This window comes from Xanthomonas hyacinthi (assembly GCF_009769165.1).
Lineage (GTDB): Bacteria > Pseudomonadota > Gammaproteobacteria > Xanthomonadales > Xanthomonadaceae > Xanthomonas_A > Xanthomonas_A hyacinthi.
Genome location: NZ_CP043476.1, coordinates 2431422 through 2544654, shown reverse-complemented (window position 1 = coordinate 2544654; position 113233 = coordinate 2431422). Strand labels below are relative to the sequence as shown.

99 protein-coding genes, 1 tRNA gene and 5 pseudogenes (2 of these 105 only partly in view) are annotated in these 113233 nt (G+C 68.9%); 52 read left to right on the top strand and 53 right to left on the bottom strand.

Annotated features, from left to right (window positions below):
- Nucleotides 1–92: the 3' end of a dihydrolipoamide acetyltransferase family protein gene (locus tag FZ025_RS11310; protein WP_104558490.1), read on the top strand. 1354 nt of this gene lie to the left of the window's left edge; 92 of the gene's 1446 nt are visible here — the last part of the coding sequence; its start codon lies beyond the left edge, outside the window; the stop codon is at nucleotides 90–92.
- A 46-nt stretch (nucleotides 93–138) separates the two neighbouring features.
- On the opposite strand, the gene FZ025_RS11305 is transcribed toward FZ025_RS11310, so the two are convergent.
- The gene (locus FZ025_RS11305; RefSeq protein WP_053057335.1) at nucleotides 139–828 is read right to left on the bottom strand and encodes a hypothetical protein; all 690 of its coding nucleotides are present in this window, start codon (nucleotides 826–828) and stop codon (nucleotides 139–141) included.
- Between the two features lie 696 nt (nucleotides 829–1524).
- Here FZ025_RS11305 and FZ025_RS11300 point away from each other — a divergent pair.
- Entirely contained in the window at nucleotides 1525–2796 is a 1272-nt protein-coding gene (locus tag FZ025_RS11300) for a DEAD/DEAH box helicase (protein WP_046980706.1), read from the top strand.
- A gap of 163 nt (nucleotides 2797–2959) precedes the next feature.
- On the opposite strand, the gene FZ025_RS11295 is transcribed toward FZ025_RS11300, so the two are convergent.
- A protein-coding gene (locus FZ025_RS11295; RefSeq protein ID WP_386269821.1) for an IS5 family transposase occupies nucleotides 2960–3663 on the bottom strand; the annotation gives its coding sequence in 2 pieces (ribosomal slippage) (nucleotides 2960–3387 and nucleotides 3387–3663; 705 coding nt in all).
- 36 nt (nucleotides 3664–3699) lie between these two features.
- On the opposite strand from FZ025_RS11295, the gene FZ025_RS11290 reads away from it, so the two are divergent.
- Nucleotides 3700–4847, top strand: a protein-coding gene (locus tag FZ025_RS11290; RefSeq protein WP_208803614.1) for an IS3 family transposase whose coding sequence is annotated in 2 segments (ribosomal slippage) — nucleotides 3700–3976 and nucleotides 3976–4847 — 1149 coding nt in all. Because the reading frame shifts where the segments join, the coding sequence is not laid out codon by codon here.
- Nucleotides 4848–4886: 39 nt separating this feature from the next.
- Here the strand turns inward: FZ025_RS11290 and FZ025_RS11285 are convergent.
- The 3 genes and pseudogenes from FZ025_RS11285 to FZ025_RS11275 form a co-directional block, all read right to left on the bottom strand.
- Nucleotides 4887–4973: pseudogene (locus FZ025_RS11285) on the bottom strand (IS5/IS1182 family transposase); the annotation flags it as partial.
- Nucleotides 4974–5038: 65 nt separating this feature from the next.
- On the bottom strand, nucleotides 5039–6019 hold the full coding sequence (locus FZ025_RS11280) for a hypothetical protein (protein ID WP_244292356.1): 981 nt from the start codon (nucleotides 6017–6019) through the stop codon (nucleotides 5039–5041).
- Nucleotides 6020–6609: 590 nt separating this feature from the next.
- Nucleotides 6610–7509, bottom strand: coding sequence for an AraC family transcriptional regulator (locus tag FZ025_RS11275; protein WP_046978790.1), 900 nt, complete (start codon nucleotides 7507–7509; stop codon nucleotides 6610–6612).
- A 301-nt stretch (nucleotides 7510–7810) separates the two neighbouring features.
- On the opposite strand from FZ025_RS11275, the gene FZ025_RS22390 reads away from it, so the two are divergent.
- Nucleotides 7811–8170, top strand: a complete 360-nt coding sequence (locus tag FZ025_RS22390; protein WP_046978791.1) for a hypothetical protein — start codon at nucleotides 7811–7813, stop codon at nucleotides 8168–8170.
- Nucleotides 8171–8201: 31 nt separating this feature from the next.
- Here the strand turns inward: FZ025_RS22390 and FZ025_RS11265 are convergent.
- The 3 genes and pseudogenes from FZ025_RS11265 to FZ025_RS11255 form a co-directional block, all read right to left on the bottom strand.
- Nucleotides 8202–8714 (bottom strand): annotated as a pseudogene (locus FZ025_RS11265) (CorA family divalent cation transporter); the annotation flags it as partial.
- A 199-nt stretch (nucleotides 8715–8913) separates the two neighbouring features.
- Entirely contained in the window at nucleotides 8914–10293 is a 1380-nt protein-coding gene (gene cycA / locus FZ025_RS11260; RefSeq protein ID WP_104558442.1) for a D-serine/D-alanine/glycine transporter, read from the bottom strand.
- A gap of 136 nt (nucleotides 10294–10429) precedes the next feature.
- Nucleotides 10430–11305, bottom strand: coding sequence for a DMT family transporter (locus FZ025_RS11255; RefSeq protein WP_104558443.1), 876 nt, complete (start codon nucleotides 11303–11305; stop codon nucleotides 10430–10432).
- Nucleotides 11306–11617: 312 nt separating this feature from the next.
- Here FZ025_RS11255 and FZ025_RS11250 point away from each other — a divergent pair, with 312 nt between their 5' ends.
- The 4 genes from FZ025_RS11250 to FZ025_RS11230 all read left to right on the top strand — a co-directional run bounded on the left by FZ025_RS11250 (nucleotide 11618) and on the right by FZ025_RS11230 (nucleotide 14625).
- On the top strand, nucleotides 11618–12313 hold the full coding sequence (locus FZ025_RS11250; RefSeq protein WP_244292355.1) for a PDZ domain-containing protein: 696 nt from the start codon (nucleotides 11618–11620) through the stop codon (nucleotides 12311–12313).
- 21 nt (nucleotides 12314–12334) lie between these two features.
- Nucleotides 12335–12574 (top strand): hypothetical protein, encoded by a 240-nt coding sequence (locus FZ025_RS11245; RefSeq protein WP_046977579.1) that lies wholly within the window; start codon nucleotides 12335–12337, stop codon nucleotides 12572–12574.
- Complete coding sequence (locus FZ025_RS11235; RefSeq protein ID WP_282957066.1) at nucleotides 12525–13520, top strand: peptidoglycan-binding protein; 996 nt, start codon at nucleotides 12525–12527, stop codon at nucleotides 13518–13520. Before FZ025_RS11245 ends, FZ025_RS11235 begins: the two co-directional genes overlap by 50 nt.
- 268 nt (nucleotides 13521–13788) lie before the next feature.
- Nucleotides 13789–14625 (top strand): class I SAM-dependent methyltransferase, encoded by an 837-nt coding sequence (locus FZ025_RS11230; RefSeq protein WP_046977580.1) that lies wholly within the window; start codon nucleotides 13789–13791, stop codon nucleotides 14623–14625.
- Nucleotides 14626–14842: 217 nt separating this feature from the next.
- Here FZ025_RS11230 and FZ025_RS11225 read toward each other — a convergent pair whose 3' ends face one another.
- Entirely contained in the window at nucleotides 14843–15736 is an 894-nt protein-coding gene (locus FZ025_RS11225; RefSeq protein WP_046977581.1) for a LysR family transcriptional regulator, read from the bottom strand.
- Nucleotides 15737–15822: 86 nt separating this feature from the next.
- Here FZ025_RS11225 and FZ025_RS11220 point away from each other — a divergent pair, with 86 nt between their 5' ends.
- Nucleotides 15823–16626: an NAD(P)H-dependent oxidoreductase gene (locus FZ025_RS11220; protein WP_046977582.1), complete on the top strand. Its 804-nt coding sequence runs from the start codon at nucleotides 15823–15825 to the stop codon at nucleotides 16624–16626.
- A gap of 69 nt (nucleotides 16627–16695) precedes the next feature.
- Nucleotides 16696–17799: a DUF1615 domain-containing protein gene (locus tag FZ025_RS11215; protein ID WP_046977583.1), complete on the top strand. Its 1104-nt coding sequence runs from the start codon at nucleotides 16696–16698 to the stop codon at nucleotides 17797–17799.
- Nucleotides 17800–17829: 30 nt separating this feature from the next.
- Here FZ025_RS11215 and FZ025_RS22715 read toward each other — a convergent pair whose 3' ends face one another.
- Nucleotides 17830–17961 carry a hypothetical protein gene (locus FZ025_RS22715; RefSeq protein WP_280117169.1) on the bottom strand — a complete coding sequence of 44 codons (132 nt, stop codon included), beginning with the start codon at nucleotides 17959–17961 and terminating at the stop codon, nucleotides 17830–17832.
- Nucleotides 17962–18207: 246 nt separating this feature from the next.
- On the opposite strand from FZ025_RS22715, the gene FZ025_RS11210 reads away from it, so the two are divergent.
- Complete coding sequence (locus FZ025_RS11210; RefSeq protein WP_046977584.1) at nucleotides 18208–18741, top strand: hypothetical protein; 534 nt, start codon at nucleotides 18208–18210, stop codon at nucleotides 18739–18741.
- 190 nt (nucleotides 18742–18931) lie between these two features.
- Here FZ025_RS11210 and FZ025_RS11205 read toward each other — a convergent pair whose 3' ends face one another.
- From FZ025_RS11205 to FZ025_RS11165, 9 genes and pseudogenes are all read right to left on the bottom strand, one after another.
- Nucleotides 18932–21019, bottom strand: coding sequence for a beta-galactosidase (locus FZ025_RS11205; protein ID WP_046977585.1), 2088 nt, complete (start codon nucleotides 21017–21019; stop codon nucleotides 18932–18934).
- A 286-nt stretch (nucleotides 21020–21305) separates the two neighbouring features.
- Nucleotides 21306–21821: pseudogene (locus FZ025_RS22905) on the bottom strand (HipA domain-containing protein); the annotation flags it as partial.
- Nucleotides 21822–22391: 570 nt separating this feature from the next.
- Nucleotides 22392–23009: a DUF2076 family protein gene (locus FZ025_RS11195; RefSeq protein WP_046977587.1), complete on the bottom strand. Its 618-nt coding sequence runs from the start codon at nucleotides 23007–23009 to the stop codon at nucleotides 22392–22394.
- Nucleotides 23010–23423: 414 nt separating this feature from the next.
- Complete coding sequence (locus FZ025_RS11190; RefSeq protein WP_046977588.1) at nucleotides 23424–23624, bottom strand: hypothetical protein; 201 nt, start codon at nucleotides 23622–23624, stop codon at nucleotides 23424–23426.
- 107 nt (nucleotides 23625–23731) lie between these two features.
- Nucleotides 23732–24712 (bottom strand): polysaccharide deacetylase family protein, encoded by a 981-nt coding sequence (locus FZ025_RS11185; protein ID WP_046977589.1) that lies wholly within the window; start codon nucleotides 24710–24712, stop codon nucleotides 23732–23734.
- Between the two features lie 120 nt (nucleotides 24713–24832).
- Nucleotides 24833–26458, bottom strand: a complete 1626-nt coding sequence (locus FZ025_RS11180) for an alpha/beta hydrolase fold domain-containing protein (RefSeq protein WP_053057120.1) — start codon at nucleotides 26456–26458, stop codon at nucleotides 24833–24835.
- 29 nt (nucleotides 26459–26487) lie between these two features.
- The gene (locus FZ025_RS11175) at nucleotides 26488–27936 is read right to left on the bottom strand and encodes an amidase family protein (RefSeq protein WP_046977590.1); all 1449 of its coding nucleotides are present in this window, start codon (nucleotides 27934–27936) and stop codon (nucleotides 26488–26490) included.
- Between the two features lie 45 nt (nucleotides 27937–27981).
- Nucleotides 27982–29454: an APC family permease gene (locus FZ025_RS11170; RefSeq protein WP_053057121.1), complete on the bottom strand. Its 1473-nt coding sequence runs from the start codon at nucleotides 29452–29454 to the stop codon at nucleotides 27982–27984.
- A 215-nt stretch (nucleotides 29455–29669) separates the two neighbouring features.
- A complete protein-coding gene (locus FZ025_RS11165) occupies nucleotides 29670–30617 on the bottom strand; it encodes an alpha/beta hydrolase (protein WP_146093536.1) in 948 nt (315 codons plus the stop codon).
- A 402-nt stretch (nucleotides 30618–31019) separates the two neighbouring features.
- Between FZ025_RS11165 and argE the strand changes: the two genes are divergently transcribed.
- From argE to FZ025_RS11150, 3 genes are all read left to right on the top strand, one after another.
- Nucleotides 31020–32192 (top strand): acetylornithine deacetylase, encoded by a 1173-nt coding sequence (gene argE, locus FZ025_RS11160; protein WP_046977624.1) that lies wholly within the window; start codon nucleotides 31020–31022, stop codon nucleotides 32190–32192.
- Nucleotides 32189–33508 (top strand): spinster family MFS transporter, encoded by a 1320-nt coding sequence (locus FZ025_RS11155; RefSeq protein ID WP_053057123.1) that lies wholly within the window; start codon nucleotides 32189–32191, stop codon nucleotides 33506–33508. Before argE ends, FZ025_RS11155 begins: the two co-directional genes overlap by 4 nt.
- Nucleotides 33509–33761: 253 nt before the next feature.
- Nucleotides 33762–35906, top strand: coding sequence for a TonB-dependent siderophore receptor (locus tag FZ025_RS11150; RefSeq protein ID WP_046977593.1), 2145 nt, complete (start codon nucleotides 33762–33764; stop codon nucleotides 35904–35906).
- A gap of 224 nt (nucleotides 35907–36130) precedes the next feature.
- Here the strand turns inward: FZ025_RS11150 and FZ025_RS22710 are convergent, their stop codons facing one another.
- The 3 genes from FZ025_RS22710 to FZ025_RS11140 form a co-directional block, all read right to left on the bottom strand.
- Entirely contained in the window at nucleotides 36131–36262 is a 132-nt protein-coding gene (locus FZ025_RS22710; RefSeq protein ID WP_280117168.1) for a hypothetical protein, read from the bottom strand.
- A 95-nt stretch (nucleotides 36263–36357) separates the two neighbouring features.
- On the bottom strand, nucleotides 36358–37677 hold the full coding sequence (locus tag FZ025_RS11145) for an alpha/beta hydrolase (RefSeq protein WP_046977594.1): 1320 nt from the start codon (nucleotides 37675–37677) through the stop codon (nucleotides 36358–36360).
- A gap of 96 nt (nucleotides 37678–37773) precedes the next feature.
- Nucleotides 37774–38871, bottom strand: coding sequence for a helix-turn-helix transcriptional regulator (locus tag FZ025_RS11140; protein WP_046977595.1), 1098 nt, complete (start codon nucleotides 38869–38871; stop codon nucleotides 37774–37776).
- A 541-nt stretch (nucleotides 38872–39412) separates the two neighbouring features.
- On the opposite strand from FZ025_RS11140, the gene FZ025_RS11135 reads away from it, so the two are divergent.
- Complete coding sequence (locus FZ025_RS11135; protein ID WP_046977596.1) at nucleotides 39413–39904, top strand: Lrp/AsnC family transcriptional regulator; 492 nt, start codon at nucleotides 39413–39415, stop codon at nucleotides 39902–39904.
- Between the two features lie 503 nt (nucleotides 39905–40407).
- On the opposite strand, the gene FZ025_RS11130 is transcribed toward FZ025_RS11135, so the two are convergent.
- Nucleotides 40408–40484: transfer RNA gene (locus tag FZ025_RS11130), tRNA-Arg, on the bottom strand.
- Between the two features lie 156 nt (nucleotides 40485–40640).
- On the opposite strand from FZ025_RS11130, the gene ubiA reads away from it, so the two are divergent.
- Entirely contained in the window at nucleotides 40641–41543 is a 903-nt protein-coding gene (ubiA, locus tag FZ025_RS11125; protein ID WP_046977598.1) for a 4-hydroxybenzoate octaprenyltransferase, read from the top strand.
- A gap of 100 nt (nucleotides 41544–41643) precedes the next feature.
- Here the strand turns inward: ubiA and FZ025_RS11120 are convergent, their stop codons facing one another.
- Nucleotides 41644–42369: a ComF family protein gene (locus tag FZ025_RS11120; protein ID WP_046977599.1), complete on the bottom strand. Its 726-nt coding sequence runs from the start codon at nucleotides 42367–42369 to the stop codon at nucleotides 41644–41646.
- A gap of 49 nt (nucleotides 42370–42418) precedes the next feature.
- Here FZ025_RS11120 and bioB point away from each other — a divergent pair, with 49 nt between their 5' ends.
- The 6 genes from bioB (at nucleotide 42419) to bioC (ending at nucleotide 48155) form a co-directional block, all read left to right on the top strand.
- A complete protein-coding gene (gene bioB / locus FZ025_RS11115; RefSeq protein ID WP_046977600.1) occupies nucleotides 42419–43474 on the top strand; it encodes a biotin synthase BioB in 1056 nt (351 codons plus the stop codon).
- A gap of 120 nt (nucleotides 43475–43594) precedes the next feature.
- On the top strand, nucleotides 43595–44800 hold the full coding sequence (bioF, locus tag FZ025_RS11110; RefSeq protein WP_046977601.1) for an 8-amino-7-oxononanoate synthase: 1206 nt from the start codon (nucleotides 43595–43597) through the stop codon (nucleotides 44798–44800).
- Between the two features lie 10 nt (nucleotides 44801–44810).
- A complete protein-coding gene (locus FZ025_RS11105; RefSeq protein ID WP_053057124.1) occupies nucleotides 44811–45194 on the top strand; it encodes a DUF7079 family protein in 384 nt (127 codons plus the stop codon).
- A complete protein-coding gene (gene bioH, locus FZ025_RS11100; RefSeq protein ID WP_046977602.1) occupies nucleotides 45152–45913 on the top strand; it encodes a pimeloyl-ACP methyl ester esterase BioH in 762 nt (253 codons plus the stop codon). The genes FZ025_RS11105 and bioH overlap by 43 nt, the downstream gene beginning before the upstream one ends.
- Nucleotides 45914–46100: 187 nt before the next feature.
- Nucleotides 46101–46877 (top strand): SDR family oxidoreductase, encoded by a 777-nt coding sequence (locus FZ025_RS11095; protein ID WP_046977603.1) that lies wholly within the window; start codon nucleotides 46101–46103, stop codon nucleotides 46875–46877.
- A gap of 387 nt (nucleotides 46878–47264) precedes the next feature.
- Nucleotides 47265–48155, top strand: a complete 891-nt coding sequence (gene bioC / locus FZ025_RS11090) for a malonyl-ACP O-methyltransferase BioC (RefSeq protein WP_046977604.1) — start codon at nucleotides 47265–47267, stop codon at nucleotides 48153–48155.
- Between the two features lie 279 nt (nucleotides 48156–48434).
- On the opposite strand, the gene FZ025_RS11085 is transcribed toward bioC, so the two are convergent.
- The 3 genes from FZ025_RS11085 to FZ025_RS11075 are packed head-to-tail and all read right to left on the bottom strand — an operon-like array spanning nucleotide 48435 to nucleotide 50479.
- Nucleotides 48435–48863, bottom strand: a complete 429-nt coding sequence (locus FZ025_RS11085) for a ketosteroid isomerase-related protein (RefSeq protein ID WP_046977605.1) — start codon at nucleotides 48861–48863, stop codon at nucleotides 48435–48437.
- Between the two features lie 51 nt (nucleotides 48864–48914).
- Nucleotides 48915–49520 (bottom strand): YdcF family protein, encoded by a 606-nt coding sequence (locus tag FZ025_RS11080; RefSeq protein ID WP_104558447.1) that lies wholly within the window; start codon nucleotides 49518–49520, stop codon nucleotides 48915–48917.
- A complete protein-coding gene (locus FZ025_RS11075; protein WP_046977607.1) occupies nucleotides 49520–50479 on the bottom strand; it encodes a pyridoxal-phosphate dependent enzyme in 960 nt (319 codons plus the stop codon). The genes FZ025_RS11080 and FZ025_RS11075 overlap by 1 nt, the downstream gene beginning before the upstream one ends.
- Before the next feature lie 164 nt (nucleotides 50480–50643).
- Here FZ025_RS11075 and FZ025_RS11070 point away from each other — a divergent pair, with 164 nt between their 5' ends.
- Together FZ025_RS11070 and mnmG are read left to right on the top strand one after the other, a co-directional pair.
- Nucleotides 50644–51162: a hypothetical protein gene (locus FZ025_RS11070; protein ID WP_046977608.1), complete on the top strand. Its 519-nt coding sequence runs from the start codon at nucleotides 50644–50646 to the stop codon at nucleotides 51160–51162.
- Nucleotides 51163–51673: 511 nt separating this feature from the next.
- A complete protein-coding gene (gene mnmG, locus FZ025_RS11065) occupies nucleotides 51674–53563 on the top strand; it encodes a tRNA uridine-5-carboxymethylaminomethyl(34) synthesis enzyme MnmG (protein WP_046977609.1) in 1890 nt (629 codons plus the stop codon).
- Between the two features lie 178 nt (nucleotides 53564–53741).
- Here mnmG and FZ025_RS11060 read toward each other — a convergent pair whose 3' ends face one another.
- The 4 genes from FZ025_RS11060 to FZ025_RS11045 all read right to left on the bottom strand — a co-directional run bounded on the left by FZ025_RS11060 (nucleotide 53742) and on the right by FZ025_RS11045 (nucleotide 60790).
- Nucleotides 53742–55187, bottom strand: a complete 1446-nt coding sequence (locus tag FZ025_RS11060; RefSeq protein ID WP_046977610.1) for an efflux transporter outer membrane subunit — start codon at nucleotides 55185–55187, stop codon at nucleotides 53742–53744.
- The gene (locus tag FZ025_RS11055; RefSeq protein ID WP_046977611.1) at nucleotides 55184–58312 is read right to left on the bottom strand and encodes an efflux RND transporter permease subunit; all 3129 of its coding nucleotides are present in this window, start codon (nucleotides 58310–58312) and stop codon (nucleotides 55184–55186) included. Before FZ025_RS11055 ends, FZ025_RS11060 begins: the two co-directional genes overlap by 4 nt.
- Nucleotides 58313–58321: 9 nt before the next feature.
- On the bottom strand, nucleotides 58322–59506 hold the full coding sequence (locus FZ025_RS11050) for an efflux RND transporter periplasmic adaptor subunit (protein WP_484606967.1): 1185 nt from the start codon (nucleotides 59504–59506) through the stop codon (nucleotides 58322–58324).
- Nucleotides 59507–59932: 426 nt separating this feature from the next.
- The gene (locus FZ025_RS11045; RefSeq protein ID WP_046977613.1) at nucleotides 59933–60790 is read right to left on the bottom strand and encodes a PA4780 family RIO1-like protein kinase; all 858 of its coding nucleotides are present in this window, start codon (nucleotides 60788–60790) and stop codon (nucleotides 59933–59935) included.
- A gap of 75 nt (nucleotides 60791–60865) precedes the next feature.
- Here FZ025_RS11045 and FZ025_RS21850 point away from each other — a divergent pair, with 75 nt between their 5' ends.
- Both FZ025_RS21850 and FZ025_RS11035 read left to right on the top strand, forming a co-directional pair.
- Nucleotides 60866–61057 (top strand): hypothetical protein, encoded by a 192-nt coding sequence (locus tag FZ025_RS21850; RefSeq protein WP_386269819.1) that lies wholly within the window; start codon nucleotides 60866–60868, stop codon nucleotides 61055–61057.
- Between the two features lie 120 nt (nucleotides 61058–61177).
- The gene (locus tag FZ025_RS11035; protein ID WP_046977615.1) at nucleotides 61178–61729 is read left to right on the top strand and encodes a gamma carbonic anhydrase family protein; all 552 of its coding nucleotides are present in this window, start codon (nucleotides 61178–61180) and stop codon (nucleotides 61727–61729) included.
- A gap of 12 nt (nucleotides 61730–61741) precedes the next feature.
- On the opposite strand, the gene FZ025_RS11030 is transcribed toward FZ025_RS11035, so the two are convergent.
- Nucleotides 61742–62215 carry an Lrp/AsnC family transcriptional regulator gene (locus FZ025_RS11030; protein WP_046977626.1) on the bottom strand — a complete coding sequence of 158 codons (474 nt, stop codon included), beginning with the start codon at nucleotides 62213–62215 and terminating at the stop codon, nucleotides 61742–61744.
- Between the two features lie 125 nt (nucleotides 62216–62340).
- On the opposite strand from FZ025_RS11030, the gene FZ025_RS11025 reads away from it, so the two are divergent.
- The 8 genes from FZ025_RS11025 (at nucleotide 62341) to FZ025_RS10990 (ending at nucleotide 70417) form a co-directional block, all read left to right on the top strand.
- Nucleotides 62341–62901, top strand: a complete 561-nt coding sequence (locus FZ025_RS11025) for an RBBP9/YdeN family alpha/beta hydrolase (protein WP_046977616.1) — start codon at nucleotides 62341–62343, stop codon at nucleotides 62899–62901.
- 138 nt (nucleotides 62902–63039) lie between these two features.
- On the top strand, nucleotides 63040–63216 hold the full coding sequence (locus tag FZ025_RS11020; protein ID WP_244292354.1) for a DUF2167 domain-containing protein: 177 nt from the start codon (nucleotides 63040–63042) through the stop codon (nucleotides 63214–63216).
- Between the two features lie 317 nt (nucleotides 63217–63533).
- Nucleotides 63534–64220 carry an RDD family protein gene (locus tag FZ025_RS11015; protein WP_046977618.1) on the top strand — a complete coding sequence of 229 codons (687 nt, stop codon included), beginning with the start codon at nucleotides 63534–63536 and terminating at the stop codon, nucleotides 64218–64220.
- Nucleotides 64217–65230: a stage II sporulation protein M gene (locus tag FZ025_RS11010; RefSeq protein ID WP_046977619.1), complete on the top strand. Its 1014-nt coding sequence runs from the start codon at nucleotides 64217–64219 to the stop codon at nucleotides 65228–65230. The genes FZ025_RS11015 and FZ025_RS11010 overlap by 4 nt, the downstream gene beginning before the upstream one ends.
- Nucleotides 65220–66797, top strand: coding sequence for a hypothetical protein (locus FZ025_RS11005; RefSeq protein ID WP_046977620.1), 1578 nt, complete (start codon nucleotides 65220–65222; stop codon nucleotides 66795–66797). Before FZ025_RS11010 ends, FZ025_RS11005 begins: the two co-directional genes overlap by 11 nt.
- Nucleotides 66794–67975 (top strand): DUF4350 domain-containing protein, encoded by a 1182-nt coding sequence (locus FZ025_RS11000; protein WP_104558484.1) that lies wholly within the window; start codon nucleotides 66794–66796, stop codon nucleotides 67973–67975. The genes FZ025_RS11005 and FZ025_RS11000 overlap by 4 nt, the downstream gene beginning before the upstream one ends.
- Complete coding sequence (locus FZ025_RS10995; protein ID WP_104558449.1) at nucleotides 67972–68964, top strand: AAA family ATPase; 993 nt, start codon at nucleotides 67972–67974, stop codon at nucleotides 68962–68964. Before FZ025_RS11000 ends, FZ025_RS10995 begins: the two co-directional genes overlap by 4 nt.
- 154 nt (nucleotides 68965–69118) lie before the next feature.
- Nucleotides 69119–70417 carry a DUF58 domain-containing protein gene (locus tag FZ025_RS10990; protein WP_046979939.1) on the top strand — a complete coding sequence of 433 codons (1299 nt, stop codon included), beginning with the start codon at nucleotides 69119–69121 and terminating at the stop codon, nucleotides 70415–70417.
- 59 nt (nucleotides 70418–70476) lie between these two features.
- Here the strand turns inward: FZ025_RS10990 and FZ025_RS10985 are convergent, their stop codons facing one another.
- Nucleotides 70477–70674, bottom strand: a complete 198-nt coding sequence (locus FZ025_RS10985; protein WP_046979938.1) for a hypothetical protein — start codon at nucleotides 70672–70674, stop codon at nucleotides 70477–70479.
- Nucleotides 70675–70897: 223 nt separating this feature from the next.
- On the opposite strand from FZ025_RS10985, the gene ilvD reads away from it, so the two are divergent.
- On the top strand, nucleotides 70898–72736 hold the full coding sequence (gene ilvD, locus FZ025_RS10980; protein ID WP_046979937.1) for a dihydroxy-acid dehydratase: 1839 nt from the start codon (nucleotides 70898–70900) through the stop codon (nucleotides 72734–72736).
- A gap of 354 nt (nucleotides 72737–73090) precedes the next feature.
- On the opposite strand, the pseudogene FZ025_RS22900 reads toward ilvD, so the two are convergent.
- A pseudogene (locus FZ025_RS22900) lies at nucleotides 73091–73258 on the bottom strand (IS5/IS1182 family transposase); the annotation flags it as partial.
- Between the two features lie 474 nt (nucleotides 73259–73732).
- On the opposite strand from FZ025_RS22900, the gene FZ025_RS10970 reads away from it, so the two are divergent.
- From FZ025_RS10970 to FZ025_RS21845, 6 genes are read left to right on the top strand one after another with little or no spacing between them, the layout of a single operon-like run.
- Nucleotides 73733–74587: a TauD/TfdA family dioxygenase gene (locus tag FZ025_RS10970; protein WP_046979935.1), complete on the top strand. Its 855-nt coding sequence runs from the start codon at nucleotides 73733–73735 to the stop codon at nucleotides 74585–74587.
- Nucleotides 74588–74604: 17 nt separating this feature from the next.
- Entirely contained in the window at nucleotides 74605–75648 is a 1044-nt protein-coding gene (locus FZ025_RS10965; protein WP_046979934.1) for a Stf0 family sulfotransferase, read from the top strand.
- A gap of 31 nt (nucleotides 75649–75679) precedes the next feature.
- Nucleotides 75680–76888: an aminotransferase family protein gene (locus FZ025_RS10960; protein ID WP_104558450.1), complete on the top strand. Its 1209-nt coding sequence runs from the start codon at nucleotides 75680–75682 to the stop codon at nucleotides 76886–76888.
- Between the two features lie 26 nt (nucleotides 76889–76914).
- The gene (locus FZ025_RS10955; RefSeq protein ID WP_104558451.1) at nucleotides 76915–77574 is read left to right on the top strand and encodes a 2OG-Fe(II) oxygenase; all 660 of its coding nucleotides are present in this window, start codon (nucleotides 76915–76917) and stop codon (nucleotides 77572–77574) included.
- A gap of 7 nt (nucleotides 77575–77581) precedes the next feature.
- Entirely contained in the window at nucleotides 77582–78151 is a 570-nt protein-coding gene (locus FZ025_RS10950) for an RNase adapter RapZ (RefSeq protein WP_046979932.1), read from the top strand.
- Between the two features lie 51 nt (nucleotides 78152–78202).
- Nucleotides 78203–78343, top strand: coding sequence for a hypothetical protein (locus FZ025_RS21845; RefSeq protein ID WP_167523856.1), 141 nt, complete (start codon nucleotides 78203–78205; stop codon nucleotides 78341–78343).
- A gap of 279 nt (nucleotides 78344–78622) precedes the next feature.
- On the opposite strand, the pseudogene FZ025_RS10945 reads toward FZ025_RS21845, so the two are convergent.
- Nucleotides 78623–79084, bottom strand: a pseudogene (locus FZ025_RS10945) (tyrosine-type recombinase/integrase); the annotation flags it as partial.
- Nucleotides 79085–79103: 19 nt separating this feature from the next.
- The gene (locus FZ025_RS10940; RefSeq protein ID WP_244292353.1) at nucleotides 79104–80057 is read right to left on the bottom strand and encodes a DUF2884 family protein; all 954 of its coding nucleotides are present in this window, start codon (nucleotides 80055–80057) and stop codon (nucleotides 79104–79106) included.
- A 194-nt stretch (nucleotides 80058–80251) separates the two neighbouring features.
- Here FZ025_RS10940 and FZ025_RS10935 point away from each other — a divergent pair, with 194 nt between their 5' ends.
- Together FZ025_RS10935 and FZ025_RS10930 are read left to right on the top strand one after the other, a co-directional pair.
- Nucleotides 80252–81238, top strand: a complete 987-nt coding sequence (locus FZ025_RS10935; RefSeq protein WP_046979943.1) for an AI-2E family transporter — start codon at nucleotides 80252–80254, stop codon at nucleotides 81236–81238.
- 393 nt (nucleotides 81239–81631) lie between these two features.
- On the top strand, nucleotides 81632–82099 hold the full coding sequence (locus FZ025_RS10930; protein ID WP_046979942.1) for a metallophosphoesterase family protein: 468 nt from the start codon (nucleotides 81632–81634) through the stop codon (nucleotides 82097–82099).
- Between the two features lie 35 nt (nucleotides 82100–82134).
- Here the strand turns inward: FZ025_RS10930 and FZ025_RS10925 are convergent, their stop codons facing one another.
- Nucleotides 82135–82488 carry a TfoX/Sxy family protein gene (locus tag FZ025_RS10925; protein ID WP_046979941.1) on the bottom strand — a complete coding sequence of 118 codons (354 nt, stop codon included), beginning with the start codon at nucleotides 82486–82488 and terminating at the stop codon, nucleotides 82135–82137.
- Nucleotides 82489–82779: 291 nt separating this feature from the next.
- On the opposite strand from FZ025_RS10925, the gene FZ025_RS10920 reads away from it, so the two are divergent.
- Nucleotides 82780–84876, top strand: coding sequence for a S9 family peptidase (locus tag FZ025_RS10920; protein ID WP_046979931.1), 2097 nt, complete (start codon nucleotides 82780–82782; stop codon nucleotides 84874–84876).
- A gap of 130 nt (nucleotides 84877–85006) precedes the next feature.
- Here the strand turns inward: FZ025_RS10920 and FZ025_RS10915 are convergent, their stop codons facing one another.
- From FZ025_RS10915 to katB, 3 genes are all read right to left on the bottom strand, one after another.
- Nucleotides 85007–86584 carry an SDR family NAD(P)-dependent oxidoreductase gene (locus tag FZ025_RS10915; RefSeq protein WP_046979930.1) on the bottom strand — a complete coding sequence of 526 codons (1578 nt, stop codon included), beginning with the start codon at nucleotides 86582–86584 and terminating at the stop codon, nucleotides 85007–85009.
- Nucleotides 86585–87228: 644 nt separating this feature from the next.
- Complete coding sequence (locus FZ025_RS10910) at nucleotides 87229–87783, bottom strand: ankyrin repeat domain-containing protein (RefSeq protein ID WP_046978148.1); 555 nt, start codon at nucleotides 87781–87783, stop codon at nucleotides 87229–87231.
- A 67-nt stretch (nucleotides 87784–87850) separates the two neighbouring features.
- Nucleotides 87851–89374, bottom strand: coding sequence for a catalase KatB (gene katB / locus FZ025_RS10905; RefSeq protein WP_046978149.1), 1524 nt, complete (start codon nucleotides 89372–89374; stop codon nucleotides 87851–87853).
- A gap of 30 nt (nucleotides 89375–89404) precedes the next feature.
- On the opposite strand from katB, the gene FZ025_RS10900 reads away from it, so the two are divergent.
- Both FZ025_RS10900 and FZ025_RS10895 read left to right on the top strand, forming a co-directional pair.
- Entirely contained in the window at nucleotides 89405–89665 is a 261-nt protein-coding gene (locus FZ025_RS10900) for a hypothetical protein (protein ID WP_146093538.1), read from the top strand.
- Nucleotides 89666–89785: 120 nt separating this feature from the next.
- Nucleotides 89786–90901 carry a hypothetical protein gene (locus FZ025_RS10895; RefSeq protein WP_208803766.1) on the top strand — a complete coding sequence of 372 codons (1116 nt, stop codon included), beginning with the start codon at nucleotides 89786–89788 and terminating at the stop codon, nucleotides 90899–90901.
- Between the two features lie 21 nt (nucleotides 90902–90922).
- Here FZ025_RS10895 and dinG read toward each other — a convergent pair whose 3' ends face one another.
- From dinG to aroE, 3 genes are all read right to left on the bottom strand, one after another.
- The gene (gene dinG / locus FZ025_RS10890) at nucleotides 90923–93022 is read right to left on the bottom strand and encodes an ATP-dependent DNA helicase DinG (protein WP_046978151.1); all 2100 of its coding nucleotides are present in this window, start codon (nucleotides 93020–93022) and stop codon (nucleotides 90923–90925) included.
- Nucleotides 93023–93128: 106 nt separating this feature from the next.
- Nucleotides 93129–93455 carry a hypothetical protein gene (locus FZ025_RS10885; protein WP_046978152.1) on the bottom strand — a complete coding sequence of 109 codons (327 nt, stop codon included), beginning with the start codon at nucleotides 93453–93455 and terminating at the stop codon, nucleotides 93129–93131.
- Nucleotides 93456–93500: 45 nt separating this feature from the next.
- Nucleotides 93501–94349: a shikimate dehydrogenase gene (gene aroE, locus FZ025_RS10880; protein WP_046978153.1), complete on the bottom strand. Its 849-nt coding sequence runs from the start codon at nucleotides 94347–94349 to the stop codon at nucleotides 93501–93503.
- 52 nt (nucleotides 94350–94401) lie between these two features.
- Between aroE and FZ025_RS10875 the strand changes: the two genes are divergently transcribed.
- Entirely contained in the window at nucleotides 94402–95301 is a 900-nt protein-coding gene (locus tag FZ025_RS10875; protein ID WP_046978154.1) for a TolB family protein, read from the top strand.
- Between the two features lie 390 nt (nucleotides 95302–95691).
- On the opposite strand, the gene FZ025_RS10870 is transcribed toward FZ025_RS10875, so the two are convergent.
- Nucleotides 95692–98202, bottom strand: coding sequence for a PepSY domain-containing protein (locus FZ025_RS10870; protein ID WP_167523877.1), 2511 nt, complete (start codon nucleotides 98200–98202; stop codon nucleotides 95692–95694).
- Between the two features lie 196 nt (nucleotides 98203–98398).
- Here FZ025_RS10870 and FZ025_RS10865 point away from each other — a divergent pair, with 196 nt between their 5' ends.
- Nucleotides 98399–99151, top strand: a complete 753-nt coding sequence (locus FZ025_RS10865; protein ID WP_046978155.1) for a DNA/RNA non-specific endonuclease — start codon at nucleotides 98399–98401, stop codon at nucleotides 99149–99151.
- A gap of 187 nt (nucleotides 99152–99338) precedes the next feature.
- Here FZ025_RS10865 and hemB read toward each other — a convergent pair whose 3' ends face one another.
- Together hemB and FZ025_RS10855 are read right to left on the bottom strand one after the other, a co-directional pair.
- Complete coding sequence (hemB, locus tag FZ025_RS10860) at nucleotides 99339–100331, bottom strand: porphobilinogen synthase (protein WP_046978156.1); 993 nt, start codon at nucleotides 100329–100331, stop codon at nucleotides 99339–99341.
- 203 nt (nucleotides 100332–100534) lie between these two features.
- Entirely contained in the window at nucleotides 100535–100783 is a 249-nt protein-coding gene (locus FZ025_RS10855) for a hypothetical protein (protein ID WP_046978158.1), read from the bottom strand.
- Between the two features lie 178 nt (nucleotides 100784–100961).
- Between FZ025_RS10855 and FZ025_RS10850 the strand changes: the two genes are divergently transcribed.
- Complete coding sequence (locus FZ025_RS10850) at nucleotides 100962–101441, top strand: hypothetical protein (protein WP_104558455.1); 480 nt, start codon at nucleotides 100962–100964, stop codon at nucleotides 101439–101441.
- Nucleotides 101442–101672: 231 nt separating this feature from the next.
- Here the strand turns inward: FZ025_RS10850 and FZ025_RS10845 are convergent, their stop codons facing one another.
- From FZ025_RS10845 to FZ025_RS10835, 3 genes are all read right to left on the bottom strand, one after another.
- Entirely contained in the window at nucleotides 101673–103475 is a 1803-nt protein-coding gene (locus FZ025_RS10845; protein WP_104558456.1) for a DUF885 domain-containing protein, read from the bottom strand.
- A 168-nt stretch (nucleotides 103476–103643) separates the two neighbouring features.
- On the bottom strand, nucleotides 103644–105875 hold the full coding sequence (locus FZ025_RS10840; RefSeq protein ID WP_104558457.1) for a S9 family peptidase: 2232 nt from the start codon (nucleotides 105873–105875) through the stop codon (nucleotides 103644–103646).
- Between the two features lie 76 nt (nucleotides 105876–105951).
- Complete coding sequence (locus FZ025_RS10835; RefSeq protein ID WP_104558458.1) at nucleotides 105952–106641, bottom strand: glutathione binding-like protein; 690 nt, start codon at nucleotides 106639–106641, stop codon at nucleotides 105952–105954.
- A 113-nt stretch (nucleotides 106642–106754) separates the two neighbouring features.
- Between FZ025_RS10835 and FZ025_RS10830 the strand changes: the two genes are divergently transcribed.
- Together FZ025_RS10830 and FZ025_RS10825 are read left to right on the top strand one after the other, a co-directional pair.
- Entirely contained in the window at nucleotides 106755–107369 is a 615-nt protein-coding gene (locus FZ025_RS10830) for a TIGR00645 family protein (RefSeq protein WP_104558459.1), read from the top strand.
- 178 nt (nucleotides 107370–107547) lie between these two features.
- The gene (locus tag FZ025_RS10825; RefSeq protein WP_104558460.1) at nucleotides 107548–108582 is read left to right on the top strand and encodes an energy transducer TonB; all 1035 of its coding nucleotides are present in this window, start codon (nucleotides 107548–107550) and stop codon (nucleotides 108580–108582) included.
- Nucleotides 108583–108717: 135 nt separating this feature from the next.
- Here FZ025_RS10825 and FZ025_RS10820 read toward each other — a convergent pair whose 3' ends face one another.
- The 4 genes from FZ025_RS10820 to FZ025_RS10805 form a co-directional block, all read right to left on the bottom strand.
- Nucleotides 108718–109899 carry an ABC transporter permease gene (locus FZ025_RS10820; protein WP_046979647.1) on the bottom strand — a complete coding sequence of 394 codons (1182 nt, stop codon included), beginning with the start codon at nucleotides 109897–109899 and terminating at the stop codon, nucleotides 108718–108720.
- Nucleotides 109896–110642, bottom strand: coding sequence for an ABC transporter ATP-binding protein (locus FZ025_RS10815; RefSeq protein ID WP_046979648.1), 747 nt, complete (start codon nucleotides 110640–110642; stop codon nucleotides 109896–109898). The genes FZ025_RS10820 and FZ025_RS10815 overlap by 4 nt, the downstream gene beginning before the upstream one ends.
- 31 nt (nucleotides 110643–110673) lie before the next feature.
- Entirely contained in the window at nucleotides 110674–112191 is a 1518-nt protein-coding gene (locus FZ025_RS10810) for an alpha/beta hydrolase (RefSeq protein ID WP_046979649.1), read from the bottom strand.
- Nucleotides 112192–112290: 99 nt separating this feature from the next.
- Complete coding sequence (locus FZ025_RS10805; RefSeq protein ID WP_386269817.1) at nucleotides 112291–113091, bottom strand: FAD-binding oxidoreductase; 801 nt, start codon at nucleotides 113089–113091, stop codon at nucleotides 112291–112293.
- Between the two features lie 48 nt (nucleotides 113092–113139).
- Between FZ025_RS10805 and FZ025_RS10800 the strand changes: the two genes are divergently transcribed.
- On the top strand, nucleotides 113140–113233 hold the beginning of the coding sequence (locus tag FZ025_RS10800) for an ABC transporter ATP-binding protein (RefSeq protein ID WP_249027493.1). 938 nt of this gene lie beyond the right edge of the window; the window shows 94 of its 1032 coding nt (coding positions 1–94); its start codon is at nucleotides 113140–113142; the stop codon falls past the right edge of the window.

Sequence of the window (113233 nt, the reverse complement as noted above, 5' to 3'; positions counted from 1 at the left end):
TGTCGCTGAGCTTCGACCACCGCGCCTGTACCGGCGGCGAGGCGGCGCGCTTCCTGCGCGCGATGATCGACGACCTGGCGCTGGCCGGCTGAACTGCGGGCCGCCGCCGCGCCTGCAGGCGGCGGCCGTTGCGCCGGATCAGTTGCGCTCGTCGAAGGCCTGGATGACTTGCAGCGCCACCTCGGTCACGCCGCTGGCGTTCTGCAGCTGCAGCAGCGCCGCGTGCGCGGCCTCGACCGAGGCGTAGCGGATCACCGCGCTGCCGTCGATCGCCGAGGCGTAGACCAGGGTGCCGCCGGTCCTGCGCGCCAGCGCTTCGACCACCCCCGGCGTGGTGCCGAACAGCTTGAGCTTGGGCGCGACCAGCACTGTCTGCTCGGTCAGCTCGTTGATCGCCGCGGCCAGGCGTTCGTCCGGCCTGGAAGGATCGGGTGGCGCCTGCGCCGCGTTGCGTGCGTCGCTCCCCAGCAGGATCGCGTACGGGCCGATCGACGCCACCACGCCGGCGCCCGCATGCGCCATGTGCCGGTCGCGCGGACGCGCCTCGACGCGCAGCCGCACCACCGCACCGGGGATCAGGCGATAGGTCGAATGGCCCAACGTGAAGCGCGCGCCGGTCGCCGCTTGCCGCAGCGCCTGGATATCCGGCGCCTGCGCCGAAAGCGGCGAGGCCAGCACGACCGCGCCCAACGCCATGCCGAGTACGCCGCGCGCGGCGCAGCCGAGCACGCGATGGCGCGCGGCCAAGACCAGCGAACGCCGCTGCCGGCACGTGCGCGTCGCCGCGGCAAGCGCAGCCGACATCGGCCGCAGGAGCGAACCGCTCATACCGTTGCGATCCCGAGGTGGAGGAAGGACACTCGTCGGCAGCCAATGCCACACTGACGAAATGCGGCCGATATATAGCAACCCGCCAGCGGCGGCGGCAATCTCCAATCTCCCCAACAGTGACTTGCCCCGCATTTTGGATCGCGCGCGCCTACCGATTAACTCCCTGCATGCTGCGGGGACGCCGCCGCGGCTTTTCCAAAATCCGGAAAAGTGTCGCAATCGAAATGGCGAATTGTGCAAAATTCAGCAGAAAACAGGTGATTTTTCGCAATTTCGCCGATATCACGCCACCTCCTCCCGCGACGCCGCGGCAGCCCACGCGTGGCCTTGCGATAAACAGCGCATACCCAACGAAATGCAACCCGCTGACCGTGCACGGCGCCCGTTTGCGCGGAGCGCCAGGTTCGTCTGCCGCAGGCGCGGCTTGATCGGGCGCTCGGGCGCCGGCCTGGCCGGCGAACTGCCGGCCGCTGCGACTGCTGCGACTGCTGCCGCTGCACTGCAGCGGCGCGCCCGCTGCCGGCGTGCGGCAGCGGCACCTGCCGACCCCCGCACGTGCTCGCGACGCACGCTCGGGCGCACGCCCGCCTCGCGCGCAGCGCCGGCTGCGGTTAGGCTGCGCGCCTGCATCCATCGCGATGCGGCGCGCCCTCCGCCGGATTAGCCGACCGTCCCTTCCCTGGATTCCGTTGCATGCCATTCGCCACGCTGGGCCTCGCGCCCGAGCTGCTGCCCGCGTTTTCCCGCGCGCTCGACGCCGCCGGCTATACCGCGCCCACCGCCATCCAGGCGCAGGCGGTCGCGCCGATCCTGCGCGGCGACGACCTGCTGGCCTGCGCGGCGACCGGCTCCGGCAAGACCGCCGCGTTCGCGCTGCCGCTGCTGCAGCACGCGGCGCTGGCGCCGCCCAGCCGCCGCGTACGCGGCCTGGTACTGGTGCCGACCCGCGAGCTGGCCGCGCAGGTCGGCGATACCTTGCAGGCGCTGGGCCGCTACCTGCCGCGGCGCGTCAAGGTGGCCACCGTCGCCGGCGGCGCCTCGATCAATCCGCAGATGCTGAAGCTGCGCGGCGGCGCCGACATCGTCGTGGCCACCCCGGGCCGGCTGCTCGACCTGGTCGCGCACAACGCGCTGGACCTTGGCGCGGTGCGCACGCTGGTGCTGGACGAGGCCGACCGCCTGCTGGCGCTGGGCTTCGAGGAGGAACTGGGCCGGATCCTGGCGCTGCTGCCGCCGCGCCGACAGACCCTGCTGTTCTCGGCCACCTTCCCGGCCGAGGTGGAGGTGCTGGCGCGGCGCCTGCTGCGCGGACCGCGGCGCCTCGGCGAGGGCGCTGCCGCCGCGGCCCCGGCGACGCTCCGCCAACGTGCGATCGAGGTCGACAGCGCGCAGCGCACCGCGCTGCTGCGGCACCTGCTGCACAGCGAAGCCTGGCCGCAGGCGCTGGTGTTCGTGGCCAGCCAGCGCGGCGCCGACACGCTGGCCGAGAAGCTGGGCAAGGCTGGCGTGCCGGCGCAGCCGTTCCATGGCGAGCTCAGCCAGGGCCGCCGCAACCAGGCCCTGGCCGGGTTCAGGAGCGGCCAGCTGCAGGTCCTGGTCGCCACCGACGTGGCCGCGCGCGGGCTGGACATCGCGCAGCTGCCGGTGGTGGTCAACTACGACCTGCCGCGCGCCACCGCCGACTACACCCACCGCATCGGCCGCACCGGGCGCGCCGGCGCCGACGGCCTAGCGGTGAGCTTCGTCGACGCGGCCAGCGCGGCGCATCTGCGCCTGATCGAAAAGCGCCAGCAGCTGCGCGTGCCGCGCGAGCGCATCGCCGGTTTCGAACCGGCGCAGGCAACCCTGCCCGCCACCGAGGCCGCACCTGGCAACGGCGGCATCAAGGGCAAGCGCCCGAGCAAGAAGGACAAGCTGCGCGCGGCGCATGCGCAGGGCGGTGGCGAGTCGCCGGCGAAGGAATGATCGGGGTTCCTGCGCATCCTGCAGCGGACCAGTCGGGGCGCTGCAGGAAGCGGCTTCAGCTCCGACAGCGGCCGCAGCCGGCACGGTTCGAGACCTCGTTCGTCGCGGCTGACGCCGCCGCTACAAAGGCAATCGGCCGAGCGACAGACCCTAGGGCGTGTCATCAATTAAGCAGGATGACAGAGGCGATCCAGTAAATCGCGCCGAGGAAGTTGCCGGCGGTCTTGTCGTATCGGGTGGCAATGGCCCGGTACTGCTTGAGTTTGGCAAAGAAGTTCTCGATCAGGTGTCGATCCTTGTACAGCACCCGGTCGTAGTCGCGCTGCACTTTGCGCGTTGGATGGGAGGGGATGACAATCTGCGTCCCCTGCCGCTGCATCGGCTCGATGACACGTGCCCTGGCATCGTAGGCGCGGTCAGCGAGCAGGGCGCCGACCGACAGTTGCGGCAGCAACGCATCTGCACCTTCCAGATCCGACGCCTGGCCTGCGGTCAGATGAAACGCCACCGGATTGCCCAGTGCATCGACCACGGCGTGGATCTTGCTGCTTAGCCCGCCTCGGCTGCGTCCGATGGCCTGCGGCGCCCCCCTTTTGCCCCGGCGCTGTGCTGATGCGCCCGGACGATGGTGCTGTCGATCATCGCGTACTCATTGTCCGCCTCCTCTGACAGGGCGTGGAACACGCGTTGCCAGACGCCGGACCGGCTCCAGCGGCTATGCCGCAGGTGGATCACGCGGAAGTCGCCGAAGCGCTCAGGCAGATCCCGCCAGGGGATGCCGGCTCGGTAGCGGTAGAGCACGGCTTCGACAAACAGCCGGTTGTCCTTGGCGGTCTGTCCTGGTCTAATTCTCGTGGACACCTCGATAGGGGATGATCATCTCCAACGAGGACTTTGAACGACATGACGCCCCGTAGCCGTAGCCGTAGAACTTTCGACACCGCCTTCAAGCTACAGGTGGTGCAGATGATCCAAGACCAAGGCCTGAGTGTGGGCCAGGTGTGCCGCGACCTGGACCTGGTAGACAGCGCGGTGCGCCGGTGGCTGGCCCAGTCCGAGGCCGAGCAGGCTGGCCAGCCGGGACAAGGCAGGCCGCTGACCCCCGAGCAGCAACGCATCCGCCAACTGGAGCGTGAGAACCAGCGGCTAGGCGAGGATGTGTCGATCCTAAAAAAAGCATCGGCCTTCTTCGCCCGGGAACTGAAGTGATCCAGCAGATGATCCATCAGTGGCAGGAGAAGGCCGACACCACCCGGTTGTGCCGGCTTGTGGGCGTGAGCCGTTCTGGGGTGTATGCCGCTCGGCGGCGGTCAGCGCCGAGGGCCTGCGCCCTCACGGCGCCCTTGCAATCGGCCTTCCAGGCTAGCGGCGGCAACTACGGCAGCCGCCGGCTGTGCGCCGCCCTGAAGGCCCAGGGCCTGCCCGCCGGTCGCTATCGGGTCCGCGGCCTGATGAAGCAGCAGGGGCTGAAGGCGCGCTGGAAGCGCAAGTTCGTCCATACCACCGACAGCCGGCACGAGATGCCGGTAGCCGACAACCTTCTGGATCGGCGCTTCAACCCGGAAGCCCCCGACCAGGCCTGGGTGGCCGACATCACCTACATCCGCACCGAGCGCGGCTGGCTGTACCTGGCCGCGGTGCTGGACCTGTACTCACGCAAGGTGGTCGGCTGGGCGATGGCCCCGAACATGCCTGCCGAGCTGGTCTGCACCGCCTTGCAGATGGCCATCGCCCTGCGCCAGCCCAAGCCGGGGCTGATCGTGCATAGCGACCGCGGCAGCCAATACGCCAGCCAGGCCCACCGCGACCTACTGGCACGCCACGGTCTGCTCGCCAGCATGAGCCGCCGGGGCAACTGCTGGGACAACGCGGTGATGGAGCGGTTCTTCCTGAACCTGAAAATGGAGCGGGTCTGGCAGCGCCGCTACGCCAACCCCGCCGAGGCCGTTGCTGACATCACCCATTACATCGTCGCCTTCTACAACACCCACCGGCTGCACTCCACCCTCGGCTATCGATCGCCTGCCGACTACGAGAAAGCCACCACCTGAAATCCCCTATCTCCGTGTCCACCAAAACTTGACCACGACAGTCACACCCACATGGCCGGCTCGGCCGGGGAGCAGGTCACGGATGCGATCCCACTGATCGTCTCGCAGGGCGTAGCGGCGTGCCATTGCAGGGGTGTGCAGGAAAGAAAGGGGCAACAAGCATCGCCTATCCGAACAATTGATGACAATCCCTAGGGCGCGCAGGCCGCCAGTTTCTGGTCGGCGTACCACAGCGCGCGCCGCGCCAGGTCGTAGGCGCTGTCGGCGGCGCGCGGCAGCGTCTGCTGCGCCAGGATCGGGTCGGCACCGCGGGCCATGGCTTTTTCCACCCGCTGCAGTTCGTCCAGGTTGTCCAGCACCGGCTGCAGCAGGCGGCTGCGCTGCGCCGCCGGGCAGGCCGCACGGCGCTGCTCCAGTTCGCCGATCGCCTTGCGGATGCGGCGGCTGGCCTCGCCGTCCAGGCCCGGCGCCTTCGCCGACGCGATCGGTGCGGCCTTGTAGGCATCGCCGGTGGCCTCGCTGCCGAGGTCGCCCGGGCGCTCGTGCAGCGCCGGATTGAAACGCACGTCCGGCGGCGGCCGCGCCACCGCCGGCTGGTGGGTGCTCTTGGGCAGCATCTTCTTCATCGCATCGCCGATGCCCTGCATCGCCACGTCGCCCAGAGTACCGCTGGTGGCCCAGTCCTTCTCGAAGCGGGTGGAGCGGTAGTCGATCGGGTTCGGGCGCTCGAACAGGCGCTTGGCCTTGGCCAGGTCGCGCGGATTGGTGGTGCCCGGCGGGGTGCCCGGCGCCTCGGCGAACGGATCCACCGCCACGCCGTCCGGCAACCGCGCGCTGCCGTCGCGGGTGTACAGCGTGGCGCTCATCGACGCCGCCGGCGTGGCCACGGCGGCGGCGGTGCGGGTCGGGGGCGGCGCTTGCGCCGCGCGCGCGGCGGCCGGCGCGCGCCGTGCCGCGGCATGCGCCGCGGACTGAGCGACGTGCGGTTGCGGCGGCGGTGCGGCGACCGGGACCGAGCGCGGCACGAACACCAGCCGCATCGCGTCGTGGGCACGCGCCGGCGCCGCCGCTGGCGCGATCAACAGCAGGCGGCCCAGCAGCAGCAGGATCAGCACGGTGGTGGTGGCCGCACCCAGGCGCAGCAGCCGGTCTTCCGCAGGCGCAGACGTCACGACGATCGAGATTCCATAGCGCGGTAGGCGTCCACCGGGGGATTGTCCCCGGACCGCGCTATGGTGCCGTGAGTTTCTGTGCCGCAACGTGTCAACCGACGTCCAACGCCGCCACCGCACGGCATGCGCCGCCGGACGGCGGATGCAACCGCCCGCCACGCTTGACGCTGCGCCATGCCGCGAGGAAACCGGCCAAGGTGGCCCGCGCCGTCCCGGCGACAGCCGGCGTACAGCCAGCGCGCGCCGGCACCACCGATGACACCCTTGTTATGGAGACGCACCCGCTGTGGAAACGCACCTGCCGTGGAGCATGCAATGATCCGCTGCTTGCGCCCCTGCCTGCTCAGCGCCGCCGCAGCCCTGCCGGCCAGCGCCGCGCCCTCGCACCTGGACGCCATCGCGCAGCGCGGCAGCCTGCCACCGCGCCGCGCACCACCGCCTGAGCGCCGGACACGGCAACGTGGCCTAGCCCGATCGCGTTCACGGGCCCTAGACAACGCGATCGGCGCAGGAAAGCGGCGGCGAGCTGCATCGCAGCGGCTTCGGCGTACGCAGCCGAAAGCGACGGCGTCAGCCCGGATCGGGTGCGATCAGCCACCCAGGCCGAGCTGTTCGGCCAGGTCGGTGCGCGGCGAACGGCCGTACAGGCGGCTGTATTCGCGACTGAACTGCGACGGGCTCTGATAGCCGACGCGATAGCCGGCCGAGCCCACGTCCATCCGCTCCACCACCATCAAGCGCCGCGCCTCGCGCAGGCGCAGCTGCTTTTGGTATTGCAGCGGGCTCATCGAGGTCACCGCGTTGAAATGGTGGTGCAGCGAGGAGGCGCTCATGTTCACCTGCCGTGCCAGGTCCTCGATCCGCAGCGGCTGGGCGTAGTGCTGGCGCAGCCACGCGATCGCCTTGGCGATGCGGTTGCTGGGGCTGTCCTCCTGCGCGATGCGCAGCAGGTTCGGTCCGCACGGACCGGTCAGCAGGCGATACAGGATCTCCTGCTCGATCAGCGGCGCCATCGCCGCGATGTCCTCGGGCCGTTCGAGCAGCCTGAGCATGCGCAGCGTCGCATCCAGCAGCGCCGGGCAGGCGGTGTTGACCGACACGCTGCGCACACAGTCGGCGCTGGCCTGCGCCGGCAGCGGGATGCGCTCGAGCAGCTCGCGCAGCCGGTCCGGCCGGATCGCCATGCCCACGCTCAGCAGCGGCTGCTCCGGGCTGGCCTGGGTGATCCGCGACACCACCGGCAGGTCCAGCGCCACCAGCAGGTAGGTGCCGACGCCGTAGCGGTATTCCTCCGTGCCCAGGCTCAGGCACTTCTCGCCCTGCACCACCAGGGCGAAGCACGGCCATTGCGCGGTGTGCGTCTTCGGCGACGGCGCGGTGCGGTGCGAGCAGAACAAGCCGTCGATGGCGGTGTCGCCATCGCCGTCGGGGGCGGCCAATCGGGCAACCAGTGTGGCCATTTCTCGATAGCGGTCGGCAAGCGCGGTCATCGGCGTCGGGCGTAGTGGCGGGCAATCGAGGAACGTACAGCTTGCCTGATGCTGCGACGGCGCGGTCGCCGCCGCGGCACGCTTTGCAGGATCGGACAAGAATTCCGCGGGATCGCGATAACCCGCCGCGGCGCCGCGCTCGCATTCTGTGCAGGCCGGATCCCCCGCCGCGTCTACCGGAGTGCTCCCATGCCCGCCCTGCTTTCCTGCTGCCCCCGCCATACGCCGATCGCCGCCGCCGCGCCGTGCCGCACCCATTCCCCGCACTGCGCCGCGCCGCGCAAAGCGCAGGGCTGAGCCGATGCAAGCGCATCGCGAAGCCCTGGAAATCACCACCTTCCGCCTGCAGGACTGCACCTGGCGCACCTTCCTGCGCGCCAACGCCGAGGTCGATGCCTGGCTACAGCGCCAGCCCGGCTTCCGCTCGCGGCGCATCGCGCGGCGCCGCGACGGCACCGTGGTCGACATGCTGCTGTGGGACAGCGTGGCGCACGGCACCGCCTCGGCCCGGCGGCTGATGCGCGAACTGCGCGGCGCCGCGATCCACGCGCTGATCGATCCGGACACGGTGTCCTGGGACATCGCGCCGGTGCAGCACGCCAGCGGCGAGGAGCGCGGCGACCGCGAGGACGCAGCCGAAGCCGACAGCCTCGCGGCCTAGGAAGCGCGAGCGCTCGCAGCCGCCGCCGCGCTCACACCCAGCCGCGGCGGCGGAACCACGCCAGCGGCAGCACCACGCTCAGCGCGATCACGGCCAGCGCCCAGGAATAGGCGTCGTGCCACTTGAGCTCGGGCAGGTGCGCGAAGTTCATGCCCCAGATGCCGACCAGCACCGTCGGCGGAATGCCCACCACCGACGCCACCGCCATCACCTTCATCACGTTGTTCTGGTCCATGTTGATCATGCCCAGCACGCTGTCGAGCAGGAACTCGACGCGGTCGTCCAGGTGCTGCTCGAACTCGCTCAGGGTGACCAGGTCCTTGTGCAGCAGGCCGACGCGCTTGCCCGCATCGGCGCCGAACCAGTCCGGCGCGGCGCCGTCGAGGTAGGTGGCCAGGCGCAACAGGCCCTGCCCGGCGTTGTGCATGCCGCCCAGCCGCCGGCCCATGCCGCCGACCGCGTGCAGCATCCGCTCCAGGTCGCGCGAGGTGTGCGGTTCGTCGAAGGCCACGCGGGTGGTCTCGGTGATCTCCGCTGGGCTGGCACAGGTCCACCCGGCAGAACGGCTGCGCGGACGTTCCGGCGATGCGCTGGATCGTGATCATCGGGATCGGCGTGATGGCGGGAGGGCGCGAGCATCCGCCGCCGCGGCTGAAAACGGCGCAGACACGCGCCGCGGCCGGCAATGCCCCGCCAGCGCGCGGCGGCGCGATGTCCGCCCTCGCGGCACGCCATCGCGCGGCTCAGGCGCGCGCACCGCCGCGGCGCTTGAGCGCATAGCCCAGGCCCAGGAGCAGGAACCAGGCCGGGCTGGCCAGCAACGCCTGCCGGGTATCGGCCTGCAAGGTCAGCAACGCCAGCACGAAGGCGAAGAACGCCAGGCACACGTAGCACATGAGCACGCCGCCGGGCATCTTGAACGCCGAGGCCGCATGCAGCTGCGGGCGCTTGCGCCGGTAGGCGATGTACGCGCACAGGATCAGCGACCAGACGAACATGAACAACACCGCGGCCAGCGTGGTGACCAGGGTGAAGGCGGTGACCAGGTTCGGGATCAGGTACACCAGCAGCGTGCCGCCGAGCAGGCACGCGCAGGAGAACAGCAGGCCGCGCGCCGGCACCGCCGCGCGCGACAGCCGGGCGAAACCACGCGGCGCGTGCCGCTCCTCGGCCAGGCCGTAGAGCATGCGGCTGGTGGAGAAGATGCCGCTGTTGGCCGACGAGGTGGCCGAGGTCAGCACCACGAAATTGATCAGGCTGGCCGCGGCCGGCACCCCGGCCAGCACGAACAGCTCCACGAACGGGCTCTTGCCCGGCACCACCTCGCGCCACGGCGTCACCGCCATGATCGCCACCAGCGCCAGCACGTAGAACACCAGGATCCGCACCGGGATCGAATTGATCGCCCTGGGCAGGTTGCGCTGCGGGTCGGCGGTCTCGGCGGCGGTGGTGCCGACCAGTTCGATGCCGACGAAGGCGAACACCGCGATCTGGAAGCCGGCGAAGAAACCGCCGATGCCCATCGGGAACATGCCGCCGTCGTTCCATAGATTGGCCAGCGAGGCCACATGCCCGGACGGCGACTGGAAGCCCCAGGCCACCAGCCCGGCGCCGGTGAGGATCAATGCGCAGATGGCCACGATCTTGATCAGCGCGAACCAGAATTCCATTTCGCCGAACAGCTTCACCGTCACCAGGTTCAGGCTCAGCAGCAACAGCACGCACAGCATCGCCGGAATCCACGGCGCCAGGCCGGGGAACCAGAACTGCGCATAGGCGGCGATCGCGATCACGTCGGCGATGGCGGTGATGATCCAGCAGAACCAGTAGGTCCAGCCGCAGAAGAAGCCGGCCCAGGGGCCGAGCAGATCGGTGGAGAAGTCGATGAACGACTTGTACTCCAGGTTCGACAACAGCAGCTCGCCCATCGCGCGCATCACGAAGAACAGCATCGCGCCGATGATCAGGTACACGAACAGGATCGACGGCCCGGCCAGGCTGATGGTCTTGCCCGAGCCCATGAACAGGCCGGTGCCGATGGCGCCGCCGATCGCGATCAGTTGCAGGTGGCGGTTGCACAGGCTGCGCTTGAGATGGTCGGGCTGGGCGGACGGTTCGGACATGGGCGCGGCCATCGGCAGGGGTATAGCCGGACAACATAGAAGATGCGGCGCGCAGGCGCCAGAGCGCTGTGCCCGCTTTATGCGCGGAAACCGGCACAAACCGCGCCGCCGCCAGCGCCGGCACGCCGCAGGCGGCTCACACGATCTTGGTGCGCCGCCACCACTGCGTGACTTTTTCCTCGCGCACCAGCGTGAACAGGCCGGCACCCAGGATCAACGCGATGCCGACCAGCATCGGCCAGTCCAGGCGATCGTGGAACAGCCAGTAGCCGAAGCCGATCGCCCACAGCATCTGGCTGTACTGGGTCGGCGCCACCGCACTGACCGGCGCCAACCGCGACGCATACATCAGGAAGATCGCCGCCATCCCGGCGAGCAGGCCATAGCCGGCGAGCAGCACCCATTGCGGCCAGGTCGGCCATACGAAGGTCGGCAGCATCAGCAGCGCACCCATCAGCAACGGGCCGAGCACGCCGGCGCCGTACAGGGTCAGGCGCTTCTCGCCCGGCCCGGCCATGCGCAGGCTGATCACCGACACCGCCCCGACCAGGCCGCAGACGATGGCCGCGACATGGCCCTCGCTCAGGTGGCGGAAGCCGGGCCGCAACACGATCAGCACGCCGACGAAGCCGACGATCACCGCCAGCCAGCGCCGCCAGCGCACTTCCTCCTTGAGCAGCAGCACCGACAGCACGGTGACGAAGATCGGCATCAGGAAGATCAGCGCGAACGCCTCGGCCATCGGCAACAGGGTGAAGGCGGTAACCGCCGACAGATTGCCGACCGCCCCGGTGAACGCGCGCAGCAGCCAGATGCTGGGACGCTGCGCCACCACCACCTCGCGCCAGCGGTCGCCGCGCTTCTTCAGGAACGGCAGCGCGGCGAGCATCAGCAACGCGCCGAAGAACACCACCTCGTCGGCCGGCAGCGTGCCCTCCAGGCCTTTCACGAACGCATCGCTGATCGAATAGGCGGCATAGCAGGCGAAACCGAGCAGCACACCTTTGAGCATCGCGGGCCTCTAGCGATCGAATGGCGCCCTAACGCGGAACGCGCAGGGGGAATGAGTGCATTATGCGGGCGAAACGGCTACGTGCTTCCTGCCCGATCCCGCCTCTGGGTTCACAACAAATTCTTAAGCACTGGATTGCTATAAGCCCACACATTACCGAGGGTTACGCTCACGGTCGCGTCCAGGGAGCGGGATACTGCGTAACGTCAGGAAGACGTGCCTGCCCTCTGCCTCGTCGGCCTCCCCTCTGTAACTGCTTAAGCCCATTAGCTATGCGCGTCACGCGCATGCAGACTGAGAGACCCGTTCGAGATGACCTCACTGCCACGTTGCCTGCCCCTCCTCCTAGCTGTAAGCCTGGCCGGCTGCCAACCGTCCGCCAACGGGACCGGGCAAACCACGCCGACACCGACCAAAACCGCCGCCGCCGAAGGCGTGACGAGTCAGGCAGCGTCCGCCAATGCGACGACGACTCTCGCCGGAGAGGCCTCGCTGCAGCCCTTGCTCAAGCCGGACGACCATATCCTTGCCTTCAAGCAGCATGACCTGACCGGCGACGGCCAGGACGATGCGGTGGCCATCGTCCGCCATGCCACCGCTGACGCCTCGGGTAATACCTGCGAACTGCTGATCCTGCAACAAGCAAACAAGGCATGGAGCGTGTCCGATCGCAGTCCCCAAGCAGTCGACTGCCTTTACAACGACATGGCACGCAACTCAAAGCGCCTGGACGACAACCTGACGCTGAAATCCCAGGAAATCGTCTACATCAATCAACAGGCGCGCAGCAATGTCGCGTACACGCTGAAGTACGACATGGCCAAGAAGGCCTGGTACCTCGCCGAGGCGAGCAGCACCGCGCCAGCCGAGAATCCAAAGAGCGGCAAGATGGATGTGTCTCGTGGAATTGCGCGCTATCTGGCGGACATTGCCTGGACGCCCATCGCGCAGATCGATCCAGAACAACTGCAGAAGGCAATGGACAAGCACCGGGCGGTCATTCAATAACCCGATTCTATGGAGTAGAAAATGCCCCGTTTCAACGAGAGCTCAGCGCTGCTGCTGAAGACCGCGGTCGATTCCGGCATCACCTCGCCTACGGAACTGGCCAATCTGATGGGAACCGCCGCCGTCGAGACCGGCCACTTCCGCCGCATGCGCGAAAACATGGGCTACACCTCGACGGACAGCCTGATCGGCGCCGTCTCCTCGGCCGACGATCGTCTCACCCGCCAGCAACCGACGATCGTTTCACCCGCCAGCAAGTAGAGGAGGCGGTCGCCAGCCGCGACCCACAGCGCATCGCCACCGTGATGTACGAAACGCCGATCTCGGCAACACCGAACCTGGCGACGGTTGGCGCTTCCACGGCCGTGGCTATCTGCAGTACACAGGGCGCGACAACTACGAGCGCTACGGCGAACGTTTCAATGTCGACCTTGCCAACAACCCAGACCTTGCTGCCGAACCGCAGACCGCGGCCAATCTTGCAGTAGCCTACTGGCAGGACCGCGTGCCGCAGAACCTACGTGGCGACGCGCGTGCGGCTGGACGCATCATCAATGGCGGCGACAATGGCGCCGACGAGCGCGTGCAGGCAGCGGGCCAATGGGGGCAAACCATCACCCCCGAACTGGTCGCCGACATCCAGAACGGCAAGGTCTCCCTGCAACAGCTGGCTAGCATGGGCGGAGACGAGCGCAGCCAACAGACCCGAGCGCTGCAGGAACAGCTGGCCAAACTTGGTTACCGCGGCGCAGACGGCAAGCCGCTGAACCCGGATGGCGATTTCGGACGCAACACCCGCCATGCGCTGCAGGGCTTCCAGCGCGCGCACGGGCTAGACGACGACGCGGTGATCGGCCGCAAGACGCGAGAGGCGCTGGCCGAGGCCAAGCAGGCGCCGCTGGTCTCGGAAGCCACGCATGCCGACAATGCGTTCTTCACGGATCTGCGCGGACGCATGCCCGGCGCCACCGACGCCCAGGTCGCGCATACCCTGCAAGCGGCGAAGGCCGAAGGCATCAATGGCCCGCAGCAGATCCAGGCAATCACGGTGCAGGATGGCGTCGCCTTCGTCGCTGGCACCACGCCCGGCTTTCGTGCGCGAGTCGACCTGGAGCAGGCACCGACGTTGCAGGAGAGCACGCGCCAGGTCGATCAGCACAATCTGCAGCAGGATCCAGCACAGGGACGCGGCGGAATGGCGCCCTGACGACCCAGTGCCGCGGCTTTCACGGCCCCGCTTCGGCGGGGCCTTTAACGTTCATGCCGACATTCGCAAGAGAATAACCACCCTCCAGACATCACAGCTTCGGCTGCGCGCCACGGCCCGATCCAGGCACCGACCGGCATACGCCTTCTGGATACGTATTGCCTCACCAACAGCGATACCCGCTCCTGGCCGCGTCGGTTACGATGCGCCACACCCTCACCTTTTCGTCCAAACCGCTGGATCTGGCGGCCAGCGACGTACTGATCACGTGAACTCCTATTCCAATCCCCTGCTGACCCGCGCGCTCGCCGAGGCGCTGCTTGCCGCACGCGACGGCGGCGCCGCCGCCTGGTGTGGATCGCTGGACCTGCAGCGCAGCGAGGGCCAGGCGCTGCTCGCCGCGGACCGCTGGCAATGGCGCGGGCAGACGTATCCGTATCCACCCAAGCTCAAGGACCGCACGATCTACTGGTGGGACGGCGAGGAGTTCGCGCCGGTGGCGCGTTTCGGCGGCGCGCTGATCAAGCTGGTGCCGACCGAATGGGGCGCGCCGACCTTCGAGATCGACGGCATCAAGATGCTGCCCAGCGCGCAGCTGTCGCCGTTCGAGGACGCGCGGCGCAAGGTCGCGCTGATCGAACCGCGCGGCAAGCAGGTGCTCGACACCTGCGGCGGGCTGGGCTATTTCGCCGCCTGCGCGCTGGAGGCCGGCGTGGCGCAGCTGCACTCGTTCGAGAAGAACGCCGACGTGCTGTGGCTGCGCACGCTCAATCCGTGGTCGCCGGATCCGGCCGCCAGCGACGGCCGCCTGCAGCTGGCGCACGCCGACGTCGCCCAGGCCATCGTCGCCATCGCCAGCGATGCGGTGGATGCGCTGCTGCACGACCCGCCGCGCTTCGGCATCGCCGGCGAGCTGTATTCGCAGGTGTTCTACGACCAGCTGGCGCGGGTGCTGCGCCGCGGCGGGCGGCTGTTCCACTACACCGGCCGCCCGAACAAGCTGACCAGCGGCCGCGACGTGCCGCGCGAGGTGGCCAAGCGCCTGGAGAAGGCCGGTTTCCGCGCAGAACGGGCGCTGGACGGGGTACTGGCGACGCGCCGCTAGCCTGGCTGCTGGCGCTGCCGGGCCATTGGCCGCGACATGGCAACGATGGACCTGACAGCGTCGGGGCTGAAGCCCCTCCCACAGCGCATGCAACCGGCTCGCCACGTTGCCTTTGTAGGAGCAACTTCAGCCGCGACAGGCAGCCAGTCGCGACCGACGATCCTGAGGCGCTCCCACAGCATGCAAAACGCTGAAAGAAAGGCCCAACGGTCAATTCTCACACCGAGGCGACGATATGCTCGCGCAGCCAGCGATGCGCCGGATCGCGGTGCACGCGCTCGTGCCAGAGCATGGCCATCTCGTAGCCCGCCACCGCCACCGGCGGCGCGCAGACCCGCAAGCCCGGATGATGGCGCACCAGCCGTTCCGGCAGCATCGCCACCAGATCGGTGCGCAGCAGCGCGTCGATGACGAACAGGAAATGCGGGACAGACAGCACCACCCTGCGCTGCAGTCCGCGCTCGCGCAGGGCCTGATCGGTGACGCCGCTGAAACCGCCGCCGTCCGGCGACACGATCACGTGCTCGAGCTTGCAGAACTGCGCCAGCGTCGGCCGCCGCTGCAAGCGCGGATGCCCGGCGCGGCCGGCCAGCACGTAGCGTTCGGCGAACAGGGTGCGTTGGCGCAGGTTCGGCGGCGCACCGTCGCGGGTGTGCAGGGCCAGGTCGATCTCGCCCTGCTCGGCCTGGCGCGCGATCTGCGGCGGCGCCATTTCCAGCACCGCCAGCCGCGTGCCCGGCGCCGCGCTGCGCAGCGCCGCCAGCGCCGGCAGCAGGATGGTCGATTCGCCGTAGTCGCTCGCGGCCACGCGCCAGCGGTTGCCGGCCTGCGCGGGATCGAACGGCGCATCCGCCGCCACCGCGCGCTGCAGCGCCTCCAGCGCCTGCCGCAGCGGCGCGCGCAAGGCCTCGGCACGCGCGGTCGGGCGCATGCCGCGCGGCCCGGGCAGCAGCAGCGGATCGTCCAGCGCTTCGCGCAGCTTGGCCAGGTGCACGCTGACCGAGGGTTGCGACAGATGCAGGCGCTCGGCGGCGCGGGTCACGTTGTGCTCGGCGAGCAGCGCGTCCAGGGTCAGCAGCAGGTTCAGGTCCAGGCGTCCGAAATTAAGCATGGCAATAGCTGGAATTACCGTAATTCATTTCAACTATAGCGAGCCACGGCCTACCTTGCCCGTCTGCCCATCGCCGAGCTCGCCCCATGAACGTCCTGCTGGTCCATGCCCATCCCGAACCGACGTCGCTCAACGGCGCACTCAAGGACTTCGCCGTGCAGCGCCTGCAGGGCGCCGGGCACCACGTGCAGGTGTCGGACCTGTACGCGATGCAGTGGAAGCCGGCGCTCGATGCGCAGGACAGCCTGGACGGCACCGCCGGCGATCGTTTCGATCCCTCTGCGGACTCCAAACGCGCCTTCGCCAACGGCCGCCAGAGCGCGGACATCGCCGCCGAGCAGGACAAACTGCGCTGGGCCGACGCGGTGCTGCTGCAGTTCCCGCTGTGGTGGTTCTCGCTGCCGGCGATCCTGAAAGGCTGGGTGGACCGCGTCTATGCCTACGGCTTCGCCTATGGCGTCGGCGAACATTCCGATGCGCGCTGGGGCGACCGCTACGGCGAGGGCAGCATGGCCGGCAAGCGCGCGATGCTGATCGTCAGCACCGGCGGCTGGGAGTCGCACTACGCGCCGCGCGGCATCAACGGCCCGATCGACGACGTGCTGTTCCCGATCCAGCACGGCATCCTGCACTACCCCGGCTTCGACGTGCTGCCGCCGTTCGTGGTCTATCGCAGCGACCGCATGGATGCGGAGCGATTCGCGCAGACCCGCGCGGCGCTCGGCCAGCGCCTGGACACTTTGTGGAGCGCCACGCCGATCGCGTTCCGCAAGCAGAACGGCGGCGACTACGCGATCCCGGCGTTGACCCTGCAAGCGGACATCGCACCGGGCCGGAGCGGGTTCGCTGCGCATGTGCACGCACCCGGCGAGGACGCGATGCCGCGCTAGCCGCACCCCATCCCGAAGCGCCTGTAGGATCGCGCTTGCGACGCAGATGTCGCGCTTGCCATCGGATCCATGCAGCACGCGACCCGCTCAACCCACGTCCGCCGCCTCGCGCTGTGCGCCACCGTGCTGCTGGGCGCCTGTGCCACGCAGGCGCCGCGCGCGCCGGAACGCACGCCGACCGAGATCAAGGCCGACATCGCGCGGCGCATCCCGGCGGCCATCCCCGACCGCAGCGGCTGGGCCAACGACGTCTATGGCGCCCTGTCCTCGCAGGACATGGCCACCAGCGCCGACAATATCTGCGCGGTGCTGGCGGTGATCGAGCAGGAGTCCACCTACCAGGCCAACCCGCCGGTGCCCGGCCTGGGCAAGATGTCGCGCGCCGAACTCGGCCGCCGCGCAGCGGCGCTGCATGTGCCCGCGTTCATGCTCGACGCGGCGCTGGCATTGAATTCGCCGAATGGCCGCAGCTATGGCGAGCGCATCGCCAGCGCGCGCACCGAGCAGGAACTGAGCGGCATCTTCGAGGACTTCGCCGGCAGCGTGCCGCTGGGCCAGCGCCTGTTCGGCGACCTCAACCCGGTGCACACCGGCGGGCCGATGCAGGTGAGCATCGCCTTCGCCGAAGCGCACACCGATGGTTATCCGTATCCGCTGCAGGACACGGTGCGCCACGAGGTGTTCGGCCGCCGCGGCGGCGTGTGGTTCGGCACCCGGCACCTGCTCGGCTACCCGAGCGACTACGACGCGCTGCTGTACCGCTTCGCCGACTTCAACGCCGGTTGGTACGCCAGCCGCAACGCGGCGTTCCAGGCCGCACTGGCGCAGGCCAGCGGCACCGCCCTGGCATTGGACGGCGATCTGCTGATCCCCGGCAGCGACATCGACCAACCCGGCGCCAGCGAGCGCGCCGCGCGCAGCCTGGGTACGCGCCTGGCGCTGGACGACCAGGAGATCCGCCGCGCCCTGCAACGCGGCGACGCGCCGGACTTCGGCGACACCGCGCTGTACCGCCAGGTCTTCGCGCTGGCCGAGCGCAGCGCCGGCAAGCCGCTGCCGCGCGCGATCCTGCCCGGCATCACCCTGCAAAGCCCGAAGATCACCCGCAGCCTCACCACCGCCTGGTTCGCGCAACGCGTCGCCGAGCGCTGGCGCCGCTGCATGGGCAAGTGACGGCAGCAGACAGGTCCAACGGGCGGCGCGCTACTTCGGCTTGTCCAGCACCAAGCACACCCACGCGATGGCCACCGCCAGCAGCAGCAACAGAACGCTGAAGAAGCCGTCCGATGCCATCCAGAACCAGTAGCGTCTGGGATCGGCATCCAGCAGGTACACCTGTGCATTCCAGAGCCGCAACGGGCGATCACGCGCACAGCTGCAGCTGTGCCGGCGCTGCGTTGCCGCCATACTTGCCGCGCATCGCTTGTGCAGAACGCGCTGCCGGCCCGGACTGCCGCCATTGCACCCATCAAGGATGATCGCGCCGGCTCGCCCCGGCCTGCCGCATGCGTCGATTTCCTTGTCCTGTCGCTCCCGTGCCGGTCGCCCGGCCGGCACCTCGTTGGCACCAAGGAAATCCTCTTGAAGAATCTCGTCACCCTCATCCTGCTCGCACTGTGCGCGACCGTGCTGTCCGCCTGCGATCCCACCACCGGCAACAAGACCATGTCGCCGGACGATTACCTGACCCACAACGTCTCGATCTGGAACGGCATCGCCTCGGTGACCGAGCCGTGGGTCGGCGGCGCGCGCGGCGAACAGCTGCTGACCGATGCGGCCGAACTGAAGTCGATGCGGCCCCACCGCAACGCGCTGAACAATCCGCGCACGCAGATCGCCAGCGACGGCAAGGGCTACGAAGGCTTCGGCATTCCCGACGATGCGCAGGACATGGACGCCAAGCTGAAGGCCTACCAGAAGAGCACCGACACGGTGCTGGCGACGCTGCAGGACATCACCGCGCTGGCCGACGGCTACACCGAGGCGCAGGTGCAGCCGCTGCTGGAGCGGCTGAACACCGAATCGGAGACCCTCGACAACGCCGCTGCGGCGCTGGACGCCGCGCAGAATGCCTACGCCAAGCAGCACCGCATCAAGCTGGTGACCCGCGGCTGAGCGGCGGCGGCAATGAGCAAGACAAAGCGGCCTGCGGGCCGCTTTTTTGTTGTGCGCCGTGGCAGCAGCACCCGGCTGCAGCTAGGGCCAAGCGGTGGCGCCGCCCCGCCTATCGCCGCACGCGCTGCCGCGCCGAGCAGGCCGATGCGGCGGAACCGCGTGCAGTGCGCTTGCTCGATCGCAACCGCGCTCAGCGGTGATCGTCCAGCACCGCCACCTCCTCGGGCGCGAGCTGGACCACGTCGCTGGCCGCGCCAGTGCCCAGCAGCGGGCGCATCGGCGCAGGCAGGCGCACTTGCTGCGGGCCGGCGCCGTGGTTGATCAGCACCAGCACGCGGCGGCGGCCGTCGCTGCGCACGCCGACCTCCACGTCCTCCGGCACGTCCGCCAGCGGCGCGCGCACCTGCGCATCGCGCAGCCAGGCGCCGGTGAGGCGATCGAGCGTGGCATCGTCGAGCCAGGCGCCGACATAGCTGATGCGGCCCTTGCCGACCCGCCGGGTCAGCAGCGCCGGCTCGCCGTCCAGCCAGCCGTTGGCCTGGCCGTAGCGCAGCGGCACCTCGGTCTGCGCCGCGCGCGCCTGCAGCTGCTCGGCCCAAATCTTCGCGGTGCCCTCGCCGGCCCCACCGGCGACCGGGATCGGCTTGTCCAGCGCATAGAACTGCTGCACGCGGCCGCCCAGCAGCTCGCCCAGCGGGCCGGGCTGACGCTGCGGCTGCAGGCCGTTGTCGGCGTTCTTCATCGCGCTGCGCGGGCCCAGCACCAGATGCCCGCCGCCCTCGACATAGGCCTGCAGCCGCTGCGCCTGCGCAGCGCTGAGCACATTGAGCGACGGCGCCACCACCAGCTTGTAGCCGTCCAGCGGTGCCAGCGCCGAGACCACATCGACCACCTGCGCCTGCTGCCGCAGCGGGCGGTAGAACGACGTCATCTGCGCGACCGGATCGAACTCGGCCGCGTGCTTCTGGAAACCGAGCGCCCAGCGGCTGTCGAAGTCGTTGATCAGCGCCACCTCGGCGTGCGGCGTGGTCCCCGCCAGCGCCGCACCGGCCTTGGCGAACTCCGCACCGACCTGCTGAATCTCAGCATACACCGGCACCGGCTCGCCATCGGCGCCGAGCAGGGTGCCGTGGTACTCCTCCTGCCCGTTCGGCGCCGCGCGCCACTGCCAGTACACGACCGCATCGGCGCCATGCGCCACCGCCTGCCAGGCCATCGCCCGCACCTGGCCCTTGCGCAGCGCCAGGTTGGTCGCGCGCCAGTTGACGAAGCCCGGCTGGGTCTCCATCACCCAGTAGTTGCGCTGCTTGTAGCCGCGGGTGAGATCGTGGCGCGCCGCATTGTCCACCCAGTCGTAGCGCTCGCCGGCGACGTAGTCGTCCCAGGCGGCGATGTCGAGCACGTCGTGCACCTTGTAGGCGTCGAAGCCGGCGAACCAGCCCATGGTGTTGGTGGTGATGAACTGGCGCGGATCGGCGTGCGGGCGGATCGCGGCGATCTGGTTGCGCGAGTAATCCGTCCAGGTGTCGCTGACGAAGCGCTTCCACTCCAGCAGCAGGGCCGGGTTCTCCTCGTCCTCGCGCACCGGGATCTGCGCGAAATCGTTGTAGGTCTGGCTCCAGTACGCGCTCGCCCAGCGCTGGTTCAGCGCCTCGATGTTGCCGTACTTGCGCTGCAGCCAGGCATGGAACTGCGCCTTGGCTTGCGGATCGAACGATGCCTGCGCGTATTCGTTGTCCAGCTGCCAGCCGACCACGTGCGGATTGCGCCCATAGCGCTGCGCCATCTGTTCGGCGATGGCATGGGCGAAACGGCGGTAACGCGCGCTGGCGAAGGAGAACTGCTGGCGGTTGCCGTGCTCGTCGCGCACCCCGTCCTGGCTGATGCGCAGCGTGTCCGGATAGGCCTGGGTCAACCATGCCGGCGGTGCGGCGGTCGGCGTGCCGAGCACCACCGCGATGCGGTGGCGCGCCGCCGCGGCGATGGCGCGGTCCATCCAGGCGAAGTCGTACTGGCCCTCGCGCGGCTCCATGCGGCTCCATGCGAACTCGCCGATCCGCACCACGCGCACGTGCGCCGCCTCCATCAGCGCCAGGTCGTGCTCCCATTGCGGCTCCGGCCACTGTTCCGGATACCAGGCCACGCCCAGCAGCAACGGCGCGGCATCGGCATAGCGCGTGGCCTGCGCACGCGCAGCGGGCACGGTCGCCGCCAGAGCGCACAATGTGCCGAACAACAATGCAGCCGCGCGCTGCGGGAACCAGGAAGGCGATGGCATAGGCGGACTCGTCGATAGCGGGAACAGCGGCGGACAAACGCAAACCGTCGCCAGCGGTCATTGTGCGCGCTGGCAAGGCGCGCGCACTTGCGCAACTTGCCGAGATTGGATGCGCAACTGCGCACAAACCGGGCAACCGCACCGGTGCCCGGCGCGGGCTGCTCGATGCAGCGCCGCCGCCTGTGCCAGGCTGGCGCTGAGCGCATCGCGCGCTGCGTGCCATGCATGGCGCCAGTGGCCGCGTGTCGGCGAGCAGCGCGCCCGCATTGCCCAGATGCATGTCGTTGTTGCCGATCAGCGCACCGAACCAGCCATACACGCCGAGCCGCCGCGCATCGTCGTGGTCGAGCCAGCCATCGCGCTGCAATTGCCTGGAGAACCGCCACCAGTCGATGCGTCCATGCCCGTAGGAGGCCGCATCCAATGCGGCCAGCGAGACGAAGCCGCGCCGTCCCAGATCCGGCGTGCGATCGAAGCGGGTGGATAGCAGGAACACGCGGCCACCGGCTTCGACGATTTCGCTGTCGGCGGCGGCCAGGCCGTGCGCGCGCAGCACCTGCCCGGCGAGTTGTTCGCAGCGCAGCAGATCCGCCCAGCGTTGTGCGGCAGGCGTGCCGGCGCGCTCGCTGAACTTGACGATGACGGAGCGGAAGCGGCCATCCTGTTGCAGCGTCGCGGCGAACGTGGGCTGCTCCCCGCCCGCAGAGGAACCGACGTCTTCGCCGCGCAGGGCGGCTTCGGCAAGGTGCGGATACGCCTGCAGGCGCTGCACCTGCGCGATCGTGCCGGCGGGCTGCAGCATCCCCTGCAGCGCGCGTTCGCCCAGGACCAGGTCGCCGGGCTGGTCGTCTCCGTGCCGCAACAATCCCAGCACGATGTCGTCGGACTGCCAGCGCAGCAGGTCGGGCGCTGCGCCGATGTCCTCGGCCGCGCGGCGCGCGAAGGCGCGCCCGAGGAAACCTTGCGGCCGCTGGTCGTCGAGGAACCAGGGCAGGCCCGGGAACACACCGCTGGCGCATTCGCCATGCAGCAAGGCAGGACATGCGACCCGAGGCGCGAACAGGTAGCCGTCGCCGCGCAAAGCATGCAACTCGCCGAGCGACTCGGCCTGGCCCTGCACGCTGATGCGGAACAGCGGCCAGCGATTTCCGGCACGCCCGACCTGGCGGCTGAGCGCGTAGCGCGTGGCGCGGGCCTTGCCGATCCGCACCACGCTGTCGCCCGCGGACAGCAACAGGCGCGACGCCGTCGGCTGGCCGCCTCGTGGGAGATGAGGGCGCGCCAACGGGCGGAAATCGCGGGCGCAATGGCCCTATAACGCCCGCTCGGCGGCCCACCCATGGGGGCCGGCCGAGCGGGGACGCCCAGATCCCTAAGTCCAGTTGTCGCCATCCAGACTGCTGTCGTCCGAAAAATCCTGGTCGGCGTCCTGCGGCGGTGCGTCGTTGTAATAGTTGTTGGTGACGTTCTCCACCACCGCGCCCTGCTGCGACCCGCCGCCCAGGAATCCGCCGTGGTGGCCGCCGAGCAGGCTCTCCACGCCCTCGAACAGGAACATGCCGCCGGCCACGCCCGCGGCCGTGGTCGCCGCGGTACCGAGAAAACCCGGACCGCGCGCGGCCGGTGCCGCGACCGGCGCCTGCTCCGGCAGGCTGGCGCCGCCGCCGAACAGGCGCTCGCGCCAACCCGGCGCGGGCTGCGGCGCGGGCGCCGGCGGCAACGGCGGCGGTCCCGCATTGAAGCCCTGGCCCAGGAAACTGGCGGCCGGCGGCGGCGGCGCGGCCTGCTGCAATTGCGCGATCTGCGCCTGGGCGCTCTCCAGCGCATGTTCGAGCAGCAATGCCCGCTGCACCAGCAGATAGGCCGCATCGGGCTGACCGGCCAGGCGCTCGCGGATCAGCGCATCCGCCTGCGGATCTTTCGCCACGCCGCCGACACTGCGCAGGCGGGCCAGGAAATCTTCGAGTAGCTGTTGTTCTTGCGGGGTCATACCAGTACCTGGAGGAGGTGACCGGCCCAATGCCGGCAGGCACAGCATGGGCGCGGACCGGCCGCCGCCAAAGGACACCCGCGCGGCCTGGTGCGGCGACATTCATCAAAACAACTGGATCGGCCCCTGCAGCGGGCGCCATCGCTGGCGGCATCCCTCTCCATCGCCGCATGCCGACGCTGGATTCCGGTGGCGTGGATGCGGGCGGCGCGACCCGCGCGGTGTTCGGCAATCCGCAGGCCGGGCCGTTCTTCAATGGTGTGCGACTCCGGGTGGCCTCGGGCCATCGGTCGCGACCGGCGTCGCCGGCAGGGGCCTGTCGCGACCGATGGCCCAAGATCGAACGGCGCCGCTGCTGCAGGTCGCACGCCGGGACTCAGTCCATGGCCTGCAACCGCATGCATACGCCGACGCCTATTCCTGCCCCGCTTCGTCCGCCGCGCCATCACCGCGCGGCTGCCGCACCGCCCACATATTGTCGATCAGGTTCGGATACGGACGCCCATTCTCTTCCGCACGCTGCTGTGCCGCGGCCTTTTGCGCAGGCGACAACGGCTGCGCGCGCTGGCCGCGCGGCGTGGGTTTCTTCCAGGGTGGAGTCTTGGAGGCGCGCATGGCATGGCCGCAGGCAACAGAGGTGTGCATCGTGCCGCAATGCGCTGCGCCGGAAAGTGAAAGACGCGCGCGGTCGATGCGCCCAGGTCTTTCCCGATTGCCGGACCCTATTCCGACTCGATTCCCGCCAATGCGAACACCCAGCCCGGCACCGCCGGCTCGCCGGCATGGACGTCCTTGGGCTTGTGCTCGGCCATGGCCCAGCGGTGCAGCCAGCTGATGCCGCCGCGGCCGGTATAGCCCTCGGCGTGCCGGTAGGCCGGATCGCGCAGCGCCTCGTCCAGGGTGACGAACGCATAGCCGCGGCGGCGCGTGGCGGCGATCAGCTCCGGGAACGCGACGGCATTCAACTCGTTGGCATGCATCAACCACACCTGCGCGATGCGGCGGCCGAACAGCCGCTGCGACTGCGCCTCGAAGTAGTCCAGCTTGTTGAGCATGTACGGCACATAGCCCTTGCGCAGCCGCAGCAGCGTGGCCTCGCGCGCCGCGCCTGCCGGCTCGGTCTCCAGCACCCGCGCATAGGCGAAGGCCCACACCCACTCGCCGTTGTCCACGGTGACCGGCGCGATACGGTAGCCGCGCGCGGCGACGAAGGCGAGCACCGCCTCGCGCTCGACATCGCTGCGCCCGGTAGCCAGGTAAGGATGGCGGAACCAGCGCAATGGCTGCCCGTACTCGGCCAGCAGCGGCCGCACGCTGCGCTCGCCGCGCACGATGGCGTCTTCGTAGGCCGGCAATCCCACCTCGTGCAGGTTCACATGGCCGTAGGTGTGGTTGCCCAGTTCGTAGCCCGCGTCCAGCCAGTCGCGCAGCATCGCCACGCGTTGCGGCTGCAGCTGGCCGTCCTGTTCGAGCTTGTCCTCGTTGACGAAGCCGACGATGGGCACGTTCGCCTGCCGCAACGCCGCCATCAGCTGTGCATGGAACGCCGGCAACTGCGCGGCCGGGGTCTTGCCCATGCGTTGCCATGGCAGATCGTCGATGGTCACGGCGATGCGGCGATCGGCCTGCTGCGCCTGCGCGGCAGCGAAGACGGCCAGCAGGGCCAGCAGGGCCAGCAACACGAAGCGGCGATAGCGGTTCATCGGCCTTGCCAGGTCATGGAGCGGGCAAGTCTAGCGGGTGCGACCGCTTGCATGCCCGCACCGCGATGCACAGCAACGCCGATTCGCTGGCGCAGCCCAACCGATGGGATGACGACACGCTCATTCGCGTACCGCAGAGAGGGCGCGGCCGATCTTGAAGGTCCGACGCAGAAAGGCGGCTCCGTCATCCAGCGCCTGTCTAGCGATTGAAGATACGGATACCGCCTCGATAAAGCTGTGCGGTGCCCCCGGATAAAGTTTTACCTCAACGCCAACGCCAGACGCGAGCAGCTTTCCGGCCATTGCCAGATTCTGCTCGGCGAGGACGTCACATTCGCCGACGCCGATGAAAAAGGGCGGCAGCCCCCCCACGTCAGCCAGCAGGCCATGCGCGTAGGGATCGTTGCGGTCGGCTGATCGAGAGATGTACTGATTCCAGAACGTGTCGATCTCGGCGGCGCTCAGCATGTCCGTGTCGGTGCCGTAGCGGCGGCGCGAGTGCGGCGAGCAATCCGGCGAATAGCCCGCGTAGTAGTTCAGGGCCGCGGCGATGCGGCCTCCCTCGCCATCATCACGCAACTTGAGGAGCGCGCCGGTGGTTAGATTGCCGCCAGCGGAATCTCCCCCAAGCGCCAGCCGGCTTGCGTCAAGTCCATGCTTTGCAGCGTTTGCCTGCAGCCAGCGAACAACATCAACCACCTGTTCCAGCGCGACCGGATAGCGCGCCTCTGGCGACAACGCATAGTCGATACCGACCACGGCCACACCGGCGCGTGCAGCCAGTTCTCGCATCACGCGGTCATGCGTGTCCAGGCTGAACATGGCCCAGCCGCCACCATGCAGGAAACCGAGCGTCGGCTTCGAGGCACCCGGCGCAGGATCATGGATTCGCAGGCGGACCGGTCCGTGGCGGGTATCGGCAAAGATCTCCTCGGTGCGCGCGATTATGGGACCGCCTTCGCACCACGGCCGGCGCACCTGCTCCACGATCTCGCGCCGGGCTGGCCAGTCCAGCGTCCGGCCGGCGGTGATGCGTCGGCCCTCGGCGATCACGCTGTCGATGAAGTGGGCGATCTCCGGGTCGAGGGGCTTAGCACGGGGCTCGATGGCGACGGTGGCATCGGCGCCACGGCCGCCATCGAAGCGGCGCATCCAGGCAGCCAGATCGTGCTGCCGCGTGTTCCAGAGTCCGCGCAAGATGTCGTCGAACACGTCGTCGCGCTCGTCCTGGCCCATCTTGAACGTAGTGCGGACGCTACGGATCTTCGCGTGGAAACCGACGACCCCCTGGCTTAGCTGGCGATACCGTTCCCCGAGCTCCTCGATTCGCCATGCACCAGGACGCTCGCGCTCCACGTCTTCGACCAGGCTATGCAGCAATCTGCTGGCGTCTTCGGAGGTGTCGCGCAGTTCGACGTCCACTTCGAACACGGCGGTGGCGTAGTTCCAGGTCGGCGCGCGGGTGCGGTCTCTGAACCAGGACGGCGAGACATATCCGTGGGGACCGACCAGGAGCACGGTGGCGCGCGGCTCTTCGGCGAAGGCGCGCCATTGCGGATTGCTGCGGGCGAAGTGCCCCAGCAGGCGAAGGGGATGGCCGTCGGCGTCGCATTCCAGCTGCACGGGCAACGGGGTGGCCGAGAGCACGCCGGCTGCACCGGAAACGATCCACGCGAGCTGTTGCGCGGCGACGAGGTCGGCGATGTCATGCGGGGAGAGCGGCTGGAACAAGGCAGGATTGGACATGGTCTTAGCGTGCGGGGAAGGGGCGGGGTTCAGGGGATGGCCGAGGCCACGGAATGGGATGGCCAGTGCGCGGCCCAAGGCACCGCCGCCTCCAATTCGTAGGCCAGTGCAAGAAGGGTATCTTCCTGTCCGCGATCGGCCGCGAACATGCTGCCGATGGGCAGGCCGGCAGAATCGAAGGACAACGGCAGCGAGATCGCCGGCGTGCCTGCCATGTTGTGCAACGGGGTGTAATCGATCCACGCGAACATCGCGTCCATCAGCGTTTCCATCGCGACATCGGGCGCGAAAGTTCCCAGTGGCGGTGGCGGCGCGCTCACCACCGGCGTCAAGACCACGTCGTAGCTGTCGAAGAACCTGGCCAGCTGGCGCGGCAATCGCGCAATCTGCTGGTACGCCGACTCCAACATCTGCGGCGGCAGGCGCCTGGCGCGATCGGACAGGCTCAGCGTCCACGGCTCCACCGCATCTTCAAGGCGACGCCCGCCGATCATTGCGGTCGCTGCATCGACCGCATCGGCAGCGAGGTGCGACCATAGGTCCTCGAATGCAGTCAGCGTCGCATGACCGTCGAGCGGCCAGTCGACGCGTTCTACGCGATGGCCCAGCCGCGTGCACAGGTCGGCGGTGCGCGTGCTGGCATCACGCACGTCGGAGTGTGGCGCCGCGCCACGCAGGCCGTGCTCGATCATCGCGATCCGCAGGCGCCTCGGCGAAGGCCCGTGCACCGTCGCGCGCCCCGGGTGCAGATGGGTCGCGGCGAATGCCCATGCGGTATCGCGAACGCTCCGCGAGTGCAGGCAGTCGGCCACCAGCAGATCCTCGACCAAGTGCCGGCCGCGCACCCTCACCGTGCTGTCGCGGCCGGGCTTCAGGCCCACCACGCCGCAGCACGAGGAGGGCACGCGGATCGAGCCGCCGCCGTCGCTGCCGTGGGCGAACGGGACGAGGCCGGCGGCGACCGCGGCAGCGGCACCGCCGCTGGATCCCCCCGGCGAATGCGCCAACGACCAGGGATTGCGTGTCAACGGACCCTGCAGCGGTTCGGTGGAGGCGAGCAGCCCGAATTCGGGCATCGACGATTTGCCGATCGCCACCAGGCCCTGCGCGACCAGTCGCGCGACGTAGGGATAGGCGCGTTCCACCAGCACGCCGCTGCGGCTGCGCGAGCCCGACCGCGTCGGCATGCCCGGGTAATCCAATGAATCCTTCGGCAGCCAGGGCACGCCCGCCATCGGGCTAGGTGACGCGGCGCCGCCCCTTGCGCCATCCAGCACGGCAGCCTCGCGCCGCGCAAGCGCGAACGCGCGGTGGCTCAACGCCTGCAACTGCGGGTCCAGCACCTCGATGCGTAGGATCGCCGCTTCCGCCAGGCCTGTCGCATCGAGGCTGCCCGAACGTACCAGGGCCGCCTGGTCGTGGGCGTCGAGACGACCGATCGCGAAGGCATCTGCGCGCGTGAGTTTGTTGCGGAACATGCAGTGGGTTCCGTAGGTGGGAGGGCAGCAGCGAGGGAAGATGGGTCAGGCGCTGCGTCGCAATGCGCGGGCGCGGCCATAGAATCGATAGAGCAACGCGCCGATCACGGCATAGAAGCCCAGGATCGCGACCGGGAGCAGTTCGCCTTTACGGGCCTGCTGCGCGATGTCCAGCGCCACCGGAAGCGTCATCGCGAAACTCATCATGATCGCCGCGACCGGGACTACCCCGAACCAGATGCCCCTTATGCGGATACCACCCAGCGGGACCCTGAAACGGCCCAGTCGCTCGGGTTGCGTGCTGCGCATGTGGATCAGGCTGATGGCCATGATCGCAAACATGAAGGCCACGCCGAACGAGATCAGGTCCGCCATCACCGAGATGGGCAACAGCGCTGCGTTGATCGCAGCGAGCGCGGCCAACAGCAGGTTGGCGATCCACGGGCTGTTGCGGGTGGGGTGCAGTCGGCTGAACACGTCGGGCAGCAGGCCGTCGCGGGACATCGCGTAGCAGACACGCGAATGCCCGAAGGCATTGGCCAGCAGCACCGATGCCAGCCCGGCGAGAGCACCGACCTTGATCACCACCGCGAACTGCGGCCAGCCGATGCGGTCGGCGGCCAGCGCGATGGGATCGGGGACATCGAGTTCCCGGAACGGCACAAGCCCTGTCAACACGACTGCCGCCAACACGTACAAGGTGGCGCAGATCGCCAGCGAACCGAGGATCCCGATCGGCACGTCGCGCTGCGGGTTGCGGGCTTCAGCCGCCGCTGTGGAAACGGTCTCGAAGCCGAGGAAGGCGAAGAACAGCAGCGCGGCTGCGCGCGCCACGCCCTCCCACCCGTAGGTGAAGCCGCCCTCGTTGGGTGGCACGAACGGCGACCAGTTGGCGGGATCGACAGCAGTCGCGCCGATGACGATGAAACTGACCAGCACGAGGACTTTCACGAGCACCAGAGCGGTGTTGGCCAGCGAGGAGCGGGAGGTGCCCAGTGCGACGACTGCGCCCGCGGCCAGCACCGCACCCGCAGCGACGAGGTTGGCGTGGCCACTGACGGTCGGCGACTTGCCTTCGCTGCCTGACAGCAGCTGGATCGCAGGCGTCGAGATCGCGTCCGGGAGGAGCAGTCCCAGGTCTGCCAACAGGCTGGCGAGGTAGCCGGAAAAACCGACCGCCAGCAGCGATGCGGCCACGCTGAACTCCAGGAACAGCAACCAACCCAATGCCCAGGCCGGACCGGTGCCCAGCGTGACCTTGCAGTAGCTGTACGCCGAACCCGATTCGGGCACGCTGGAAGCCAATTCGGCATAGCACAGGCCAACCAGCAGACAGGCGACGCCCGCGATCACGAAGGAAAGGGTCACCGCTGGCCCGGCATACAGGGACGCAGCGGTGCCGATCAGTACATAGACCCCGGCGCCCAGAATCTGGGCCACGCCCAAGATCAGCAGCGCACCCCATCCCAGCCGAAGCTGCAGTCCGGAATTCCCGTCTGGTTGCGCAGGCGTCGTCATCTGGAACCTCTCCATGTGGCCCCCCCTTTCGTGGCAACAGTGCCGACGCCAGCAGGCTTTTGCAGGAGCGGAGGGGACGTTGTTGATCGATCATGTCGCTTTCATGCTGTGCGCGACGCAGATTCGATGCTTCGCCATCCCGCCCCCCGACTTTGCCGAACAGGCCCGTCTGCGCCGCCGCGCAGCTCTGGGCGGGGTCTGGGGATCGTCGCGGCTCAGCGGATATCGAACGCGAAGCGCAGCACGTCGGTCACCGACCGCGCGGGCACGCTGACATGTACTTCTTCCGGATAACGGCGCAGGCGAACGCGCAGGCCGTGCCCCGAGAGCAGGTCCAGGCGGTCAACGAGCGCGCGCGCCGGCTCCGGATCGTCATCGGTGTCACGATCGCCGACGACCACCATCAGCCGGCTGGTCTTGCCGATCTTGCCGCTGGCCAAGCGGGCGGTGAACGCGCGCTCGTCCTCGAGCATGCCCTGCTCGTTCCACTCCATGGAGGGGCTGGCAGCCACGATCGAGTGGAAGGCCTCCGGCCGTTCGTAGAGCGCATAGAGCGCAAACAGGCCGCCCAGCGAGTGGCCGAACAGCGAATGGCGGTCGGGATCGGTCCGGTAGCGGCGACTGATCTCGGCGCGCAGTTTGCCGGTCATGAAATCGAGGAACTGCTTGCGTGCGCCGCTCTTGTACTTGGCCAGCTCGCGCCATTGCCGTGGCGGCGGATCCAGCAGCGGCGCGGTGTAGTCGTTCAAGCGGCGCACGTCATAGGCGTCATCGGTGGGATAACCGACCCCGACGATGATCGATTTGCCGATCGGCAGGTATTCCTGGACCCACCGTGCCTGCGCGAACGAGCCAAAGTACGCGTTGCCGTCGAGCACGTACAGCACCGGGTACCCGTCCTCGGGCGCTTCGCCTTCGCTGGGGAGGGACACGAAGATGCGATACACCTCGCCGTTGGCGGCGGCCAGGTCCCAGACCTGCGTCGACGGCAGGGTGTACCCCTGCGTGGTGGCCGACGCCGCGGCGGGTGGTGGCGCCTGAAGGGCCCATGCTCGCGTGGCGGGTATGGAAAAGGCCATCATGGTCGCGGCGATCCAGGCAAGTTTCCTGCACACTTCAGCCATTGCGCGCTCCTTTTCGTCGATCCAAAGAACATCATTCACGCTGGAAGCCTACGCGAAGGCAAGGCGAAACGAGCCTTGGTGTCGTCCTGCCCTGGCCGCACTGCACCTCGTCGCCTCCCGTTGATCGTCGAATCCCTACTGCAATGCAGGAGGCGGGGAGGGCGCTGATTCGGCCTGGGCGATCGCATGTTGTCCGCGGCGAAGGTTTGAAGCTTCGCCATCCCGCGCTCCGACTTGGCCGAACGCGCTGCTCGATAGTGGGGGGGAACTCGCCGGAGGGACGGGATGCGGGCCGGCTCCCGGATGGCATACGAAGCCTGCGCGGAAGCGGCCATTAGTGCGTGCCCAAGACTGTTTCGGCTAAGTCGCCATCCAGATCGGCATGTCCATTGCGTCGCCGCGACGTTAGTCTCGGGAGATTCTCCAGTGACAGGGCAGACCTTGACCACCACCAATTGCGTCGACCCTGCCAGCGCGCGCGAATGGCTCGCACGGCTGGTCGCGTTCGACACGACGTCCCGCAATTCCAATCTTGCTCTGATCGAGGCGGTCGAAACATGGCTGGACAGCCTGGGTGTGCGCTCGATGCGCATCGCCGCTACCGAGGGCGGGAAGGCGAACCTGTTGTTCTCAATCGGTCCGGAGGTCGCGGGTGGAGTTGTGCTGTCCAGCCACACCGACGTCGTACCGATCGATGGGCAGGACTGGAACAGCGATCCCTGGACGCTATCCGAACGCGAGAGACGGCTGTACGGCCGTGGCACGGCAGACATGAAAGGCTTCATCGCCGCCGGCCTGTCGCGGGTGCCGGCGATGCTGGCCGCCGGACTCAAGCGGCCGATCCATTTCGCACTGTCCTACGACGAGGAGGTTGGTCTGCTCGGAGCGCCTTCGTTGATCGAGGCGCTCATGGCCCGCGTGCCCAGGCCAGGCGTGGTGATCGTCGGTGAACCAACCGGGATGCGTCTCGTCGACCGGCACAAGGGCATCATGGGCTTGCGCACCACGGTGCTCGGTCACGAAGCGCATTCCAGCCAGACCCATCTGGGCGTCAGTGCCAACATCGTCGCGACGCGGCTGATGTCGCGGATCGTCGAGATCGCCGACCGCCTGGCGTCGACCCCCGCCACCGGCAACGGTTTCGAACCGCCGCATACCACCGTCACCATCGGCCTGGTCAAGGGCGGTACGGCACCGAATATCCTGGCCAGGGAATGCGCCTTCGTCTGGGATATCCGTTCGGCTTCGCCGAACGAGGCACGGGCGGTCTACGACGAGGTTCGGGCCTATGCACGGGAACTTGAATCAGGCATCCGCGCACGCTTCCCAGATTGTGGCATCACCACCGAGATACTGTCCGACGTGCCGCCGCTGACCGGAGAGGGCAACGCACCCGCCTTGGCGCTGGCGTCGCGACTGGCCGACACTTCCGACAGCGAAGCGGCCTCCTATGTTTCAGAAGCGGGATTGTTCGAGCTCGCCGGCCTTCCCACCGTCATCTGCGGGCCGGGCTGGATCGCCCAGGCGCACCAGCCGGACGAGTACCTCGAGCTAAGCCAGCTCGCTGCGGGCGAATCGTTCATGGACCGCCTGATCGAAGAATCGTGCCAGTGACCGGCCACCACGCCCATCCCAATGCCAGCCCCCGCATCGTCGGCAGTCGCAACTGGATACTCGGCGTACTGACCTCGATCTACCTGGTGAACTTCATCGATCGTCAGGTGCTGGCGATCCTGCTGCCCCAGGTGAAGGCCGAGTTCGGCCTGTCGGACACCTTTCTGGGTTTGCTCGTGGGCCCGACCTTCGCTTTCTTCTACGCCACGATGGGCCTCCCCCTGGCCTTGCTCGCCGACAGGGTCAATCGTCGGCGGCTGATCGCGGTGTCGCTGGCCCTGTTCTCGGCGATGACGATCGCCTGCGGCCTCGTGGTGCAGTTCTGGCAACTGGTCGTGGCCCGCATTCTGACCGGCGTGGGCGAGGCCGGTACCGGTCCCGCCTCGCAGACGATGATCACCGACCTGTATCCGCCGGAAAGGCGCGGGCGGGCGCAAGCCATCTACGCCACCGGCGCAAATCTGGGTGTGCTCGTCGCCTTCGCCGCAGGTGGTCTGATCGCCCAGGCCTGGGGCTGGCGCGTCGCATTCATCGTCGCCGGCCTGCCTGGCTTGGTGCTGGCAGTGTTGCTGTCGGCGACGGTGCGCGACCCGCAGCGTGGCGCGAGCGATTCCGAGGTAGCACAAGAAGAAGCGCCTTCTTTCGACATGGTGATGCGACAGCTTTGGCAGAGCCGCGCGTTCCGGTACACGGCGCTCGGCGCCTGTTCGACCTGTTTCACCGCGTACGCGCTGAGTAGCTTCTTTCCACTCTTTCTTGCGCGCAGCCATGGCATGTCGACCAGCGAAATCGGTATCGCCATGGCGCTGATCATGGGCGTCTGCGGCGGCCTGGCGACCTACGCGGCGGGTCACTTCGCCGACCGCTTCGGACGCAATGACCAGCGCTGGTACTCCTACGTGCCCGCGATCGCGGCACTGGCGCCGCTGCCCTTGACGCCGATCTGCTTCCTTGCGCAGGACACGAGCATCGCACTGGCGGCCGCCATCATCCCGCTGTCGCTGACCGCTGCGTTCATCGGTCCGACGATCACCATCGTCCAGCGGTTGGTGCCGGTGCGCAGCCGCGCGGCCGCAGTCGCGACCCTGATCCTGATCGACAACATCATCGGCCTGGGCCTAGGTCCGCAGTTCGTCGGTATCGCCAGCGATCTATGCAAGCCGATGCTAGGTGAGGATGCCCTGCGCTACGCCATGCTCGCCGCGACGGCCGGATCAGCCGTGTCGGTGTTCGGCTTCGTCATGGCGGCGCGGCATCTTCGCAGCGACCTCGCCGCGCGCGAGGCCGTCGCTGCGGCGCCGGCATCGAATGGATAAGGGCCTGCTCCGATCCGCCAAGCAATCCGGGGCGGGCTGCGTCAGGTTCATCGTAAAGGGGGCAGGCGCAACGGCGCCGCCGAACGGAATCATCGGAGGGGAAAGGCTCGCACGACGCATGCTGCATGCTTGCATGTTACAGCCGCGATCACCTCCGCACGCCCAGTCGCAGCTGCGTTCGCGCTGGCGACCAGCGACGTCTTCCTGCAGTCCAGTTTCGACATTTTTCCCGCATCGTCCGCCAGGAATCCCAATGACCACCTCTTGTCAACGCACTCCAGGTTTCCCCGCTCTCTCCTTGCTGGCGGTGGGCCTGCTCGCTGCCGTGCACGCGCACGCGCAGAGCGCCGACGCGCCGGATTCCCAGGAGGAAGCCAAGGACTTGGACCGGATGCTGGTCATCGGCCAACGCGCCAGCCGCGTGAGCAACGGCGCCACCAACCTGGATCTGGACGTCAAGGAAACCCCGCAGTCGATCAGCGTGGTGACCCAGGAGGAGATGCAGCAGTTCGGCGCCGACAGCCTCGACGACGCGTTGCGCCTGGCCACCGGCATCCAGGTCGAGCAGACTTCGACCAACCAGACCCAGTATCTGTCGCGCGGTTTCGAGATCAAGAACACGCAGATCGACGGCGTCGGCCTGCCGAACGGCTGGGGCGTGGTCACCAATGCGATGGACGCCTTCGGCTTCGAGAAGCTGGAAGTGATCCGCGGCGCGAACGGCCTGCTGACTGGCGTGGGCAATGCGGCCGGCACCATCAACTACGTGCGCAAGCGACCCACCAACCAGGCGCAGGGACAGGTCGGCATCACTTTCGGCTCCGAAAACCGCCGCCGCGTCGAAGCCGACTATTCGACCCCATTCAACGACGACGGCACCTGGGCCGGCCGCGTGGTCATCGCACGCGAGGAGAGCGACTCCTACCTGCGCGACTTCGAGAGCGATCGCACCTACCTCTACGGCGTGATCGACGGCCAGGTCGGAGAGGACGGCACGCTGGCGTTCGGTTATTCCTGGCAGAAGGCCGACACCAGCGGCAACATGTGGGGCGCGCTGAGCTTCATCGACACCGACGGCAACCAGATCGAATGGGACCGCAGCGCCTCGACCACGCAGGACTGGACCTATTGGAACTCGACCACCCAGGCCGGGTTCGTCGAGTACACGCATCGGCTCAGCGACAGCTGGCAGGCGAAGGCGTCGTACAACTATCGCGTCTACGACCACGATTCCAAGTTGTTCATGGGCTACTCGTTCGGGCTGGATCCGGTCACCCACACCGGCCTGTACGGCTGGGCCTACAAGAGCCCGTACGAGACCAAGGCGCATATCGGCGACATCACCGTCAACGGCCGTTTCGAATTGTTCGGGCACGAGCAGGAAGCAATGCTGGGCGTGAGCACGGCCCGGAGCGAGGGCACCGATTGGTACAACCCCACCGATACCAGCGGCCCGCAGTTCGGAGCGCTTCCCGGTTTCCCCTACGCGGGCGATGCGATCGAGGAACCGGTCTGGGGCGATCGCACCGTCTACACCACCTTGAACCAGCGCCTGACCCGCGTATTCGGTGCGACCCGACTGGCGTTTACCGACCGCTTCAAGACCATCCTCGGCTTCAACTGGGCCGAGTACCAGCGCGACAGCGTCGACAATACCGGTGCGGCCTCCGACAAGACCGACCGCAACCTAGCGCCGTATGCCGGCGTGACCTTCGACTTCACCGATCGCATCACCGGTTATGCCAATTACTCGTACATCTACCAGCCGCAGGACGCGGTCGACTACGACCGCATCTACATCGACCCGAGCAAGGGCACCAACTACGAGATCGGCGTCAAGGCCGAATGGCTGGACCGGCGGCTGCTGACCACGCTGGCCTGGTTCAGCGCCAAGCAGGACGGGCTCGCCACCTATGTCGGAACACGCTTCCTGGACGGCTACGCCTACGGCTACTCCAGGCCCGTCGATATCGACTCCAAGGGCTTCGAGTTCGAGGCGACCGGCAAGCTCGGCGAGCGCACCAACCTGCTGCTGGGCTACACGCACTTGACGATGGACGGCGAAGACGGCAGCGACACCTACCGCTGGGTGCCGCGCAGGACCGCGAACCTGATGCTCAGCACGCGCCTGCCGGGCATTCCTTCGCTGTCGTTCGGTGCCGGTGGTCGCTGGCAAAGCGAAGTCTCCAACTTCGAGAGTTACGTCACCTCGGTGCCGGTGCGGCAGAGCAGCTACACCCTGCTCAACGCCTTCGTGGCCTGGGACATCAGGCCCGATGTCACCCTGCGTGCGAACGTCAGCAACATCACCGACAAGAAGTACATCCAGAGTCTGTATTCGGTCAGCTACTACGGCCCGCCGCGTCAGTACGCCCTCAGCCTGAACTGGCGTTTCTGAGCTGGACCGTGAACTCCGGCCATTGCGCCACCTGATTCGTCCTGACCCTCAGCTACGGAAATTGCGAGCCTCTCGCACAAATGGCCACCATCAAGGCTGGCAGCACGTCCTGGCTGCAGGAGGTCGCGCCAGCACCTCCCGCGGGCAGAGCCTGCGGCTGAAACGATAGCAAGCTTCGGACAAATAGCGCCGTATGCGCCCAATGCCTGAAAACTGGCGGAGGCTCAGGGCCAATCAGGAATCTGCAACGCCGACAGCGCACCGGTTACGTTCGACCCTTTCCCGACACGCTTCGTTCCGCCATCATTGCCGCAGGAAAAGAGCGCGAAGTCGGGTCCGCCAAGGGTTTCGCTCATCGTCGCGGTAATGCTCGTCAAGGCGCACGTGGCGCCGGGCCCGGGGTCTTCTACGGCGGCGCCATGCGCTGCCGCCGCGTTCCGACGAGCCTGCGCTACTGCGCCTGATCCGACTTGCCCATCCATCCCCGCAAGCGCTCCGGCACGTGGCGCCCGAGCGCGGGATGGCGCTCGATCGCGCGGTCGATGCCGGCGGCGTCGCCATCGCGCATATACGTATCCAGGAAGGCGAGGACCACGTCGCCGATCGTCGACAACGCCTCCTCGCCGCCGATCTCGCCTACGCGCTCTTCCCGCTTCGGTCCGTCCAGCAGGGCAGCGAGGTCCGTGAATCCAAAGTGTCGGACGCCCTGCAGACGGACGCGCACCACCATGTCGTCCTCCCCCGCGTCCTTCCATGACTCATAGGCGAGATCGTTCGAACTGAAATCGGCATCACGCGGCTGGCCCGCCAGCAAACCGTAACGCGTCCAGTCGCTCAGCATCAGCAGTAGGGGACGCTCGACAGGCCGGTCGAACAGCGTCGGATCGAAGTTCTGCCCATCCAGGTTGACCGCCGCCCGGCAGGCTTTCAGGAGCCGGCAGCTAGTGGCCGAGGTGGCGCCGCCGAACGACATGCCGGCGAAGGCCAGGCGATCGCGGTCGGCGCTGACCAATACGCTACGCAATGGCTTCGGTTCACTCCGGTCGGTGATCGCCTGGGCAACGAACATCGTGTCGTCGCGCCACTGCGCGAGCGAACGACCCAGGCGAGTGGATCCAAGCGAGTCGGCATATACCTTCAGCGCTTCCCGCCGCACGCCGAGGTTCGCACCGCCCGCCAGGACCTTGAAAGCCTCGGCGAAGCGCGGATCGTCGTCCTTGCTTGCCAACAGCGTCGCGATAACCCGCCGATCCTCCAGGCGTACGTCCGTGGAATCGCCCGGGTGCGCGATCGACACCACGATGTAGCCATGGCTCGCCAACTGCGAGGCGAGCACGCTGTTTTGCTCGGGGTACAGGAACAATCCGTGGCTGTATATCACCACGGGGAATCCATGCCGACGACGCGCCGCCGGCGCTCGCGGACGCACGGACAGGCGTGCGGTCGCAGCCGCTGCCAGGTCCTCGGTGGCATAACCGAAATTACGAGCCAGCGCGGGCAACGTCGTCGCGGCGATGTCCGCCTGCAGATAGGCGGAGCCATCGCCGGCGGCGCTGCCCTTTGCCGGATACCACACCACCGCAGGCAGCCGCCGCGGGCCGCTAGAGCGATCCGCGGCATCGAGTGATCGCGAGGCATCCACGAATTCGGCTCTTGCCACTCCCACGGCATAGCCACCGTCGGGCACAGGCAAGGAAGACGCGGAAGCCGTTGGCGCACCGAGACATGCGGCCAAGGCGACGACGGCGATGATCGATTGCCCGATGGTCATGCAGTTTCCTTGATGGCGGCAGATGGATGGACGCTTGGTCTGCTTGCCGGGATACGCCCGGCGATGAACCTTCGGAAAGCCGACACCCGCAGACGGCTAATTGACGAGCACTGCTTTGGCCGCCGCAGGTGCAACGCCATGCTCGCGCGGCGGTTCCGCGAGCACGCCGCGCATCGCAGTGGTCCGCACCAGCGTTGGGCACGAGCCGAATGCAAGCTTGAAGGCGCGGGTGAAGCTGCCGGGGCATTCGTAGCCGCACTCGATGGCTATGTCGATCATGGACTTGTCGCTGCTGCTCACCAACACCATCGCCTTAGACAGCCTGACCTGCTTGTACACCTGGCCCACACTGCCGCGGTACAGCACCTGGAACCCGTACTGCAGTTTCTTGATGGTCATGCCTACCGCGGCCGCGAGCTCGGACACGCTCAGCGGCTCGTCGAGGTTTTCCTCGATGACCTGCTTCGCAAGTGCGACCTTCTCGACATCGCCTCGTCGCAACACCTGGCTGTCGGCGTCGCGGTCCTCCGCATACGACTGGATCACCGCGCACACGATCTCGATCGCCTTCGCGGTCAGATAAAGCCGCTGCAGCCCGCCTTGGTAGGGGCATTCGAAGGCTTTGGTCGCCGCGATGCTTGAGACGCTGTCCAGCGGCACGTGGCGCAGGCCGATGGGCGTCCGGTGAAGGATGTAATCGCGGAAGATCGTCGGCAATGCCTGGGCGTCCAGGCCAAGGACGTCCTTGATGCGATCGCGTCGCAGGAAGATCGAGACCCAGCGCAGAGGGCGGTTTGGTTCGTACACGGTACGCACGGCATCGCCGCTCGGCAGGCCGTAGAACGTGCAGAACCCATGCGCGAGCTCCTCGTCGGCAAGGCCTCCGCTGGCGGAAATCGTGCTTCGCCCCTCGATCCACGCGCAGAACACCAGATGGTTGTCGTGACGGTGCAATCGCGAGAGATGGTGCGCGGCGCGGAAGTCGACGACCGCCATCGACAAGGCGTCGTTGAGCTGGTGGAACACCCAGCCGCCATCGCCCACCGATTCATCGTAGCGATGCAGGAAACCATGACCGGAAACGAGCGGTTCGCGTCGCCCTTCATGTACCGCCACGCTGCGCCAGCGGGCCACTTCCGCCTGCTGTCCCGCGCAGCCCAGCATTTCTTCGATGGTGCGATCGTCCAGGAGCATTGAAGTTCACCTTAGTTCTTGCCAGGCGCGCGGACTTCCTGTCTGCGCCGGATGGATCGCCTGCGTCCTGCGGCGATGAACGGTCGCGGTCGGTGCCGGTTCGATGGCGGTGGCGGTGGTGGAGAATTCTCGAGTCAACCTTGGCAAGCGCGAGTGCGAGGCTGTTTCGGTTAAGTCCCTGCCTTGTTCGGAAATTCCGTGACCAGGCATGGGCGCTAACCTCAAGAGACTTACCGGAAGTACCTCAGAACTTGGCCCCCCTCTGCTCCGTCACCTGATGAAAAGCCGGTTACCGCTGGTTGTCCAGTGGTGCCCCCGCGCTGTCGGATATTCCTATGTAGTTGTTTTCCAAAGGAAAGCGATGCCGATGACGCAACATCTGAGCGTGTGGATGGGTGTTAACGCTTGCGCAGGACGTTCCGCCGCATGAATACGCTGCGCACCTACCCGGACGCTTCCCCATGCCCAGCGACAGAAAGTTTGTTGTCGCGCATCCATGCAGCGGCGACACTTCGAGGGCCCGCTGCGTTCGGTACCAGAAATGTCACCCAAGGATTCGCTCGACCGGATCGACCTCAAGATCCTCCAGGCCTTGCAGGAGGACGCCCAGGTCAAGAACCGGGTCTTGGCCGACCAGGTGGCATTGTCACCCAGTGCGTGCCTGCGCCGTATCCGCGCCCTGGAAGAGCGAGGCCTGATTACCGGCTATCGTGCCAACGTCACCATCGACCGGATCCGCTCGGTCACCATCGTGATCGCACAGCTGTCCTTCGAACGGCACTCGGTCGGCAGATTCGTGGATTTCGACGCGTGGGCCGAAAAGACGCCGGAGATCGTGGAATCGCTGCGGATCAGCGGAAACTACGACTACATGCTGCGGGTCGTGGTCGGCGACATCCACGACTGGAAACGCATCATGCGGGAGATGACGGACGGCAATTTCGGCGTCGAGAAGATCGTCTCCAATTTCATGATGGAAGACATGAAGTCCTTCAAGGGATATCCGCTGATCCAGGGCGGCGATACGCGCTGAGCCTGGGGCGTGTCATCCATGCCCGAGGTAGGCCTGCTCGGGCATGGATGGACACGCCCCAGGGCCTGTTAACGCTATCGGGATAGGCCCTAAATGCTTTCCGCCAATGCCGATGCCGGCCCGACGTGGCCCAGATGCGTGCCACCGGATGCATTAGAGTGCGGCGCGTGAGGTTATCGAGCGCAATCTGGCGCAATGGCTCAAATGCAGGTGGGTGCCGGCAGCCGGCAGATAGGCGCATGACCGCAAAACGGCCCGGGCGCGGCAATCGATTGAGGAAGACGTGTCGGGAAACGCAAAGACTGGACCGCTAGATCGTCACGGGGCCGTGGCCAAAAGAGCTGCGCCAATTCTCAGCAACCCTCAAACCCGCGGCGGAGGGGCCTGTAACTTGCTGATTCTCTTGAGTGAGCACCGTCGCCGTCACCCAAAACCCGTAGTTCGTGAGAATTTTCTCACTAACTGTTTGTCTGGCCACGGGGCGGTTCACTCGGAACTCGAACTGGTGCGCCCGGAGGGATTCGAACCCCCGACCAATGGCTTCGGAAGCCACTACTCTATCCGGCTGAGCTACGGGCGCAACGGACGCGCATTCTAACGGCAAACCGCACGCCGCGTCTGCCCCAGGCCGCTGGCCCGCGGCCGCGGCCGGTCCGGCCTGCATCGCGCCTGCGTCGCAGCGGCCACGAACCGCGCCGCGCTGCCGCCGGGCAGGCCCGGCTGCTACCCTTGCGCGATGGATTCCCAACGCTACGAAACGCCCGCCGCGCTGCCGCCGCGCGCGCGCCTGGGCCAATACTGGAAGCTGCTGCGCGGCGACCGTCCGATCGGCGCGCTGCTGCTGCTGTGGCCGACCTGGTGGGCGCTGTGGCTGGCCGCCGACGGGGTGCCGCCGCTGTGGACGCTGTTCGTGTTCACCGCCGGGGTGTGGCTGACCCGCTCGGCCGGCTGCGTGATCAACGACTACGCCGACCGCTGGCTGGATCCGCAGGTCGAACGCACCCGCACGCGGCCGCTGGCCACCGGTGCGGTCAGCGGCCGCGAAGCGCTGGCGGTGTTCGCGCTGCTGATGCTCGCCGCCTTCGCGCTGGTGCTGACGATGAACCCGCTGACCATCGGCCTGAGCGTGGTCGGGCTGTTCCTGGCTGCCAGCTATCCCTACCTGAAGCGCTACACCTACCTGCCGCAGGTCTACCTGGGCATGGCCTTCGGCTGGGGCATCCCGATGGCGTTCGCGGCGATCCGCGGCGAGGTGCCGGCGCTGGGCTGGCTGCTGTACGCGGCCAACATCCTGTGGGCCACCGCCTACGACACCTGGTATGCGATGGTCGACCGCGAGGACGACCTGCGCGCCGGCTCCAAGTCCACCGCGATCCTGTTCGGCGACCTGGACCTGGTCGCGCAGGGCACCCTCTACGCGCTGATGTTCGTCGCGCTGGGCTTCGTCGGCACCCGCGGCGCGCTGGGGGTCTGGTATTGGGCGGGGCTGGGCGTGGCCGCGCTGCTGGTCGCCTACGAATTCCGCATCGCGCGAACGCGCGAACGCGCGTCCTGCTTCCGCGCCTTCCTGCACAACAACTGGGTCGGCCTGGCGATCTTCGCCGGCATCGCCGCGGCGCTGGCGCTGCGCACGGCGTAGCGCCGAGGCGAGAAGAAGAGGTCGCCGCCGCGCCCGGCGCCCGTCAGCCGCGGCAGCCATGCAAGACGTCTGCGGCGTGGCAGGGGTACACCGCGCCGCCTCACCGCACCCGCGCCACCACCCACGCATCGACCCGGGCCACGCCGGCCCGGCGCAGCGCCTGTGCCGCGGCATGCAGGGTCGCGCCGGTGGTCATCACGTCGTCGACCAGCGCCACGTGCGCCGGCAACGGCGCCTGCACCGCAAACGCATGGCGCAGATTGCGGCGGCGCGCACGTGCATCCAGTTCGGACTGCGGCGCCGTGGCGCGCACGCGCTGCAGGCCGGCGCACAGCGGCAGGCCCAGCGCGCGGGCCAGCGGCCGCGCCAGTTCCAGCGCCTGGTCGTAGCCGCGCTGGCGCAGCCGCGCGGCATGCAGCGGCACCGGCAGCACGGCCTGCGGGCGCGGCAAGTCGCCGCAGCGTGCCTGCAGCAACGCCGCCAGCAGACGCCCGGCGGCCAGGTCCTGGTGGAACTTGAAGCGGCGCAGCAGGCCGTCGACCGGCGCGGCGTAGACGCAGGCGCTGGCGACCAGGGCCAGCGGCGGCGGCTTGCGCTGGCAGGCGCCGCAGCGCTGGGCGGCGTCCAGCGCCGGCAGCGGCAGCGCGCACGCCTGGCAGGCGCTGGCATTCCAGGGCAGCGCGTCGCGGCAGGCCGGGCACAGGTCCAGGTCGGCGGCGCCAGGTTCGGCGCAGACCAGGCAGCGCTCCGGCAGCACCCAGCGCTGCAGCCGTCGCCAGCAGCCGTCAACCCGATGCCCGCCAATGAAGTTGACAGGGATATCCATGCTCACCAGACTGCCCGCTTTCCCAGCCGCCTACCGTCAGGAAACCCCCATGTCCGCTGTCGTCCGCCACGACTGGCAACGCCAGGAATTGCTCGCCCTGTTCGCTCTGCCGTTCCCGGAGCTGCTGCACCGCGCCGCCGCGGTGCATCGCGAACACTTCGACCCGGCGCAGGTGCAGGTGTCCACGCTGCTGTCGGTGAAGACCGGCGGCTGCCCGGAGGATTGCGCCTACTGCCCGCAGGCGCAGCGCTACGACACCGGCGTGGACGCGCAGAAGCTGATGAGCACCGAGGCGGTGCTGGCCAAGGCGCGCCAGGCCAAGGCCGCCGGCGCCTCGCGGTTCTGCATGGGCGCGGCGTGGCGCTCGCCGAAGGATCGCGACATCCCCAAGGTGGCCGCAATGATCCGCGAAGTGAAGGCGCTGGGCCTGGAGACCTGCGCCACCCTGGGCATGCTCGACGGCCGCCAGGCGCAGGCGCTGAAGTCGGCCGGGCTGGACTACTACAACCACAATCTGGACACCGCGCCGGACTTCTACGACACGATCATCCACACCCGCCAGTACCAGGACCGCCTGGACACCCTCGCCCACGTGCGCGATGCCGGCATGAAGACCTGCTGCGGCGGCATCGTCGGCATGGGCGAATCGCGCGACCAGCGCGCCGGCCTGCTGCAGGCGCTGGCCAACCTGCCGGTGCATCCGGACTCGGTGCCGATCAACCGCCTGGTGCAGGTCGCCGGCACCCCGCTGCACGGCACCGTCGAGCTGGATCCGTTCGAGTTCGTGCGCACCATCGCCGTGGCCCGCATCGCGATGCCGCAGGCGATGGTGCGGCTGTCGGCCGGCCGCGAGAGCATGAGCGACGAACTGCAGGCGCTGTGTTTCTGCGCCGGCGCCAACTCGATCTTCTACGGTGAAAAGCTGCTGACCACCGGCAACCCCGACACCGCGCGCGACCAGGCGCTGTTCGCGCGGCTGGGGCTGACGCCGATGCAGGTGCAGATGGACGCCGACGCGCATGACCATCCCGGCACCGTGCACGCGGACATCACCGCGCCGGCGCCGACAGCGGACAGGCCGGCGATCGCCGCGGCGCTGGTCTGACGCCAGCGCGCCGCGCCGGCGATCGCGCGTCCGTCCGCCGATCCGGCCGTGCATCGCCGGCGGCGCCCGGCCCGGCCGGGGACGCGCTACGCTAGCCAGCCGCCCCATGCCCCACCGCCCATGGCCCGTCCCGATCTGCACGACCGCATCCAGTCCTTGCGCACGCTGCGCGAGGCGCAGGGCCGCATCCGCGTGCGCCGCAGCGTGGGCCGCCGCGACGGCGTGCGCCTGGAGCTGGACGGACGCTGGCTGACCGGCTTCTGCAGCAACGACTACCTGGGCCTGGCGCAGCAGTTCGAAGTGCTCGCCGCGTTGCAGGACGCGGCCGCGCGCGAGGGCGTCGGCGCCACCGCCTCGCACCTGGTCTGCGGCCATCACGCGCTGCACGAGAACCTGGAACGCGAGGTCGCCGACTGGCTCGGCTATCCGCGCGCGCTGCTGTTCGGCAGCGGCTTCCTCGCCAACCTGGCGGTGCAGCAGGCCCTGCTGAGCGAAGAAGAAGACGTGTGCGTGCAGGACCGGCTCAACCACGCCAGCCTGCTCGACGCCACCCGCCTGGCCGGCTGCCGCCTGCGCCGCTATCCGCACCTGGATACCGAGGGCGCGATGCGCCAGCTCAAGCACGCCGCCGACGGCGCGGCGATGCTGGCCACCGATGGCGTGTTCAGCATGGATGGCGACATCGCCCCGCTGCGCTCATTGACCCTGGTCGCGCGCGTGCAGCAGGCGTTGATGTACGTGGACGATGCGCACGGCGTCGGCGTGCTCGGCCCGCATGGCCGCGGCTGCGTGGCCGAGGCCGGGCTGGGCGTGGACGACGTGCCGCTGCAGCTGGTGACCCTGGGCAAGGCGCTGGGCGGCTACGGCGCGCTGGTGGTCGGCGACGAGGCGCTGATCCGGCACCTGGCCGAAACCGCGCGGCCCTATCTGTACACCACCGCGCTGCCGCCGGCGCAGGCCGCCGCCGCGCTGGCCGCGGTCAAGCTGGCGCGGCGCGACCAGTGGCGGCGCGAACGCCTGGCCGAGGCGATCGCTGCGTTCCGCGGCGGCGCGCGCCGCCATGGCCTGCAACTGATGGCCTCGGACACGCCGATCCAGCCGCTGCTGTGCGGCGACGAGGCCAGCGCGCTGGCGCTGTCGGCGGCGCTGGAGCAGGCCGGCTTCCTGGTCTCGGCGATCCGCCCGCCGACCGTGCCGGACGGCAAGTCGCGGCTGCGGGTGACGCTGTCCGCGCTGCACACGCCGGCGCAGGTGCAGGCGCTGCTGGACGCGCTGGCATTGGCGCGCGACCGCCTGGCCGCGCATCCGGTCGGCCTGCCGGCGTGAGCGGCCTGCCGTGAACGACGGCCACCTTGCGCCGTGCCGCGAGGTCTGGGCCGCGCTGTCCGAGCCGTACGCGCCGGATACGACGCTGCAGCGCATGCTGCTGCACGACGTGCATCCGCGCCTGGCGCCGAACCTGCTGAGCGTGGCCGGGATCTGGCAGGGCTTCGACAGCGCCTGGCTGAGCGCGGCGATCCTGCAGCGCGAAAGCGTGCAGCACTGGCCGGCCTGGCGCATGCGCGCCTACCCGCGCCAACAGTGGCGCTTGCTGCCGCCGCAGCTGCTGGCGTTGCGCGCGCAACGCCGAGCGCGGCGCTACCCGGTTCTCTTTTCCCATTCGGCGCACGATCGACGATGCACATCGAAACCCTGGGGCACGGCCCCGATCTGGTCCTGATCCACGGCTGGGCGCTGCATGGCGGCATCTTCGCGCCGCTGGTCGAGCGCCTGTCGGCGCAGTTCCGCATGCACTTGGTGGACCTGCCCGGGCATGGCCACAGCCGTGGCGACGACACCCCGCTGGCGCTGCCGCACGTGGTCAATGCGATCGCCGCGGCGACGCCGCCGGCGGCGTGGCTGGGCTGGTCGCTGGGCGGGCTGTTCGCGCTGCATGCCGCGGCGACCCAGCCGCAGGTGCGCGGCCTGGCGATGCTCGCGGCGACGCCGCGGTTCGTGCGCGGCGGCGACTGGCCGCACGCGGTGGAACCGCAGGTGTTCGCGCAGTTCGGCCGCGACCTGGCCGATGACTACCGCGGCACCCTGGACCGCTTCCTGGCGCTGGACACGCTCGGCTCGGCGCATGCGCGCGCCGAATTGCGCACGCTGCGCGAGACCCTGAGCGCACGCGGCGAACCCGATGCGCAGGCGCTGCAGGACGGGCTGGCGCTGCTCGAGCGCAGCGACCTGCGCCGCGCATTGCCGGGCCTGCGCGTGCCCAGCCTGTGGCTCAGCGGCCAACGCGACCGGCTGGTCTCGGCCGCCGGCATGCACGACGCCGCGGCGCTGGCGCCGCAGGCGCAGACGCTGAGCATCGCCGGCGGCGGCCATGCACCGTTCCTCGGCCATGCCGATGCGGTGGCCGATGCGTTGCGCGGGTTTCTCGCCGGCCTGGAATAGCGCTTCCCTTGTGAGAAGGCTTCCACTGTGAGAAGGCTTCCACCATCGACGCGTGACCGGTAAAGCGTCGGGGCTGAAGCCCCTCCTACACAGGAGCGGGATTCCCGGCCGGAGCGATGCATCGCGCTGGCCGCGGTCGCGCCGATGCCCGATCATCGCGGTTCCTTCCATCGATCGGAACGCAGCCATGGACCTGGGAATCGCCGGCAAATGGGCGCTGGTCTGCGCCGCGAGCAAGGGCCTGGGCTGCGCGCGGGCGCTGGCCGGCGAAGGCGTCAACGTGGTCATCGTGGCACGCGGCCAGCCCGCACTGGAGGCGGCGGCCGCCGGCCTGCGCGCGCTGCCCGGCGCCGGCACGGTGATCGCGGTGGCCGCGGACATCGCCACCGAGGCCGGCCGCGCCGCCGCGCTGGCGGCGTGCCCGCAGGTCGACATCCTGCTCAACAACGCCGGCGGCCCGCCGCCGGGCGATTTCCGCGACTGGGAGCGCGCCGACTGGCTGCGCGCGCTGGACGCCAACATGCTGGCGCCGATCGCGCTGATCCGCGCCACCGTCGATGCGATGCAGGCGCGCGGCTTCGGCCGCATCGTCAACATCACCTCGGCGGCGGTGAAGGCGCCGATCGACAGCCTGGGCCTGTCCAACGGTGCGCGCGCCGGCTTGACCGGCTTCGTCGCCGGGCTGGCGCGGCGCACCGTCGCGCACAACGTCACCATCAACAACCTGCTGCCCGGCCAGTTCGACACCGATCGGCTGCGCGGCAACTTCGCCCATGCCGCGCAGCGCAGCGGCATCGACGTGGACGCCGTGGCGGCGCAGAAACGCGAACAGATCCCGGCGGGGCGCTTCGGCACCGCAGAGGAATTCGGCGCGGCCTGCGCGTTCCTGTGCAGCGCGCAGGCCGGCTATCTCAGCGGGCAGAACCTGCTGCTCGACGGCGGCGCGTATCCGGGGACGTTCTGAAGAGCCGGGATTGGGGATGGGGGGACTGCGCGCGGTTGCTTCCGAGGTTTGACGTTTGTATTGCGGATGAGTTCGGCGCTGCCTGCGCGCCTGCGTGCAATGCACAGGCCACTGCCTCAGCGGGCAGATCCTGTTGCTCGGTGCGCGGCCCATCCTGGAAAGGGACAGGGTTCGAGACCGAGTGAATGGCTGCGCGCGGTCCGCGCCGCGTCCGCTGATGCGCTCGGACTGATGCGCGATGGCGATGGGGATTAGGGAATGGAGAGACGGGAATGGGCAAGTCAGGCGACCGCCTCGCCGCCGCAGCCGTTTCGATTCCCCACTCCCGACTCCCCATTCCCGGCCTTTCGCTGGCCGCCGTGCGCCGCGGCCGGCGATAATGCGCCGATGGATCCTTCCTCGTTCGACACCCACCACATCCGCCGTGCATTCGCGCGCGCCGCGGCCAGCTACGACGCCGCCGCCGCCCTGCAGCACGAGGTCGAGAAGCGCCTGCTGGAATCGCTGGACTATCTCGGCGAGCGCGTGCCGCAGGTGGTGCTGGACGTGGGCAGCGGCCCGGCGCATGCCGCCGCGACGATGAAGAAGCGCTGGCCGCGCGCGCAGGTGATCGCGCTCGACCAGGCGCTGCCGATGCTGCAGCAGGCCAAGCGCCAGGCCGGCTGGTGGAAGCCGTTCGGCCGCGTCTGCGCCGATGCGCGCGCGCTGCCGCTGGCCGAGCACAGCGTCGATGTGATCTTCAGCAACCTATGCCTGCAGTGGGTCGAAGACCTGCCGGCGGTGTTCGCCGGCTTCCGCCGCGTGCTCAAGCCCGGCGGCCTGCTGCTGTGCTCCAGCTTCGGCCCGGATACCTTGATCGAGCTGCGCGAGGCGTTCGCGCACGCCGACCGCCAAGCGCCGCACGTGAGCCGCTTCGCGCCGATCGCGCAGTTCGGCGATGCGCTGATGCTGTCCGGCTTCCGCGACCCGGTGCTGGACCGCGACCTGTTCACCCTCACCTATCCCGACCTGGCCGCGCTGATGCGCGAACTGCGCGCGATCGGCGCGACCAACGCATTGAACGCGCGCCGCCACACGCTGACCGGGCGCGGCCGCTTCGCCGCCGCCAGCGCCGCCTACGAGCCGCTGCGCAGTGCCGACGGCACGCTGCCGAGCAGTTGGGAAGTGATCTATGCGCACGCCTGGGCGCCGCCGCCGGGCGCGCCGATCCGCGAAGGCGGCAGCGAGATCGCCGCGGTGCCGGTGTCGGCGATCCCGATCCGCCGCCGCGGCGATTGAGGCAACGCACTATCGTTGATCCGGCGATGTCACTGTGTGCGACTGCAGTCGCTCCCACAGCACCTCGCCGCCTGTAAACAGTCCTGCGTTGAAGCGCCCCAGCGCACACAGCCTCGGCCGGGCCAGCGCTACGGCGTTTGCTCGGAAACCAGATAGAGGAATCGTGCGGAAAAGTGAGCATCCCGCACCACGACGGCCCTACGGCGCGCGCAACAGCCACACGCCATAGGCCTACGAGCACGCACTCCCTCGCCCGACCATCGCGCCGTGCACTACCGCTCAGGCCGACACCTGGTCGATCCAGTCCTGCAGGTTGTAGTAGTTGCTGACCCGGGCGATCCTGCCGTCGCGGATGTCGAAGAACGCCCCGCCGGGCAGCACGTAGGGTTGCCCGCGCGCCGGCGGCAGGCCTGCGTCGGTGTGGTGGTATTCGCCGTGCACCACGTATTCGGCGGCGGCGCGGCGGCCGTCCTGCCCGCCCAGCACCACGATGTCGCGCAGCTGCTCGCGGTAGCTGGCATTCATCCGCTGCAGGAACGCGGCGAAGCTGTCCTTGCCGGTCTCGCGCGCGCCCTGGTTGAGGTCGTGCGCCACGTCGTCGCTGAGCTTGTCGAGCATCGCCGCCCAGTCGCCGCGGTTGAACGCGTCGTAGTAGGACAGCACCAGCTCGATGGCACGGTCCTGCTCACGGGTCCCGTCGCTCTTCATCGCCACCACCTCATGCCATGCGGACGCCCATGATACGGCGGCCGGGCGGGTTCAGGCGCCGGGCACCAGCAGGTCGCGATGGAAGAAGTAGACCTCCTGCAGCAGGAACCGCCAGCGGGTCTGGAAGCTGCGGAAGCGGGTGCTTGGGGTCGAGGACGCCAGCGCGTCGATCTGCAGCTCGCGGCACAGGCGCAGCGCGCGCGCCATGTGCAGCGGATCGCTGACGATGATCGCCCGGTGCAGGCCATGGCTGCGCATCAGCTGGCGCGCCTGGATCAGGTTCTGGCGGGTGGTGCGCGAGACGGTCTCGATCAGGATCGCATCGGCCGGCACGTCGTGGCGCAGCGCGTAGCGGCGCGCCACCTGCGACTCGGCGAAGCGCGCGCCGTTGCCGCCGAAGCCGCCGGTGAAGATCAGGGTCGGCGCATAACCGCGCTGGTACAGGTCCAGGCCGTGGCGGATGCGCTCCTCGAACACCGGCGAGGGCTTGGCATCGTAGGCGGCGGCACCGAGCACGATGATCGCGTCGGCCGGCGCCGCCTGGTCGCGGTCGCCGACCCAGACGATGTAGATCGCCACGCCCAGCAGCCACAGGCCCAGCACCGCGCCCAGCCGGCCAAGCCAGCCGAGCCAGCCGCGGCGTCGCCGCGCCTTCATCACGCCGTGCCCCACGGCAGGGCATCGAGGTCGACGTTGCCGCCGGACAGGATCAGCCCGACCCGGCGCCCGGCGAAGCGCTCGGGCTGCGCCAGCACCGCTGCCAGCGCGATCGCCGAGGAGGGTTCCACCACCTGCTTGAGCACCTGCCACAGCAGCCGCATCGCCGCCACGGTCGCGTCATCCCCAACCACGATCGCTTCGGCCTGGCCGTGCAGCAGCGCGAAGTTGGGCGCGCCCAGGGTGCCGCGCAGGCCGTCGCAAACGGTGTCGGGGACGAAGTCCACACGCAGCGCGCCGGCCGCCAGCGAACGTGCGGTATCGGCGGCGCCGGCCGGCTCGGCCAGCAGCAGGCGCGCCTGCGGCGCCAGCGCCGACAGCGCCAGGCGGCTGCCGGCGGCCAGGCCGCCGCCGCCGACCGGCACCACCAGCAGGTCGAGCGGGCCGCAGGCGCCGAGCAACTCCAGCGCCGCGGTGCCCTGGCCGGCGATCACCGCCGGATCGGCATACGGATGCACCAGGGTCGCGCCGGTCCGCTGCTGCACCCGCGCGCACATCGCCTCGCGCGCGGCGATGCTGGCGGCGCAGCGCCACAGCGTGGCGCCGTGGCGGGCGATATTGGCCAGCTTGGCCGCCACCGCACCCTCGGGCACCACCACATGGCAGCCGATGCCGCGGGTCTGCGCGGCCTGCGCCAGCGCCGCGCCGTGGTTGCCGGAGGAGTGGGTGACCACGCCGCGCGCGGCCTGCGCCTCGCTCAGCGCCCACACCGCATTGCAGGCGCCGCGGAACTTGAACGCGCCACCGCGCTGCAGGTGCTCGGCCTTGAAGTGCAGGGTCGCGCCGGCCAACGCGTCCAGCGCCTGCGAGCGCAGGACCGGGGTCGCCTGGGCGTGCGGCGCGATCCGCGCGGCCGCGGCCGTCACATCGGCGAAAACGGGCGGTGAAGATGGGAACATGCGTGAAAGGTTAACGTATCGCCCCAGGCTGGCATTGTCGTGGCTACCGGCGCAACGCAACCGTTGTACGCGACTCAAGCGTTCAATCAACGACGAAGCGAGTTAAGGGGGCATTCAATGCAACACGCCGAACCTGTCGGCCAGCCTCAGGGAGAGGATTCGCCATGAACATGCGCCTGATCTGGGCCGCAGGACTGCTGGTCACGCTGAGCGGCTGCGCCACCTACGACTACGCCGACAACGGCGGCGGCTACTACCGCGGCGCCCCATCGGTCGAGTACCGCTATCCGGCCGGCTATTCCGACGGCTACTACGCGCCGTACAGCGCCGCGCCCTACGGCTACGGCGCCGGCGACTACGGCTATGGCTATGGCGACTACGGCTATGGCTATGGCGACTACGGTTACTACGGCTACGGCGGCCCGTACTACTACCGCGATTATTACGGTCCGCCGCGGCATCGCCCGCCGCCGCCGCGGCCCGACGCCAACGGCCGCCCGCCGCCGCCGGCCATCGGCGGTCGCGACCGGGTCAAGTCGCCGTGGCGCGACATGGACCGGCTGCGCCGTCCCGATGCCGCCAACGCCGGTCCGCGGCCGCAGTCGATGCAGTCGCGTCCGGCCGCGCCCCGGCCCGGCAATTTGGGGCGCAGCTATGGGACCAAGCGCACACTAGAGCCCTAAGAAAAAGCTTGATTTCACGCAGGCATAAGACGCACTCTACGCCGTACGGGGTGACCGCCTGCGTCGCTTTATGACCCGAAGGGATCGGCCTACCGTCATCGCCCTACCGTCTATGTCGATGTCCGACAGGGAAATCTGGATCCCCCCTGTTCTGGCCCTGTCGGGCGTCGGCGCCTAAAACGAAAAGCCCCGGCTCGCCGGGGCTTTTCGCGTTCGGGGCCTTGCGCTTGTTGGGGCACGGCCCGGAACGCAGGCAAAAAAAGGCCGGCAGTCCCCCGACTACCGGCCCCAGCTCCCCCAACATGCGCGTGACTGGCCCCTGTTCCAATTCCAGTCGTGCGCCCCTGATGCACTGCCACGTTGGGTGCAATAGGGTTATCAGCAGACTGCATGCCAACTTTAGTGCTGAACCGCAAACATGTGATGCAACCGCTAAAATTTCTGTTTCCCGGCGCGCGCGGCCCCGCGAGCGCCCCATTCCGGTCCCCGCGGCCCGGCTGACGAGTCCCCGATGCGCGATTCCTTCTACCGCTACGACGTCATCGTGATCGGCGGCGGCCACGCCGGCACCGAGGCCGCGCTGGCCTCCGCGCGCGCCGGCGCGCGCACCCTGCTGCTGACCCACAACGTGGAGACGGTGGGTGCGATGAGCTGCAACCCGGCCATCGGCGGCATCGGCAAGGGCCACCTGGTCAAGGAGATCGATGCGCTGGGCGGGGCGATGGCGCATGCCGCCGACCTGGCCGGGATCCAGTGGCGCACGCTCAACGCCTCCAAGGGCCCGGCGGTGCGCGCCACCCGCTGCCAGGCCGACCGCAGCCTGTACCGCAGCGCGATCCGGCGCCTGGTCGAGACGCAGCCGAACCTGACCCTGTTCCAGGCCGCGGTGGATGCGCTGATCGTGGACGGCGAGTGCGTGCGCGGCGCCATCACCCAGACCGGCCTGCGCTTCGAGGCCGCGGCGGTGGTGCTGACCGCCGGCACCTTCCTGGCCGGCAAGATCCACATCGGCCAGACCCAGTACGCCGGCGGCCGCGCCGGCGACCCGCCGGCCACCGCGCTGGCGCAGACGCTGCGCGACGGCCGCTTCGGCGTGGACCGGCTCAAGACCGGCACCCCGCCGCGCATCGACGGGCGCAGCCTGGACTATGCGGCGATGCAGGAGCAGCCCGGCGACGATCCGCTGCCGGTGATGTCGTTCATGGGCGCGATCGCCGAGCATCCGCGCCAGGTGGCGTGCTGGATCACCCATACCACCGAGCGCACCCATGCCATCATCCGCGGCGCGCTGGACCGCTCGCCGCTGTACACCGGCCAGATCGAGGGCATCGGCCCGCGCTACTGCCCCTCGATCGAGGACAAGGTGGTGCGCTTCGCCGAGAAGCCCAGCCACCAGATCTTCGTCGAACCCGAAGGCCTGGACGTGGCCGAGATCTATCCCAACGGCATCTCCACCTCGCTGCCGTTCGACGTGCAGCTGGAGCTGGTGCGGTCGATCCGCGGCTTCGAGCGCGCCCACATCACCCGCCCCGGCTACGCGATCGAATACGACTTCTTCGACCCGCGCGGGCTGAAGGCCTCGCTGGAGACCAAGGCGATGCCCGGGCTGTTCTTCGCCGGCCAGATCAACGGCACCACCGGCTACGAGGAGGCCGCCGCGCAGGGCCTGATCGCCGGGCTCAACGCCGCGCGCCAGGTGCGCGGGCTGGAGCCGTGGTCGCCGCGCCGCGACCAGGCCTACATCGGCGTGCTGATCGACGACCTGATCACCCACGGCACCACCGAGCCGTACCGCATGTTCACCAGCCGCGCCGAATACCGGCTGCAGCTGCGCGAGGACAACGCCGACGCGCGCCTGACCGGCATCGGCCGTGAACTGGGCCTGGTCGGGGAGGCGCGCTGGGCGCGCTTCCAGGCCAAGCAGGAAGCGGTGGCGCGGGAGAACCAGCGGCTGCGCGCGCTGTGGGCCACGCCGGGCAATGCGCTGGGCCGCGAGGTCGCCGCGACGCTGGGCGTGGCGGTCAGCCGCGAGACCACCGTGCTCGACCTGATCAAGCGCCCGGAACTGGACTACGCCGCGCTGATGCGGGTGCCGTCGCTGGGTCCGGGCGTGGACGACACGCAGGTCGCCGAACAGGTCGAGATCGGCATCAAGTACGCCGGCTACCTGGACCGCCAGCGCGAGGAGATCGCGCGCCAGCAGCGCCACGAGGACACGCCGATTGCCGAGGCGTTCGACTACGCGCAGGTGCGCGGGCTGTCGGCCGAAGTGCAGCAGAAGCTGCAGCGCGTGCGCCCGCAGAGCGTGGGCCAGGCGCAGCGCATTCCCGGCATGACCCCGGCGGCGATCTCGCTGCTGCTGGTGCACCTGGAGCGCGCGCGGCGCAGCCGGGTGGCGTGAGCGGCGCCGCGGCGGCACCCTGCCGGGTCGACCGGCATGGACATCCACCCGCTCGCGGCGGACAAGCGCGCCGCCGTGCTGGAGGCGCGGCGCGACATCGGGCGCAGCTTTGTCGGAGCCACTGCAGTCGCTCCCACAGGCGGCGTCGGCTGGATCGAGAATGTGCCGACCGCGGCGCTCATCGGCGCGCCGCGGCAGGACTCGCCGCGCTCGCATCCGCGCCGCCGCCCAGCACGGTGTACAGCGCGACCCGGTTGCTGTCGTCCTGCAGGCGCAAGCCGATCAGGTCCTGCTGCGCGGCGTACAGCGAACGCTGCGCGTCCAGCACCTGCAGATAGTCGTCCACGCCGGCGCGGTAGCGCGCTTCGGCCAGCGCGTGGCTGCGCCGCACCGCGTCCACCAGCGCCCGTTGCGCGCTCAGCTGCGCGTCGAGGTGATCGCGCTGCGCCAGCGCATCGGCGACATCGCTGAAGGCGCTCTGGATGGCCTTCTCGTATTGCGCCACGGCGATGTTCTTGCCGATCCTGGAGACGTCCAGCGAGGCCTTCAGCGCACCGGCGTGGAAGATCGGCGCGGTGAGGTTGGGCACGAACGACCAGGTCCGCGCGCCGGCCGCGAACAGCGTGGACAGCGCATCGCTGCTGCGCCCGGTGGACGCGGTCAGGGTCACGGTCGGGAAGAACGCCGCGCGGGCGGCGCCGATGTCGGCGTTGGCCGCCTTCAGCGCATGTTCGGCGGCGAGCACGTCGGGGCGTTGCAGCAGCACCGCGGCATCCAACCGCGCCGGCACCGGCGCCAGCGCCACGCTGCCGTCGACCGCATCGGCGCCGGCCAGCAGCGCCGCGTCCACCGGCGCGCCGACCACCAGTTGCAGCGCGTCGCGGGCCTGCGCGAGCTGGGTGGCATCGCGCGCCACGTCGACGCGGGCCGCTTCCACACTGCTCTGGATCTGCGCCAGGTCCAGGCCGGAGCCGATGCCGTTGTCGTGCTGGGCACGGCTGCGCCTGAGCGTCTGCTCCTGGCTGTCCAGGGTCTGCTGCGCCAGGGCCAGCAGTTGCTGGTCGGCGCCGACCGCGAGCCAGTCGTCGGCGATCTGGCCGATCAGGCTCAGGCGCACGCTGCGCTGGGTTTCGGCACTGGCCAGCCAGGTTTCCAGCGCCTCGTTCTTCAGGCTGCGTACGCGACCGAACAGGTCCAGCTCCCAGCTGCTGATGCCGACCTGCAGGGTGTCGCTGCTGCCGATCTGCGCCTGCCCGGTGTCGCTGGCGCTGGCGCTGGTCCGCTGGCGGCTGCTGCTGGCATTGGCATCCAGCGTCGGCGCCAGCGCGGCGCGCTGGATCCGGTACTGCGCGCGCGCCTTGTCGATATCGAGCATGGCCACGCGCAGGTCGCGGTTGTTGTCCAGGCCCAGGGCGATGACCTGGCGCAGGCGCGGATCCAGGAATACCGCGCGCCAGTCCGGCAGCGCCGGTGCGGCGCTGTCGGCGCCGGGCGCGGCGGTGCCCGCGTTGCCGAACTGCAGCGGCACCGGCGCCGCCGGGCGCGCGTAGTGCGGGGCCATGCTGCACGCGGCCAGCGCCGCGCAGCAGGCCGCGGCCAGCAGGCGCAGCGAACGCGCACTCATGGCGTGGCCTCCTGCGGCAGACGCGCATGCCCGGGAACCACGCTGCGCACGATGACGTAGAACAAGGGCACGAAGAACAGGCCCAGGGTGATCGAGGCCAGCGTGCCGCCGGTGACGCCGGTGCCCAGCGAGTGGCGCGCGGCCGAGCCGGCACCGTGACTGAACACCAGCGGCAGCACGCCGAGCAGGAATGCCAGCGAGGTCATCAGGATCGGCCGCAGGCGCATCTGCACCGCATGCAGGGTGGCCGCCAGCAGGGGTTCGCCGCGATGTTCCAGCTCGCGCGCGAACTCGACGATCAGGATGCCGTTCTTGGCCGCCAGGCCGACCGTGGTCAGCAGGCCGACCTGGAAATACACGTCGTTCTGCAGGCCGCGCACGGTCATCAGCAGCGCCGCGCCGAACACGCCCACCGGCACCGCCAGCATCACCGCGAACGGGATCGTCCAGCTTTCGTACAGCGCCACCAGGCACAGGAACACGAACAGCAGCGAGATCGCGTACAGCGCCGGCGCCTGGTTGGCCGACAGCTTCTCCTGGTAGGCCATGTCCGACCACGCATAGCCGAAGCCATGCGGCAACTGCTTGCTCAGTTCGGCCATGGCGTCCATCGCCGCGCCGGAGCTGACGCCCGCCACCGCCTGGCCGGTGAGTTCCATCGCCGACACGCCGTTGTAGCGCTCCAGCGCGGCCGGCGCGCTGGTCCAGTGCGAGGTGGTGAAGGCGGACATCGGCACCATGTCGCCGCCGGCGTTGCGCACCGTCCAGCGCTGCAGATCCTGCGGTGCCATGCGCGCCTCGGCGTCACCCTGCACGTACACCTTCTTGATCCGACCCTTGTAGATGAAGTTGTTGACGAAGTCGCCGCCGAGCGCGCTGTTGAGCGTGGCGTTGATGTCGCCCGGGTCCACGCCCTGCGCTTGCGCCTTGTCGTCGTCGATCTTGACCGCATAGACCGGCGCGTCCTCCAGGCTGGCGTAGCGCACGTCGCGCAGCTTGGGATCATGCCCGGCCAGGCGCAGCAGCGTGTCGCGCGCGTTCACCAGGGCGGCGTGGCCGGCGCCTTCGTAGTCCATCAGTTCGAAGGTGAAGCCGGAGGCGTCGCCGAGGCCGCTGATGGCCGGCGGCGAGGTCACGAACAGCTCCGCGTCGGGCACGTCGGCCAAGGCCTTGTTGAGATGCGCGGCGATGGTGTCGGCATCGTCTTCGCGGTCGTCCCAGTCCTTGAGGCGGACGAAGGCCATGCCGACGTTCTGGCCGGCGCCGGTCACGCTGAAGCCGGCCGAGGACAGCACCGAGCGCACGCCCGGCTCGTGCAGCGCGGCCTTGGTCAGGCGGTCGGTCACCGCCATGGTCTGCTCCAGGGTGGAGCCGGCCGGCAGCTTGACCAGCACGTTGAGCATGCCCTCGTCCTCGTCGGGCAGGAACGCGCCGGGCAGGCGCCACAGCAGCACGCCGGTGACGACCAGCAGCAGCGCGTAGGCGAGCAGGCTCAGCGCGCGCCGGCCCAGCACCCGCTCGACCATTGCGCGGTAGCGCTCGGACAGCTGGCGGAAGCGCGTGTTGAACCAGACGAAGAACCAGCCGAGGCGGCCGTGCGAGCCGATCGGCGCCTCGCCCTGGTGCAGCGGCTTGAGGATGGTGACGCACAGCGCCGGGGTCAGGGTCATCGCCACCAGCACCGACAGGATCATCGAGGCGGCGATGGTGATCGAGAACTGCCGGTAGATGACCCCGGTGACGCCGTTGAAGAAGGCCATCGGCACGAACACCGCGGTCAGCACCAGCACGATGCCGACCAGCGCGCCGCCGATCTGCTGCATCGAGCGCAGCGTCGCCTCCTTCGGCGGCAGCCCTTCCTGGCTCATCACCCGCTCCACGTTCTCCACCACCACGATGGCGTCGTCCACCAGCAGGCCGATCGCCAGCACCATCGCGAACATGGTCAGGGTGTTGATCGAGTAGCCGAACGCGGCCAGCACGCCGAAGGTGCCCATCAGCACCACCGGCACGGCGATGGTCGGGACCAGCGTGGCGCGCCAGTTCTGCAGGAACAGGTACATCACCGCCACCACCAGCAGCACCGCTTCGATCAGGGTGATGACCACTTCCTTGATCGAGGTGGTCACGAACGGCGTGGTGCTGAAGGCGATGTGGTAGGTGTAGCCGTGCGGCCAGTACTGCTTGAGCTCCTGCAGGCGCGCGTCGATCGCCCTGGACGTTTCCACCGCGTTGGCGTCGGCGTTCAGCTCGATGCCGAGCGAGGCCGACGGCTTGCCGTTGAAGCGGGTGATGCTGTCGTAGGTTTCCGGGCCCAGGCCGATCCTGGCCACGTCGGACAGGTGCACCGCCGCGCCGCCGGGACCGCTCTTGAGCACGATCGCGCCGAACTGCGCCGGCGTGTGCAGGCGGCTGCGCGTGGTCACGGTCGCATCCAGGCGTTGCCCGCGCGGGGCCGGCTGGCCGCCGATCTCGCCGGCCGATACGTCGGTGTTCTGCGCCTGCAGCGCATTCTCCACGTCCGAGGGCATCAGCGCGTACTTGCGCAGCTTCTCCGGATCCAGCCAGATGCGCATGGCGTATTCCGAGCCCATCGGCTGGATGTTGCCCACGCCGCTGACCCGGCTGATCTGGTCGTCGATGTTCGATTCCATGTAGTTGGCGACATCGAAGTTGTCCATGCTGCCGTCGTCGGAAGTGAACGCCACCACCTCGAACAGCGAGCCGCTGGACTTGGTGATGACCAGGCCGTTCTGCTGCACCGCCTGCGGCAGCACCGACATCACCGACTGCAGCTGGTTCTGCACCTGTACCTGCGCGGTGTCGGCATTGGTGCCGGTCTCGAACACCAGGTTGACCTGCGCGGTCCCGTCCGAGGCGCTGGTCGAGGTCATGTACAGCAGGTGGTCCAGGCTCTGCTGCGACTGCTCGATCAGCTGGGTGACGGTATTCTCCATGGTCTGCGCCGAAGCGCCGGTGTAGGTGGCGCGCACGGTGATGGTCGGCGGCGCCATCTGCGGATAGCGCTCGACCGGCAGCGCATGGATGGCCAGCATGCCGACCAGGACGACGACGATGGCCATGACCCAGGCCACCACCGGATGATTGACGAAGAAACGCGACATGGCAGCTCCTCAGTCGGCCTGGGCGTCGCCCGACACCGCTGGCGCGGCCTCGAGCTGCGCGGCGCTGACCGCGTACGGCGTGACCGGCTTGCCGATCTCGGCGCGGCTGCCGTTGACCACGATCAGCCGTTCGCCCGGCTTGAGTCCGGCCTGCACCACCCAAGCGTGGCCGACCGTGTCGCCGGTGCGGATCCGGCGCTCCACGACCCGGTCGTGCGCGTCGAGCAGCTTCACCAGCGGCTCGCCCTTGGCATCGCGGGTCACCGCCTGCTGCGGCACCAGGATCGCGCCCGGGTCGCTGGCCAACGGCAGCAGCGCGCGCAGGTACATGCCGGGCAGCAGCAGGTGCTGCGGATTGGGCACGACCACGCGCAGGGTGACCCCGCCGGTGCCCGGATCGACCGCGGTGCCAACGAATTCCAGCGTGCCGGGATGCGGATAGAACCTGCCGTCCTCCAGCCGCACCCGCACCGAGACCTTGCCGTCGGTCGCCTTGATCCGGCCGGCATCGAGCTGCTCGCGCAGCGCCAGCAGCTGCGTGCTGGACTGGCTCACGTCCAGGTAGATCGGGTCCAGGCGCTGGATCCTGGTCAGCGCCGCGTCCTGCTGCGCGGTCACCAGCGCGCCGGCGGTATAGGCCGAGGTGCCGATGGTGCCGGAGATCGGCGCCGTCACCCGGGTGTAGTCGAGATTGATCCGCGCCGCCTGCAACGACGCCTGCGCCGCCACCACGTTGGCTTCGGCTTCCTTCAAGGCGGCCAGCGCATCGTCGGCATCCTGTTTGCTGGCCGCATCCAGAGCGACCAGGGTGCGGTAGCGCTCGGCCTTGGGCCGCGCCGCGAGCACCGCGGCCTGGGCCTGGGCGAGTTGCCCGCGGGCGGTGTCGTAGGCGGCCTGGTACGGCGCCGGATCGATCTGGTAGAGCACCTGCCCGGCCGCGACTTCCTGGCCCTCGGTGAACAGCCGCTTGCGCACCAGGCCGTTGACCTGCGGGCGCACGTCGGAGACGGCGTAGGCGACGGTGCGGCCGGGCAGGGTCTGCTCCACCGGCAAGGTCTGCGCGCTCGCCACGATGGTGCCGACCTCGACCGGCGCCGGCGTTTGCGCGGTGGACGAACACCCCGTCGCCATCGCGAGCGCAACAACGGATCCACAGAGAATGAAACAACGAGGCGCGGCGAAGGCGTCGAACATGGGCGTCGAAATCGAGGGGGCGGGAAGATCGAAGCGCGCAACGCTACACGAAATGTATTCCCGCGATATATCCCTGCGAAAACGGCAGTCAGCTGCCACTTCAACTTTCGTGCGCGCGCAGAAAGATTGGCGAAAGATTGGTGTTGCGGCGATACCTTCGTATCGCATCCGCATACGGATATTTCAGCGTGCGATGCGCGATAACGCGCGCCTGCCGATCGCGTGCAGGCACTATGTCATGCAACGGTCATGGCCACGCGTGGCCGCAGCCGTCGGTCGCGACGATGACGAACATCCGCAGGGGCGGCGGTACGGACGCTGCATGGTGCCGCCGATGCAATCGGCGGCGCAGCGTGGCGATCGGTGCGCATCGGAGATGGCACTTTTCCGGCAGCGACGTCGTGCACGACGCGCTGCCGCGTGCGCTCAGTCCTCGTCCGCGGCGGCCTCGCGGCCCTGCTGGCGGATGATCGCTTCCTGCCGCGCATCCTCGATCGAATCGCGTACCGCGCGCACGTCGGCACGATGGGTGTCGAACACGAAGCGGCCGCTGAGCGCGCTGTCCGGGCGTAGTTCGCCCTGCTCGTACAGCGCCCACATTTCCTCGCCGTAGTGGGTGGCGTTGAGCTCGGGCGCGGCGCGGCCCAGACAGTCGCGCAGGTTGTGCACGTCGCGCAGCAGCATGTCGCGCGCGGCGTTGTTGCCGGCGGCGCTGACCACCTGCGGGAAATCGATCACCACCGGGCCGGCGGCGGCGACCAGCACGTTGTATTCGGACAGGTCGCCGTGCACCAGGCCCAGGCACAGCATCTTCACCACGTCGCCGATCAATTGCATGTGGAACGCGCGCGCCTGCTCCGGCTCCAGCTCCACCTCGCCCAGCCGCGGCGCGCTCTGCCCGTCGGCATCGGTGACCAGGTCCATCAGCAGCACGCCGTGGAAGTAGCCGCGCGGCTGCGGCACGTGCACGCCGGCATCCACCAGCTGGTACAGGGTGTTGGCCTCGGTGTCCTTCCACGCGGCCTCCTGCTCGCGGCGGCCGAACTTGGTCGCCTTGCCCATCGCCCGCGCCTGGCGGCTGCCGCGCACCTTGCGGCCTTCCTGGTACTGCACACGCGCCTGGAAGCTGCGCTGCGCCATGTCCTTGTAGACCTTGGCGCACAGCACTTCGGCGCCGGCCTGGACCACGTACACGGCGGCCTCCTTGCCACTCTTGAGCGGGCGCAGCACGCTGTCGATGACGCCGTCCTCGATCAGCGGCTGCAGGCCCTGGGGGGTTTTCATCGGACGCGGGGGACCTTGAAGGGGAAAACCGGATTATGGCCCAACCTTGCGCGCATGCCGGGCGACAACTGCAGCATGGCCGGTCGCGGGCGGAGTAAAGTGGCAGCCGCGATCGCCGCCACGGCGGCCGCAGTCGGCAATCCACAACAGTGCAATCGTCCAGAGGGTGTCATGAGCAAGGGCATGGATCAGAAAAAGAGCGACAAGAAGCAGCCGACCAAGACGCTGAAGGAAAAGCGCGCGGCCAAGAAGGAAAAGAAGAAGTAACCGTCTTCCGGCGAGCGCGCACCGCGGGCTCGCCGGACGCCGGCCACGCGCCCCAGGAACCACCCGGCGCACAGCCGCGCTATCATCTCCGGCCGCAATGCAGTCGCCGCCGGAGACGAGATGAACCCGATCCGCCCGTTCCTGGACAAGACGCCGCAGCTGGGCGCACGCGTCTACGTGGACCCGGCCTGCACCCTCATCGGCGACGTGGTGCTCGACGAGGACGTGTCGGTGTGGCCGGGCACGGTGATCCGCGGCGACGTCAACCACGTGCGCATCGGCGCGCGCAGCAACATCCAGGACGGCAGCATCATCCACGTCAGCCACCACAGCCCGTTCAACACCGCCGGCTACCCGACCCTGATCGGCGCCGACGTGACCGTGGGCCACGGCACCATCATCCACGCCTGCACCATCGAGGACCTGTGCCTGATCGGCATGGGCGCGTGCATCCTCGACGGCGCCACGGTGAAGAAATACGGCTTCGTCGGCGCCGGCGCGGTGGTCGGGCCGGGCAAGACCGTCGGCGAGCGCGAACTGTGGCTGGGCAATCCGGCGCGGCTGGCGCGCACGCTCAGCGACAAGGAGGTCGAAAGCCTGCACTACTCCGCACAGCACTACGTGCGCTTGAAGGACCGCTACCTGGGCGCGGCCGCGCCGCCGCCGCAGTAAGCGGCGACGCGGCTACTGCGCCGCCAGCGCCAGCAGCGCGCGGCCGATCGGGCGCGGCGCCTCGCTGCGCAAGACCACGCTGGTGGTCACCGCGCCGAAGCGCGCCAACGCATCGATGATCGGCTCCAGCTGCGCCGGCGCCGGCACCAGCACCCGCAGCACGAAGCAGTCCTCGCCGGTGACCCGATGCACTTCCAGCACCTGCGGCATCTGCGCGAACTGCTCCAGGCAGGCGCCGATCTGCGCATGCGTGGTGCGCAGGCGGACGATGGCCGCCGTGGCCAGGCCCACCACGCGCGGATCGACCCGGGCCGCGTAACCGGTGATCACGCCCTGTTCCTCGAGCCGGCGCACGCGCTCGGACATCGCCGGCTGCGACAGGCCGATGCGCCGTCCCAGCTCCGCCAGCGCGATGCGGCCATCGCACTGCAGCGCCTCCAGAATCGCGTGATCCAGGGCATCGCCCTGCCAGGTTTTCGCGGCCACGCGGGTCGTCCTCTCGTCATGCGCCTTGGATTCATCGGCAAAAAGCCGCCAGCGGCGATGAATCGCCATGGCATGGCGACGCGCGCATCGCGACACTGGCTGCTCCCACCAACGGAGCGTAGCGCATGCAAGCGATGGTGATCGTGCCGGGCATCGGCAACTCGGGGCCGGGGCACTGGCAAACCCATTGGCAACGGCGCGACGCGCGCATGCGGCGGCTGCAGCCGGACTCCTTCGCGCAGCCGCAGCTGCACGATTGGCTGCGCGCGCTCGACCGCTGCGTGCAGCAATGCGCCACACCGCCGCTGCTGGTCGCGCACAGCCTGGGCTGCCTGCTGGTCGCGCACTGGGCCGCGCGCGCCACGCGGTTGCCGCGCGGCGCGTTCCTGGTCGCGGTTCCCGATCCGGACAGCGCCGCGTTTCCGCAGGCGCAGGCCGCCAGCTTCGTTCCCGTACCGGCGGCGCCGCTGCCGTTTCCCAGCCTGATCGTGGCCAGCAGCGACGATCCGTACGCAGCGCCGTCCTACAGCCGCCGTTGCGCATCCGACTGGGGCAGCGGACTGGTCGAACTCGACCGCCTGGGGCATCTCAATGCGGCCAGCGGCCTGGGCGAATGGCCGGGCGGCACGCAGTTGCTGGCCGCGTTCGACGCCGGCATCGGCCGCGCGCCGGTGCCGCGCGCCTGAGCGCTGCCGGCGCGCCGCGGGCACGCAGCCGGGACTGCGGACCCGCAACAGCCGCGCCGCCGGCGACTGGCGCGGCGTGGCGCTTTGCGCGACGGTGCGCGCCTGCGGCCTGGGAACGCCACTGAACTGCGCGCGGACATGCAGAAGGAAACCCGCGAGGAGAACACGCAGCGCAAGCAAGCCGGCGACGAGAGCGTGGACCTGGTCGGCTGGGCGGTACCGCCGCGCTACGCCGCCGCGACCAAGAAACCGTGCTGGGCGCGCGAACTGGCGTTCTGGCGGCCAGGGCCGGCCTGTTCGCCACGCTCGGCCTGATCCCGGCCCAGGCCTGGAAGCTGCTGGCGCTGGCCGGCGGCATCGGCAAGCGGTTCTCCGGGCGCAGACGCGACGGCGGCACGCGGCGTTGAGTCGGCCGCACGCCGCGCCGGCCACGCCGTGGTCGGCGCCGTAACGACCTTCCGTATCGGCGCGGCAGCGGCGCGCGGCTGGGCAATTGGCGCCGCGCCGGCTAAAGTCGCGGTTCGGAGCAGGACGCAGTCGAGATCACGCATGCCGCCACAGGCAGCCGGCCGGCCGGAAGAACGGCCGCCCCACATCGCAGGCGCGCAGGCGCACCGCGCCGCAACCCGGCGATGAGCGGCATGCTCGACACCTACCGCGAAGTGATCACGCCCGAAGGCGTGCCGCTGCAGTTGCCGGCCGCCGGCGCGGTGCCGCGCGCGCTGGCCTGGCTGATCGACCTGGCGGTGCGCTTCGGCGTGCTGACCGTGATGGGCATGCTGCTCGGCGCGCTCGGCGGCTTCGGCCAGGGCCTGTACCTGGTGGCGATGTTCCTGGTGTTCTGGGCCTACCCGATCGTGCTCGAAGGCGGGTTCGGGCAGACCCTGGGCAAGAAGGCGCTGGGCCTGCGCGTGGTCGCGCGCGATGGCGCGCCGGCCGGGTGGATGGCGGCGATCACCCGCAACCTGCTGCGCAGCGTGGACATGCTGCCGTTCGGCTACGCCATCGGCCTGATCGCCTGCCTGTTCGACGCGCATGCGCGGCGCCTGGGCGACATGGTCGCCGGCACCCTGGTGATCCACCAGGCGCCGCGCCACGCGGCGGCGCTGCCGCCGATCGCCAGCGCCGTGGCGCCGCCGCGCCGCCTGCTGCCGGCCGAGCAGGCGGCGTTAATCGCCTTCGCCGAGCGCGCGCCGCGGCTGGCCCCGGCACGGCAGCTGGAACTGGCCACGCTGGCGCTGCCGTTGACGCAGACGCCCGGCCAGGCCGGCGTGCTGCGGCTGTATGCGATGGCCAACTGGCTGCTGGGGCGGCGATGAGGCAGGAGCAGTTCATCGCCCGCCACCAGCACGAGTGGCAGGCCTTCGAGACCTGGCTGCAGACGCATGGACGCAAGCCCGCCGCGAACGCGCCGGACGCCGCCGCAGACCCTGCACGGCTCGCCGACGAGGACATGCCGGCCCGCTACCGGCGGCTGTGTCAGCAGCTGGCGCTGGCGCGCAAGCGCGGCTACAGCCCGCTGGTCACTGCGCGCCTGCAGCAGCTGATGCAGCAGGGCCACACCGCGCTGTACCGGCCGCCGCGGCCGCGCTGGCGGCGTGCGGCCGCGTTCCTGTTCGCCGATTTCCCGCAGCTGGTGCGCAGCCAGGCCGGCTGCATGGCCGCGGCCACGGCGCTGTTCGTGGTACCGCTGGTCGCCATCTTCGTGCTGCTGCAGTACCGGCCGGAACTGATCCACGGGCTGATGGATCCGCTGCAGGTCGCGCAGATGGAGCGGATGTACGACCCGGCCGCGACCGCACACAAGCTCGGCCGCGACAGCGGCGACGACTGGCAGATGTTCGGCCACTACATCATGCACAACATCAGCATCGGCCTGCGCACCTTCGCCAGCGGCCTGCTGGCCGGGCTCGGCACGGTGTTGGTGCTGCTGTTCAACGGCGTCACCATCGGCGCGGTGGCCGGGCACCTGCACCAGATCGGTTACGGGGTCACGTTCTGGCGCTTCGTCGCCGGGCATGCGCCGTTCGAGCTGACCGCGATCGTGATCGCCGGCGGCGCCGGCCTGCAGCTGGGCCTGAAGCTGCTGGCGCCGGGCCGGCGCCGGCGCATCGATGCCTTGGTCGAAGGCGGCATCATCGGCGCCAGGCTATGCCTGGGCGTGGCGGCGATGCTGCTGGTCGCCGCCTTCATCGAGGCGTTCTGGTCCTCGATCAGCGCGTTGCCGGCGGCGGTGAAGTACGGCGTGTCCGGCCTGCTGTGGACGCTGGTGCTGGTGTGGCTGTGGCGCGGCGGACGCGGCACCGCGGAGGCCGGCGATGCGGATTGAGCGGCTGGACGTGGTGCTGCGCGCGCGCTCGGCCTGGGAGACGATGGAGCTGGGCAGCGCGCTGGTGCGCCGCCATGCCGGCGCGATCTGGAAACCGTGGCTGCTGTTCACCGTGCCGCTGTTCGCGCTGCTCAATCTCGGCGCCTGGGCGATCGACCAACTTTGGCTGGCCAGCCTGGCGCTGTGGTGGCTGAAGCCGGTGCTGGACCGGATCGCGCTGTTCGTGATCGCGCGCGGCGTGTTCGGCGACGTGCCGCGCGTGCGCGACACGCTGCGCGCGCAATGGGGCTGGGGCTGGGGCACGCTGTTCGGCTACCTGACCTGGCGCCGGCTGAGTCCGGCGCGCAGCGTGTTCATGCCGCTGGAACTGCTCGAAGGCGCCAGCGCCGAGCAGCAGCGGCAGCGCCGCCGCAGCCTGGGCGGGGCGGTGTACGGACACGCGCTGCTGCTGGCCAGCGTGTGCTGGCATTTCGAGGCGATGCTGTGCCTGGCCTGCATCGCCGCGATCCTGATGTTCGTGCCGGTGGAGCTGCTGCCGGAAACGCTGCGCGCGGCCTGGGCGCTGATCGGCGAGGAGAACCCGGTGTGGGCCGACATCGGCCTGAACGCCTTCGGCTGGCTGGCGATGACGCTGATCGAACCGTTCTTCGTCGGCGCCGGCTTCGGCCTGTACCTCAACCGCCGCACCGAGCTCGAAGCCTGGGACGTGGAAATGGCGCTGCGCCGGCTGCGCGAGCGGCTGGTCGGCACCGCGCCGCTGCTGCTGGCCGTGCTCCTGCTCGGCGCACCGGGCGCGGCGCTGCGCGCGCAAACCGCGGCGCCGGGCGCCGACGACAACGCCGTCGCGGCCGCGCCGCATGCGCGCCCCGAGCCGGTCGCGCTCGACGATGTCTTCGACACCGTGCCCGCCGCCGACGCGCGCTTCGATCGCGCGGCAGATCGCGCCTACGCCGATCCGTTGCTGTCGGGCAAGCGCAGCATCGGCTACTGGAAGAAGCGCGACCGCAACGACGACGACGAGAAGAAGCCCGATCCCGCCAAGACCGATCTGCGCTTCGGCAAGGGCGTGCTGGCGAGCGTGGCGGCGGTGTTCGCGTTCGTCGGCGAATGGGGCATGTGGCTGCTGGCCGGCATGCTGGTGCTGGTCCTGCTGCTGACCGCCAGGCACTGGCTGCCGTGGATGCGCGGCAGCCTGCGCCAGCGTGCCGCGGTCGAAACGCCGGTGGCGCATGCGCCGGTGCTGAGCGCCGCGCCGCTGCCGGACGACGTCGCCACCATCGCGCGCCGGCTGTGGCGCGAGGGCCGGCAGCGCGGCGCGCTGGCGCTGCTATACCGCGCCAGCGTGGCGACCGTGTGCGAACGCGCCCACCTGGTGCTGCCGCCCGGCGCCACCGAAGCGCAATGCCTGCGTGCCTCCAAACGCCTGCCGGAAGAAGCCGACCGCAGCCTGTTCGCACGCATGGTGCGCACCTGGCAATACGCCGCCTACGCCGGGCGCCTGCCCGACGACGCCGCCTTCGCCGGCCTGCTCGACGAGCTGCAGCAGCAGTACCGGTGGCGCGCATGAACAGCGGCACCCGCAATGCGCTGATCTTCCTGCTCGGGCTGCTGGTGACCAGCGTGCTGGCGGCCTGGTTCCTGGGCCGCTACGAACGCGCCGGGCGCGAGCTGGCACTGCCGCCGCGCGGCGAGGCGGCGTACAACCCGCTGTACGCATTGCGCCAGACCCTGCGCGCCGACGGCGTGCGCGCCGAATCGCGGCAGCGCCTGGACCTGGCGGCGATGCGCCTGCAGCCGCACGACAGCGTGCTGCTGTTCGGCGACCCGCGCGCGCTGGGCAAGCCCGACAGCGATGCGCTGCTGGCCTGGGTCGAGCGCGGCGGCCACCTGATCCTGCGCACGCCGGCTACCGACGACGACAAGGCCAAGCTGCCGATCTTCGATGCGCTCGATGTCGACCTCGAAAAAGGCAAGCCGGACGACTGCCTGAAGCTGGCCATTCCCGGACAGCCCGAGCACAGCGAGTTCTGCAACGGCCGCCGTTTCCAGATCGACGAGGACGCGGCGAGCAATCTGTGGGGCAGCAGCGAGGACTACGCCTACGCGCGCCTGCCGTACGGCGACGGCAACGTGGACCTGCTGGCGGAAATGGATTTCCTCGAGAACGGCAGCAACGGCGGCGACCGCTTGCGCGACGACGCGCTGGACGCGCCGCCCGCCCCGCCGAGCGGCGGCCTGCGCGACGTACCGCATCGCCTGCTGGCGCGGCAGATCCTGGCGCCCAACTACGGCCACGGCACCGTCTACCTGATCTACTCCGCCGAGCTGCCGTCGCTGTGGCGCACGCTGTTCACCCGCGGCTGGCCGGCCTGGCTGCCGGCGCTGCTGATGCTGCTGGCCTGGTTGTGGTCGCGCACGCAGCGCTTCGGCCCGCTGCTGGCCTCGCCGGCCGGCGACCGCCGCTCGCTGCTGGAACACGTGCGCGCCAGCGGCGAACACCTGTTCCGCTACGGCAAGGCCGCGTTGCTGTACACGGCGATGCGCCAGGCGTTCCTGACCCGGCTGCGGCGCCGTGCGCCGCTGGCCGCGGCGCTGCAGGGCGCTGCGCAGGCCGCGGCCATCGCCGAGCGCCTGAACCTGTCGCCGGCCCAGGTCGAACAGACGCTGCAAGCGCCAGCGCCCAAGCAACACGCCGCCTTCCGCGATCGCATTCGCCTCCTCGTCCAGATGAGAAACCAGTTATGACCACCGCCCCCGCCGAATCCGTCGCCCCCCTCACCGGCCCCGCCCTGATCGAACGCGTCGAGGCGATCCGCGACGCCGTCGGCCAGGCCTTCATCGGCCAGCCGGAGGTGCTCGAGCAGATCCTGATCGCGCTGCTGGCCGGCGGCCACGTGCTGATCGAAGGCGTGCCCGGGCTGGGCAAGACCCTGCTGGTGCGCGCGCTGGCGCAGGCGCTGGAACTGAACTACGCGCGCGTGCAGTTCACTCCCGACCTGATGCCCAGCGACGTCAGCGGCCATGCCGTATACGACCCCAAGACCGAGAGCTTCAAGATCCGCCGCGGGCCGGTGTTCACCCACCTGCTGCTCGCCGACGAGATCAACCGCGCCCCGGCCAAGACCCAGTCGGCGCTGCTGGAGGTGATGCAGGAAGGCCAGGTCACCATCGAGGGCAAGGCCTTCCCGCTGGCGCCGCCGTTCCTGGCCCTGGCCACGCAGAATCCGGTCGAGCAGGAAGGCACCTATCCGCTGCCGGAAGCGCAGCTGGACCGCTTCCTGCTGAAGATCCTGATCGACTATCCGCAGCTCGAAGACGAGAAGCGGATGGTGGAAGCGGTCACCACCGGGCGCAGCGCCGGCGACTTCGACCTGTCGCAGGTGCCGCGCGTGCTCAGCGCCGCCGACGTGGTGGCGATGCAGCTGGGCACCGCGGCGATCGCGGTGGACCCGCAGGTGATCGACTACGCGGTGCGCATCGTCGCCGCCACCCGCCGCTGGCCGGGCATCGCGCTCGGCGCCGGCCCGCGCGGCAGCATCGCGCTGATCCGCGCCGCGCGCGCGCAGGCGGTGCTGTCCGGCCGCGACTTCGTCACCCCCGACGACATCCGCGACATCGCCAAGCCGGCGCTGCGCCACCGCATCGCCCTGGCCCCGGAACTGCAGATCGAAGGCCAGCGCGCCGACGACGCGCTGGGCGCGCTGCTGGCGAAGGTGGAGGCGCCGCGGAAATGAGCCGGGAATGGGGAATCGGGAATGGGGAATCGGAAAAGCCCGCAATGCCGGCATTGCCCGATCGCATCCGGACGGCTGCCAGTGCGGCCTTGAGTGCACGCGCCGCGCTGTTGCGATTCCCCATTCCCGATTCCCCATTCCCGGCCACTCACCCATGAGACCCGCCCCGCTCCTGCTCGCCCTGCTCGGCCTGTGGGCGCTGTGCGGCCTGGCCACGGCGCTGGCGTTCCTGCCACTGTGGTCGTGGCAGGCGCTGGGTGCGGCGATCGGCGTGGTCGCCGCGATCGATGCATGGCGGCTGTGGCGCAGCCCCACCCCGCAGCTGCGCCGCGAACTGCCCGAGGCCTTGCCGCTGGGCCTGGAACGCGAGGCTGGGCTGCGCATCGACAGCGCGCAGCGGCAGACGCTGGACGTGTTCGACCTGGTGCCCAGCGGCTGGTGGATGCAGGGCCTGCCGCGGCGCGTCACGCTGCGCGCGGCCAGCGAAACCCACCTCACTTACCGGCTGCGCCCGACCGCGCGCGGCCGCTTCGACTTCCCCGGCACGCACCTGCGCCTGCACTCGGCCTGGCGCCTGTGGCGGCAGCGGCGCGTGGCCGGCGCGGCGCAGACCGTGCGCGTGTATCCGAACTTCGCGCCGCTGACCCGCTTCGCCCTGTTCAGCGCCGAACAGGCCTCGCGGCTGGTCGGCGCGCACCTGAAGCGGCGCCGCGGCGAAGGCACCGACTTCCACCAGATGCGCGAATACCGCGTTGGCGACAGCCTGCGCCAGATCGACTGGAAGGCCACCTCGCGCGCGCGCAAGCTGATCTCGCGCGAATACCAGGACGAGAAGAACCAACAGTTGCTGATGCTGATCGACACCGGGCGGCGGATGCTGGCCAGCGAAAGCGGCCTGTCGCATTTCGACCACGTGCTCAACGCCGCGCTGGTGGTGTCGTACCTGGCGCTGCGCCAGGGCGATGCGGTGGGCCTGATGGCCAGCGGCGGCGATGCGCGCTGGGTCGCGCCGCAGCGCGGCATGGGCACCGTCGATGCGCTGCTGCGCGCCAGCTACGACCTGCAGCCGCAGGCGGTGGCCACCGACTACCTGGCCGCGGCCACCGAACTGTCGCTGCGCCAGCGCCGGCGTTCGCTGGTGATGCTGGTCAGCAACGTGCGCGACGAAGACATCGAGGACCTGCTCGCCGCGGTGCGGCTGCTGCAGCGCCGGCACCTGGTGTGCGTGGCCAGCCTGCGCGAGCGTGCGTTGGACCAGGCGCTGAGCCAGGACGTGCACGACCTGCAGCAAGCCGTGCAGGCCGGCGCGGTGGCGCGGTATCTGCAACAACGCGGCGACGCCCACGACGCGCTGCGCAGCCACGGCGTGATGGTGCTCGACGTCACCGGCGAGGAACTGCCGGGCGCGCTGGTGGAACGCTATCTCGCGGTCAAGCGCGATGGATTGTTGTAGCGTGGCGCCCTGCTTCGATCCGCATCGCCCGCGCTGCGCTCGTCTTTCAATCGCTGCAGTCAGCGCGCAGAGGTGTACCGCCCTTCCTGGGTCTTGACCTCGCGTTCGCAGGCGGTCAACAGCTGCGGCGCGTGCCCATCCGCAGCAGCGCGGCCTTCTTGGATCGCGTCATCGGTTTCCTTCCTCGCGGACCACAGCACGCGACGATGCCTGGTTGCCGCCGCGGGACGGAAATCGCCGGCACCGCGCAGGCCCATTGCTGCGCATCGTCTCTCGCCAGAGCGCGCAGCGCGGCGGCTTCCGCGCGACGCGCGTAAAGCACCGGTTCATCGCCGACAAGCGCAACCGCACAGGCCGCGTGATAACGTGGCCAATGGCCCTGCGTGCGGCGCAAAAGGTTGCGAATGCAACCCTTTGCGACCCACCGAGCCGCCCGCTTCCGCCAGCACTCCGCCCGCCTTCCGACCGCACGACATCCCCATGCCCGACTATCGCTCCAAGACCTCCACCCACGGCCGCAACATGGCCGGCGCACGCGCGCTGTGGCGCGCCACCGGCATGCAGGATGCCGACTTCCACAAGCCGATCATCGCCATCGCCAATTCCTTCACCCAGTTCGTGCCCGGCCACGTGCACCTGAAGGATCTGGGCCAGCTGGTCGCGCGCGAGATCGAGCGCGTCGGCGGCGTGGCCAAGGAATTCGACACCATCGCCGTGGACGACGGCATCGCCATGGGCCACGACGGCATGCTGTATTCGCTGCCCAGCCGCGAGATCATCGCCGACTCGGTGGAGTACATGGTCAACGCGCACTGCGCCGATGCGCTGGTGTGCATCTCCAATTGCGACAAGATCACCCCCGGCATGCTGATGGCCGCGCTGCGCCTCAACATCCCCACCGTGTTCGTGTCCGGCGGGCCGATGGAAGCGGGCAAGACCAAGCTCGCCGACCACAACCTGGACCTGATCGACGCGATGGTGATCGCCGCCGACCCCACCGCCTCCGACGAAAAGGTCGCCGCCTTCGAACGCAGCGCCTGCCCCACCTGCGGCTCGTGCTCGGGCATGTTCACCGCCAATTCGATGAACTGCCTGACCGAAGCGCTGGGCCTGGCCCTGCCCGGCAACGGCACCGTGGTCGCCACCCATGCCGACCGCGAACAGCTGTTCCTGAAGGCCGGGCGCACCGCGGTGGAACTGTGCCACCGCTGGTACGGCGCCGAAGACCCCACCGCGCTGCCGCGCGGCATCGCCACCTTCGCAGCGTTCGAGAACGCGATGACCCTGGACATCGCGATGGGCGGCTCCACCAACACCATCCTGCACCTGCTCGCCGCCGCGCAGGAAGGCGAAGTGCCGTTCACCCTGCGCGACATCGACCGCCTGTCGCGGCACGTGCCGCAGCTGTGCAAGGTCGCGCCGAACATCCAGAAGTACCACATCGAGGACGTGCACCGCGCCGGCGGCATCCTCGCCATCCTCGGCGAACTGGCGCGCGGCGGCCTGCTGCATACCGAGCAGGCCACCGTGCACAGCCGCACCCTCGCCGACGCCATCGCGCAGTGGGACATCACCCAGACCGACGACGACGCCGTGCACACCTTCTACAAGGCCGGCCCGGCCGGCATCCCGACCCAGATCGCCTTCAGCCAGGCCACGCGCTGGCCGACCCTGGACGCCGACCGCCAAGCCGGCTGCATCCGCGACGTCGCCCATGCCTACTCGCAGGAAGGCGGGCTGGCGGTGCTGTACGGCAACATCGCCCTCGACGGCTGCGTGGTCAAGACCGCCGGTGTGGACGAATCGATCCACGTGTTCGAAGGCAACGCCAAGGTGTTCGAGAGCCAGGATTCGGCGGTCAAGGGCATCCTCGCCGACGAAGTGAAGGCCGGCGACGTGGTGGTGATCCGCTACGAAGGCCCCAAGGGCGGCCCCGGCATGCAGGAGATGCTGTACCCCACCTCGTATCTGAAGTCCAAGGGCCTGGGCAAGCAATGCGCCCTGCTCACCGACGGCCGCTTCTCCGGCGGCACCTCCGGCCTGTCGATCGGCCACGCCTCGCCGGAAGCGGCCGCCGGCGGTGCCATCGGCCTGGTCCGCGACGGCGACAGGATCCTGATCGACATCCCCAACCGCCGCATCGACCTGCTGGTCGACGACGCCGAACTGGCCGCGCGCCGCACCGCGCAGGACGCGCAAGGCTGGAAGCCGGTGGAAGTGCGCCCACGCAAGGTCACCACCGCGCTGAAGGCGTATGCGCTACTGGCGACCAGCGCCGACAAGGGTGCGGTGCGCGACAAGGCGATGCTGGACGGCTGAGGCGTTCGACGATGGCCGTGGCCGACGCATCGGTGTCGCCGCCGTCATCGGCGACAACCGCCCCTCGCCGGTCCGGATGCCTTCGCCGCCCATCGAGTGCTCGCACACCTTACCGCTGCCCGCCGCAACATCGTGCGTGCACTCGGCGCGCCCGCTCCAGCTGCGCCAGCAACGCGTCGCGCAGGGGCAGCGGCAGCGTCGTGCGACGATCCCTGCCGCCCCTGCCATCGCACACGGCGATCTCGCCCCTCGCGAAATCACGTCCTCGATCAGCAGGCAGACGCATTCCATCAATCGCATCCCGGTGCCTTGCAGCAACGACGCCATCAGGCCATGGCGTCCATGCAGCTGCACCAGCAACCCCGCCACTTCATCTTTCATCCGAAGGCAATACTGGCTGCCTTTCCTGTCCTGGCGCATCTGCGGGTCGCGCTCGCCATTGAGGTTCTTGGTCGAGCCGGGCGCGGCAATGATCGTGGCATCCACGATCGTGCCGCCGCACAGCTCCGCCCCTTCGATTGATCCGTTGATCAATTGCGGCAGGGCAGGATCCGTTGCTCGCAGCCTGCATGCTCGAGTTTGTAGATGGCGTCATATTGCACTTGAATGGGATGAGTACGACATCACGGTAACCCGGCTTCTGCGCGTACATAATAACCACGCGTTTCTGGCAAGCACCCGCGAAAACGCGCGGGTAAACAAAGTACCCTGTGCCTTATATGCACCGATGAAAATCTGAAAAGTTCGGCCGCGCCCTTCGTACCTGACGCGAGAATACATTGCTTGCAAGATTATCCAGATCAATGGCGCTACGAGCCCGATGTGTAAACAAAGCGCGATGTTCTGTCGTTATAGTGCAAATGCGCTGAAGTGGACGAACGTCAGAATCTCAGTGGCGGGCAATCGCCGTCTGGTCTTCCATGAAAACCTGTCGCATAAGTTGCTTACCCAAGAACGTTTCAGTACCAGAATTTTCCTTTTCATCAGAGGCATTGTATGCAAACCCGTTTCAACGGTTGGCCTGCACAGGTGCTCGATGCGAACGATGTAAAAGCCGTCGTGCGGGATGTCGGCAGGTATGGATTCGCGATCGTCCGCGACCAATGGCGATTCGATGCGCACGACTTCGAGCGGCTGGCAGCGCTCTATCATCTGGGGCCGATGTATCAGTCCGATTTCAACCGTCGAGTGCACATGGAAGGCATGTCGCCGTCGGGCATGAACCAGGTCGGCGGTTTAACGAGTGGCCGACATGATGTATTCAACGGCACGTCGAGCGCGGCGTTGCATACCGACGGTTCCTACCTGCCCATTGGCACGATCAAGACCTCGGTCCTCCTGTGCAAGCAGCATGCGCCCAGCGGCGGCGAATCGATCCTGTTCGACAGCCTGTCGGCATTTCGGGCGCTTGCCCGACATCATCCAGAGCTCGCCCAGTGCCTGCTGGCCCCGAACGCGTTCCGGCGCAGATCGACCGATCCGCGTTTGGACAGACAATATGAGCGCATCGGCCCGGTGTTCCTCGCCGGAGAAGACGGCGCGATCGTTGGTGGCTTCACGCTCGACGTGACCGCGGATTGGGACTATTCGCGCCGCATGGATCCCCGAGTGCTTGAGGCGGTGGCGTACTTGACGCGCCTCGCCGATCCGCAGAGCGGTTACACACTGAGCTTCGCGCTTCAAAAAGGACAGGCATTGATCCTGCGCAATGACCAGCTTTCACACGGACGAAGCGTCTACGTCGACGATCCGGCCAACCCGCGCGTTCTGCTGCGAGGCCTCTTTCTATCCGCTCCGCGCGCGTGCGCCATGCAGCAAGCGCCCGCTCGCGCTTCGGTTGCCCAAGCATGACATCAGACTCCGCACAGATGGCTGAGGCATCGTTGCCGCTGTTGGCATCCCGATGGTCCTTATGGATGTCGCACCCCGCGAGCGGGCTTGCGACGCGCATTCGCAGCGATCTTGCGCCGTACGCCATCGGCGACGACATGGCTTCGTCCATCGTCGAATTCGTACGCGAATATCGGAACGCCGGAAGACGCTGGAGCAGCAGGGGACTGCGAGGCGACGAAGTAATGGCGCCGCTGCTCGGCCTGGCGGATAGCTCGGCAGAGATGTTCGAATTCATCCGCGCGCAGATCGCGCAAGCCGAGCACAACAAATGGGTGGGCGGCAGCCTGCACGATGAGGTCGCCTCGGCACAGATGCAGTACAAAAGATTCGTCATCGTATCGACGCCGCGCTCTGGCACCCACCTGCTGCGTACGCTGCTCGGCTCGCATCCATGCATCGAGATGCACGGCGAAGCATTCAATCGGTTCGGCCAACACCTTCTGCCGTATTCTGTACAGAACAGTACAGCACAGCAGATTCTCGAGCGGCATCTATTTCGACCGTACTTTGAGTATGTAGAAGCGGTCGGCTTTGTGCTCTTTCGCGATCTCGACACCGAGTGGGCAGGCGTCAATGTATGGGAGACGCTGGCCGACCTGGGGGATCTGAAGATCGTCCTGCTGGATCGACGCAACCGCCTGGCGCAGCTAGTGTCGCTCAAAAAAAGTCTTCTCGATCATGTCTGGTACGTCGGCCGTGACGATAAGAGATGGCGGGAACAGATCAGTCTGTCCATTTCGCGCGACGAACTCGTCGACTTCATCGACCGCGATCTTGCCAATCGCGCAGAATTCCTTGAACGCTTCGATCGCCACGAGATCTTCCCGATCGAATACGAGGATCTGCTTACCAAACCAGCATCCGTGCATGCCAAGTTGCTCGCCTTCCTGGGCGTGTCGTCCGCGCGGCTCCAGCCGGGAACAGGAAAAAAAGAGACATCTTCGGTTTCGTCAACGGTCGATAACAACGATCAATTGAGATCTGAACTTAAGGGGACGCGCTATGAATGCTATATCTAGGTCGCGCCGCTATTGGCCGCCGTACACGCCCTTGAACGCCGAGGATTGCAGACCCAGAATCGTTCGGGGCGAAGGCGTTCATCTCTACGACGATACGGGCCGACGTTATCTGGACGGCATATCGGGCAGCTATAACCACTGCCTCGGCCATTCTCACCCGGCGCTGGTCGAGACGGTCAAACGGCAGATGGATACGCTTGTCCACGCCTGCAACATTGGTTTGAGCACGGTGCTGCCGGAGGCGCTTGCAGAACGGCTCGGCGATGAGTTGGCACCAGCCGGACTCGCACATACATTCCTAGTGGGCAGCGGCAGCGAGGGCGTCGAAGCCGCACTGAAGATGGCGTGGCAGTATCAAATCGGTCGCAACCATCCGCAGCGGACGCGGGTGGTGGCCATCGACGGCGCCTACCATGGCTGCACGCTCGGCGCGATGCTCGCCACGCGACGTTCCTTCATCAACGAAGGTGCATTGCCATTTGTCGCCACCTGTTCGATGACGATGCCACCACCGCGGAGCCTCGACGACTTGCGGACATGGGAAGCGCTTCTTGCCGAACATGGATCGACTGTGGCGGCGCTCATCATCGAGCCCGTTATGGCCATGGCGGGGACACGTCAGTTTCCGGACGGATTTTTGCAGGCCCTGTCATCGCTCGCCAGGACATACGACATTCCTTTAATTTGCGATGAAGTCTATTGTGGAATCGGACGCACCGGCACTGTGTGCGAGTCGGTCTCTCAGGGCGCGAATCCAGACATCGTCATTTTCAGTAAAAGCCTCGGCGGCGGCTTCCCGATCACTGCCGTGATGGCCACGGCCAAGATCGCCGACAGCTTCGCCGCACACCCCATCCCGCTTTTCCGGCATGGACATACACAGTCCGGCAACCTGCTGGGTTGCCGCGCCGCATTGTTCGTTCTCGACCACCTGCATGCCCAGCGCTGCTATGAAAGCGTCAGAACGAAGGGCGCGCGTTTGCTGCAGGCAATTCGTGAGAAGTTGCCGGCGATGGGCAATGTCGTGAGTGCGCAAGGAAAAGGGTTGATGCTGTCGATCACGTTCGATTCGTCGGAGGCATGCAGCCGCGTGCAACTCGACGCGCGTCGGCATGGGTTGATCATTGGCGCTGCGGATCGACATCTCAAGCTCGCACCGCCTTTCACGATAGACGACGATGCAATCGACGAGCTGACGCAACGGCTTATCCATGCGATAGGCAGCGCGTCGCACCACTGACTCTTTCTTTTCAGGCGAGGAAAAACATGACCTCTGGATACTTCGCGCTCGAGCAGATTTCGGGAGGAACGCTCCATGATGCGCCGTTCGACTGGGGGGAATTGCAGCAGATATGGCGTAACGATGCGCTGGCGCACAGACTTGCGAGTGAATTTCCGACAGAAGGATTCAACTTTCGGGAACGTAACGGCGGGCATTTTTATCGACGTACCATTGTTCCGCTGGGTTCGCTCGGCGTCGACGAGCCGGCCACGTTATCGGATGCATGGAGGGCGATGTGCGAAGAGCTTGCGTCGGACGCGTTCAGGGCGGCCATGGCTGCTTTCTGCGGAACGGACCTGACAGAATTTCCGATGGAGGCCGTTGCTTTTCGCGGAGGACAAGACGCGTACTACCTGCCACATGTCGATGCATCGTTGCGCCGAGGTTTTCGCCTGATTGTCTATTTCAACGCCCATTGGCAGCGCGACTGGGGTGGATTGCTGCGTATTCTCGATCCTCGGAATCATGGTGAAGTTCACCATGTCGTGGTGCCAACTGTCGGAAACGCTACGGTGATCATTCGCGATGGCTATTACGAAGACACTTGGCATGAAGTGACGCGATTGGCCGCAACAGGGGGCATCACTCGCAACACGCTCAACGTCACCTACTATGAACCAGGGACGACAAGCACAGCTCAGTGAGGCGACGATGAGCCTCTACGGCGGGAGAAAGCTCGTGATGCTTTACGGTCCACCCGCCGTCGGAAAATTGACCGTCGGGAAGGAACTCGCGAAGCAGCTGTCCGCGAGCCTTTTCCATAACCATCTGACTTACGATCTCGCCACCGAGTTACTAGCCGCCGATAGCAGTTTCGAGACTCGCAGGCGCTTTGCATGCCAACTGAGACTCAGTGCGATGGCGTTACTGCTCGAGTCCGACCATCGCGACGTAATTACGACGTTCTGCTATAGCGGTCCCGAGGACGATTGGTATGTCGATGCGCTCCAAGCGCTGTGCGCAGACCACCGGACGACGCCGTGCTTTGTTCGGCTGAAGGCACCTGACGAGCGCCTCATCGACAGAGTGGAAAACGCCGACCGACGCGCATTCGGAAAGGTCAACAGCCGTGCCAATCTTGCTGCAATTCTGCGGGAATTCGCGTATATGGCTCCGCTCAGGTCGGATAACCATATCTGCATCGATACGTCTGAGCTTTTGCCACACGATGCCGCTACTGCGATTGTGGAATGGAGCGGCGGAGCATCCTCAAACTTGTAACGCCAAAGCCTGCCCTGGCGCGCCGCGCACGCATTGTTTTACTGGCCGTCGATGGCGTTACCGACGCACAGATTGTTCGGCAGTGCGATATCAGTCGGCCTGGTCCGCGACGGCGACAAGCACCTGATCGACATCCCCAACCGCAGCATCGATCCGCTGATCGACGTGGAAGTGCGACCGCCACCGCGCTGAAGGCGTACGCGCTGCTGGCGACCAGCGCCGGCAAGGGCGCGGTGCGCGACAAGGCGATGCTGGACGGCTGAGGCGTTGGCGCTGGCCGTGGCCAACGCATCGGCGTCGCCGCCGTCATCGGCGACAACCGCCCCTCGCCGGTCTGGATGCCTTCGCCGCCCATCGAGTGCTCGCACACCAAAGTCTTCATCACGTTCTGGAATTGCACTGTGGGAGGAACTTTAGTCCCGACGCGCGAAAAGGAAGCGCCTGCAGCGGCGTCCTTTCATGGCGATCGCATCAACCACCGTCAACGCCCGCACCAATCCCATCCAGCGGGCTGCGCACCGCCGACGCCCCGCGCCCCGGCGCATGCGTGTAGATCTGCGTGGTGGCCACATCCTTGTGGCCAACAATTCCTGCACGGTGCGGATAGCGTGGCCGGCCTCCAGCAGGTGCGTGGCGCCGGCCCACACCGTCGGCCAGATCCGCCGCGTGCAGCAGTAGCGCCCGGTCGCGTTGCCGCAGCAGCGCCGCGCGCAGACTGGTCTGCAGCGGCACGCGCCGATCCTTGCCGCCCTTGCCGTCGCGCACCACGATCTCCCCGCGCCCCGGATCCACATCCTTGGTTCGCAGTCGCAGGCATTCAAGCAAGCGCATGCCACTGCCGTAGAGCCGTCCGGCCGTCAGCCAGCAAGGCCCCTCCAGGGCGACTAGCAAGCGTGCGACCTCCTCGAGCAAGAGCACCATCGGACAGCGGCGCATCTTCGCCGGACAAGCATCACTTGCGCTGGATCGTCTGCACCTTGTTCGCGTCGTCGCGCGGCTTGTCGCCGTTTTCGGGCTTCGGCCCCGCGTCGTCGTCGGCGCCATCGACGTCGCCGTCGCGCCGACCATTCTGCACCGGCGTGAGCATTTGCAGCGGCTGGCCTTCGTAGCGGAATTGCAGCGCGTCCTGCAATTGCCGCAGTTTCTCCACCTGGGCGCACAGCGCGTCGGCCTTGGCTTCGATCGCTTCTCTTTGCGCCTCGAGCTTGGCGTCCAGTTCATCGCCCATTTTGTCGGCGCGTTCGTCCATTGCATCGGAGCGGCCCGCGACCATCCGCCAAAGAATGTGGCGCGCGATGCTGCCCTTGAATTCTTCGGCTTCATCTTCGACGTACTTCTCGAAGTTGCCATCGAACGCGTCTTGGTCCCAGCGCCCCTTGCCGAGGGTGCCATCGACGTAACCGTTCGCACGCTTGCGCAGCCGCTCGATCTTGCGTGCGTTGAGCCAACTGCCGGTCATCACCTCGACGACACCGCCGAGCGCATCGTAGCTGACGTCGACCACAGCATGCGCAACATCGGCGACCTGCGGCATCAGCACACGGGCTTCCTTCTCCATTTCCCGCAGCCGTTGCGCATCGCCAGCGCCGACTTGCCGCACCTTGTGGTCGACACTCAGTTCGCCGTTGTGGAAGAAGACCTCGCGTGGCGAACCGCTGTCGCGGTACAGCCAGATGCCGCCGCCGTCGGCAAGCACGTTGAACTGCGTGCTCAGGCCGCACTGGTGCGAGGATACCTGCAGGCGATGGTGCTGCTTGCCGCCTTCACCGGCTTGCGCATGTACGCTGCGAGCGGCGAGCAGCAACAGGCTGAGCAGCAAGGACGTGCGCATGGGCGAAGCTGGCGTGGTGAAATTGTCATGCAGTTTCGCCGCAGCCACTGCGTGCGGTCGCGTGTCGAAAGTCACTGCGGAAGGGCGCTCTCAAGAAGCAAGTGCAACACGCGATTCGAATTTGAGGATCCCGCGCTCTTCGCTCGCCTTGCACTCCGATGGCCGTATCCTCCGCACACTGCCGTTTTGCCGGGATGTGCCAGATGCTTTCCTCCGCCCCTAGTTCTGCGTCCCCGCTGCGGCCTTTCGCGGCGCGCGTCCTGGTCGTCATGGTGCTGGGCGGCCTGGCCTTGCTGGCCTGGCAACTCTCCGAATTGCTGCTGATCGTGTTCGGCGCGGTGGTGGTGGGCGTGCTGCTGCACGGGCTGGCGTCGGCGCTGCGCAAGCGGCTGCCGGTCCCGGAATGGGCCGCGCTGGGTCTGGTGATCCTGTTTCTGGTGCTGGCGTTGTCGGCGATCGTATTGCTGTTCGGGACCGAAGTCGCCGCCCAGATCGACGCGTTCCGTACCACCCTGCCGGCGGCGTGGAACAAGTTCCATGCCTGGCTGCAGTCCGGCCCGCTCGGACCGCAGATCAAGAGCATCCCCGACCAGTTGCGCGACGGCGCCTCGACGCTGGCCACACATGCCGGCGCGATCGTGCTGTCGGCCGGCGGCGGGATCACCGATGCGGTGCTGATGCTCGTCGGCGGCGTCTATCTGGCCGCGCAGCCCAAGCTGTATCGGCGCGGGCTGCTGCGGCTGTTGCCGCGGGACCGGCGCGATGTCGCCGACGCGGCATTGACTGCCAGCGGCCAGGTGCTGCGCGCCTGGCTGGGCGGCCAGTTTCTGGCAATGCTGGTGATCGGCAGTCTGACCGGGCTGGGGCTGTGGCTGCTCGGCGTTCCGGTGGCGCTGGGCATCGGCCTGTTGACCGCGCTGCTGGACTTCATCCCGATCGTCGGCCCGATCGTGGCGGCGGTCCCGGCGGTGCTGCTGGGCTTCACCGTCAGTCCGCAGGTGGCGCTGGGCGCGCTACTGGTGTTCGTGGTCCTGCAGCAGATCGAGGGCCACGTGCTGCAACCGCTGATCCAGGCGCGCGCGGTGAACCTGCCGCCGGCCTTGCTGTTGTTCTCGCTGTTCGGCATCGGCCTGCTGTTCGGGCCGATCGGCGTGGTGTTGGCGGCGCCGCTGACCGTGGTGATCTACGTGCTGGTCAAACATTTGTACGTCCACCACGCCCTGGACGACGCCGACGAGGCTGTGCCAGCGGATTGATCCGCCCGATGAGCGCGCCCGCAAAGCAGCCCCGCCCCCTCCCACTTCGTCGGCTCCCGCGCAGGCGGCGTCGATCCACTTGTCCAGGAGCGCCGCAACATGCTCCATCACGTTTCTCCTGGCATCGCAGACATCGAACGTGCCGCGCTTTTCTACGACGGTGGTGCGGGCAACGGCGCCGCCGGCCTGCGTCCGGACTACGCTCCCAATTGCTAGGCGGCGTTGGTGGTGGATGGCGTTGGGGGTGGATCCGGATGGCCACCACATCGAAGCGGTCATCGATCGGACGCCGTGAGCCTCGCGCTGCGGCGCCGCAGCGGCCAAGAACGACGACGGCGACAGGGGACTTGGGGTTAGTCTAGTCCGCTCCGAGCCCCATTCGAATCGATGCCGATGCGTTCCCCCCAGCCACAGAGAATCGGTTTGATTTCCGACACCCACGGCCTGTTGCGGCCGCAGGCGCTGGCGGCGCTGCGCGATTGCGTGGCCATCGTGCATGCCGGCGACATCGGCAAGCCGGAGATCCTCGATGCGCTGCGCGCGCTCGCGCCGCTGCATGCGATCCGCGGCAACATCGATACCGCGCCCTGGGCGCAAGCGTTGCCCGACACCTTGGACGTCGACATCGCGGGCCTCCGCCTGCACGTGCTGCACGATCTGAAGGCGCTGGCGCGCGATGTCGCATCCGTGGACGTGGTGGTCAGCGGGCATTCGCACAAGCCGCTGCTGCAGACCCGCGACGGCGTGCTGTACGTCAATCCCGGCAGCGCCGGACCGCGCCGTTTCAGCCTGCCGATCGGGGTGGGCTATCTGCATCTGCAGGCAGGCGGCATCCGCGGCGAGCTGCACGCGCTGACCTGAAGCGGTGCTGCGGAATCCGGAAAACGACGCGCGAGCTAACGCGGCGCCGGCGGCCGGCTTGCGCGTTTGCCGACCTTGGCTGGTTTGGGGGCGGGCAATGCCTGCGCCGTCGCGCGCAGCAGGCGCTGCAACAGGCTCCGGTCCTCCAGCCCCTCGTCGATCAGGTAGTGCGGCTTGCCGCCCGGATACGGCGCCTGTTCGACCACGTCGTCGAGCAGTGCGCGCCCGGCGGCGGTCGGCTTGACGAAGACCTGGTTATCGCAGACGAACGCCACCACCTTGCCGTCCAGGTACAGCGCGTATTCGCCGAACATCTTCTTGCAGGTCAGCGCGGCGCCGAGCGCCGCCTGTTCCAGGACGTAATCCACGTAGCTGGCATCGGAGGCCATGTCGTCGCTCTGCGCTTGGGTCGATGCCGGATTCTGCATTGCGGCCGGCAAAGCGCAAGCGTCGGCGACGCCGCATATCTGACAGCACCCTTCGCCACGCCGCCGGTACGCCCATGTCCGGGCGTCGAAACCCGTAGCCGCAACGGCCGCCGGCAGGCGACCCTGGAACGCGCCGCCGCTGCATTGCCCCCTGGCCGCACCGACACATGCGCCCCTGCAATCTCCATCTGTTCAATCCAATATGTTATAAAATAACAAAATCCCCCCCCCAACAACGTTCCCGGAGCACTCATGCGGCGTCTCGTCCTGGCTTCCAGTCTCGCCCTCGCGGTCTCCGCCTGCTCGCAGCAGGCCGCCGCTCCCGCCGCCAAGGACGCGCCGTCCGCGCAGACGTCGGCTCCACCGGCCGCGCCGCCGGCGCTGATCCCGCGCGACGTGCTGTTCGGCAACCCGGAGCGCAGCGGCGTACAGCTCAGCCCGGACGGCAAGACCCTGAGCTGGCTGGCGCCGGTGGACGGCGTGCTGAACGTCTGGGTCGCGCCCGCCGATGCGCCCGACAAGGCACGCGCGGTCACCCACGACAGCGGCCGCGGCATCCGCTCCTATTTCTGGTCGTTCCTGCCCAACACCTTGCTGTACATGCGCGACAGCGGCGGCGACGAGGATTTCCACCTGTTCGCGCTCGATCTCGCCGCGGGCGGCAACGGCCGCGACCTCAGCGACTTCCCCAAGACCCGCGCGCGGGTGGTGGCGGCCAGCCGCAAGCATCCGGAATCGATCCTGGTCGGCATGAACGATCGCGATGCGCAGTGGCACGATCTGTACCGGGTCGATCTGGCCGGCGGCAAGCGCACGCTGCTGCGGAAGAACACCCAGCAGATCGGCGACTACCTGGCCGACGACGACTACCAGGTGCGGCTGGCGACGCGCTCGCGCGAGGACGGCGGCGAAGACCTGCTGCAGCCCGACGGCAAGGGCGGCTGGCAGAAGCGCGAAGAGATCCCGTTCGAGGATTCGCTGACCACCGCGCCGTCCGGCTTCACCGCCGACGGCAAGACGCTGTACTTCGTCGATTCGCGCCAGCGCGACACCTCGGCGCTGTACGCGGTGGACGTGGCCAGCGGCACGCGCAAGCTGCTGTTCGAGGATGCGCGCGCGGACGTGGGCGGCACCCTGACCGATCCGCGCAGCGGCGTGGTGCAGGCGGTGGAGTCGAACTACCTGCGCCCGGAATGGAAGGTGCTGGACCCGGGCATCGCCGCGGACATGAAACAGCTGCAGGCGATCGGCCCGGGCGAGATCTCGGTGCCGAGCCGTACCCAGGACGACCGCATCTGGATCGTCGCCTACTCGGCCGCCGATGCGCCGGCGACGTTCTACCGCTACGACCGCGTGCCGTCCGGCGCAGGCAAGCTGACCAAGCTGTTCGCCGCGCGCCCGGCGCTGGAGGGGCAGCCGCTGGTCCCGCAGTGGCCGCAGGAGATCCGCTCGCGCGACGGCCTGACCCTGGTCAGCTACCTCACCCTGCCGCGCGAGGCCGATGCCAACGGCGACGGCAAGGCCGACACGCCGGTGCCGCTGGTGCTGTTCGTGCACGGCGGGCCGTGGGCGCGCGACGACTACGGCTACAGCGGCTACAACCAGTGGCTGGCCAACCGCGGTTACGCAGTGCTGCAGGTCAACTACCGCGGCTCCACCGGCTTCGGCAAGCGCTTCACCAACGCCGGCGATGGCGAGTGGGCAGCCAAGATGCACGACGACCTGCTCGATGCGGTGCAGTGGGCGGTGCAGCAGGGCATCACCACCAAGGACCAGGTCGCGATCATGGGCGGCAGCTACGGCGGCTACGCCACGCTGGTCGGGCTCAGCTTCACCCCGGAGACCTTCAAGTGCGGCGTGGACATCGTCGGCCCGTCCAACTTGAACACCTTGCTCAGCACCATCCCGCCGTACTGGAAATCCGGTTTCGAGCAGATGGCGCGGCGCATCGGCGATCCGCGCACCGAGGCCGGCAAGAAGCTGCTGGACGAACGCTCGCCGCTGAGTCGCGCCGAGCGCATCGCCAGGCCGCTGCTGATCGGCCAGGGCGCCAACGATCCGCGGGTCAAGCAGGCCGAGGCCGACCAGATCGTCAACGCGCTGAAGGCCAAGCAGATCCCGGTCACCTATGTGCTGTTCCCCGACGAGGGCCACGGCTTCGCCCGGCCGGAGAACAGCAAGGCCTTCAACGCGGTCAGCGAAGCGTTCCTGGGCAAATGCCTGGGCGGACGCACGCAGCCGTTCGAGCAGGACCTGGTCGGTTCCAGCCTCAGCGTGCCGGACGGCGCGGCGCAGGTACCGGGCCTGGAGGACGCGCTGAAGTCGCATACGCAGAGCGTGCGCAAGTAGGTCCTCGCCGCCGCCGATGCGTGGCTCCCGGCGTGCACGCATCGGCGGCGGCGCGGTAGCGCCAGGGCGGACCTTGCGCATCGCGCCGCGTCCTGCGATCGCCGCCGCGGTGCGCGATGGCGCTGCGCGCCTACCAGTCCGTCGGCGCGTAGTCCTTCAGGAACTGGCCCCACACGTGCTCACCGGTGTTGCAGCCGTGGATGATCGGGTCGACGATGCGCGCGGCGCCGTCGACGATGTCCAGCGGCGGGTGGAAGCGCTCTTCCTGCACCTTGCGCGCGGCGATCTCGGCCGGATCCTCGTCGGTGACCCAGCCGGTGTCCACGCTGTTCATATGGATGCCGTCGTTCTGGTAATCGGCGGCTGAGGTGCGGGTCATCATGTTCAACGCGGCCTTGGCCATGTTGGTGTGCGGATGCCGGGTGGTCTTGAAGTTGCGGTAGAACTGCCCTTCCATCGCCGACACGTTGACGATGTGCTTGTCGCGCTCGGGCGTGCGCAGCATCAGCGGCTTGAGCCGCGCGTTGATGATGAACGGGGCGATGGCGTTGACCAGCTGCGTCTCCAGCAATTCCACCGACGGCACTTCGGCCATCAGCAGGCGCCACGAGTTGCGTCCGCGCAGATCCACCTGCTGCAGGTCCTGGTCCAGACGCCCTTCGGGAAACAAATGCTGCTGGCCGAGCAGTTCGTCGGCCAGCAACGGCACCTGCGACAGTTCGGCGGCGCGGGTCAGCCCGTCGGCGCCGCTGATGCCGTGGCCCTGGCCCGCCGGCAGCGTGGTCGCCGATGCCGCCGGCAGCAGTTCCGGGCTGCGCAGGCCTTCGTAGTGGCCGACCAGGCGGCGCACGTGCTCGGGCAGTTCGTGCAGCGCGGCGGTTTCGCCGGCCATCATGTGCGCATAGAACTGCGGCGGCCGGCGCACGGTCTGGCAAGCGTTGTTGACGATGAAGTCCAGCCGCGCGCGCGTGGCCAGCAACTGGCTGCAGAACGCTTCGACGCTGGGCGTGTGGCGCAGGTCCAGGCCGAACACCTGCAGGCGCTGGCCCCACTCGGCGAAATCCGGTTCCTGCGCGTAACGCGCGGCCGAATCGCGTGGGAAGCGCGTGGTCACGATCAGCTCGGCGCCGGCGCGCAACAGCTTCAGTCCAGCCTGGTAACCGATCTTGACCCGGCCGCCGGTCAGCAGCGCCACGCGTCCGCGCAGATCGGCGGTTTCGGTACGCTTGAAGTAATTGAGCTCGGCGCAGGCCGGGCACATCTGGTCGTAGAAATGGTGCAGCTGGGTGAACTTCTGCTTGCACACATAGCAGTGGCGCAACTCGGGCGAGTGCGGCACTGCGGGCTCTTCGGCCGCAGCGTTGCTGGCGTCGTGCAGACCGGCGGCATGCGGCGGGAAGTAGTTCGGCGTGCTGAACACCGGCTTGCGCCGCAGCGCGCGGATGCCGGTCTGCTCGAGCAACGCCTCGGCCTTGCGCACCTTCTCCTGGTGGCGTTCGCGCGCCTGCTGCTTGAGCAGCTGCCGGCGCGCCTTGGGCTCGGGGTGGTAGACCTTGGCCACCACCTGGTGCAGGCGCACGCGGTCGGCCTCGGGCAGCGCATCGAGCACGCTGCGGTCGGCGTCGATGGCTTCGAGCAGGTCCAGGGCGACGCGCAGGCGCTCGGTCAGGGGCAGGTCGGCGGCGGGAGAATCGGCGGTGGCGTTCAAGAGTGGATCCGTGATGAGCGGCGGGCGGGCCGTGGCGAACGAGCGGCAGGGCTGCCGTCGGGAACAGCGATCGGGGCGCCGCGCTGCGCCCGCCGCCACTGGCGCGCGGGCTCCGGCAGGCCGGGATGGGCGATGGTACTGGCCGATGACGCCAAGCCGAGCGGCCATTTTCGCCGATCCGGGGCAGCCGGCGCCATGCCGCGGCAGCGCCGCCCCGCAGGACGTGTGCGCCCGATGGCGGGGGCGTTGCGGCAGGGACAGAATCCGCGCGGCATCGCAGGCGGATTCATGCCCCGCCCGCGGCCCCCAAGCCAGCGCCAGATACCACCTGCTGGCGATGGTCAACGCTTGCGGCGCGGACCTGCGCCGGCATACCGTGCCGATACGGCGCCTGTGCCGCTCTCGGTATCCCCGCATCCATGCCACCACGGCCTGCTGGCGACTGCCGCCGGCATCGGAGTGCTGCCGCTGTCAGGTGCGCCGTGGGTGGCGCTGATGTTCTGCGTGGCGCTGGCGTTGGCCTGGTTGCCGGCGATGGCGGCATGCGAGCTTCAACCTGGCGATGACCGTGTACATCTTCGCTGCGCTGTGGCCACCGGGCTGCGCGAGGACGTATCGCAGCGCAATCGGCGCGGCCGCGCAGCTCAGCGCAGCGGCGCCTGCGCGAACTCGCCGCGCTGCAGCTTGGCCACGTCGTTGCCCTGCGCGTCCTTGACCTGCAAATCGGCGCCCTTGGCGGCGAGGTCTTTGAGCACTTCGGTGCGCTGGAACAGCGCCGCATACATCGCCGCGGTCTGTCCGGCGTTGTTGCGCTGGTCGGGCGCGCAATCGGCCTGCATCAGCCGCTTGGCGATCGCCAGTTCGCCCTTGAAGATCGCGCCCATCAGCGCGGTGTTGCCGCGTTTGTCCTGCGCGCACGGATCGGCGCCTGCGCGCAGCAATTGCTCCACCGCCGGCTGCTGGCCGTGGTAGGCGGCCAGGATCAGCGCGGTATAGCCCTTGTCGTCGCGGGTGTCGAGGTCGTAGTGCGCATGGATGAACTCGGCCAGCATGTCCTGGCGGCCTTCGCGCGCGGCATCGAAGAAATAGTCGCGCAGCTGCGCCTGGACCTTGGCCGGATCGGCCGGGACGGCCGCGGGCGCAGCGGCGACGGCCGAGGCGGCGATCAGGCTCAGCGCGAAAAGAAGCAAACGACGCATGTTCGGTCTCCGGAAAGGAATGCGCAGCGCGGCGGAGGCAGACGCCGCCGCGCTGCGCGGTGAACGATCAATCCTGCAACTGCGCGGCCAGCTGCTTGACCCGCGCCAGGTCGCCCTTGGCGACGCGGGCGACGCCGCTGCCGTAGGCCGGATCGGCCTTGTACAGGAACGACAGCATGATGTGCTTGCTGGCGTCGTCGGTGCCGGCCAGCGATTCGCCGAAGCTCTGGATCAGGTCCTGCTGCTCCTTCTTGCTGTAGCTGCGGAACAGCGCGCCGGCCTGCTTGAAGTTCTGTTCGCGGGCGATCTTCGCCTGCTGGGTAGTGCCCGACAGCGGCAGCGGGCTGTAGCGCGCGTTCGGATCCTGCGGACGCGGATTGAGCCGGCTCGGCTCGTAGTTGACGCCGCTGGCGGTGGCGCCGGAGTTCATCGCCCCGTCCTGGTTGCCGTTGTTCACCGCCACCCGCGGCCGGTTCACCGGCAGGCTCAGGCCGTTGGTGCCGACGCGGTACAGCTGGGTATCGGCATAGGAGAAGATGCGCCCCTGCAGCAGGCGGTCTTCCGACGGCTCGATGCCCGGCACCAGGTTGGCCGGCGCCATCGCCACCTGTTCGGTTTCCTGGAAGAAGTTGTCCACGTTCTTGTTCAGCACCAGCTGCCCGATCTTGCGCTCGGGCACGTCCGGCCAGATCTTGGTCGCATCCAGCGGATCGAAGTCGAACGTGGCCAGGTCTTCCGGCTTGAGCACCTGGATGTACAGGTCCCACTTCGGATAGTCGCCCTGCTTGATCGCGCCGACCAGGTCGTTGGTCAGGTGGCTGTAGTCCTTGCCCTGCACCTGCGCCACCTGCGTCGGATCCAGGTTCTTCAGGCCTTGCAGCGACTTCCAATGGAACTTGACGTAGTGCACTTCGCCCTGCGCGTTGACCAGCTTGTAGGCGTGCACGCCGTTGCCGTCCATGAAGCGGTAGCCGGCCGGCGTGCCTTCGTTGGAGTACAGCAAGGTCAGCGTGCGCGTGGCTTCGGGCACGTGCGAGAAGAAGTCGAAGCGGCGCGCATCGTCGTCCAGGTTGGTGCGCGGATCCGGCTTGAACGCATGCACCATGTCCGGGAACTTGATCGCATCGCGGATGAAGAAGGTGGGGAAGTTGTTGCCGACCAGGTCCCAGTTGCCTTCGCTGGTATAGAACTTGGTGGCGAAGCCGTGCGGATCGCGCAGCGTCTCCGGCGAGTGGTTGCCGTGCACCACCGAGGAGAAGCGCACGAACACCGGGGTCTTCGCGCCGACGGTGAACACCTTGGCCTTGGTCAGCTCGGAGATGTCGGCACTGGCGGTGAATTCGCCGTGCACGCCGGTGCCGCGCGCATGCACCACGCGCTCGGGAATGCGCTCGCGGTCGAAGCGCTGCAGCTTCTGGATCAGCTGCACGTCCTGCAGCAGGGTCGGGCCGGTGGCGCCGGCGGTCTGCGAATTCTGGTTGTCGCCGACCGGCGCACCGTTGTCGCGGGTGAGCGTGGACTGCGCGAACCCGGCGGGGACGATCAGGGTCTGCGACAGCAGGGCGAGCACCAACAGTGTTCCAGGGCGCATGGCGTCAGCTCGTGTTGAGGGAGCTGAAGCATGGCGGTGGCGCTGCAGGCTGAGAATTCGTTAGTTGCTATGACTGCGATAGGCAACGCGGATGCGGCGCATGCGGATGCGACGGCGGTCGCCGACGGCCTGCGCGATGCACGGCATTTCCCCGGTATCTGCGCGTGCGCAGATCCGTCGCACCGTTGCAACCGACCTGAAAATGTAGACAGCGCATGCATGCGAAAACACCGTCGCCGCTGCCGGCATCCGTGCCGCGTCGGCACCGCGATCGTGATCGTCTCTGCATAATCTGCCTTGCGCGTCGGCGATCGCGCATCGGTACTGCAAGTTCAGACGCCGGCCATCTGCGATGGTCGAGGATGGCGGCGCTGCAATCGCACGCCCCCATTTCCTCCAGAGATAAATTCCATGCCTGGGTCTTCGTCCACTCGCACCGGTCGCCTCACTCTCGCATCGGCAATGCTGGCCGCCGCCGCAGCGCTGTCCGCCAACGCCATGGCGGCCGCGGCTGCACCCTACGATGCCGGCGTGGCGCTGCCCTCGCTCGATGCCGCCGGTCTTCGCCTGCATGTCTATGCCAATCGCGCCGCGCTGGAGACGGCTGACGCGCATATCAGCAATGCGGTCATCGCCATCGGGCAGCATCCTCAGTCCGCGTTGTATCCGCGCATCGCCGCGGCCGCGGCGGATGCGCAACTGGCCGACGCCACGTTGATCGTTGCCATCGACTACCAGCCGCACGCCGCGGCCGCGCGCCATCTGGCGAACTGGGGCCAGGCCGACTGGGCGGCCGGCGCCGTCTCCACCGATCGCGCGGCGACCAGCGCATTCGCGGTGGTGGACGAACTGCTGGCCGTGGTCGCCGACCCGAAGCGCTATCCGCACCTGCGCCAGATCACCCTCACCGGTTTCGGCCGCGGCGCGGAATTGGTGCTGCGCCACGCCACCGCTTCGGCGGCGCCGGAAGCGCTGGCGCGCCTCAATCCGCCGCTGCAGTTGAATTGGGTGGTCGCCAGCCCCGATCGCTATACCTACCTGGACAGCAGCCGCTGGGATGCGAAACGCCATGCCTTCACCGATCGCAGCGCGGGCATCGCCAATGGCAGCGAGGCCTGCCGCACACTGGACGACTATCCCTACGGCTACCGCGGCGCAGTGCCGGGCTATGTCGCCAGCGGGCTGAACGCGGCCGATCGGCACGACATCGCGGGACGCTTCCTGCAACGCAGCGTGATCTACCTGGTCGGCGCCAACGATTCCAGCGTCGGCGATCGCGGCTGCGAAGCGAGCTTGCAAGGCAGCGACGCGAACGCGCGCTCGCGGATCTTCTTCGACTACAGCCGCGACCTGGCGGTGCGCCACAACGGCGGCAAGGCCCCGGACACGAGCAGTCAGTCTCGTTGCATGGTGCCCGCGGTCGCGCACCAACCCAGTCTGTACGACACGGCTGTGGGCCGCTACGCGCTGTTCTTCCCGCTCGGCAACACCAGCGTCGGGACGGTGCCGGACAGTTGCGACTATTGAGCGCGGCGCGCGTGCCGCGCCCTAGCCGATCACCCGCTTGAACGGCGGCAGCGCATCGATGATGCGTTTGCCGTAGCGCTTGGTCAGCAGGCGCGAGTCGAGGATGATGACCCGACCGTGGTCGCTGGAACTGCGGATCAGGCGCCCGGCGAACTGGGTCAGCATGCGCAGCGCGTGCGGCACCGCAATCAGGTTGAAGGCGTTGAGGCCGCGGCTTTCGAACCACTCGCCAAGCGTTGCGGTCTGCGGATCGGTCGGCACTGCGAACGGCACCTGGGTGATGACCACGGTGGTGCAGGCTTCGCCAGGCAGGTCCAGGCCTTCGCCGAAGGAATTCAGGCCGAACAGCACCGAACCTTCGCCGGCGCCGATGCGGCGCATGTGCTCGCCGATCATCTGCGACTTGGAGCCCTCGCCCTGCACCAGCACGCGGTTGCGCTGCGCGATCGGCAACAGGTCGGCCACCTTGAGCATCTTCCAGCGCGAGGTGAACAGCACGATCGAGCCCTTGCCCCAGTCCAGTTCCTTGACCAGGTAGCGCGCGACCTCGCGCGGATGGCCTTCGCGGTCGTCCGGCGCCACCGGGAATGTCGGCACGATCAGTTCGGCCTGGTTGGGCAGGTCGAACGGCGAGGACAGCGACACCATCTCCGCATGCGCGGGCAGGCCGTTGTCGATCGCCAGCGCCTGGAAATCGCCGCCGCCGGTCAGCGTGGCCGAGGTCAGCACCGCCGAGTCCACTTCGCTCCACAGCAGCGCGCGCAGCACCTGCGCGGCCGACACCGGCGAGCAGTGGCAGATCAGATCGGCATCGCGCGAGGCGGTGATCCAGCGCGCCATCGGCGCCTGCCCGTCCTGGTCCTCGCGGCGCCAGCCCAGCCACAGCGCGTACTGCTGTTCGACCATCTCCAGGGCCATGCCCAGGCTGCGCTGCAGGCGTTCCTTGGCCGCGTCCTCCTGCTTGGACTTTGCAACCAGCTGGTGCGCGGCCTGCACCCAGTTGAGCAGCGCGGCGGTGTCCTGCGCCTGCGCGTCGATGAAGGGTTTCCAATCCTCGGGCAGACGCCCGTTGGGCGCGCGCCACATCGGTTCCTCCTGGCCCGGGTCCGGCACCCAGGCGCGCTCGATCTCGGCGCGGAAGGTTTTCAGTCCCTTGCTGACCTGGGTCGCCAGTTCGATCGCCTCGTTCGGCAACTGGTTGCCGATGGTGTCCTTGTCGGCCAGCCGGTAGGCGGCGCCGACCAGCGCCTGCAGCCGCCCGGTGCGCCGCGCCATGTCGTCCAGCGCCAGGTTGGCGGCGCCCTGGTCGATGGCGACGCCGGCGATGTGGTGGCCCTCGTCGAGCACCAGCAGCATGTCCGCGGGCGCTGCGATCAGCGGCTGGCCGTTGTCGCTGTCGCCCAACGCCAGCGCCGACAGCAGCAGCGCATGGTTGGTGACCACGATCTGCGCATCGCGCACGTCGCTGCGCGCCTTCAGCACCGGGCATTGCACCGCGAACGAGCAGCGGCGCCCGGCGCAGCCGGCGGCGTTGGTGGTGATGCGCGCGCGCAACGACGCCGGGATCGGCTCCGGCGCGGTGTCCAAATCACCGTTCCAGCTCTTGTCGGCGTAGGCCTTGGCCAGCGCGCGCGCCTGCTCGGCCTCGGCCGGGCTCAGCGGGCGGTCGTACAACGGCGCCTCGTCCTCGAACATGCTGTCCTGCGCGGCTTCGCCATGCAGCTCGGCGACGTTGCGCGCGCACAGGTAGCGGGTACGGCCCTTGGCCAGCGCCACCGTCGCCTCGATGCCGGTGGCCTTGAGGAAGGCGGGAATGTCGCGTTCCACCAATTGCGACTGCAGCGCCACGGTGCCGGTGCTGATCACCAGCTTCTTCTTGCTGGCCAGCGCGATCGGCACCCCGGCGGTGAGATAGCCCAGGCTCTTGCCGACCCCGGTCGGCGCCTCGGCCACGCCGACGCCGCCGCTGGTGCCCAGCGCGCGCGAGACCACGCCGATCATCTGGCTCTGCGCGCGGCGCACCATGAAGCCGGGCGTGTTGGCCTGCAGCTTGGTGTAGGCCTCGCGGATGCCGGCCTTCAGCTCGTCGGTCAACTGCCGCGTGGGTGCTGCCTTTTCCATGCCGCCTGTCTGCTCGTGCCGGGTCTCGGCCGGCTATTTTCCCAGGTCTGGCCGCCGCGTGCCGGGAAAGGTGAACGGCCCGGCCGCGGAGGCCGCACACGGCCGCTCAGCGCGGCAAGGCCAGGCGCAGCGCCAGCACCACCAGCAGCATCGCCAGCGCATGCAACAGGGTGAACAGCGCCTGCAGGATGCCGAACCAGACCGCGTAGCTGGAGAAGCTCCCGCCCTGCGCGATGACCCACATCGGCAGCAGCGAGGTCACCGTGCCGCACAGCCCGCCGAGCAGCAGCAGGCTCAATCCCCACAGGCCCAGCGTGCGGGCGCGGCCGGGGCGGCGCGTGGCCAGCAGCACCAGGCCGGTGCCGAGCACGATCAGGATCGGCAACTGGAAGCCCACCGTGGTCAACAGCTGCATCGCGAATCCATCGTCCATGGGAATCTCCGTCGGGCTATCAAAAGAAGCGCCTGGGCACTGAACTCAGTCGGCGCTGACCAGCACCGCGTCGCGCGCGCGCAGCGCGGCGTACACCGGATCGGTGTCCGGGCGCACGCCGTGCCAGCGCTCGAAGCTCTCGGCCGCCTGTTCGACCAGCATGCCCAGGCCATCCACGGTATCGCGGCAGTGCGCCGCACGCGCCCAGGCCAGGAACGGGATCGCGACCTCGCCGTAGTTCAGGTCCACCGCCAGGGTCATGCTGTTGACCAGCGACAGCGGCAGCGCGACGCCCGCGCTGGCGTCGCGGCCGGCGGCGGTGGCGTTGACGATCAGCTCGAAGTCGCCCTGCTCGCGCAGGTCCTCCCAGTAGCGGGAGATGGCGCGCGCCGGATCGCCGAGCGCATCGACCAGCGCATCGGCGCGCTCGGGCGAACGGTTGACGATCAGCAGCTGCTGCACGCCGGCCTCCAGCAGCGCCGGGGCCACCCCGCGCGCGGCGCCGCCGGCACCGAGCAGCAGCGCGCGGCGGCCGCGCAGATCCAGGCCGTTGCGCCCGGTCAGGTCGCGCACCAGGCCGGCGCCGTCGGTGTTGTCGCCGTGCCACTGCCCGTCGCGGAAGCTGAGCGTATTGACCGCCCCGGCGCGCTGCGCGCGCGCGCTGTGGATCGCGCTGAGCGCGTACGCGGCTTCCTTCAACGGCAGGGTCACGTTGGCGCCCACGCCGCCGGCGGCGGCAAAGGCCGCCAGCGCCGCCGCGAAGCCGTCCGGCAAGGCGTCGATCGCGGCGTACTGCAGGGCGATGCCGGTCTGCTTGGCGAAGTCGGCATGGATGCGCGGCGACAGCGAATGGGTGACGGGATGGCCGAACACGGCATAGCGGGATGTGGGCATGGAACGCTCGTTGGTTGTTTTAGACTGGCCGCGACATCCGAAGGAATCCGACATGCGGACCCCCGCCCTGCCGCTCGCGCTGGCGGCGAGTTTACTCTGCGCGCCGTCGGCGTTCGCGCTTTCCGAGTTCGGCATCGAGGGCATGGGCGTGGTCTCGACCAAGGCCGACGAGACCCGCGCCAGCGTTTCCGCGGACGGGCAGCGCATCGTCTGGGCCAGCCCCGACCGCGCCGGCGGGCCAGGCGGCGACGACCTGTGGCAGGCCACCCTGCGCGACGGCCGCTGGGCCGACGCGCAGCCGTTGCCGGCGCCGCTGAACTCGCCAAGCGCCGACACCGATCCGATCTTCAGCGCCGATGGGCACTGGCTGGCCTTCGCCTCCGACCGGCCCGGCGGCCACGGCGGCAGCGACCTGTACCGCGCGCCAGTGCTGGCCGACGGTCGCTACGGCCCGCCGCAGCACCTGGGCGCGGCGGTGAATTCGCGCGGCGACGAGCGTGCGCCGACGCTGTCGCTGGACGGCACCCGGCTGCTGTTCGCCAGCGACGGCCACGGCGGCGCCGGCGGCCTGGACCTGTTCGTGGCACGGCTGCAAGGCCAGGCCTTCGGCCAGCCGCAGGCGCTGGACGGCATCAACAGCGCCGACGACGAAACCGATGCGGCCTGGCTGGGCGATGGCCGCGCGCTGCTGTTCGCGCGGTCGCGCAAGGCGCAAGGCACGCAGCTGTTGCTGGCGCAGTGTGGCGGCGGACGCTACGTACAAGCGCAGCCGCTGGCGCTGTCGTTCAACAGCGCCGATGGCGACACCCGCGGCGCGGTGCTGGACGTGTCCAAGCCGACCGAACTGCTGGTCGTCGGCAGCGCGCGCGCACCGAAGGCCGGCCAGCGCGACGTGTACCGGATGAAGGCGCCGGCGGCCAGCGGCAGCGGCGATTGCGCGGGTGTGCCCTGACGGCAAAGGATTCGCTGCCGAAAAATGCGATTGCCGAGGACCGGTTGCCACATGTCCGTATCCAAGCGCTGTCGGAACAGTCGCTGCAATGACCGCTGATGCCGTTGGTCGCGGCTGAAGCCGCTCCCACAAAGAGCAAAGCGCGCCCGCTGCTTCTGTAGTAGCGGCTTCAGCGCGACAGACGAAGCGGTGGACCACGCAGAGGGCGTCGGGACTGAAGTCCCTCCCACAGTGCACCCAGCCGGCACATCGCCAATCCCCAGCCAATCCCCTGTGGGACTCTGGGTGGCCTCGGGCCATCAGTCGCGACAAGCGCAGCGGTGGAAACAACGCTACCGGATGCGGTCCGGGCAAAGATCTCCACCCGAATCGTTCCAAGCGTGCCAGACCTCAATACACATCGCGCCGATAACGTCCATCCGCACTGAGCGCCTCCAGCGCCTCTTCGCCGAGGATCTCGCGCAAAGCCGCATCCACGCCGCGGGCCATGCTGTCCAGGCTGCCGCAGACGTGCAGCGCGGCGCCACGCGCAAGCCAGCCGCGCAGCTCGTCGCCCGCATCGCGCAGGCGATCCTGCACGTAGACCTTGCCTGGCTGGTCGCGCGAGAACGCCAGGTCCAGGCGCTGCAGGTGGCCGCTGTCCTGCCAGGCGCGCAGCTCCGTACCGAACAGCGCGTCGTGCGCGGCATTGCGTTCGCCGAACAGCAGCCAGTGGCCATGCACGCCGGCCTGCGCGGCTTCGCGCAGCAGGCTGCGCAGGCCGGCGATGCCGGTGCCGTTGCCGATCAGCAGCAAGGGCGCATCGCCATGGCGGCGAAACCCGGGGTTGGCGCGCACCCGCGCCTGCACCGCGGTCTGCGGTGGCGCATGCAGGCACAGCCAGCCCGAGCCCAGGCCGGCACTGCCATCGTCGCGCCGGGTCAGGCGCACCACCAGTTGCAGCAGGCCGTCGGCCGGCACCGAGGCGATCGAATATTCGCGCAGCGGCAGCGGCGGTAGCGCGTCCAGCCAGGCCTGCAACTCCTGCCGGGGCACGGACGGCGGCGACAATGCGCGATCGGCCAGCGCCGCCTGCAGCGGCAGCGCCACCCCGCCCGCGCGCACCGGTGTATCGGCCGCCAGCCCATGTGCGGCGAGCCAGGCAAGCACCGCGTCAGGCGCGTGGCAGGGCTGCACTTCGAGGATGTCGCCCGCCTGCCACTGCGCCTGGGGCGGCGGCGGCAGGTCGATGCGCCATACCGGCGCGCCGGCACTGCCGGGATTGAGCAGCGCGCGGCCGGCCAGGCGCCACTCCAGCGACGGCGGCGCCTGCAGTTCCGGCGCCGCGGCAGTCACCCCGGTGACCGCCGACAACTGCCGCTGCCACTGCGCCAGCGCCTGCGGATCGGCGTTGTCCACTTCCACCGCCGGAAACAACGCCTGCGCGCCCTGCGCGGCCAGCCACTGCTCCAGCCGCCGCGAGAACCCGCAGAAGCGCGCGTACTGGCGATCGCCCAGCGCCAGCAGCGCATAGCCCAGGTCGGGCAGTGCCTGCGCCTGGCGCAGCACCTTCTTCTCGAAGGCGCGCGCCGGGTCGGGCGCCTCGCCGTCGCCGAAGGTGCTGACCACGAACAGCGCACGCCGCGCGCCGCGCAGCTGCGCGGCGTCCAGCTGCGCCAGCGACTGCACCTGCACCGGCATGCCGGCCGCCTGCAGCTGGCCGGCGGCCTGCCAGGCCAGGCGTTCGGCGAAGCCGCTCTGGCTGGCGAAGCTCACCAGCCACGGCTCGGTGGCGGCGGCCGGCGCGGGCGACTCCAGGCCGCGCCGCGCGCCGCGCAGCGCGCGCTTCTTGCGCCGCCGGTCCAGGTACAAGAGCCAGCCGGTGACGAAGAACAGCGACATGCACAGGCTCGCCAGCATCACCACCACGCGCCCGGCCAGGCCGAAGAAGCTGCCGGTGTGCAGGGCGAACACGCTGCTCAGCAGCTGCCGGCCCAGCGGCTGCTGCCGATAGCCCAGGCGGCGCAGGATGCGGCCGCTGCGTGGATCGATCTCCAGGCCGTCGAAGGCGCGGCTGTGTACCCGATCGACTGCCAGATAGCGCGCGGTCAGCGGCTGCCCGGCGCGGCCGGGCAGGCGCAGCTCCAGGTAGGCGCGGCGCACGCCCGGCAGCGCATCGAGCGTGGCCTGCAGGCGCGCGTAGTCCAGCGCCGGCGGCTTGCCGCCGCGGCCGCCGCCCGCGTTGTCCGCGCGCTCGCCGCCGAGCACCGCCACCAGCCCTTGCCGGTACCAGTCGTAGGACCAGTACAGCCCGGTCAACGCGATCGGCAGGTAGATCGCCAGGCACCAGGTGCCGATCACCGAATGCAGGCTCCACAGGAAACTGCGGCCCTGCCGCTTCCATTCCACCACCCACCACGCGCGCCAGCTCCACCACTGCCGCGGCCAGCGCAGGTACAGCCCGGACAGGCAGAAGAAGATCAACGCGATCGCGCAGGCGCCGGTGACCGCCTTGCCGCGTTCGCCAGCGGCCAGGCGCCGATGCAGGTCCTCGACGAAGGCGAAGAAGCCGGTCAGCCGCGGCTCCGGCAGCGTGTGTCCGGTATAGGGATCGAAGTACAGGCGGCCGCCGTCGCGGCCGGCCAGGCGCACGTTGGACGGACGCGTGCCGGTGGGATCGATCAGCAGGCGCGTGGCGCGATGCGTGCCGCCCAGGTCCAGCCGCCGCGCCAGCTCGGCCAGCGGCAGCGGCGACTCGCCGGCCGCATGGCGCACGGCCACCGTGGCCAGCGGCGGGTTGGCCCAGCGCACGATCTCGTCTTCGAACGCCAGCGTGGCCCCGCTCAGGCCCATCACCGCCAGCACCAGCCCGGCGCTGATGCCGAACAGCCAGTGCAGCTGGAACAACAGCTTCTTGGTCACGGCGCAGGACAGGTTCGGGAGGCGGCCGCGCATTGTAAATGAGAACGCTTATCGGATCCGTCTCGGGCCGCCGAAGGTCGTCTACGCATAAGCGCGACCGGCACCACATTTGCCATGCGCACCACATCCAGCCGTCACCACCGCGACATCGCGTCTCGCCAGTTTCTTCACTCCCCTTTGGCTAGCGAGATATGCGATGTCCTTCTCCCTGCGCGGTTGTCTGCTTCTGCTTGGTTTGTTCACGGCCCAAACGGCGATGGCCGCCACCAGTTGCGCCACGCTGTACGCAGGCGGCAAGCCGCCGAGCGTGGATGCCTCGCTGAGCGCGCGCACCACCGAGGTCTGCCACACCGAATACGCGATCCTGGCCTCGGGCGTGAGCAAGGGTCCGCTGTATTCGGCCGAGCACCTGACCGACCAGCAGGTCGCCGGCGCCGAGGCGATCGGCCGGGTCGGCTCGTTCCACGAGGAAACCGCCATTCCCGCCGCCGACCGCTCCAAGAGCTCGGACTACACCAACACCGGGTTCGATCGCGGCCACATGACCCCGGCCGGCGACGCCTCGACCGAAAGCTCGGAGAAGGAGACGTTCTCGATGGCCAACGTGGTCCCGCAGGACCACAAGCTCAACACCGGCGAGTGGGCGCGCATCGAGGAGCAGGTGCGGCAGCTGGCCAAGCAGCGCGGCGAGATCTACGTGGTGACCGGCCCGGCCTTCGACAGCAGCGCGACCACCATCGGCACCGACAAGGTGGAAGTGCCGGAGTACGTGTGGAAGGCGGTGTACGAGCCGGGCGTGGGCGCGGCGGCGTACCTGTGCGTGAACGACGACAGCATCACCTGCGATGTGGTGTCGATCGACGACGTGGTCACCATGGCCAGCGTCGACCCGTTCCCGTCGATCGCCGCGGCGATGAAGTCCACGCCGATCGCGTTGACGTTGCCGTAAAGCCGGGATTCGGGATTCGGGATTCGGGATTCGGCCGCGTCCCCGGCCTGCCGACAGCGAGAGGGACGCAGTATGGCCTCGAGCTGCCAGTCGCGACGCAGGCAGCAGCAGACCCATCGCCAGCGGAAACCGTCGGGCCTGAAGACCCTCCTACAAAAGGCGCCGCGCCGCCGCGCGCATCTGCGGCTCAGCGCGGCTCGCGCAGCCAGCGCGCCACCTGCGGCGCGAAGTAGGTCAGCACGCCATCGGCGCCGGCGCGCTTGAACGCCATCAGTGATTCCAGCACGCACTTGCGCTCGTCCAGCCAGCCGTTGGCGGCGGCGGCCTTGAGCATCGCGTACTCGCCGCTGACCTGGTAGGCGAAGGTCGGCACGCGGAATTCGTCCTTCACCCGCCGCACCACGTCCAGGTACGGCATGCCGGGCTTGACCATCACCATGTCGGCGCCTTCCTCCAGGTCCAGCGCGATCTCGCGCAAGGCCTCGTCGCCGTTGGCCGGGTCCATCTGGTAGGTGCTCTTGTCGGCCTTGCCGAGGTTGCCGGCGCTGCCGACCGCGTCGCGGAACGGGCCGTAGAACGCGGAAGCGTACTTGGCCGAGTAGGCCATGATGCGCACGTGCAGATGCGCGTCGGCATCCAGCGCGCGGCGGATCGCGCCGATGCGCCCGTCCATCATGTCCGAGGGCGAGACGATGTCCACGCCGGCGCGCGCATGCGACAGCGACTGCTTGACCAGCGCCTCGACGGTGATGTCGTTGAGCACGTAGCCGTGCGCGTCGACGATGCCGTCCTGGCCGTGGGTGGTGTATGGGTCCAGCGCCACGTCGGTCATCACCCCCAGCTCGGGGAAACGCGTCTTCAGCGCGCGCACCGCGCGCTGCGCCAGGCCGTCCTCGTTCCAGGCTTCGGCCGCATCCAGGCTCTTGCCGGACGGGTCGATCACCGGGAACAGGTCGATCGCCGGGATGCCCAGTTCCAGCGCGGTCTCGGCCTCCTTCAGCAATTCGTCGATCGACAGCCGCGCCACGCCCGGCATCGAGGCGATCGGCGCGCGGCCGGGCAGCTCGTGCACGAACACCGGCCAGATCAGGTCGTCGGCGGTCAGGGTGTGCTCGCGCATCAGCCGGCGCGAGAAATCGTCGCGGCGCATGCGCCGGGGGCGGTAATGGGGATGGGCCACGTGCAGGCTCCTGACGGAAACGGATCGGGCGCCGCGCAGGCGACCGCGGCGCGCGCCGCAAGGCACCGCAGACCGCGCCGCGCGCGCCGGCGTGAACGGGGACGGCCGCCACGCGGCGACCGTCAGCCGCGAATCTTACGCCTGCAGGCCATGCCTGGGCGCAGCCCGCTGCAACACAGCATGCCGCAGCAGCGCGGCCGCGCTTAGATCACCCCGCCGCCCAGGCTCAGCCGGATCACCCCGACCACGATCGCCAGGCCGTTGAGGATCAGCCCGGTCTTGGCGCGGCCGCGGTTCGGCGCCGCGGTGAACAGCAGGCCGATCGCGGCGATGATCGCGCCGACCGCGGCGAACGGGATCACGAACCAGTTGCCCCAGCCCAGCAGCGGGATGAAGGCCAGGATCATCCACAGCAGCGCCACGATGCCCCACAACAGACTGATCAAGCCCATGCCGCCGCCCTTCGCTGGATGCCAATGCGCACCATAGCGCACGCCTCTGCCGGCGCAAGCCAACTCTTGGCACGGGACTCCCCGCGGGCATGCCACGGTGGTGGGCGATGACGGGTACGTCGCGGTTCACCGATCGCGCCTATCATCGCGTCGTGAACCGCTTCCCGGGGGTGATGCCATGAACGTCCGACCGCTGTTGCCGCTGGCGCTGCTGCTCGCGCTGGCCGGCTGCGCCAGTTCCTCCAGGGTGATGGTCGGCGCGCCGCGTGCGCCGATCGACCCGGCCCTGGTCCAGGTCTACTCGACCGCGCCGCTCGGCGCGGTCGATATCGCGCAACTCGAATCGTCCAGCGCGGCCGGCTTCGGCACCCAGGGCCAGACCGATGCGGCGATGGCGCGGCTCAAGCGCGAGGCGGCCAAGCTCGGCGCCAACGGCGTGGTGCTGATGGGCGTGGCCTCGCAGCGCTCGGGCGGCGGCGTGTCGGTCGGCGCCGGCAGCTACGGCGGCCACGTCGGCGGCGGCCTGGGCATCGGCATCCCGACCACGCAGAAGCGCGCCGCAGGCATGGCGATCTGGGTGCCGCCGGGGGCGCAGGCACCGGCAGCGCCCCCGCCCCCGCCCCCGCCCCCGCAGCCGTTGCCATCGCGGGAACGCTGAGCGTCTGGGAGCCGGTTTCGCCGTATTGCCCCCATCCCACCCCGGCGACGACAAATCACGGCGTGGGATGGACGCAGACAGCCATCGCCGCGCTCGCCCAATACGACGTGGAAGGACGCAAAGCCACCCGAACTGGTCCCCTTCAAACACTGAGTCGCCCCGGCCTGCGGGGGGCGTGCACGCGGGGCGCACACCCTCGGCCAGGCGGTGCATCGCCCCAAGCGCCGGATCTCAGGGCTGGAGGCTGCCGCGGCTGTCGGCCATGAACTGGGTCTCCACCGCAGCCGCCAGCTGATCCGGCGGCAGCAGGCCCTGGTCGAGCAGGAAGTTGTTGAACTTCAGCCGGTCGAACTTCGCGCCCAGCGCCAGTTCGGTGCGCATGCGCAGTTCCATGAGGCGGCTGTAACCGTAGAAGTAGCTGCCAGCCTGGCCGGGCGCACGCATCATGTAGCGGTCCAGTTCCTGCCGCGCCATCGCCGGCGACAGGCCGACGTCGTTCTCCAGCACCAGGCGCGCGCGTTCGCGGTCGGTCAGGCCCAGGTTGAGCATCGGGTCGAGCATGGCGCGCGCGGCGCGCAGCAGGCGGAACTGCAGCGCGATCAGCTGCCCGTCCAGCGGCTCGTACGGCACCAGCTCGGCCTCGGCATACAGCGCCCAGCCCTCGACGTTGACCGAGTTGAACGCGAACATGCTGCGCGCCAGCGACACGCCGCGCTCGACCATCGCGGTGAACTGCAGTTCGTGGCCGGGCCGGCCCTCGTGCGCGCTCAGCGTCCATGCCGCCGCGCCGAAGTTGAAGTCGTCGTAGTGCTCGCCCTTGCCGGCGGTATCCGGATTGCCCAGCGGCAGCACGAAGGTGCCCTGCTCGCCGGTGTTGCCGACCAGCGGCGCCGGACGAAAATGCGGCGCCGGCTGCGCCGCACTCTCTGCCGCCGAACCCAGCCGCATCTGCATCGGCCGCTGCGGCACGTCGACGATGCGCTGCTGGCGGATGATCGGATCGATCTGTGCGATGACGCCGCGGTAATGGGTTTCCAGCTGGTCGTTGGCGATGGTGTCGCGCTTGAGCGCGCGGATCACCGCACGGTAGTCGCCGGGGTCGTCGACCTTCAGGCCCTTGGCCTTGGCCACCAGCGGCGCCAGCTGCTGCATCGCCGCGCGGGTTTCCATGAATTCCAGTTGCGCGCGCTGCATCAGCAGCTGCGGCGCGATGTCGATGCCGACCTGCTTGAGCTGGAAGGTATACAGCTCCGGCGGCAGGCGCGCGTCCGCGCGCGCCTTCGGCAGCACCACCTTGCGCGTCCACGCGGCGTACTCCTTGAACTGCTTGTCCATCGCCGCCAGCGCCGGATCGGCGCCGTCGATCCTGTAGGTCGCGAACAATTCGCGGATGCCCTTGGCATAGGTGTCCACATTGCTCAAGGCCTGCTCGACCTCGCGCCGGGTCGGCGGCAGCAGCGCGCCGTCGGCCAGCTTTTCCTCGTAGCGCTGGCGGGCCAGCACGAGCGAGGAGGCGCTGCCGGGCAGCAGGCCGACATAGCGCTGCAGCCGGTCCAGCGCCCTGGCCCGGCGCGCCGCCGGCACCTGTTCGGACAGCAGGTTGTTGAGTCCGCCGAACACCATCTGCGGCGCATCGCGCCACGGCAGCAGCAGGCGCTCGTTCAAGGCGCTGCCTTCGATCGCCTGGTCGGCGGCGTGGATCATGATCGCCAGGTCCTGGCGCACGTTGGGGTCGCGCTCGACCGCCAGCTTCTCCTGCAGCGCGCGCCGGGCCTTGGCAGTTGCGTCGCGATAGCGGCGGCCGTTGTCCGCGCCGAGATCGGCGACCTGGTCGTCGAAGCCGGGCACGCCGAAGAAGCTCACCTCCTCCGGCTGGAACGGCGCCTGCGCCTGCAACAGGAGCTGCGCGAAGTCGTTGCTGCGCGTCACCCAGGCCGGGCCGGCGGCCGCCGTCACCGCCGCCGGCGCGGCCTGCGCCGCGGCGGACAGCGGCGCGACGAGCGCCAGGGCGATGGCGAAGACGAGTGGCTTCATCGGTGGATCTCCAGCGGGACGATGCGGCGACCGTACGCGGCGCGCGCAGTGCCGGCAACCTGCCGTAGGTCATGCCGGCGGCGCTGTCAGGCAGGGGCGCACCGGGCAGCGGCGGCGGGGTGGACATGCAGAACTCCTTTTCGGCGAAGGCGCTGCGGGCCTGCGCGATCAGGGCTTCAGGCAACGCGCCAGGAACGCTTCGGTGGTGCGGTAGCGGTGCAGCGCATTGCTGCCGGACAGGCCGTGCTTGGCGCCGGGATAGGTCATCAGCTCGAACAGCTTGCCGCGTTTTTGCAGCTCGCTCATCAGCGCGGTGGAATTGGCGAACAGCACGTTGTCGTCGGCCATGCCGTGGATCAGCAGCAGCGGCGAGTTCAAGCCGTCCAGATGCGCGGCCACGCGGCCGTCGCGGTAGCCGTCCGGATTGGCCGCGGGCAGGTTCATGTAGCGCTCGGTGTAGTGGCTGTCGTACAACGCCCAATCGGTCACCGGCGCGCCGGCCACGCCGCAGGCATAGGCCTCGCTGTGCCTGGCCAGCAGCATCAGGGTCATGTAGCCGCCGTTGGACCAGCCGGACACGCCGATGCGCGCGGCATCCACCCACGGCTGCGCCTTCAGCCAGGCGACGCCGCGCAGCTGGTCGTCCACTTCCACCGTGCCCTGGCGCTGGTACAACGCGCCGCCGAAGTCGCGGCCGCGGCGCGGCGTGCCGCGGTTGTCGATCGAGAACACGACATAGCCGTGCTGGGCCAGATACTGGTCGAACAGCGCGTCGCCGCGCGCCGGCCAGCCGTCGAGCACGGTCTGCGCGGCGGGGCCGCCGTAGACGTAGACCACCACCGGATAGCGCTTGGCCGGATCGAAGTCGGCCGGCTTGGTCAGCCGGTAGTGCAGCGGCGTCTTGCCGTCGGCCGCGGTCAGGCTGCCGAACTCCACTGGGCGCTGCGCGTCGCGGTACTTGGCATAGGGATGCTGCGGATCGGCCAGGTCGTTGACCAGCAGCGTGGCGATCTTGTCGCCGTTGGCGCGGAACAACTCGATCTGCGGCGGCGTGACGGTGTTGGACCAGCTGTCGACGTAGACGCTGGCGTTCTTGGCGAAGCTGGCCGCATGCGTGCCGTTGGGCTTGGACAGCTGCTCGATCGCGCCACCGGCCAGCGGCACCGCGTAGAGCTGGGTCTGGGTCGGCGACGCCTTGGTCGCGGCGAAGTAGACCTTGCCGGCGCCCTCGTCCACCGCCAGCAGTTCGTCCACGACCCAGTCGCCCTGGGTCAGCGGAACCAGCTTGCGCCCGTCTTCCGAGGCCAGGTACAGGTGCTCGTAGCCGCTGCGCTCCGACCCCCAGACGAAGCGCCCATCCTTGAGGAAATGCAGGTCGTGGGTGAGCGGCACCCAGGTCGTGCTGGTCTCGGTGACCAGCACGCGCTGCTTGCCGCTGGCCAGGGTCGCCTCGATCAACTCGAGCCGCTTCTGGTCGCGCGACTGGCGCTGGAAGGTCAACCGCTGCGCATCGCGCCAGTCCACCCGCGCCAGGTAGATGTCCGCATTCCTGCCCAGGTCGATCCACTGCGGCTGCGCGTCGGCGCGCGGCGCGATCGTGCCCAGCTGGATCTTGACGTTGGGCTGCCCGGCCTGCGGATAGCGCTGCGCGATCACCTCGGTGTGGTCGGCATACACCTCCGGGCGCTTTTGCACCGGCACGGCGGATTCGTCGATGCGCGCGAAGGCGATCGCCGAGTCGTCCGGCGCCCACCAGTAGCCGGTGTGGCGGTCCATCTCCTCGTCGGCGACGAACTCGGCCACGCCGTTGCCGATGGTGTCGCTGCCGTCGCGGGTCAGCTGATACTGCTGGCCGCTGGCCAGGTCGATCACCCACAGGTTGCGCGCACGCACGAAGCTGACGTAGCCGCCCTTCGGCGAGATCTTCGGATCGGTGGCGAAGCCCTCGCCATGGGTCAGCTTGCGTACCGCGGCGCTGCCGCTCTTGCGCAGGTCGTACAGATACAGCTCGCCGCCGAGCGGGAACAGCAGCGCCTGCGCATCCGGCGCCCACTGGTAATCGACGATGCCGGCATAGGCAGAAATGCGCTGGCGCTCGCGCCGCGCCTTTTCCTCGTCGCTCAGCGTCTCGGTGCCGGGCAGCACCAGCTTCGCGTCCACCAGCAGGCGGGTCTGGCCGCTGGCGATGTCGTATTCCCACAGGTCCAGCTGGTTGCGGTCGCTGTCCTTGCCGCGCAGGAAGGTCACCCGCGAGCCGTCGGGCGCGACCTTCGGCTGCATCAGGGTCGGCCCGGACAGCGGCTTGCTGCCGGTGATGGCGTCCAGGGTCAGTTTCTCGGCGTGCACGGGAACAATGGGAGTGGCGAGCATGAGGGCGAGAGCGGCGAACACAGAGCGCATGAAGGTTCCTGGCGAAGCACCGAGCGCAGGATGATGCGCGTGCGCCCGGGATTTGAGAAGCGCAACGCGGACCGACTCAGCGCTGGCCGAACAGATGCTTGCGCGCCGCGTCGCCGAGCGGCTTGCCGGCGTTCGGGTTGACCTGCTGCTTCAGCGCATAGGCGCGCTGCGTGGCCGGGCGCGCGCCGATCGCGTCGTGCCAGCGCTTGAGGTGCGGGAACGCGGCGTAGTCGGGGGTGAGCCCGTTGTACACCTCGATCCACGGATAGCTGGCCATGTCGGCGATGCCGTACTCGGCGCCGGCCAGGTAGTCGCTGTGCGCCAGGCGCTTGTCGAGCACGCCGTGCAGGCGCCGCACCTCGGCGTTGTAGCGGTCGATCGCGTAGCCGATCTTCTCCGGCGCATAGACGTTGAAATGGCCCATCTGCCCGCTCATCGGGCCGAGCCCGGCCATCTGCCAGAACAGCCACTCCAGCGCGGCGATGCGCCCGCGCGGATCGGCCGGCAGGAAGCGCCCGGTCTTCTCGGCCAGGTACAGCAGGATCGCGCCGGACTCGAACACGCTCTGCGGCGCGCCGCCGTCGGCCGGCGCGTGGTCGACGATCGCCGGCATCTTGTTGTTCGGCGAGATCGCCAGGAACTCCGGCGCGAACTGCTCGCCGGCGCCGATGTTGACCGGCTTGATGGTGTAGTCCAGTCCGGCCTCCTCGAGCAGCAGGGTGACCTTGTGGCCGTTGGGCGTGGGCCAGTAGTACAGATCGATCATGGCGGCGGTCCTGGATTAAGGGGTGCCCAGTGTAGCCGCGCCCCTGCGCTTGGCAGCGTCCCGGCGGGCCGGTACCCTGCGCCCTTCCTGCAACGCAGCATTCCGACACGCACATGAGTCCTCCGCGCCCGCCGCCCCGCCTGAATCCGCTGTCCAGCCTGATCTTCGCCTCGCGCTGGCTGCAGCTGCCGCTGTACCTGGGGCTGATCGTGGCCCAGGGCGTGTACGTGTTCCTGTTCGGCAAGGAGCTGTGGCACCTGATCCACGAGGCGCCGAGCCTGGGCGAGCAGCAGATCATGCTGATCGTGCTCGGCCTGATCGACGTGGTGATGATCTCCAACCTGCTGGTGATGGTGATCGTCGGCGGCTACGAGACCTTCGTGTCGCGGCTGGGCCTGGAGGGCCATCCGGACCAGCCGGAGTGGCTGAGCCACGTCAACGCCAGCGTGTTGAAGGTGAAGCTGGCGCTGTCGATCATCGGCATCTCCTCGATCCACCTGCTCAAGACCTTCATCGCGGTCGGCGCGCTCGAGGGCATGCCGCTGTGTTCGCCGGAGCAGTTGGCCAGTGCTGCCACCGCCACCACCGTGGGCCTGAAGACCTGCGCCATGCTGACCGCGACCGGGGTGCTGTGGCAGACCATCATCCACGGCATCTTCATCCTGTCGGCGATCGGCATCGCCTGGACCGACCGGCTGATGGCCGCGCCGGCGCAACCGGCGCACTGACCTCGCGTGCGCGGGCTCGCGCTTTTCCGGCCGCCGCGCGGCCGTCAAGCACGCGGCGGAAGCGGATGCTAGATTGACGGACGGGGTGCGCTGGCAGCGGATGGGGGAGCCGTGCCGGCTGCGCGGGAGAGCCGCCGCTGCGTTATTTCATTGCCATCACCGGGAATTAGGGGGAAGCATGTTGCAAGTCACGACATTCGCGAAGGCGCGCCGGATGGCGCCGGTCCTGCTGCTCGCCGCATTGGCGGCGGCCTGTTCCAAACAGGAAGACGCCGCTCCGGCCGCCGCGCCGGCGGCGGCACCCGCGGCCACCGCGCCGGCCGCGCCGCCGGTCTCGGCCCAGGTGCAGTCGATGGGCACCGAGCAGTTGCATGAATCGGCCAGCCAGGCGCTGCGCGAGAACCGCATGTATGCGCCGGCCGGCAACAACGCAGTCGAGTACTACCTGGCGTTGCGCGACAAGCAGCCCGACGACGCCGGGGTCAAGAGCGCGCTGACCGACCTGATGCCGTACACGCTGATCGCCGCCGAGCAGAGCATCAACCGCGAAGACGTCCCGGAAGCGCAGCGGCTGGTCGCGCTGATCGAGAAGATCGACAGCCAGGCGCCGGCATTGCCGCGGCTGAAACTGGGCGTGAGCAACGGCGTGCAGTCCGCGGCGCGGCGCAGCCAGGAAGAGACCGCCAAGGTCAAGAAAGAGGCCGAGCAGAAGGCCAGGTTGTTGGCCGAGCAGCAGAACCAGGCGCAGCAGCAGGCCAGCGAGGCGCAGGCCGCGCAGCAGATCGCCGCGCAGCAGGAAGCCGCACGCCGCGAGACTGCGCGCCAGGACGCCGAGCGCCAGGCCGCCGCCGCGCGCCGCGCGCCGGCCGCTGCCCCGGCAGCGCCGCCCGCCGCCGCCGCATCACCGCCGGCCGCAACGCCAGCGCCCGCGGCCACGGCCACGGCCACGGCCGGCACGCAATCGCTGCGCGCGATCAGCACGCCGGCGCCGCGCTACCCGCCGGAAGCGCTGCGCTCGGGCACCGCCGGCGAAGTGCTGGTGGAGATCACCGTCGGCACCGACGGCTCGGTCACCAACGCCCGCGTGCTGCGCGCGACCCCGGCGCGGGTGTTCGACCGCGAAGCGCTGAACGCGACCAAGCGCTGGCGCTTCGAGCCAGTCGGCGCGCCGGTGACGACGCGGCGCACGCTGGCGTTCAATCCCGGCGGCTGAGAAAAAAAGGCCGGCTCCGCCGGGCTTTTTTGGGAATGGAGAATCGGGAATGGGAAATCGCAGGAGCGCTGCATCCGGTGCGGCATTCCCGCTTTTCCTATTCCCGATTCTCCATTCCCGTTTCTCGGCTCTCAATCACCCCGATATCGCCAAGCGCTCCTGCCGGTAGCGGCGCACCGCGGCCAGCCACAGCACCGCGGCCAGGCCGAAGCCGGCGGCCAGGTACACCGCCCAGATCTGCAGGTCGATCGGTTCGCGGCGGATGATCTTCAGCAGCATCTGGTTCTGCGCCAGGAACGGCACCGCGAACTGCCACAGGGTGGTCTTCAGCGGATACACCATCAGCGCGTAGCCGGGCAGCATCGGCAGCAGCATCAGCCAGGTCATGTGGCTCTGCGCCTCCTTCATGCTCTTGGCCGCCGCCGCCAGCACGGTCAGCAGCGAAGTGCCGATGAACAGCATCGGCAGCAGCACGAACAGCATCTGCAGCATCGCCACGAAACCGACGTTGAGCTGGCGGCCGACGCCGCTGGCGACCTGCGCGCTGAGCTTGAACGCGAGCAGGGTCAGCAGCAGCGAGGCCAGCCCGACCACGCAGGCGGCGGCGATCTTGCCGCTGACGATGGCCCCGCGCGAGGCCGGCGTGGCCAGCAGCGGCTCCAGCGATTGCCGCTCGCGTTCGCCGGCGGTGGCGTCCAGGATCAGGTAGGCGCCGCCGATGAACGAGGTGATGGTCAGCAGCACCGGCAGCAGCATCGCCAGCAGCGCGCCGCGCTTGGCCTCGGCGGTGGCCAGGTCCTGGGTGGCGATGTCCAGCGGCCGCGCCACCTGCGCGTCGATGCCGCGCGCGAGCAGGCGCAGGGCGCCCACCTGCTGGCTGTAGCCGCGCAACGCCGCCTCCACGCGGGTGCTCGGGATGTCCGCATCGCGGCGCGTGCTGTCTTTCACGATCTCCACCAGCGCCGGCCGGCCCTCGCGCCAGGCCTGCGCGTAGTCCTCGCCGATGCGCAGCGCCAGATCGATGTCCTGGCTGCGGATCGCCGCGGTCAGGTCCTTCGGCGGCGCGACCGCGTTCAGGCCCTGCGCGGCGAGGAACGCGACCAGGTTCGGGGCGCGCTCGCGGCCGATCACCGGGATGTCCAGCGGTTTGTCGATCTGGGTCCTGACCCGGCTCTCGGCCAGCGCGCCCATGCCCAGGATCAGCGCCGGGTACAGCAACGGGCCGAGCAGCAGGGCCAGCGCCAGGGTGCGGCGGTCGCGCGCGAGATCGCGCAATTCCTTGCGCATCACGGTGAAAACGGTTCGAAACAGGCTCATGCGTGCAGTCCCTCGTCGCTGCCGATCGCCTTGACGAAGGCGTCTTCCAGATTGTCTTCGCCGGTCAGGGCGCGCAGTTCGGCGGCCGTGCCGGCGGCCACCACCGTGCCCTTGGCGACGATGACGATGCGATCGCACAGCGCCGCCACCTCCTGCATGATGTGGCTGGAGAAGATCACGCAACGCCCTTCGGCGCGCAGCCCGCGCAGGAAGCCGCGCATCGCGCGGGTGGTCATCACGTCCAGGCCGTTGGTCGGTTCGTCGAGGATCACGTTGCGCGGATCGTGGACCAGGGCGCGCGCGATCGCGGTCTTGGTGCGCTGGCCCTGGCTGAAGCCCTCGGTCTGGCGGTCGAGGATGTCGTCCATGTCCAGCGCCGCCGACAGCAGCCGCGTGCGCTCGGCGATGCGCGCCGCCGACAGCCCGTGCAGTTCGCCGAAGTAGGCGATGTTCTCGCGCGCGGTCAACCGCTTGTACACCCCGCGCGCGTCCGGCAGCACGCCCAGCGCGCGGCGCACCGCCAGCGGATCGGCGCCGACATCGATGCCGTCCACGCGCACCTGGCCCTGGTCGGGCGCCATCAGCGTGTACAGCATGCGCAAGGTGGTGGTCTTGCCGGCGCCGTTGGGACCGAGCAGGCCGGTGATCTGGCCATCCGCCGCCTCGAAGCTGACGCCCTGCACCGCCTGCACGGTGCCGGCCTTGGTCTTGAACGCCTTGTGCAGATTGTCGGCGACGATCATGCGCGGTCCTCCCTGCGAAACGCTGCGCGGCTCATGGTTCCCATCCGTTGAATGAAGTGAAGGCGGGCACGCCGCTCATCGCGTCCAGGCAGTGCGCGTCCAGTCGCTTGGCGTCGGCGGTCTCGAAGAACTGGCCGAACAGCTTGGGCATGCAGCCCAGGGTCATGGTGCCGTGGCCCTGCCCGCGCACCACCAGGTGGCGGCCGTTGGGCAGGCCCTGCAGCACGCGCGCGGCATAGCGCGGCGGGGTTACCGGATCGAGCTCGCCGGAGGTCAGCAGCACCGGCAGGTTGGAGGTGAACGGCGCGGTGAAATCGGCCGGGCGCGTGCCGGTCGGCCACGACGGGCAGGCGGCGAAGAACATCTGCGCCACCTCCGGGCCGAGCAGCGTGTCGGCACTGGCGGCAGGCGCGTGGTAACGGTCGGCATCCTCGGCGCAGATCACCGACCATTGCATGCCGCGGTTCATCTGCCCGTCCAGTTGCTTGCCCATCAGTTGCGCCAGCGACGCCAACGGCGCATAGCGCCCGTGCGCGGCCTCGTCCAGCACCAACGGCAGCAGCGATGCGGTCTGCGGCGCATACGAGAACGAGAACGCCAGGCTGGTGACGGTATCGGCGGTCACCCGGTCGTGCTTGCTCTCGCCGCTGGCCGGGTCGCGGTAGTCCACCTCTGCCGGCGCCTGCCGCAGCCGCTCCACCACCGTGCGCAGCTGTGCGCGGGTGTCGGTGGGAAAGCGCTTGGCGCAGGCCGGGGTGGCCCGGCACTGCTCCGCTTGCAGCTTGATCGCATGCTCGAAGGTGGTGGCGAATTCGCCGCCGACCACCAGCTCGTTCGGCGCCACGCCGTCGAGCACCACGCTGCGGGTATGCGCCGCATAGCGCGCCGCGTACTGCTGGGCGACGCGGGTGCCGTAGGAACCGCCGATCAGGTTGAGCTTGTCCGCGCCGAGCGCAGCGCGCACGGCATCCAGGTCGGCGATGGCCTGGGTGGTGGTGTAGTCGCGCGGGTCGGCACGGCCCTGCAGCGATTGCGCGCAACGCCGCGCGTAGTCGAGCAGCTCATTGGCGGTGGGCGCGCGCGCCGGATCGGCCAGCGGCATTTCCTTGCCGTCCGCGCCCAGGCAGGTCAATGGATTGGATTGGCCGGTGCCGCGCTGGTCGATCAGGAACACATCGCGGCGCTTGCGGGTGTCGCGCAGCGCCAGATCGACGATGCTGGCCACCTCGGTGGCCGCCTGGCCGGGGCCGCCGGCGAGGAAGAACACCGGATCGGGCTCGCTGCTGCCCTGCCCGGCGACCGGCAGCCAGGCGATGTTGAGCGCGATCTTGCGTCCGCCGGGCGCCGCCGGATTCTCCGCCACCGGCATCCGCGTGCATTGCGCCTCGACGTTGTTGGGCGCGACCGGACTGGTCAGCGTGCAGGGGCGGAAGCGCAGCTGGCCGTAGCTGCGCTCGGCCTTCTGTGCTTGCGGCGTCTGCGCCGCCTGGCAGGCGGCGAGCAGCAGCGTCGCCGCGCCCACGGCGAGCAGTCTGCAGGGGTATCGCATGGTTCGCATCCTTGGAATGATGGCTTGCAGGATGCCATGCCGCGGCCCCGCGCCGGATGTGACCGAAGGCAGGGGACTCGGGACTCGGCTTCCCGAGCCTCACTTGCTGCTGACGTACTTCTCGCGGCGGATCTGCTGCACCGGCAGGCCGGCCTGCTTCAGCGCATCGAAGCAGGCATCGACCATGTTCGGATTGCCGCACAGATAGGCGATGTCGCCGTCCGCCTGCGGCGCGAACTCGCCCAGGAACTGCTGCACGTAGCCGTGGCGCACGTCGGCATGCGGCGCGGCGGGCAGCTCGCGCGAGAAGCACGGCACGAAGCGGAAGCGCGGATGCGCGTCGGCGAAGGCGCCGAACTCGTCGCCGTACAGCAGCTCGGCCGGCGTGCGCGCGCCCAGCAGCAGCAGCACGTCCGCGCCACGCTCGGCCATCGCCGCTTCCAGCAGCGGCAGCATCGAACGGTACGGGGTGACGCCGGTGCCGGTGGCGATCAGCAGATAGCGGCGGTTGCGGTCGCCCTGGTTCAGGCAGAAGCGGCCGTACGGACCGCTGGCGCAGACCTGCCCGCCGATCTCCAGGCCTTCGAACAGCGCCGTGGCCGCGCCGCCGGCGACGAAGCTGACCGCGATCTCCACGGTCGCATCGGCCGGCTGCGCCGGGTCGTGGCGGGTGGCTAGCGAATAGCTGCGCTTGGTCGCGGTGCCGTCGGCGTAGTGGAAATGCACCTGCACGAACTGGCCGGGCACGAACGGCAGCGGCTGGCCGTCGTCGCGGACGAAGCGGTAGTGGCCGATGGCCGGGGCCAGCATGCGGCGGTCGACCAGTTTCAGCGGAAATTGGGCAGGCACGAAGATACAACAGTCTATGGCCGGGGCCGGGCCCGCGAGGTCTTCTATAATAGCGGCTGCATTTCTTCAGCGCCGTCAACAGGGCGCGAAAGGTCCGCCTTGAATCCCGCTTCCCCGCTCCCCTCCTCCGCGCCGGTGCCCGCGCTGCGCGTGCGCGAGCTGCGCAAGACCTACGACAACGGCGTGCAGGCGC

What these genes read in the sequence shown, in the direction of transcription:
- ubiA (WP_046977598.1), top strand. Translation starts at nt 40,641, where the DNA reads ATGGATTCCCAACGCTACGAAACGCCCGCCGCGCTGCCGCCGCGCGCG.
- FZ025_RS11245 (WP_046977579.1), top strand. Translation starts at nt 12,335, where the DNA reads ATGCCCCGTTTCAACGAGAGCTCAGCGCTGCTGCTGAAGACCGCGGTC.
- FZ025_RS10835 (WP_104558458.1), bottom strand. Translation starts at nt 106,641, where the DNA reads ATGATCGATCTGTACTACTGGCCCACGCCCAACGGCCACAAGGTCACC.
- bioC (WP_046977604.1), top strand. Translation starts at nt 47,265, where the DNA reads ATGGATCCTTCCTCGTTCGACACCCACCACATCCGCCGTGCATTCGCG.
- FZ025_RS10810 (WP_046979649.1), bottom strand. Translation starts at nt 112,191, where the DNA reads ATGCGATACCCCTGCAGACTGCTCGCCGTGGGCGCGGCGACGCTGCTG.
- FZ025_RS11025 (WP_046977616.1), top strand. Translation starts at nt 62,341, where the DNA reads ATGCAAGCGATGGTGATCGTGCCGGGCATCGGCAACTCGGGGCCGGGG.
- FZ025_RS10850 (WP_104558455.1), top strand. Translation starts at nt 100,962, where the DNA reads ATGAACGTCCGACCGCTGTTGCCGCTGGCGCTGCTGCTCGCGCTGGCC.
- FZ025_RS21850 (WP_386269819.1), top strand. Translation starts at nt 60,866, where the DNA reads ATGGCCGGTCGCGGGCGGAGTAAAGTGGCAGCCGCGATCGCCGCCACG.
- FZ025_RS10965 (WP_046979934.1), top strand. Translation starts at nt 74,605, where the DNA reads ATGGCTGAGGCATCGTTGCCGCTGTTGGCATCCCGATGGTCCTTATGG.
- FZ025_RS11220 (WP_046977582.1), top strand. Translation starts at nt 15,823, where the DNA reads ATGAACGTCCTGCTGGTCCATGCCCATCCCGAACCGACGTCGCTCAAC.
- FZ025_RS22390 (WP_046978791.1), top strand. Translation starts at nt 7,811, where the DNA reads ATGCAAGCGCATCGCGAAGCCCTGGAAATCACCACCTTCCGCCTGCAG.
- FZ025_RS11055 (WP_046977611.1), bottom strand. Translation starts at nt 58,312, where the DNA reads ATGTCGCGTTTCTTCGTCAATCATCCGGTGGTGGCCTGGGTCATGGCC.
- FZ025_RS11050 (WP_484606967.1), bottom strand. Translation starts at nt 59,506, where the DNA reads ATGTTCGACGCCTTCGCCGCGCCTCGTTGTTTCATTCTCTGTGGATCC.
- FZ025_RS10840 (WP_104558457.1), bottom strand. Translation starts at nt 105,875, where the DNA reads ATGCGCTCTGTGTTCGCCGCTCTCGCCCTCATGCTCGCCACTCCCATT.
- FZ025_RS10935 (WP_046979943.1), top strand. Translation starts at nt 80,252, where the DNA reads ATGGTGCTGGGCGGCCTGGCCTTGCTGGCCTGGCAACTCTCCGAATTG.
- FZ025_RS10820 (WP_046979647.1), bottom strand. Translation starts at nt 109,899, where the DNA reads ATGAGCCTGTTTCGAACCGTTTTCACCGTGATGCGCAAGGAATTGCGC.
- FZ025_RS11095 (WP_046977603.1), top strand. Translation starts at nt 46,101, where the DNA reads ATGGACCTGGGAATCGCCGGCAAATGGGCGCTGGTCTGCGCCGCGAGC.
- FZ025_RS11140 (WP_046977595.1), bottom strand. Translation starts at nt 38,871, where the DNA reads ATGCTCCTGGACGATCGCACCATCGAAGAAATGCTGGGCTGCGCGGGA.
- FZ025_RS11075 (WP_046977607.1), bottom strand. Translation starts at nt 50,479, where the DNA reads ATGTTCCCATCTTCACCGCCCGTTTTCGCCGATGTGACGGCCGCGGCC.
- ilvD (WP_046979937.1), top strand. Translation starts at nt 70,898, where the DNA reads ATGCCCGACTATCGCTCCAAGACCTCCACCCACGGCCGCAACATGGCC.
- FZ025_RS10895 (WP_208803766.1), top strand. Translation starts at nt 89,786, where the DNA reads ATGCCTGGGTCTTCGTCCACTCGCACCGGTCGCCTCACTCTCGCATCG.
- katB (WP_046978149.1), bottom strand. Translation starts at nt 89,374, where the DNA reads ATGCGCCCTGGAACACTGTTGGTGCTCGCCCTGCTGTCGCAGACCCTG.
- FZ025_RS11185 (WP_046977589.1), bottom strand. Translation starts at nt 24,712, where the DNA reads ATGAACCGCTATCGCCGCTTCGTGTTGCTGGCCCTGCTGGCCCTGCTG.
- FZ025_RS11300 (WP_046980706.1), top strand. Translation starts at nt 1,525, where the DNA reads ATGCCATTCGCCACGCTGGGCCTCGCGCCCGAGCTGCTGCCCGCGTTT.
- FZ025_RS10925 (WP_046979941.1), bottom strand. Translation starts at nt 82,488, where the DNA reads ATGGCCTCCGATGCCAGCTACGTGGATTACGTCCTGGAACAGGCGGCG.
- FZ025_RS11215 (WP_046977583.1), top strand. Translation starts at nt 16,696, where the DNA reads ATGCAGCACGCGACCCGCTCAACCCACGTCCGCCGCCTCGCGCTGTGC.
- FZ025_RS11225 (WP_046977581.1), bottom strand. Translation starts at nt 15,736, where the DNA reads ATGCTTAATTTCGGACGCCTGGACCTGAACCTGCTGCTGACCCTGGAC.
- bioF (WP_046977601.1), top strand. Translation starts at nt 43,595, where the DNA reads ATGGCCCGTCCCGATCTGCACGACCGCATCCAGTCCTTGCGCACGCTG.
- aroE (WP_046978153.1), bottom strand. Translation starts at nt 94,349, where the DNA reads ATGCCCACATCCCGCTATGCCGTGTTCGGCCATCCCGTCACCCATTCG.
- FZ025_RS10900 (WP_146093538.1), top strand. Translation starts at nt 89,405, where the DNA reads ATGGCGGTGGCGCTGCAGGCTGAGAATTCGTTAGTTGCTATGACTGCG.
- FZ025_RS11060 (WP_046977610.1), bottom strand. Translation starts at nt 55,187, where the DNA reads ATGAGTGCGCGTTCGCTGCGCCTGCTGGCCGCGGCCTGCTGCGCGGCG.
- cycA (WP_104558442.1), bottom strand. Translation starts at nt 10,293, where the DNA reads ATGTCCGAACCGTCCGCCCAGCCCGACCATCTCAAGCGCAGCCTGTGC.
- FZ025_RS11035 (WP_046977615.1), top strand. Translation starts at nt 61,178, where the DNA reads ATGAACCCGATCCGCCCGTTCCTGGACAAGACGCCGCAGCTGGGCGCA.
- FZ025_RS10830 (WP_104558459.1), top strand. Translation starts at nt 106,755, where the DNA reads ATGAGTCCTCCGCGCCCGCCGCCCCGCCTGAATCCGCTGTCCAGCCTG.
- FZ025_RS11120 (WP_046977599.1), bottom strand. Translation starts at nt 42,369, where the DNA reads ATGGATATCCCTGTCAACTTCATTGGCGGGCATCGGGTTGACGGCTGC.
- FZ025_RS11015 (WP_046977618.1), top strand. Translation starts at nt 63,534, where the DNA reads ATGAGCGGCATGCTCGACACCTACCGCGAAGTGATCACGCCCGAAGGC.
- FZ025_RS10955 (WP_104558451.1), top strand. Translation starts at nt 76,915, where the DNA reads ATGACCTCTGGATACTTCGCGCTCGAGCAGATTTCGGGAGGAACGCTC.
- FZ025_RS10990 (WP_046979939.1), top strand. Translation starts at nt 69,119, where the DNA reads ATGAGACCCGCCCCGCTCCTGCTCGCCCTGCTCGGCCTGTGGGCGCTG.
- FZ025_RS11190 (WP_046977588.1), bottom strand. Translation starts at nt 23,624, where the DNA reads ATGCGCGCCTCCAAGACTCCACCCTGGAAGAAACCCACGCCGCGCGGC.
- FZ025_RS11305 (WP_053057335.1), bottom strand. Translation starts at nt 828, where the DNA reads ATGAGCGGTTCGCTCCTGCGGCCGATGTCGGCTGCGCTTGCCGCGGCG.
- FZ025_RS10815 (WP_046979648.1), bottom strand. Translation starts at nt 110,642, where the DNA reads ATGATCGTCGCCGACAATCTGCACAAGGCGTTCAAGACCAAGGCCGGC.
- FZ025_RS10910 (WP_046978148.1), bottom strand. Translation starts at nt 87,783, where the DNA reads ATGCGTCGTTTGCTTCTTTTCGCGCTGAGCCTGATCGCCGCCTCGGCC.
- FZ025_RS10865 (WP_046978155.1), top strand. Translation starts at nt 98,399, where the DNA reads ATGTCCTTCTCCCTGCGCGGTTGTCTGCTTCTGCTTGGTTTGTTCACG.
- FZ025_RS10855 (WP_046978158.1), bottom strand. Translation starts at nt 100,783, where the DNA reads ATGGGCTTGATCAGTCTGTTGTGGGGCATCGTGGCGCTGCTGTGGATG.
- FZ025_RS11000 (WP_104558484.1), top strand. Translation starts at nt 66,794, where the DNA reads ATGAACAGCGGCACCCGCAATGCGCTGATCTTCCTGCTCGGGCTGCTG.
- FZ025_RS11195 (WP_046977587.1), bottom strand. Translation starts at nt 23,009, where the DNA reads ATGACCCCGCAAGAACAACAGCTACTCGAAGATTTCCTGGCCCGCCTG.
- FZ025_RS11275 (WP_046978790.1), bottom strand. Translation starts at nt 7,509, where the DNA reads ATGACCGCGCTTGCCGACCGCTATCGAGAAATGGCCACACTGGTTGCC.
- FZ025_RS10970 (WP_046979935.1), top strand. Translation starts at nt 73,733, where the DNA reads ATGCAAACCCGTTTCAACGGTTGGCCTGCACAGGTGCTCGATGCGAAC.
- FZ025_RS11205 (WP_046977585.1), bottom strand. Translation starts at nt 21,019, where the DNA reads ATGCCATCGCCTTCCTGGTTCCCGCAGCGCGCGGCTGCATTGTTGTTC.
- FZ025_RS10985 (WP_046979938.1), bottom strand. Translation starts at nt 70,674, where the DNA reads ATGGGCCTGCGCGGTGCCGGCGATTTCCGTCCCGCGGCGGCAACCAGG.
- bioB (WP_046977600.1), top strand. Translation starts at nt 42,419, where the DNA reads ATGTCCGCTGTCGTCCGCCACGACTGGCAACGCCAGGAATTGCTCGCC.
- FZ025_RS10845 (WP_104558456.1), bottom strand. Translation starts at nt 103,475, where the DNA reads ATGAAGCCACTCGTCTTCGCCATCGCCCTGGCGCTCGTCGCGCCGCTG.
- FZ025_RS10920 (WP_046979931.1), top strand. Translation starts at nt 82,780, where the DNA reads ATGCGGCGTCTCGTCCTGGCTTCCAGTCTCGCCCTCGCGGTCTCCGCC.
- FZ025_RS10825 (WP_104558460.1), top strand. Translation starts at nt 107,548, where the DNA reads ATGTTGCAAGTCACGACATTCGCGAAGGCGCGCCGGATGGCGCCGGTC.
- FZ025_RS10885 (WP_046978152.1), bottom strand. Translation starts at nt 93,455, where the DNA reads ATGGACGATGGATTCGCGATGCAGCTGTTGACCACGGTGGGCTTCCAG.
- dinG (WP_046978151.1), bottom strand. Translation starts at nt 93,022, where the DNA reads ATGGAAAAGGCAGCACCCACGCGGCAGTTGACCGACGAGCTGAAGGCC.
- FZ025_RS11175 (WP_046977590.1), bottom strand. Translation starts at nt 27,936, where the DNA reads ATGTTCCGCAACAAACTCACGCGCGCAGATGCCTTCGCGATCGGTCGT.
- FZ025_RS22710 (WP_280117168.1), bottom strand. Translation starts at nt 36,262, where the DNA reads ATGAGCGAAACCCTTGGCGGACCCGACTTCGCGCTCTTTTCCTGCGGC.
- FZ025_RS11135 (WP_046977596.1), top strand. Translation starts at nt 39,413, where the DNA reads ATGTCACCCAAGGATTCGCTCGACCGGATCGACCTCAAGATCCTCCAG.
- FZ025_RS10930 (WP_046979942.1), top strand. Translation starts at nt 81,632, where the DNA reads ATGCGTTCCCCCCAGCCACAGAGAATCGGTTTGATTTCCGACACCCAC.
- FZ025_RS11255 (WP_104558443.1), bottom strand. Translation starts at nt 11,305, where the DNA reads ATGCTCAAAGGTGTGCTGCTCGGTTTCGCCTGCTATGCCGCCTATTCG.
- FZ025_RS11145 (WP_046977594.1), bottom strand. Translation starts at nt 37,677, where the DNA reads ATGACCATCGGGCAATCGATCATCGCCGTCGTCGCCTTGGCCGCATGT.
- mnmG (WP_046977609.1), top strand. Translation starts at nt 51,674, where the DNA reads ATGCGCGATTCCTTCTACCGCTACGACGTCATCGTGATCGGCGGCGGC.
- FZ025_RS11005 (WP_046977620.1), top strand. Translation starts at nt 65,220, where the DNA reads ATGCGGATTGAGCGGCTGGACGTGGTGCTGCGCGCGCGCTCGGCCTGG.
- FZ025_RS10950 (WP_046979932.1), top strand. Translation starts at nt 77,582, where the DNA reads ATGAGCCTCTACGGCGGGAGAAAGCTCGTGATGCTTTACGGTCCACCC.
- FZ025_RS11010 (WP_046977619.1), top strand. Translation starts at nt 64,217, where the DNA reads ATGAGGCAGGAGCAGTTCATCGCCCGCCACCAGCACGAGTGGCAGGCC.
- FZ025_RS11085 (WP_046977605.1), bottom strand. Translation starts at nt 48,863, where the DNA reads ATGAAGAGCGACGGGACCCGTGAGCAGGACCGTGCCATCGAGCTGGTG.
- FZ025_RS11080 (WP_104558447.1), bottom strand. Translation starts at nt 49,520, where the DNA reads ATGAAGGCGCGGCGACGCCGCGGCTGGCTCGGCTGGCTTGGCCGGCTG.
- FZ025_RS10995 (WP_104558449.1), top strand. Translation starts at nt 67,972, where the DNA reads ATGACCACCGCCCCCGCCGAATCCGTCGCCCCCCTCACCGGCCCCGCC.
- FZ025_RS11020 (WP_244292354.1), top strand. Translation starts at nt 63,040, where the DNA reads ATGCAGAAGGAAACCCGCGAGGAGAACACGCAGCGCAAGCAAGCCGGC.
- FZ025_RS21845 (WP_167523856.1), top strand. Translation starts at nt 78,203, where the DNA reads ATGGCGTTACCGACGCACAGATTGTTCGGCAGTGCGATATCAGTCGGC.
- FZ025_RS11250 (WP_244292355.1), top strand. Translation starts at nt 11,618, where the DNA reads ATGACCTCACTGCCACGTTGCCTGCCCCTCCTCCTAGCTGTAAGCCTG.
- FZ025_RS11045 (WP_046977613.1), bottom strand. Translation starts at nt 60,790, where the DNA reads ATGAAAACCCCCCAGGGCCTGCAGCCGCTGATCGAGGACGGCGTCATC.
- FZ025_RS11150 (WP_046977593.1), top strand. Translation starts at nt 33,762, where the DNA reads ATGACCACCTCTTGTCAACGCACTCCAGGTTTCCCCGCTCTCTCCTTG.
- FZ025_RS11070 (WP_046977608.1), top strand. Translation starts at nt 50,644, where the DNA reads ATGAACATGCGCCTGATCTGGGCCGCAGGACTGCTGGTCACGCTGAGC.
- bioH (WP_046977602.1), top strand. Translation starts at nt 45,152, where the DNA reads ATGCACATCGAAACCCTGGGGCACGGCCCCGATCTGGTCCTGATCCAC.
- FZ025_RS11170 (WP_053057121.1), bottom strand. Translation starts at nt 29,454, where the DNA reads ATGACGACGCCTGCGCAACCAGACGGGAATTCCGGACTGCAGCTTCGG.
- FZ025_RS10875 (WP_046978154.1), top strand. Translation starts at nt 94,402, where the DNA reads ATGCGGACCCCCGCCCTGCCGCTCGCGCTGGCGGCGAGTTTACTCTGC.
- FZ025_RS11180 (WP_053057120.1), bottom strand. Translation starts at nt 26,458, where the DNA reads ATGTCCAATCCTGCCTTGTTCCAGCCGCTCTCCCCGCATGACATCGCC.